General features: G+C 43.9%; 109 protein-coding genes and 2 pseudogenes (2 of these 111 running past the window's edge). 45 read left to right on the forward strand and 66 right to left on the reverse strand.

What is annotated here, in order from left to right:
- From ispC to rpsB, 7 genes are all read right to left on the reverse strand, one after another.
- Positions 1 to 127 carry the start of a 1-deoxy-D-xylulose-5-phosphate reductoisomerase gene (gene ispC / locus AB6D06_RS03340; RefSeq protein ID WP_017060737.1) on the reverse strand. Its footprint begins 1,082 nt before the window's first position, so only the first 127 of its 1,209 coding nucleotides appear in the window; its start codon is at positions 125 to 127; its stop codon lies off the left edge, out of view.
- A 51-nt stretch (positions 128 to 178) separates the two neighbouring features.
- Positions 179 to 1,021 (reverse strand): phosphatidate cytidylyltransferase, encoded by an 843-nt coding sequence (locus tag AB6D06_RS03345; RefSeq protein WP_017060738.1) that lies wholly within the window; start codon positions 1,019 to 1,021, stop codon positions 179 to 181.
- Positions 1,022 to 1,036: 15 nt separating this feature from the next.
- Complete coding sequence (locus AB6D06_RS03350; protein WP_017060739.1) at positions 1,037 to 1,789, reverse strand: isoprenyl transferase; 753 nt, start codon at positions 1,787 to 1,789, stop codon at positions 1,037 to 1,039.
- Between the two features lie 98 nt (positions 1,790 to 1,887).
- Positions 1,888 to 2,445: a ribosome recycling factor gene (gene frr, locus AB6D06_RS03355; protein ID WP_017060741.1), complete on the reverse strand. Its 558-nt coding sequence runs from the start codon at positions 2,443 to 2,445 to the stop codon at positions 1,888 to 1,890.
- A 98-nt stretch (positions 2,446 to 2,543) separates the two neighbouring features.
- Positions 2,544 to 3,275, reverse strand: coding sequence for a UMP kinase (gene pyrH, locus AB6D06_RS03360; RefSeq protein WP_017060742.1), 732 nt, complete (start codon positions 3,273 to 3,275; stop codon positions 2,544 to 2,546).
- Between the two features lie 155 nt (positions 3,276 to 3,430).
- Positions 3,431 to 4,276 carry a translation elongation factor Ts gene (gene tsf, locus AB6D06_RS03365; RefSeq protein WP_010436487.1) on the reverse strand — a complete coding sequence of 282 codons (846 nt, stop codon included), beginning with the start codon at positions 4,274 to 4,276 and terminating at the stop codon, positions 3,431 to 3,433.
- 138 nt (positions 4,277 to 4,414) lie between these two features.
- Positions 4,415 to 5,146, reverse strand: coding sequence for a 30S ribosomal protein S2 (gene rpsB, locus AB6D06_RS03370; RefSeq protein WP_009847420.1), 732 nt, complete (start codon positions 5,144 to 5,146; stop codon positions 4,415 to 4,417).
- Positions 5,147 to 5,603: 457 nt separating this feature from the next.
- On the opposite strand from rpsB, the gene map reads away from it, so the two are divergent.
- The 3 genes from map to AB6D06_RS03385 all read left to right on the forward strand — a co-directional run bounded on the left by map (position 5,604) and on the right by AB6D06_RS03385 (position 9,807).
- On the forward strand, positions 5,604 to 6,482 hold the full coding sequence (map, locus tag AB6D06_RS03375; RefSeq protein ID WP_372109931.1) for a type I methionyl aminopeptidase: 879 nt from the start codon (positions 5,604 to 5,606) through the stop codon (positions 6,480 to 6,482).
- A 138-nt stretch (positions 6,483 to 6,620) separates the two neighbouring features.
- Positions 6,621 to 9,242 carry a bifunctional uridylyltransferase/uridylyl-removing protein GlnD gene (gene glnD, locus AB6D06_RS03380; protein ID WP_372109932.1) on the forward strand — a complete coding sequence of 874 codons (2,622 nt, stop codon included), beginning with the start codon at positions 6,621 to 6,623 and terminating at the stop codon, positions 9,240 to 9,242.
- A gap of 181 nt (positions 9,243 to 9,423) precedes the next feature.
- On the forward strand, positions 9,424 to 9,807 hold the full coding sequence (locus AB6D06_RS03385) for a DUF3461 family protein (protein WP_004734354.1): 384 nt from the start codon (positions 9,424 to 9,426) through the stop codon (positions 9,805 to 9,807).
- A gap of 153 nt (positions 9,808 to 9,960) precedes the next feature.
- Here AB6D06_RS03385 and truC read toward each other — a convergent pair whose 3' ends face one another.
- A complete protein-coding gene (truC, locus tag AB6D06_RS03390) occupies positions 9,961 to 10,710 on the reverse strand; it encodes a tRNA pseudouridine(65) synthase TruC (RefSeq protein ID WP_017060745.1) in 750 nt (249 codons plus the stop codon).
- Positions 10,710 to 11,024: a YqcC family protein gene (locus AB6D06_RS03395; RefSeq protein WP_372099674.1), complete on the reverse strand. Its 315-nt coding sequence runs from the start codon at positions 11,022 to 11,024 to the stop codon at positions 10,710 to 10,712. Before AB6D06_RS03395 ends, truC begins: the two co-directional genes overlap by 1 nt.
- Positions 11,025 to 11,111: 87 nt before the next feature.
- Between AB6D06_RS03395 and AB6D06_RS03400 the strand changes: the two genes are divergently transcribed.
- Together AB6D06_RS03400 and AB6D06_RS03405 are read left to right on the forward strand one after the other, a co-directional pair.
- Positions 11,112 to 12,152: a DUF3549 family protein gene (locus AB6D06_RS03400; protein WP_372099672.1), complete on the forward strand. Its 1,041-nt coding sequence runs from the start codon at positions 11,112 to 11,114 to the stop codon at positions 12,150 to 12,152.
- Between the two features lie 84 nt (positions 12,153 to 12,236).
- Entirely contained in the window at positions 12,237 to 12,545 is a 309-nt protein-coding gene (locus AB6D06_RS03405; protein ID WP_017060748.1) for a DUF3301 domain-containing protein, read from the forward strand.
- Here the strand turns inward: AB6D06_RS03405 and AB6D06_RS03410 are convergent.
- The gene (locus AB6D06_RS03410) at positions 12,511 to 13,029 is read right to left on the reverse strand and encodes a GNAT family N-acetyltransferase (protein WP_017060749.1); all 519 of its coding nucleotides are present in this window, start codon (positions 13,027 to 13,029) and stop codon (positions 12,511 to 12,513) included. The two genes, AB6D06_RS03405 and AB6D06_RS03410, sit on opposite strands and share 35 nt — an antisense overlap.
- 768 nt (positions 13,030 to 13,797) lie before the next feature.
- On the opposite strand from AB6D06_RS03410, the gene AB6D06_RS03415 reads away from it, so the two are divergent.
- A complete protein-coding gene (locus tag AB6D06_RS03415) occupies positions 13,798 to 14,085 on the forward strand; it encodes a hypothetical protein (protein WP_017069390.1) in 288 nt (95 codons plus the stop codon).
- A 54-nt stretch (positions 14,086 to 14,139) separates the two neighbouring features.
- Complete coding sequence (locus AB6D06_RS03420) at positions 14,140 to 14,583, forward strand: YaiI/YqxD family protein (protein WP_017063355.1); 444 nt, start codon at positions 14,140 to 14,142, stop codon at positions 14,581 to 14,583.
- 112 nt (positions 14,584 to 14,695) lie between these two features.
- Here AB6D06_RS03420 and AB6D06_RS03425 read toward each other — a convergent pair whose 3' ends face one another.
- The 3 genes from AB6D06_RS03425 to AB6D06_RS03435 form a co-directional block, all read right to left on the reverse strand.
- Positions 14,696 to 16,282 (reverse strand): AbgT family transporter, encoded by a 1,587-nt coding sequence (locus AB6D06_RS03425; RefSeq protein ID WP_010436458.1) that lies wholly within the window; start codon positions 16,280 to 16,282, stop codon positions 14,696 to 14,698.
- A gap of 388 nt (positions 16,283 to 16,670) precedes the next feature.
- Positions 16,671 to 16,796, reverse strand: a complete 126-nt coding sequence (ykgO, locus tag AB6D06_RS03430) for a type B 50S ribosomal protein L36 (protein WP_010436457.1) — start codon at positions 16,794 to 16,796, stop codon at positions 16,671 to 16,673.
- Positions 16,783 to 17,055 (reverse strand): type B 50S ribosomal protein L31, encoded by a 273-nt coding sequence (locus AB6D06_RS03435; RefSeq protein WP_372099670.1) that lies wholly within the window; start codon positions 17,053 to 17,055, stop codon positions 16,783 to 16,785. Before AB6D06_RS03435 ends, ykgO begins: the two co-directional genes overlap by 14 nt.
- Positions 17,056 to 17,178: 123 nt before the next feature.
- Here AB6D06_RS03435 and tsaA point away from each other — a divergent pair, with 123 nt between their 5' ends.
- The 6 genes from tsaA (at position 17,179) to AB6D06_RS03465 (ending at position 21,691) form a co-directional block, all read left to right on the forward strand.
- Entirely contained in the window at positions 17,179 to 17,874 is a 696-nt protein-coding gene (gene tsaA, locus AB6D06_RS03440; protein ID WP_372099668.1) for a tRNA (N6-threonylcarbamoyladenosine(37)-N6)-methyltransferase TrmO, read from the forward strand.
- A 101-nt stretch (positions 17,875 to 17,975) separates the two neighbouring features.
- Positions 17,976 to 19,691, forward strand: coding sequence for a proline--tRNA ligase (locus AB6D06_RS03445; protein ID WP_372099667.1), 1,716 nt, complete (start codon positions 17,976 to 17,978; stop codon positions 19,689 to 19,691).
- A 190-nt stretch (positions 19,692 to 19,881) separates the two neighbouring features.
- A complete protein-coding gene (locus AB6D06_RS03450; RefSeq protein ID WP_017060754.1) occupies positions 19,882 to 20,571 on the forward strand; it encodes a tellurite resistance TerB family protein in 690 nt (229 codons plus the stop codon).
- 164 nt (positions 20,572 to 20,735) lie between these two features.
- Positions 20,736 to 20,939, forward strand: coding sequence for a YaeP family protein (locus AB6D06_RS03455; protein WP_372099665.1), 204 nt, complete (start codon positions 20,736 to 20,738; stop codon positions 20,937 to 20,939).
- Position 20,940: 1 nt separating this feature from the next.
- Positions 20,941 to 21,132: a DUF4250 domain-containing protein gene (locus AB6D06_RS03460; protein WP_004738555.1), complete on the forward strand. Its 192-nt coding sequence runs from the start codon at positions 20,941 to 20,943 to the stop codon at positions 21,130 to 21,132.
- Positions 21,133 to 21,364: 232 nt separating this feature from the next.
- On the forward strand, positions 21,365 to 21,691 hold the full coding sequence (locus AB6D06_RS03465; protein WP_017072003.1) for a hypothetical protein: 327 nt from the start codon (positions 21,365 to 21,367) through the stop codon (positions 21,689 to 21,691).
- 499 nt (positions 21,692 to 22,190) lie between these two features.
- On the opposite strand, the gene glyA is transcribed toward AB6D06_RS03465, so the two are convergent.
- Entirely contained in the window at positions 22,191 to 23,441 is a 1,251-nt protein-coding gene (gene glyA, locus AB6D06_RS03470; RefSeq protein ID WP_017066387.1) for a serine hydroxymethyltransferase, read from the reverse strand.
- A gap of 347 nt (positions 23,442 to 23,788) precedes the next feature.
- Here glyA and AB6D06_RS03475 point away from each other — a divergent pair, with 347 nt between their 5' ends.
- Positions 23,789 to 24,391 carry a YitT family protein gene (locus AB6D06_RS03475; RefSeq protein ID WP_017060757.1) on the forward strand — a complete coding sequence of 201 codons (603 nt, stop codon included), beginning with the start codon at positions 23,789 to 23,791 and terminating at the stop codon, positions 24,389 to 24,391.
- Positions 24,392 to 24,572: 181 nt separating this feature from the next.
- Here the strand turns inward: AB6D06_RS03475 and treC are convergent, their stop codons facing one another.
- The 5 genes from treC to gmhB form a co-directional block, all read right to left on the reverse strand.
- Positions 24,573 to 26,258 carry an alpha,alpha-phosphotrehalase gene (gene treC, locus AB6D06_RS03480; RefSeq protein ID WP_029235475.1) on the reverse strand — a complete coding sequence of 562 codons (1,686 nt, stop codon included), beginning with the start codon at positions 26,256 to 26,258 and terminating at the stop codon, positions 24,573 to 24,575.
- A 141-nt stretch (positions 26,259 to 26,399) separates the two neighbouring features.
- Positions 26,400 to 27,824, reverse strand: a complete 1,425-nt coding sequence (gene treB / locus AB6D06_RS03485; protein WP_017063347.1) for a PTS trehalose transporter subunit IIBC — start codon at positions 27,822 to 27,824, stop codon at positions 26,400 to 26,402.
- A 205-nt stretch (positions 27,825 to 28,029) separates the two neighbouring features.
- Positions 28,030 to 28,974: a trehalose operon repressor TreR gene (gene treR / locus AB6D06_RS03490; protein ID WP_108186432.1), complete on the reverse strand. Its 945-nt coding sequence runs from the start codon at positions 28,972 to 28,974 to the stop codon at positions 28,030 to 28,032.
- Positions 28,975 to 29,065: 91 nt separating this feature from the next.
- Positions 29,066 to 29,407, reverse strand: coding sequence for an MliC family protein (locus tag AB6D06_RS03495; protein ID WP_017060761.1), 342 nt, complete (start codon positions 29,405 to 29,407; stop codon positions 29,066 to 29,068).
- Between the two features lie 112 nt (positions 29,408 to 29,519).
- The gene (gene gmhB / locus AB6D06_RS03500; protein ID WP_017060762.1) at positions 29,520 to 30,104 is read right to left on the reverse strand and encodes a D-glycero-beta-D-manno-heptose 1,7-bisphosphate 7-phosphatase; all 585 of its coding nucleotides are present in this window, start codon (positions 30,102 to 30,104) and stop codon (positions 29,520 to 29,522) included.
- 207 nt (positions 30,105 to 30,311) lie between these two features.
- Between gmhB and metN the strand changes: the two genes are divergently transcribed.
- The 3 genes from metN (at position 30,312) to AB6D06_RS03515 (ending at position 32,895) form a co-directional block, all read left to right on the forward strand.
- A complete protein-coding gene (gene metN, locus AB6D06_RS03505; RefSeq protein ID WP_017060763.1) occupies positions 30,312 to 31,346 on the forward strand; it encodes a methionine ABC transporter ATP-binding protein MetN in 1,035 nt (344 codons plus the stop codon).
- Complete coding sequence (locus tag AB6D06_RS03510; RefSeq protein ID WP_017060764.1) at positions 31,336 to 32,019, forward strand: methionine ABC transporter permease; 684 nt, start codon at positions 31,336 to 31,338, stop codon at positions 32,017 to 32,019. Before metN ends, AB6D06_RS03510 begins: the two co-directional genes overlap by 11 nt.
- Positions 32,020 to 32,085: 66 nt before the next feature.
- The gene (locus AB6D06_RS03515; protein WP_017060765.1) at positions 32,086 to 32,895 is read left to right on the forward strand and encodes a MetQ/NlpA family lipoprotein; all 810 of its coding nucleotides are present in this window, start codon (positions 32,086 to 32,088) and stop codon (positions 32,893 to 32,895) included.
- 120 nt (positions 32,896 to 33,015) lie between these two features.
- Here the strand turns inward: AB6D06_RS03515 and AB6D06_RS03520 are convergent, their stop codons facing one another.
- Positions 33,016 to 33,792, reverse strand: a complete 777-nt coding sequence (locus AB6D06_RS03520) for a Zn-ribbon-containing protein (RefSeq protein ID WP_017060766.1) — start codon at positions 33,790 to 33,792, stop codon at positions 33,016 to 33,018.
- A gap of 4 nt (positions 33,793 to 33,796) precedes the next feature.
- Entirely contained in the window at positions 33,797 to 34,342 is a 546-nt protein-coding gene (syd, locus tag AB6D06_RS03525; RefSeq protein ID WP_017063346.1) for a SecY-interacting protein, read from the reverse strand.
- Between the two features lie 131 nt (positions 34,343 to 34,473).
- Here syd and queF point away from each other — a divergent pair, with 131 nt between their 5' ends.
- From queF to xni, 5 genes are all read left to right on the forward strand, one after another.
- Positions 34,474 to 35,319 carry an NADPH-dependent 7-cyano-7-deazaguanine reductase QueF gene (gene queF, locus AB6D06_RS03530; protein WP_017060768.1) on the forward strand — a complete coding sequence of 282 codons (846 nt, stop codon included), beginning with the start codon at positions 34,474 to 34,476 and terminating at the stop codon, positions 35,317 to 35,319.
- Positions 35,320 to 35,377: 58 nt separating this feature from the next.
- Positions 35,378 to 37,636, forward strand: coding sequence for a lipopolysaccharide assembly protein LapB (locus AB6D06_RS03535; protein ID WP_017063345.1), 2,259 nt, complete (start codon positions 35,378 to 35,380; stop codon positions 37,634 to 37,636).
- A gap of 118 nt (positions 37,637 to 37,754) precedes the next feature.
- On the forward strand, positions 37,755 to 39,320 hold the full coding sequence (locus AB6D06_RS03540) for a diguanylate cyclase domain-containing protein (RefSeq protein ID WP_372099661.1): 1,566 nt from the start codon (positions 37,755 to 37,757) through the stop codon (positions 39,318 to 39,320).
- A gap of 376 nt (positions 39,321 to 39,696) precedes the next feature.
- On the forward strand, positions 39,697 to 41,061 hold the full coding sequence (gene ppnN, locus AB6D06_RS03545; RefSeq protein WP_372099659.1) for a nucleotide 5'-monophosphate nucleosidase PpnN: 1,365 nt from the start codon (positions 39,697 to 39,699) through the stop codon (positions 41,059 to 41,061).
- A gap of 93 nt (positions 41,062 to 41,154) precedes the next feature.
- Complete coding sequence (xni, locus tag AB6D06_RS03550) at positions 41,155 to 41,928, forward strand: flap endonuclease Xni (protein WP_017063342.1); 774 nt, start codon at positions 41,155 to 41,157, stop codon at positions 41,926 to 41,928.
- A 77-nt stretch (positions 41,929 to 42,005) separates the two neighbouring features.
- Here the strand turns inward: xni and rlmM are convergent, their stop codons facing one another.
- The 7 genes from rlmM to pomA all read right to left on the reverse strand — a co-directional run bounded on the left by rlmM (position 42,006) and on the right by pomA (position 49,169).
- Entirely contained in the window at positions 42,006 to 43,097 is a 1,092-nt protein-coding gene (rlmM, locus tag AB6D06_RS03555; protein ID WP_017070491.1) for a 23S rRNA (cytidine(2498)-2'-O)-methyltransferase RlmM, read from the reverse strand.
- On the reverse strand, positions 43,094 to 43,492 hold the full coding sequence (locus AB6D06_RS03560; RefSeq protein WP_372099657.1) for a DUF423 domain-containing protein: 399 nt from the start codon (positions 43,490 to 43,492) through the stop codon (positions 43,094 to 43,096). The genes rlmM and AB6D06_RS03560 overlap by 4 nt, the downstream gene beginning before the upstream one ends.
- A complete protein-coding gene (locus AB6D06_RS03565) occupies positions 43,482 to 44,105 on the reverse strand; it encodes an alpha/beta fold hydrolase (RefSeq protein ID WP_102319949.1) in 624 nt (207 codons plus the stop codon). The genes AB6D06_RS03560 and AB6D06_RS03565 overlap by 11 nt, the downstream gene beginning before the upstream one ends.
- Positions 44,098 to 45,006, reverse strand: a complete 909-nt coding sequence (locus AB6D06_RS03570) for a transcriptional regulator GcvA (RefSeq protein WP_012604639.1) — start codon at positions 45,004 to 45,006, stop codon at positions 44,098 to 44,100. Before AB6D06_RS03570 ends, AB6D06_RS03565 begins: the two co-directional genes overlap by 8 nt.
- Before the next feature lie 671 nt (positions 45,007 to 45,677).
- Positions 45,678 to 47,126 carry a tRNA uracil 4-sulfurtransferase ThiI gene (gene thiI / locus AB6D06_RS03575; protein WP_102393212.1) on the reverse strand — a complete coding sequence of 483 codons (1,449 nt, stop codon included), beginning with the start codon at positions 47,124 to 47,126 and terminating at the stop codon, positions 45,678 to 45,680.
- A gap of 318 nt (positions 47,127 to 47,444) precedes the next feature.
- Entirely contained in the window at positions 47,445 to 48,392 is a 948-nt protein-coding gene (locus AB6D06_RS03580; protein WP_017060777.1) for a flagellar motor protein MotB, read from the reverse strand.
- A 12-nt stretch (positions 48,393 to 48,404) separates the two neighbouring features.
- On the reverse strand, positions 48,405 to 49,169 hold the full coding sequence (pomA, locus tag AB6D06_RS03585) for a flagellar motor protein PomA (RefSeq protein ID WP_017060778.1): 765 nt from the start codon (positions 49,167 to 49,169) through the stop codon (positions 48,405 to 48,407).
- Between the two features lie 298 nt (positions 49,170 to 49,467).
- Between pomA and xseB the strand changes: the two genes are divergently transcribed.
- Genes xseB through dxs form a run of 3 tightly spaced genes read left to right on the forward strand, consistent with a single transcriptional unit; the run spans position 49,468 to position 52,520 of the window.
- Positions 49,468 to 49,710 carry an exodeoxyribonuclease VII small subunit gene (xseB, locus tag AB6D06_RS03590; RefSeq protein ID WP_004734405.1) on the forward strand — a complete coding sequence of 81 codons (243 nt, stop codon included), beginning with the start codon at positions 49,468 to 49,470 and terminating at the stop codon, positions 49,708 to 49,710.
- A gap of 20 nt (positions 49,711 to 49,730) precedes the next feature.
- On the forward strand, positions 49,731 to 50,615 hold the full coding sequence (gene ispA, locus AB6D06_RS03595) for a (2E,6E)-farnesyl diphosphate synthase (RefSeq protein ID WP_017063336.1): 885 nt from the start codon (positions 49,731 to 49,733) through the stop codon (positions 50,613 to 50,615).
- A 21-nt stretch (positions 50,616 to 50,636) separates the two neighbouring features.
- A complete protein-coding gene (gene dxs, locus AB6D06_RS03600; protein WP_372099656.1) occupies positions 50,637 to 52,520 on the forward strand; it encodes a 1-deoxy-D-xylulose-5-phosphate synthase in 1,884 nt (627 codons plus the stop codon).
- A gap of 119 nt (positions 52,521 to 52,639) precedes the next feature.
- Here the strand turns inward: dxs and pgpA are convergent, their stop codons facing one another.
- The 14 genes from pgpA to AB6D06_RS03670 form a co-directional block, all read right to left on the reverse strand.
- Complete coding sequence (gene pgpA, locus AB6D06_RS03605; protein ID WP_017060782.1) at positions 52,640 to 53,146, reverse strand: phosphatidylglycerophosphatase A; 507 nt, start codon at positions 53,144 to 53,146, stop codon at positions 52,640 to 52,642.
- On the reverse strand, positions 53,146 to 54,120 hold the full coding sequence (thiL, locus tag AB6D06_RS03610; RefSeq protein ID WP_372109933.1) for a thiamine-phosphate kinase: 975 nt from the start codon (positions 54,118 to 54,120) through the stop codon (positions 53,146 to 53,148). Before thiL ends, pgpA begins: the two co-directional genes overlap by 1 nt.
- A gap of 115 nt (positions 54,121 to 54,235) precedes the next feature.
- The gene (gene nusB, locus AB6D06_RS03615) at positions 54,236 to 54,703 is read right to left on the reverse strand and encodes a transcription antitermination factor NusB (RefSeq protein ID WP_004734399.1); all 468 of its coding nucleotides are present in this window, start codon (positions 54,701 to 54,703) and stop codon (positions 54,236 to 54,238) included.
- Entirely contained in the window at positions 54,703 to 55,173 is a 471-nt protein-coding gene (gene ribE / locus AB6D06_RS03620) for a 6,7-dimethyl-8-ribityllumazine synthase (RefSeq protein WP_004734398.1), read from the reverse strand. Before ribE ends, nusB begins: the two co-directional genes overlap by 1 nt.
- A 295-nt stretch (positions 55,174 to 55,468) precedes the next feature.
- The gene (gene ribBA, locus AB6D06_RS03625; protein ID WP_017060784.1) at positions 55,469 to 56,578 is read right to left on the reverse strand and encodes a bifunctional 3,4-dihydroxy-2-butanone-4-phosphate synthase/GTP cyclohydrolase II; all 1,110 of its coding nucleotides are present in this window, start codon (positions 56,576 to 56,578) and stop codon (positions 55,469 to 55,471) included.
- Positions 56,579 to 56,686: 108 nt separating this feature from the next.
- On the reverse strand, positions 56,687 to 57,343 hold the full coding sequence (locus AB6D06_RS03630; protein ID WP_010436361.1) for a riboflavin synthase: 657 nt from the start codon (positions 57,341 to 57,343) through the stop codon (positions 56,687 to 56,689).
- A gap of 69 nt (positions 57,344 to 57,412) precedes the next feature.
- Complete coding sequence (gene ribD / locus AB6D06_RS03635) at positions 57,413 to 58,492, reverse strand: bifunctional diaminohydroxyphosphoribosylaminopyrimidine deaminase/5-amino-6-(5-phosphoribosylamino)uracil reductase RibD (RefSeq protein WP_017060785.1); 1,080 nt, start codon at positions 58,490 to 58,492, stop codon at positions 57,413 to 57,415.
- 40 nt (positions 58,493 to 58,532) lie between these two features.
- The gene (nrdR, locus tag AB6D06_RS03640; RefSeq protein WP_004734394.1) at positions 58,533 to 58,982 is read right to left on the reverse strand and encodes a transcriptional regulator NrdR; all 450 of its coding nucleotides are present in this window, start codon (positions 58,980 to 58,982) and stop codon (positions 58,533 to 58,535) included.
- Positions 58,983 to 59,138: 156 nt separating this feature from the next.
- Positions 59,139 to 60,389, reverse strand: a complete 1,251-nt coding sequence (locus AB6D06_RS03645) for a glutamate-5-semialdehyde dehydrogenase (RefSeq protein WP_017060786.1) — start codon at positions 60,387 to 60,389, stop codon at positions 59,139 to 59,141.
- A gap of 66 nt (positions 60,390 to 60,455) precedes the next feature.
- A complete protein-coding gene (proB, locus tag AB6D06_RS03650) occupies positions 60,456 to 61,640 on the reverse strand; it encodes a glutamate 5-kinase (protein WP_012604650.1) in 1,185 nt (394 codons plus the stop codon).
- A 76-nt stretch (positions 61,641 to 61,716) separates the two neighbouring features.
- Positions 61,717 to 62,106 (reverse strand): sigma factor-binding protein Crl, encoded by a 390-nt coding sequence (gene crl / locus AB6D06_RS03655; protein ID WP_017060787.1) that lies wholly within the window; start codon positions 62,104 to 62,106, stop codon positions 61,717 to 61,719.
- Positions 62,107 to 62,250: 144 nt separating this feature from the next.
- On the reverse strand, positions 62,251 to 63,504 hold the full coding sequence (frsA, locus tag AB6D06_RS03660) for an esterase FrsA (protein WP_372109934.1): 1,254 nt from the start codon (positions 63,502 to 63,504) through the stop codon (positions 62,251 to 62,253).
- A gap of 89 nt (positions 63,505 to 63,593) precedes the next feature.
- Positions 63,594 to 64,058, reverse strand: coding sequence for an oxytetracycline resistance phosphoribosyltransferase domain-containing protein Tet(34) (gene tet(34), locus AB6D06_RS03665; RefSeq protein ID WP_009847475.1), 465 nt, complete (start codon positions 64,056 to 64,058; stop codon positions 63,594 to 63,596).
- An 84-nt stretch (positions 64,059 to 64,142) separates the two neighbouring features.
- A complete protein-coding gene (locus AB6D06_RS03670; RefSeq protein WP_017066820.1) occupies positions 64,143 to 65,432 on the reverse strand; it encodes an NCS2 family permease in 1,290 nt (429 codons plus the stop codon).
- A 1,064-nt stretch (positions 65,433 to 66,496) separates the two neighbouring features.
- Here AB6D06_RS03670 and AB6D06_RS03675 point away from each other — a divergent pair.
- Positions 66,497 to 67,969: an aminoacyl-histidine dipeptidase gene (locus AB6D06_RS03675; protein WP_017060790.1), complete on the forward strand. Its 1,473-nt coding sequence runs from the start codon at positions 66,497 to 66,499 to the stop codon at positions 67,967 to 67,969.
- Positions 67,970 to 68,107: 138 nt separating this feature from the next.
- On the opposite strand, the gene AB6D06_RS03680 is transcribed toward AB6D06_RS03675, so the two are convergent.
- Positions 68,108 to 68,647, reverse strand: coding sequence for a DUF3332 family protein (locus tag AB6D06_RS03680; RefSeq protein ID WP_017066819.1), 540 nt, complete (start codon positions 68,645 to 68,647; stop codon positions 68,108 to 68,110).
- A gap of 271 nt (positions 68,648 to 68,918) precedes the next feature.
- Here AB6D06_RS03680 and AB6D06_RS03685 point away from each other — a divergent pair, with 271 nt between their 5' ends.
- Positions 68,919 to 69,965: a succinylglutamate desuccinylase/aspartoacylase family protein gene (locus tag AB6D06_RS03685; protein WP_017060792.1), complete on the forward strand. Its 1,047-nt coding sequence runs from the start codon at positions 68,919 to 68,921 to the stop codon at positions 69,963 to 69,965.
- Between the two features lie 202 nt (positions 69,966 to 70,167).
- Here AB6D06_RS03685 and AB6D06_RS03690 read toward each other — a convergent pair whose 3' ends face one another.
- Complete coding sequence (locus AB6D06_RS03690) at positions 70,168 to 70,485, reverse strand: DUF3622 domain-containing protein (protein WP_017069509.1); 318 nt, start codon at positions 70,483 to 70,485, stop codon at positions 70,168 to 70,170.
- 354 nt (positions 70,486 to 70,839) lie between these two features.
- Here AB6D06_RS03690 and AB6D06_RS03695 point away from each other — a divergent pair, with 354 nt between their 5' ends.
- Positions 70,840 to 71,847, forward strand: a complete 1,008-nt coding sequence (locus AB6D06_RS03695; RefSeq protein WP_017069510.1) for an adenosine deaminase — start codon at positions 70,840 to 70,842, stop codon at positions 71,845 to 71,847.
- A 67-nt stretch (positions 71,848 to 71,914) separates the two neighbouring features.
- Here AB6D06_RS03695 and AB6D06_RS03700 read toward each other — a convergent pair whose 3' ends face one another.
- A complete protein-coding gene (locus AB6D06_RS03700; protein WP_372099651.1) occupies positions 71,915 to 73,099 on the reverse strand; it encodes an NnrS family protein in 1,185 nt (394 codons plus the stop codon).
- 308 nt (positions 73,100 to 73,407) lie between these two features.
- Between AB6D06_RS03700 and AB6D06_RS03705 the strand changes: the two genes are divergently transcribed.
- Positions 73,408 to 73,962, forward strand: coding sequence for a gamma-glutamylcyclotransferase family protein (locus tag AB6D06_RS03705; RefSeq protein ID WP_004734419.1), 555 nt, complete (start codon positions 73,408 to 73,410; stop codon positions 73,960 to 73,962).
- A 46-nt stretch (positions 73,963 to 74,008) separates the two neighbouring features.
- Here the strand turns inward: AB6D06_RS03705 and AB6D06_RS03710 are convergent, their stop codons facing one another.
- Entirely contained in the window at positions 74,009 to 74,341 is a 333-nt protein-coding gene (locus tag AB6D06_RS03710) for a tRNA-binding protein (RefSeq protein WP_017060796.1), read from the reverse strand.
- A gap of 197 nt (positions 74,342 to 74,538) precedes the next feature.
- Here AB6D06_RS03710 and AB6D06_RS03715 point away from each other — a divergent pair, with 197 nt between their 5' ends.
- On the forward strand, positions 74,539 to 75,537 hold the full coding sequence (locus AB6D06_RS03715) for a substrate-binding domain-containing protein (protein ID WP_048605550.1): 999 nt from the start codon (positions 74,539 to 74,541) through the stop codon (positions 75,535 to 75,537).
- A gap of 219 nt (positions 75,538 to 75,756) precedes the next feature.
- On the opposite strand, the gene galM is transcribed toward AB6D06_RS03715, so the two are convergent.
- The 4 genes from galM to galE all read right to left on the reverse strand — a co-directional run bounded on the left by galM (position 75,757) and on the right by galE (position 80,594).
- Positions 75,757 to 76,836, reverse strand: a complete 1,080-nt coding sequence (galM, locus tag AB6D06_RS03720; protein ID WP_017063325.1) for a galactose-1-epimerase — start codon at positions 76,834 to 76,836, stop codon at positions 75,757 to 75,759.
- Positions 76,837 to 76,947: 111 nt separating this feature from the next.
- Positions 76,948 to 78,108 carry a galactokinase gene (gene galK / locus AB6D06_RS03725; protein WP_017060799.1) on the reverse strand — a complete coding sequence of 387 codons (1,161 nt, stop codon included), beginning with the start codon at positions 78,106 to 78,108 and terminating at the stop codon, positions 76,948 to 76,950.
- 194 nt (positions 78,109 to 78,302) lie between these two features.
- Positions 78,303 to 79,355, reverse strand: coding sequence for a UDP-glucose--hexose-1-phosphate uridylyltransferase (locus AB6D06_RS03730; RefSeq protein ID WP_052878877.1), 1,053 nt, complete (start codon positions 79,353 to 79,355; stop codon positions 78,303 to 78,305).
- A gap of 228 nt (positions 79,356 to 79,583) precedes the next feature.
- Positions 79,584 to 80,594, reverse strand: a complete 1,011-nt coding sequence (galE, locus tag AB6D06_RS03735; protein ID WP_017070355.1) for a UDP-glucose 4-epimerase GalE — start codon at positions 80,592 to 80,594, stop codon at positions 79,584 to 79,586.
- Positions 80,595 to 80,987: 393 nt separating this feature from the next.
- Here galE and ebgR point away from each other — a divergent pair, with 393 nt between their 5' ends.
- From ebgR to AB6D06_RS03775, 8 genes are all read left to right on the forward strand, one after another.
- Positions 80,988 to 81,971: a transcriptional regulator EbgR gene (gene ebgR, locus AB6D06_RS03740; RefSeq protein WP_017069515.1), complete on the forward strand. Its 984-nt coding sequence runs from the start codon at positions 80,988 to 80,990 to the stop codon at positions 81,969 to 81,971.
- Between the two features lie 324 nt (positions 81,972 to 82,295).
- Positions 82,296 to 85,427, forward strand: coding sequence for a beta-galactosidase subunit alpha (ebgA, locus tag AB6D06_RS03745; protein WP_372109935.1), 3,132 nt, complete (start codon positions 82,296 to 82,298; stop codon positions 85,425 to 85,427).
- A gap of 3 nt (positions 85,428 to 85,430) precedes the next feature.
- Complete coding sequence (locus AB6D06_RS03750) at positions 85,431 to 85,883, forward strand: beta-galactosidase subunit beta (protein WP_017066026.1); 453 nt, start codon at positions 85,431 to 85,433, stop codon at positions 85,881 to 85,883.
- A gap of 141 nt (positions 85,884 to 86,024) precedes the next feature.
- Entirely contained in the window at positions 86,025 to 87,449 is a 1,425-nt protein-coding gene (locus tag AB6D06_RS03755; protein WP_017063320.1) for an amino acid permease, read from the forward strand.
- A gap of 574 nt (positions 87,450 to 88,023) precedes the next feature.
- Positions 88,024 to 89,457 (forward strand): amino acid permease, encoded by a 1,434-nt coding sequence (locus AB6D06_RS03760; RefSeq protein WP_017069519.1) that lies wholly within the window; start codon positions 88,024 to 88,026, stop codon positions 89,455 to 89,457.
- A gap of 448 nt (positions 89,458 to 89,905) precedes the next feature.
- Positions 89,906 to 90,970, forward strand: coding sequence for a protein YgjJ (gene ygjJ, locus AB6D06_RS03765; RefSeq protein WP_004734431.1), 1,065 nt, complete (start codon positions 89,906 to 89,908; stop codon positions 90,968 to 90,970).
- A 15-nt stretch (positions 90,971 to 90,985) separates the two neighbouring features.
- The gene (gene ygjK, locus AB6D06_RS03770; protein WP_372109936.1) at positions 90,986 to 93,379 is read left to right on the forward strand and encodes an alpha-glucosidase; all 2,394 of its coding nucleotides are present in this window, start codon (positions 90,986 to 90,988) and stop codon (positions 93,377 to 93,379) included.
- A gap of 392 nt (positions 93,380 to 93,771) precedes the next feature.
- Positions 93,772 to 95,112, forward strand: coding sequence for an MATE family efflux transporter (locus tag AB6D06_RS03775; protein WP_017060807.1), 1,341 nt, complete (start codon positions 93,772 to 93,774; stop codon positions 95,110 to 95,112).
- Between the two features lie 270 nt (positions 95,113 to 95,382).
- On the opposite strand, the gene AB6D06_RS03780 is transcribed toward AB6D06_RS03775, so the two are convergent.
- The gene (locus AB6D06_RS03780; protein ID WP_372099636.1) at positions 95,383 to 96,309 is read right to left on the reverse strand and encodes a LysR family transcriptional regulator; all 927 of its coding nucleotides are present in this window, start codon (positions 96,307 to 96,309) and stop codon (positions 95,383 to 95,385) included.
- Positions 96,310 to 96,410: 101 nt separating this feature from the next.
- Here AB6D06_RS03780 and chrA point away from each other — a divergent pair, with 101 nt between their 5' ends.
- Complete coding sequence (chrA, locus tag AB6D06_RS03785) at positions 96,411 to 97,556, forward strand: chromate efflux transporter (protein ID WP_372109937.1); 1,146 nt, start codon at positions 96,411 to 96,413, stop codon at positions 97,554 to 97,556.
- Between the two features lie 68 nt (positions 97,557 to 97,624).
- On the opposite strand, the gene AB6D06_RS03790 is transcribed toward chrA, so the two are convergent.
- From AB6D06_RS03790 to AB6D06_RS03855, 14 genes are all read right to left on the reverse strand, one after another.
- Positions 97,625 to 98,308 (reverse strand): OmpA family protein, encoded by a 684-nt coding sequence (locus tag AB6D06_RS03790; protein WP_241910067.1) that lies wholly within the window; start codon positions 98,306 to 98,308, stop codon positions 97,625 to 97,627.
- Positions 98,309 to 98,314: 6 nt separating this feature from the next.
- Entirely contained in the window at positions 98,315 to 99,835 is a 1,521-nt protein-coding gene (locus AB6D06_RS03795; protein WP_372099633.1) for a TadE/TadG family protein, read from the reverse strand.
- 2 nt (positions 99,836 to 99,837) lie between these two features.
- Positions 99,838 to 100,407, reverse strand: coding sequence for a tight adherence pilus pseudopilin TadF (tadF, locus tag AB6D06_RS03800; protein WP_017060812.1), 570 nt, complete (start codon positions 100,405 to 100,407; stop codon positions 99,838 to 99,840).
- Complete coding sequence (locus tag AB6D06_RS03805; RefSeq protein ID WP_372099631.1) at positions 100,404 to 100,895, reverse strand: TadE/TadG family type IV pilus assembly protein; 492 nt, start codon at positions 100,893 to 100,895, stop codon at positions 100,404 to 100,406. The genes tadF and AB6D06_RS03805 overlap by 4 nt, the downstream gene beginning before the upstream one ends.
- On the reverse strand, positions 100,892 to 101,617 hold the full coding sequence (locus AB6D06_RS03810) for a tetratricopeptide repeat protein (protein WP_372099630.1): 726 nt from the start codon (positions 101,615 to 101,617) through the stop codon (positions 100,892 to 100,894). The genes AB6D06_RS03805 and AB6D06_RS03810 overlap by 4 nt, the downstream gene beginning before the upstream one ends.
- A gap of 9 nt (positions 101,618 to 101,626) precedes the next feature.
- Positions 101,627 to 102,466, reverse strand: coding sequence for a type II secretion system F family protein (locus AB6D06_RS03815; protein ID WP_017060815.1), 840 nt, complete (start codon positions 102,464 to 102,466; stop codon positions 101,627 to 101,629).
- Positions 102,463 to 103,371, reverse strand: a complete 909-nt coding sequence (locus AB6D06_RS03820) for a type II secretion system F family protein (protein ID WP_198599063.1) — start codon at positions 103,369 to 103,371, stop codon at positions 102,463 to 102,465. The genes AB6D06_RS03815 and AB6D06_RS03820 overlap by 4 nt, the downstream gene beginning before the upstream one ends.
- Entirely contained in the window at positions 103,371 to 104,648 is a 1,278-nt protein-coding gene (locus tag AB6D06_RS03825) for a CpaF family protein (protein WP_102428928.1), read from the reverse strand. The genes AB6D06_RS03820 and AB6D06_RS03825 overlap by 1 nt, the downstream gene beginning before the upstream one ends.
- On the reverse strand, positions 104,645 to 105,886 hold the full coding sequence (locus AB6D06_RS03830; RefSeq protein WP_017060818.1) for a hypothetical protein: 1,242 nt from the start codon (positions 105,884 to 105,886) through the stop codon (positions 104,645 to 104,647). The genes AB6D06_RS03825 and AB6D06_RS03830 overlap by 4 nt, the downstream gene beginning before the upstream one ends.
- The gene (locus AB6D06_RS03835; protein ID WP_017060819.1) at positions 105,886 to 106,362 is read right to left on the reverse strand and encodes a hypothetical protein; all 477 of its coding nucleotides are present in this window, start codon (positions 106,360 to 106,362) and stop codon (positions 105,886 to 105,888) included. The genes AB6D06_RS03830 and AB6D06_RS03835 overlap by 1 nt, the downstream gene beginning before the upstream one ends.
- Positions 106,359 to 107,675, reverse strand: coding sequence for a type II and III secretion system protein family protein (locus AB6D06_RS03840; RefSeq protein ID WP_372057959.1), 1,317 nt, complete (start codon positions 107,673 to 107,675; stop codon positions 106,359 to 106,361). Before AB6D06_RS03840 ends, AB6D06_RS03835 begins: the two co-directional genes overlap by 4 nt.
- Before the next feature lie 38 nt (positions 107,676 to 107,713).
- Complete coding sequence (locus tag AB6D06_RS03845; protein WP_017060821.1) at positions 107,714 to 108,544, reverse strand: hypothetical protein; 831 nt, start codon at positions 108,542 to 108,544, stop codon at positions 107,714 to 107,716.
- On the reverse strand, positions 108,541 to 109,023 hold the full coding sequence (locus AB6D06_RS03850; protein ID WP_372099627.1) for a prepilin peptidase: 483 nt from the start codon (positions 109,021 to 109,023) through the stop codon (positions 108,541 to 108,543). The genes AB6D06_RS03845 and AB6D06_RS03850 overlap by 4 nt, the downstream gene beginning before the upstream one ends.
- Positions 109,024 to 109,126: 103 nt before the next feature.
- The gene (locus tag AB6D06_RS03855; RefSeq protein WP_017060823.1) at positions 109,127 to 109,336 is read right to left on the reverse strand and encodes a Flp family type IVb pilin; all 210 of its coding nucleotides are present in this window, start codon (positions 109,334 to 109,336) and stop codon (positions 109,127 to 109,129) included.
- A 321-nt stretch (positions 109,337 to 109,657) separates the two neighbouring features.
- Here AB6D06_RS03855 and AB6D06_RS03860 point away from each other — a divergent pair, with 321 nt between their 5' ends.
- From AB6D06_RS03860 to AB6D06_RS03880, 5 genes and pseudogenes are all read left to right on the forward strand, one after another.
- Positions 109,658 to 110,524 carry a LysR family transcriptional regulator gene (locus tag AB6D06_RS03860; RefSeq protein ID WP_017060824.1) on the forward strand — a complete coding sequence of 289 codons (867 nt, stop codon included), beginning with the start codon at positions 109,658 to 109,660 and terminating at the stop codon, positions 110,522 to 110,524.
- Positions 110,525 to 110,625: 101 nt separating this feature from the next.
- On the forward strand, positions 110,626 to 111,312 hold the full coding sequence (locus AB6D06_RS03865; protein ID WP_157939983.1) for a transglycosylase SLT domain-containing protein: 687 nt from the start codon (positions 110,626 to 110,628) through the stop codon (positions 111,310 to 111,312).
- A gap of 136 nt (positions 111,313 to 111,448) precedes the next feature.
- Positions 111,449 to 111,592 (forward strand): annotated as a pseudogene (locus AB6D06_RS03870) (helix-turn-helix domain-containing protein); the annotation flags it as partial.
- A gap of 93 nt (positions 111,593 to 111,685) precedes the next feature.
- On the forward strand, positions 111,686 to 113,374 hold the full coding sequence (locus tag AB6D06_RS03875) for an AMP-binding protein (RefSeq protein WP_017060826.1): 1,689 nt from the start codon (positions 111,686 to 111,688) through the stop codon (positions 113,372 to 113,374).
- Between the two features lie 338 nt (positions 113,375 to 113,712).
- A pseudogene (locus AB6D06_RS03880) lies at positions 113,713 to 114,618 on the forward strand (LysR substrate-binding domain-containing protein).
- A gap of 100 nt (positions 114,619 to 114,718) precedes the next feature.
- Here AB6D06_RS03880 and AB6D06_RS03885 read toward each other — a convergent pair.
- Positions 114,719 to 114,925, reverse strand: a complete 207-nt coding sequence (locus tag AB6D06_RS03885; protein ID WP_102331947.1) for a DUF1127 domain-containing protein — start codon at positions 114,923 to 114,925, stop codon at positions 114,719 to 114,721.
- A gap of 103 nt (positions 114,926 to 115,028) precedes the next feature.
- On the opposite strand from AB6D06_RS03885, the gene AB6D06_RS03890 reads away from it, so the two are divergent.
- On the forward strand, positions 115,029 to 115,343 hold the 5' portion of the coding sequence (locus AB6D06_RS03890) for a LysR substrate-binding domain-containing protein (protein WP_372109938.1). It continues 636 nt past the right edge of the window; the window shows 315 of its 951 coding nt (coding positions 1-315); it begins with the start codon at positions 115,029 to 115,031; the stop codon falls past the right edge of the window.

The following is a 115,343-nucleotide window of genomic DNA, read 5'->3' on the forward strand; positions in this document are numbered from 1 at the left end:
GCATCTTTTCAACATTCGAGCCTGCAGCCAGTGCAACCACTGAATAGAGATCTGGGTTTTGCTCAACGACTTTTAGTGTACTTGCACCAATTGAGCCGGTAGCGCCAAGGATAGTTAGATTTCGCATCACATATGACCGTAGAAATGTAATAAAGGGCAGAATCACTGCCCTTTTTTATTAGAATGCTAAATAAAGCAGAGCAAAGACAGGGAATGCAGCCGTTAAGCTATCTATTCTATCTAGTATACCACCATGACCAGGAATCAGATTACTGCTGTCTTTCACCCCAGAAACACGCTTAAACATGCTTTCAACAAGGTCACCTAGAACAGAAATAACAACGGTCACAAGGGTAATAACAATCATGTGAAGTGGGCTTGTGAATTGGATGTCAAACAAGTCAGCAAAGATCCAAGCCACGATCACCGCAGTAATAATGCCACCGATAAGACCTTCAATCGTCTTATTAGGGCTTACCGCTGGTGCCATTTTACGCTTACCAAAACTCTTTCCTGAAAAGTATGCGCCGCTATCTGCAGCCCAAACAAGCAAGCAAACAAACATCACCAGTTTAGCACCGTGGTAAGGATCAGCATCGATACCGTTAGCACGCAGGATAACCACACTCCAGAAGAATGGCAGCAGAGTCAGCACACCAAAGGCGTGACGAAGAAGAGAAGAGTCTTTCCATGCAGGCATAGACTTAGGATAAGTCACCGCCATGCCACTCGCGATTACCCACCAAATCGAGCCAATCGTTAGAATGGCGTAGTGAGCAGTAGACAAGTTATTAAGGCTAAATGCATCAAAAGGGATAAAAGAAAAACTTGCAGCACTAACCACAACCGTTGGAATCAACGCTAAATAACGCGATTTGCTTTCCACAAACTGAGTCCACTCCCAAAAACCCAATAGCGAGATTACCGCTAGTGAAAGAATAAATGTAGGAAGTGATAACTCGAAAATACCTAGAATAACTAGGGGAGCTAAAATCAACGCCGTAATAATTCGTTGTTTCAAACCAAAAAATCCTTATTAACTGTCCATCAAAGCTTTAATTTGCTCACCGGTGCATCCAAAACGACGCTCACGGTTAACAAACCAAGTCACAGCTTCTACTAAGCTGTCTTCATTAAAGTCTGGCCAGAATTGTTCAGTGAAATACATTTCGGCGTAAGCCAACTGCCAAAGCATAAAATTACTAATGCGGCATTCGCCACTGGTACGGATAAGTAGATCAACCTCAGGAATATCTGCCATCGTCAGGTGCTGTGTAATCATAGCTTCATCAATGTCATCTACATTAATATCGCCAGACTTTACCTGTTGAGCAATAGAGGTCATTGCTTGCTGAATATCCCACTTACCGCCGTAGTTAGCTGCAATATTAATAACCATACCAGTATTAGTGCTAGTCAAAGCTTCCGCTTCTTCTATCTTCTTTTGTAGTCGATCATTGAAACGACTTTTATCACCAATAACACGAAGTTGTAGATTATTTTTATGAAGCTTTTTAACTTCACTCGACAGCACTGAAATAAACAGTTCCATCAAGATACCGACTTCTTCTTCAGGACGACGCCAGTTCTCGCTACTAAACGCAAAAAGAGTAACGGCTTTAATGCCAAGTCTGGCTGCAGAAGAGATAGTTTTACGAACGGCTTGAACACCGTTTTTATGGCCAAAGACGCGAGGCTTGCCCTTAGCTTTTGCCCAGCGACCATTACCATCCATAATGATAGCAATGTGTTTAGGAAGAGAGTCTGTGAACGCTTGAGAATTATGCATAAAAGAGTGAATCAAATTCTAATAGTCGAACAGAGTAGCATAAAAAAACGCTGCACCGTGAGTACAGCGTTTTTCCGGAAAGAAAAGAATATGGAAAATTAAACTTCCATCAACTCTTTTTCTTTAACAGCTAGAACTTCGTCTACGTTCTTAACCGCAGCGTCAGTTAGCTTTTGAATTTCGTCTTGTGCTTTACGATCTTCATCTTCAGAGATTTCTTTATCTTTAAGAAGTGCTTTTAGATCGCCATTCGCGTCACGACGGATGTTACGGATAGCAACACGGCCACCTTCAGCTTCGCCACGAACGATTTTAACTAGGTCTTTACGACGCTCTTCCGTTAGCGGTGGAAGTGGAACACGGATAACTGTACCCGCAGACATAGGGTTTAGGCCTAGGTCAGATGTCAGGATTGCTTTTTCAACTAGAGGAGTCAGTGTTTTATCAAACACTGTAATAGCTAGTGTACGTGCATCTTCAGCGATAACGTTAGCTACTTGAGTCAAAGGCGTTGGAGCACCGTAGTACTCAACAGTAAGACCAGAAAGTAGGCTCGGGTGCGCACGGCCTGTACGAATCTTTTGCAGGCTGTTTTTTAGTGCATCAACACTTTTTACCATGCGCTCTTGAGCGTCTTTTTTGATTTCGTTAATCACAATTTCACCTTGATTATGTTCTTTCTTCAAGAAAGCTTTTTATTTGGAGTGATAAGGATAAGCTTACCAAGGTACAACACCTCAGTAAGCCCGAAAAATTAGTCAGCGTCGCTGATTAATGTACCTTCAGTTTCACCCATAACCACGCGACGTAGTGCGCCTGGTTTATTCATGTTAAATACACGGATTGGCATTTTGTGATCACGTGCTAGCGTAAATGCAGCCAAGTCCATTACTTTAAGTTCTTTATCAAGAACCGTGTTGTAAGACAACGTATCATACAACTCTGCGTCTGGGTTTGCTACAGGGTCAGAAGTAAATACACCATCTACTTTTGTCGCTTTTAGAACTACGTCAGCTTCGATTTCGATACCACGTAGACATGCAGCAGAATCCGTAGTGAAGAATGGGTTACCCGTACCAGCAGAGAAGATCACAACGCGACCTTGACGTAGTTGGCTGATTGCATCTGCCCAGTTGTAGTCGTCACACACACCTTTAAGAGGGATTGCAGACATTACACGTGCGTTTACGTAAGCACGGTGAAGAGCGTCACGCATTGCAAGGCCGTTCATTACCGTTGCAAGCATACCCATGTGGTCACCAACAACGCGGTTCATGCCAGCTTCAGCAAGACCAGCACCACGGAACAAGTTACCGCCACCGATAACAACACCAACTTGAACGCCTAGTTCAACCAATTCTTTTACTTCTTGAGCCATACGATCAAGGATCGTTGGGTCAATACCAAAACCTTCTTCGCCTTGTAGCGCTTCACCGCTAAGTTTTAACAGAATACGTTGATACACTGGTTTAGGGTTCGTAGTCATGGAGTTTACCTTCCAAAGAGTTGATGATTAACAGTCATGGATAAAAACTGAAGAGCTCAATTTGCATTCATAACAGCTAAAAGTCGGAAATAATTCATTATTCATAAAAAGACCGCAGCATTTGCCACGGTCTTTTTCAAACAATACGCTAAGGATTAACCTTTTTGTACCGCAGCAACTTCGTCAGCGAAGCTCATTTCAGCCGCTTTCTCGATGCCTTCACCAACTTCTAGACGTACGAAGTCAGATACTGAAGCGCCTTTCTCTTTCAGGATAGCGCCAACAGTTTGCTTAGGCTCCATGATGAAAGCTTGACCAGTTAGAGAGATTTCGCCCGTGAATTTCTTCATACGGCCAACAACCATTTTCTCTGCGATTTCAGCTGGTTTGCCTTCGTTCATAGCGATTTCAACTTGAACTGCTTTTTCTTTCTCAACTACGTCTGCAGGTACGTCTTCTGGGTTTAGGAACTCAGGACGTGATGCAGCAACGTGCATTGCAACGTGCTTAAGCGTTTCAGCTTCGCCTTCACCAGCAACAACAACACCGATTTTCTCGCCGTGACGGTAAGAAGCTAGTGCAACACCTTCAACGAATTGTACGCGACGGATGTTGATGTTTTCACCGATCTTAGTTACTAGTGCAATACGCGCTTCTTCAAATTTAGCTTGAAGAGCAGCGATTTCTAGACGTTCTGCTAGAGCAACTTCAGCAACTTCGTTAGCGAATGCAAGGAAACCTGCATCTTTAGCTACGAAATCAGTTTGGCAGTTAACTTCAAGAAGAGCAGCTGCGCCGTTTGCTTCTTTGATGATGATTGCGCCTTCAGCAGCAACGTTACCAGCTTTTTTAGCTGCTTTCGCTGCGCCAGATTTACGCATGTTTTCAATTGCTAGCTCGATGTCGCCTTCAGCAGCAACAAGTGCTTTTTTACATTCCATCATGCCCGCAGCTGTGCGTTCACGAAGTTCTTTAACTAGAGCTGCAGTTACAGTTGCCATTCTCTATTCCTCAGTAAATTCTAAAAAAGATAAAAAACAGGGGCCTAATTAATTGGCCCCTGATATTGACTGTATTCAGTCCGTTAAGCCACCGATTATGACCGCTTAATATGAACTAAATATGGCTCAGAGCCGCTATTATTCAGCTTCTACAAAACCGTCTTTTTCAGCAGCTACAGCAGCAACATCTTTGTTACGACCTTCTTTAACCGCGTCTGCAGCAGCGTTTAGGTAAAGCTGTACTGCACGGATTGCATCATCGTTACCTGGGATAACGAAGTCAACGCCGTCTGGGTTAGAGTTAGTATCAACTACAGCGTAAACTGGGATACCTAGGTTGTTTGCTTCTTTAACTGCGATGTGTTCGTGATCAGCATCGATTACGAATAGAGCGTCTGGAAGGCCGCCCATGTTCTTAATACCACCAAGAGATTTCTCTAGCTTCTCCATTTCACGAGTACGCATTAGAGCTTCTTTCTTAGTAAGCTTGTCGAAAGTACCGTCTTGAGCTTGCGCTTCAAGTTCTTTCAGACGCTTGATAGACTGACGAACAGTTTTGTAGTTCGTTAGCATACCGCCTAACCAGCGGTTGTTAACGTAGAACTGGTTGCTGTTGATAGCAGCTTCTTTAACAGCTTCAGATGCAGCGCGCTTAGTACCAACAAAAAGAACTTTACCTTTCTTCTCGCCAACTTTAGCAATTTCAGCTAGAGCGTCGTTGAACATTGGTACAGTTTTTTCTAGGTTGATGATATGTACTTTGTTACGAGCACCAAAGATGAATGGCTTCATTTTTGGGTTCCAGTAACGAGTTTGGTGACCGAAGTGAACACCAGCTTTAAGCATATCGCGCATTGATACAGTTGCCATTTTAAAATCCTCTATGGGGTTAGGCCTCCACATCCCCCATGAATCCGACCCCTAACAACTAACCACTTTTCAGCCGTTATCTATGTTGTTGAGGCACCCCGGAACATGTGTCGGAATGTGTGTGATTTAAAGAAATAAGTTAGTGGACACAAAGCTTGTTTCGCCAATTGGAGAAAACAGTCCTGATGTCCGGCGCGCTTTATACCATATTTTGTCTATCTATGGCTAGAAAAAATTCTAAAAATGGCGACTGCTATACTGATCCCTATCGGCGAATTTCACCTATAAATAGTGTCGCTATTCATTCACTTCTGTCTCAATAAATTGATCACGATTCACTCACGTTGAGCAGTATCCACCAGCAATGTATGGGCATGGGAATGTTGCGCTAAATTGCTGCACTGATAGAATAGCCCCAATATGCACACTTAGGTGCTACCAAATTAAGAGATATGCAATGGCTGTAAAAATTAAAACTGCTGAAGAAATTGAAAAAATGCGCGTCGCCGGCAAGCTGGCCGCTGACATTATTGAGATGATCGAACCTCACATCCAAGTGGGTACCACGACGGAAGAGCTCAATACGCTTTGTCATGAGTACGCTCTAGAAAAAGGTGCATACTCTGCGCCACTCGATTACCACGGTTTCCCTAAGTCTATCTGTACGTCTATCAATCATATTGTGTGTCACGGCATTCCCGCGTCACAAGACGAAACGGGTAGCACAGGTCAATTCAAACCTGCGGTACTCAAAGATGGCGACATTCTGAACGTTGATATCACAGTTATCATCCCTGATGACGCAAATGCCGATCTTAGTACTCGCCCTCAAGGCTACCACGGTGACACCTCTAAGATGTTCCTAGTGGGTGAGGTTTCACCTGCAAACAAGCGTCTGTGCATGGTTGCTCAAGAAGCACTTTACGAAGGCATGCGCCAAGTTAAGCCAGGTGTTCAACTTGGTCAAATCGGTACTGCTATCGAGAAGTACATCAAAACAAACAACAAGAACAACCCACGCGCTAAGTTCTCTATTGTTAAAGATTACTGTGGTCACGGCATTGGTTCTGAATTCCACGAAGATCCACAAGTAGTTCACTACAAGAACAGCGATCGCACCGTGCTAAAAGCAGGCATGTGCTTCACTATCGAGCCAATGATCAACGCGGGTAAGTTTGGCTGTCGTCTTGATGACGAAGATAGCTGGACAGTATACACAGCAGACAGCAAGAACTCGGCTCAATGGGAGCACACTCTGGTTGTAACTGATACTGGTTGTGAAGTACTAACACTGCGCAGCGATGATACAATCCCACGTATCATGAAGAACGCTTAGTTCACCGAACTGAGCGCATCAGCCTTTTAAAAATATCCTCGCATTGTCGAGGATATTTTTTATCCACTCAATTTCGATTTTCCATCAGCTTCTGTTAAATTGTTTACTATTCTCATTTGCTTGCACGGATAGCAGACTATGCCTTATCAATGCCCTCTTACGTTCAATGACGAACAAATTGAAATCTGCGAATTAAAAAATCAGCTCGAGATCTTCACGCAGTATCAAAAAAATGAATTTCTGAACCACCATCCCGTCACCGATTTGGTTCTACTGCGCTCCGAATACATGGATTTACTTCTCAATCGTTTGTGGGAAAATTTCGGATTCAACAAACTGCCTCATATTTCACTTGTCGCAGTGGGTGGTTATGGTCGTGGCGAACTGCATCCTTTGTCTGACATTGATATTCTCATTGTCTCGCAAAAAACACTACCACCAGCTCTTGGTGAAAAGGTCAGTCAATTCATTACTCTACTTTGGGATTTAAAGCTCGAAGTTGGCCATGCTGTGCGAACTATTACTGAGTGTCTCGATATCGGCACCGATGATTTAACCGTCGCGACCAACCTACAAGAGTCGCGATTGTTATGTGGTAGTGAAGACACTTTCCAAGAACTAAAACTGAAGATTCATTCCGATTCATTTTGGCCAAGTGAGACGTTTTACAAAGCCAAGATTCAAGAACAGAGAGAGCGTCATGCTCGCTACCACGACACCACCTATAATTTAGAACCGGACATCAAATCGACTCCGGGAGGGCTCAGAGACATCCATACCCTGAGCTGGGTTGCGCGTCGCCACTTCGGCGCGACCTCTTTGTTAGAGATGAGCAAATACGGCTTTCTGACCGATGCTGAATATCGTGAGCTCGTTGAGTGCCAAGATTTTTTATGGCGTGTTCGCTTTGCATTGCATATTGAACTGCGCCGTTACGACAACCGTTTAACGTTCGCGCATCAAGCTCAAGTCGCTGAACATCTGGGTTATACGGGTGAAGGAAACCGTGGTGTTGAGATGATGATGAAAGAGTTCTACCGAACCCTTCGTCGTGTTGCTGAACTGAATAAGATGCTGCTTAAGCTGTTCGATCAAGCGATCATCAATGGCGGTCAAACCCAAGACGCTGAAATTCTCGATAGTGATTTCCAACGTCGAGGTTCGTTGATCGAAGCGCGCAAGCCTGCCCTATTCCAAGCAAGACCAGAAACCATTCTCGATATGTTCATCCATATCGCCAATGACTCGACTATCGAAGGGGTAAGTCCACCAACATTGCGACAACTGCGTACGGCACGCCGTCGATTGAACCGATTCCTGCATACCATTCCTGAAGCTCGTGACAAGTTCATGGATCTAGTTCGCCACCCTAATGCCCTGCACAAAGCCTTTAGCTTAATGCACAAATTGGGCGTGCTCTCTGCGTACTTACCGCAGTGGAGCCAGATCGTTGGTCAGATGCAGTTTGACCTATTCCATGTTTACACCGTGGATGAGCACAGTATCCGCCTGCTCAAGCACATCAACCGCTTTGGTCAAATCGAAAACCACGATAAGCACCCTATCTGCTGTGAAGTCTATCCTCGAGTACAGAAGAAAGAGTTGCTGATCCTTGCCGCTATCTTCCATGACATCGGCAAAGGCCGCGGCGGAGACCACTCTGAGATAGGTGCGGTTGAGGCTTACTCTTTCTGTATTGAACACAGGCTATCGAAGCCTGAAGCCAAACAAGTCGCGTGGTTGGTACAAAATCACCTATTGATGTCAGTAACGGCTCAACGTCGTGATATCTACGACCCAGATGTGATCACCGAATTCGCCAAAAAAGTGCGTGATGAAGAATCACTCGAGCTACTGGTTTGTTTAACCGTTGCCGATATCTGTGCGACTAACCCTGAGCTATGGAACAGTTGGAAACGAACCCTGTTAGCTGAGCTGTTCCACTCAACGCAGCGAGCACTGCGCCGCGGCTTGGAAAACCCTGTCGATGTCAGAGACCGTATTCGTCACAACCAACAAATGGCATCAGCACTGCTGCGTAAAGAAGGCTTCACCGCTCGTGAGATTGAAGTGTTGTGGCAACGCTTTAAGGCCGATTATTTCTTGCGTCACACACATAAACAAATCGCTTGGCACTGTGAACACTTACTTCGCCTAGAAGACCCAAGCCAACCGTTAGTGCTGATCAGTAAGAAAGCGACGCGCGGTGGCACAGAAGTGTTCGTTTATTGTAAAGACCAAGCAGCACTGTTTGCGACCGTGGTTGCCGAACTCGACAGACGTAACTTTAACGTTCATGACGCGCAGGTCATGGTTAGCAAAGATGGTCATGTTTTGGATACCTTTATCGTACTAGACCAGCACGGCGAAGCGATTGATGAAGCAAGACACAAAGCCGTTGCTAAACATCTGACTCATGTATTGACTGATGGCCGCCCGACTAAGATTAAGACGCGTCGCACGCCACGTAACTTGCAACACTTTAAGGTCAAAACCTTAGTTGAGTTCCTACCAACCAAGAGCAAGAAACGTACCTTGATGGAGTTAAGAGCTCTTGATACGCCGGGGTTATTGGCTCAAGTCGGTGCAACCTTTGCGGAGCTAGACATCAACTTGCACGGTGCCAAAATCACCACCATAGGTGAGCGAGCAGAGGATCTGTTTATTCTGACCAGTGAAGCGGGAGGAAGGCTGTCTGAAGAACAAGAACAGGCACTAAGAGAACGATTAACCGAGCACGTTTCTGAACTCGCACCTTAGAAAGCGAATTCAGTCTAAAAACAGGTTTAATAACCAAATAAGTGTGGGCAAAGATAGAGAGCGATCTTGCCCACAACTTACAATCAATTCACAGATATCAACTATCTAGCTCGTCGTTAGGCTGCTACATTGATCAAGTCAATTACATAAAAGTATTACATTCATAACCTAGAGGTCGCTTATGTATCCAAACCTCACTGGCTTAGGTATCCACGAACCTAAACAGATTGAACGTTACTCCCTTCGCCAAGAAGCGCACAAAGATATCCTGAAGATTTACTTTCGTAAGCAGAAAGGGGAACTGTTCGCGAAAAGCGTTAAATTTAAGTACCCACGACAAGTAAAAAGTGTGCTTGTTAGCGGTGGCAATAATCAATACAAAGAAGTGACAGAGATTAACCGCAACCTCACTCTTGTGATTGATGAACTCAACAAAATCACCAAACCGACGCCAACGGCTGAGGTGGATGTGAAGCAGAAGATCCTTACCGACTTACGCCATCTAGAGAAAGTGGTATCAAGCAAGATCGCTGAGATCGAAGCTGATCTAGAAAAGCTAAAATGATCCCGCGACGAACTATTACTGTTAACTAACCAACATTAGTTATGCCGTTAAGGTTATACAGATACAAAAAGGGCTGATATCACTATCAGCCCTTTGTTTTTTATTCTATTTTCTCTATTCACTTAGACTGGAGATTGCCTAAACACGCGAGACTTACTTAGACAAGCAAGTTTGAGCATCGATTAAGTTAGTATCCCACTCAAAGGTTTCAAACAACCTTAGCCAAGTTTCATCAAGGTTGGCCTTCATCACCAACTCTTCTTTTGTGAAAGGATGGATAAAGCGAAGCTCAGAAGCGTGCAACAACAAACGATGCGAATCTAAATCATCACGGAACAGTCGATTGTGCTTACCATCACCATGTGAAGTATCACCGACAATCGGATGTCTTAGATGAGCCATGTGACGACGCAGCTGATGTTTGCGACCTGTCTTTGGCATCATCTCAACCAAGCAGTAGCGGCTCGTAGGAAAGCGTCCTGTTGAATATGGCACTTCTACTTTTGCTAGCGGTTCATAGACTGTCACTGCCTCTTGCGCTTCTTTGTCTTCTTTCGCGAACTTATCTGCGATCTTATCCAGCTCAACCTTAAGTGCATAATCGAGCGTATCGCCCTCTTCTATCCAACCACGGACAATCGCATGATAGGTTTTTTGCATCTCATGATTAGCGAACATTGGCATCACCTGTGAAGCAACCTCACTCGACAACGCAAACACCAACACACCCGATGTCGGTCTGTCTAAGCGGTGTAATGGAAATACATGCTGACCAATTTGATCGCGCAATGTCTGCATAACAAATTGCGTTTCGTGTTTATCCAACCATGAACGATGCACTAGCATACCTGCAGGCTTATTCACCGCGACAAAATACTCATCTTGATAAATGATCTCTAACATTACGCGCATACCTCATCAATGCTCAGAATCGTCACTAGCAGTTCAGCTTTGTCTGCCTTATTTTTCCACACTTCACTAAAATAAGGATGAATCGCAAAGCCTTTCGGTAGACTTATTTGGGCATCCATCATTGCGTTGATCTTAACGATAAAGATCCACTGCAACCACTCTTCCGGTTGTAGCGAATCAACCCCGAAAGGTTCAATGCTCGCAAGCGCCTCATCCGAGGGTGGAAACGTGCTCCACAGAGAACATTGGCGCATTTGTTGTTCTAATTGTTGAAGTAAAAGAGGTAACTTTGTGGCAGCTGTCATTTTTCACCAAGTTATTTATCTAGTGACCTTGAAATTGGGGCATAGAGTACCATCTATTTAGGAAAGAAAGTTAGGAGCTTTATTACTATGGAAACCATTCACACGCTCACTCAGTTGCTAAAGAATAGCGGTTGCCAATATGATATCTACGATCTAGGTCGTCGTATCCAAAAGATCGACAACAACCTATTCTCTGATGTTGAGCAGGGGAAACAGCCGTACCCATTTCCACTGCAGAAACAAGCTCACTTAGCGATTAGCTACTGGAACGAACACAAGCAACCTTGGATTTGGTTCCTAAAATTTAAACTGGATGAAAGAGGCCTATTGCATCAAGGAGATGTGGGTAACTTCCTAAAGTTTGTTATTGAAGCAATGGGCACTCGTTTGAACGGCGAAATCACCGAAGAGCAACAACAAAAGCTGTCTAACAACCCATATACCTTCAAGCCTTCTGAAGACAAGATGGCCGTGTTCCATAGCCAAGTAAGATCAGGTTTAGATCTTGCGACGAGCCAATACTACGAACACGCTCAACATTACTTCACAGGTGAACTCGGTTGGGACAACTGGAAAACCGTTGGCCTACAAGGCATCACTGATATGTGTGCTCGTTTAGGCAGCCAACAAAATGGTGTCGCGATTCGCAAAGCATTGAATAAGCTGCCTTCAGAACCTCTATACGCGACTCTCGGGGCGCTTGAGCATACGCAAATCAATGACAAGCTCGCTCAACGCTTACAAGAAATGGCAGAGAATGAGATTAACAGTCAAGAGCCAGATCTGTTCTTACTGTCAGCACTGGTACGTGCCCTTTCTGGCGCAGAGCAAAGCACAACCAACGCCGTAATTAACCAAGTTCTGGCTAGCCCGCGCTTAAGCCACCAAGAAGTATTGATTGGTTTGGCTGGTCGCAGCTGGCACGTACTGCAAGATCCTGCGATTGCTGAGCAGTTCTTGCTGCGTCTCGCACAAACGGGCAACCAAAACTTGTTCAATCAGTTATTTGCAGATTTAGTGATGATTCCGACACTGAGAATGGTATTTTTACCATTATTGAACTCGAACCCATCACCAGAACTCGCCAATGCACTTGTAGAATTACAACAAGCGGCTAAGTCGCAATAGATACCAGACAGAACAGCTCAGTAGCTCATAACAAAAAGCTCAAATCACGAACGGAATAGAGAGATAAAAGGAAGTATGGATTAAATGATAGATAACTTATTGGCTATTTTGATGCTGTGCTTCTTTTGCTTTCTGTTTTGGCAACAGCGCAGGCAATCCGAGCTTGCGAAAGCTGCCATTGCGAGAAAATGTAAAGAGCTCGACTTACAGCTATTAAGTGTTGCCTTTAGTGGTCATAAACTTAAGATGCGCCATGAGCTCACCACCATTTGGCGCTGGCACACCGTGTATCAATTTGAGTTTTCAGCGTTAGGTGATGACCTGTACCAAGGGAAACTGACCATGGTGGGCTTCCGTTCTATGCGGTTTGAGCTACAGCCTCATAGAATGTAACGTCGCAATACGCGGTATAACTATATTCATGATAAGGGCCAAACTGATCTTGTTTGGTCTCTTTAAATGCAAAGCCTAACTTTTCAAGTAACTTAATTGATGGGTTATGACCAACATTAACGGTCGCGACAACATTCGTTAGGTGTTCTTCAAAACAAACCAAACTAAAGAAAGGTTTTAGCACTTCACTAGCAAGGCCTTGATTCCAAAACTCCTTGTCCAGAATAAATCCCAGTTCATGCTTCCCTTCTTCAGACGAAACAAACAAATGCCCGAGGTATTCGCGGGTTTGGTTGTGGATAATGGCTCGGCAAAAACCAACGTTGTCGTTCAGTATTTCTTGAAATAGGTGTTTTGCAGAGGCAATAGAATGCGGCCCGTTCATTTCAGCACGATTGATGGGGCAGCAATTCAACTTGATAAAGTCATGTTCTAACTGCTCGGTATAAGGTACCAACAGCGTTCTTGAGGTTGCTATCGTCATAAAACACTCCTTGTGTTGACCATTAGCAGAAAAGCAGATGTCGCGTGCTTAGATAAAAGCTCCTGAATTAAAGAGAGCCCCTAGATAGAGAAAAAGCCTTAGGAAAAGAAAAGCCCCGACACCGAAGTGTCAGGGCTAGGGTCTTACTCGCAGCAGTCCGGCTACTAATTAATGCTCCATGCATCATCCATAATAGTGGCTGTAATCCTTCAGCTCTTTCCTTTACTTCGCCGTCCTAGCGGTGTCCAATCATCCTGAAAGCTAACAATCCTAGTTAGCGCACATCACTTGTTCCGTGAGCGGTGTCCTTTACATCGTCCTGATGCTAATCCAACCCTTTAATCCTAAAGGTGTCCATTGTCATTCCGTTGCAGCTAACTTCCTGTTAACTGACTGTATCCCTACAATGTCCTTACGCTCCATGCTTGATCACTCAATCCTAAGTAACCAAATCTTCATCCTGAAGATAACCAAATCCTTGGTGCTTTCCTGTTCCGTGTCAGAATCCTTCCGACAAGGTTTAATTTACGCGATTTAGGATTTCGGACAATAGATTTGCATCACATTTTGAATTCAAGAAAGTTGTTAATTATATAAAACAATTAAAATTCAACACCTTAACCATGTGCACATCAATCTCTCTAGCGATGTATTCGTGTTATCTCACAACCTTTGTAAGAGATCTCTCACAAGCCATGGGCGGTTTTATGATTCGCTATCATTCACCAGAGCGAGTAAAATGACTAAAGACTAAAAATGGAGATCAACATGCTGACAAAAGATGTTTCTGAAGAGTTGAAATCAGTGCTTGAAGGACTGCAAGCGCAAGGGAAAGAGCCGACAGTTGCTTTAGTTAAGGCTCGTATGAGCACATCCGTTCCGATGCCCGCTTTAATCACGACCATCAAGAGCTGGAAAAGCGCAAATCGTGTTCCTAAAGTTGAAGTCGCGACACAAGAAGAGCCAGCACTTGATCGTGTTAGCCAACTGGAAAAGCAAATCCTTGAACTCACTGCTCGCGTTGCCATGCTTGAAGCTAAACTAACTGATCAATAAGGCAACTGAGCAATAAGTTGACCGATAAATAAGCTAACAGAGAAATAGAACACTATGAAGATATGGGTTGATGCGGACGCTTGTCCAAAGGTTATCCGAGAAACAATCGTACGCGCAGCTGAGCGCACAGGGGTTGAATGTACCTTTGTGGCAAACCATCTGGTTCCCGTTCCTAAACGCAATAACATTCACTCAATTCAAGTGCCAAGCGGGTTTGATATTGCTGATGATGAAATCGTAAAGCGCACTGAACCCGGCGATCTTGTGATTACATCCGATATCCCTCTGGCTGACGAAGTGATCACTAAAGGTGGGCAAGCACTCAGCTCTCGTGGTGAGCTTTACACCAAAGAGACCATTAAAGCGCGTCTGAACATTCGTGACTTTATGGATACCATGCGCTCAAGTGGCATCCAAACGGGTGGACCAAGTGCCCTTTCTCAAACCGACCGTCGTGAGTTCGCAAACCACTTAGATAGAATTCTAGCCAAACGCTAGCTGGCTCATCCGAGCTTAACCTAGTTCTATCTCTCCATAAAAAATCAAAAAACCTGCAAACAATGCAGGTTTTTTTAATATCAATTAGAAGAAGGTTTCCCCTACTCTACAACTAAGGCGTGTAGTACGTTGCAGCGCCTGGACCTACTGGTAGACCGAATACGAATACCCATAGGTAGAACAAGATGCTCCAACCAAACATGAATACCATTGAGTAAGGCAACATTGTCGCGATCAGTGTACCGATACCTAGGTTCTTCATGTAGCGAGTTGCTACGGCAAGGATAAGACCGAAGTAGCTCATCATTGGTGTAATGATGTTGGTTGTTGAATCACCGATACGGTAAGCCGCTTGAATCGTTTCAGGTGCGTAGCCTACTAGCATTAGCATTGGAACGAAGATTGGCGCTGTTACTGCCCACTGTGCAGAAGCTGAACCGATCATCAGGTTAATGAAACCACACATTAGGATGAATGCGAAGAACAACATTGGACCCGTTAGGCCGATATCCTGAAGGAATGTTGCGCCGCCTACAGCAACCACTTGACCAAAGTTCGTCCACTTAAAGAAAGCAACAAACTGTGCAGCAAAGAATACAAGAACGATGTACATGCCCATTGAAGACATCGACGTTGCCATTGCATTAATCACATCACGGTCATTCTTCATTGAACCGGTAATTTTGCCGTAAACAAAACCAGGAATAGCAAAGAATACAAAGATAAACGCGACGATACTTTTCAGGAATGGAGAGCCTGAAATCGTGCCCGCCTCTGAACGTAGAACACCGTCAGCAGGAACAACAGTCCAAGCTAAAAGCGCACTCACGATTAATACAGCGACACCCGCCAATCTAAGGCCTTTCTTCTCAATAGCAGTAAGCTTACCCATTGAGTCATTTGAAAGATCTTCAGACGCGTCTTCGACATTGTATTTACCCAGTTTAGGTTCAACAATCTTCTCTGTTACCAATGCACCGGCAATTGAGATAAAGAAGGTCGAAATAAACATGAAGTACCAGTTTGATTCAGGGCCAACAGAGTAAGATGGATCAAGCATTTGTGCTGCTGTTTCTGTGATACCAGAAAGCAGTGGATCAACCGTACCGATAAGTAGATTTGCAGAATAACCACCAGATACACCAGCAAATGCTGCCGCTAGACCTGCTAATGGGTGACGACCCAATGAGTGGAAAAGCATTGCTGCAAGAGGGATAAGTACTACGTAACCCAGCTCTGAAGCCGTGTTAGAGATAATACCGGCAAATACCACGGTTACAGTAACCATGCGCTGAGATGCGCCCATTACCATGCCGCGCATTGCCGCAGATAATAGACCTGAGTGTTCAGCAATCGCAACACCTAGCATTGCAACAAGTACAGTACCAAGTGGCGCAAAGCCAACAAAGTTCGAAACTAGATTCGTTACGATGAGTTGTAAGCCTTCAGCATTAAGTAAGCTTACAACGTGGATCATACCATCAGCAGCACGACCACTAGCACCTTCAGGGCGAGGGTCCATGACAGACACTTCAAAGTAACCAGCAATACCTGAAGAAACTAGGATTGCGACACAGAAGATAGCAAAAAGAGTGATTGGGTGGGGTAAAAGGTTCCCCAAATATTCAACGCTGTCTAAAAAGCGTGTGAAAATAGGTTTTTTTGGTGCGTTGTTTTTTATTGAAGCAGATGAACTCATCTGTTCCCTCCTTGTGTAGTGATTCCTGTGCAATTGTGACAAAGATGTTCAAATTGCCAGCGAAGGGTACGCGACAAAAATATCAATTAGAAATTCAAAATGTTACAAAGTGTGTAACAAACGACGACTTTTAACTCTATTTGAACAATTAATTAGCAAATAAATCTATATTAAACACAAAAACTAGATTTATAATTTACAACAACGCATTCACTAGAAATATAAATCACAATATAACCCATTGATTCACTTGAAAATAAAATACATCGTACGTTAAATACACACTCGATATCCGGTTAAGTTCCTCTCGAAGGAAAAGAAAAACAGACAAATGAATGAAGTTTGACTTTCCCCTCGTTTTTACACACATGTCACATCATATTGACGGTTATTTTTGAACCGCTTTAAATCTTGGATTGGATTTACAGATCACATAGTGACGCCCTCTACGCTTAACTATCTGGCAATCAGGGTGACGGCTTTTCGCACTTTTAAGTGATTTAACAACTTTCATTATTTAGTCCCTTACCTAATTGACCAAAGCGACGAGTAAAATTAGCAACACGTCCCTCTTTATGTAGCACTCTCTGTTTACCCGTATAGAAAGGATGTGATTTTGAAGACACTTCAATAGTGAAATAAGGGTAAGTATTACCATCTTCCCATTCGATAGTACGCTCTGTTTTCAAGGTGGAGCCAATCAAGAAGTACTCATCAACATTGGTGTCGTGGAACACCACTGTGCGGTAGCCCGGGTGGATATTCGGTTTCATTGTATTTCCCTAAATAATTAAATTGATATGTTATAACATAACAAATGATAATTATTATCAAAAGAAAAACAAGCGATTTTATGATATTTTCCCGCCATAGATCGTAATCAGAGACGTCCACTCATGTACTCCATTGAACCTATTGGCTTTATAGAGTCTCCCTATAAAGAGAAGTTCGCAGTGCCAAGGCAACCTAGATTGGTACCAACATCCACCTCAAGAGTCAGGCTGGTTGACGCAGCAAACTGTCTTGAGTCTGTTCGGGATATTGAGCAATTTAGCCATGTGTGGTTGTTGTTTCTGTTCGATAAGAACCTTGAAGCGGGCTGGAAACCAACTGTGAGGCCGCCTCGACTTGGCGGGAATGAACGTATTGGTGTATTCGCGTCTCGTGCCACATTCAGACCGAATGGAATTGGCATGTCTGCGGTTGAACTAAAAGGTGTGTCTCAAGAGAAAGGGCAAACTTGGTTGGATCTCGGCAGCGTCGACTTAGTAGATGGCACACCGATCATCGACATCAAGCCTTACATCCCCTACTCAGATTCGATTCCGGACGCATTGGGAGGGTTTGCTGCTGACGAACCAGAAGTGCTCGAAGTTAACTTTTCGCAACAAGCGCAAAGTAAGCTAGCCAGTCATCCACAAGCGCGCCATATCGTTCAGGTGATCAAAGAAGTATTAGGCCAAGATCCTCGTCCTGCCTATAAGAAAGGTAAACCTGACAACAAGGAATATGCGGTAAATTTGTTCGATCTTAACGTGAAATTCGTAGTTGAAACACTTTTCATCAATGTAACTGACATTGAACGCTTTTGAGATCCCAAATAGGCTGATATTATATGCGGCTATATCAGATTTGCTGTGGTTACGAACGACAGCAAGTTTTCTTTTATCAATGATGAAACGGATACCATAGAATGCGTACCAGTAACTACCTTCTTTCTACTCTGAAAGAGACTCCAAACGACGCAGAAGTTATCAGCCACCAGCTGATGCTACGTGCAGGTATGATCCGTAAGCTAGCTTCAGGTTTATATACTTGGCTACCTACTGGTCTACGTGTACTGCGTAAAGTCGAAAATATCGTTCGCCAAGAGATCGATAATGCAGGTGCCGTTGAAATCTTGATGCCCGTAGTTCAACCGTTTGAGCTTTGGGAAGAGACTGGCCGTTCTGAAAAGATGGGGCCTGAGCTACTTCGTTTCACAGACCGTCACTCTCGTCCATTTGTTCTTAGCCCAACAGCTGAAGAAGTGGTAACGAGTCTAGTACGTAACGAGATCAGCTCTTACAAACAGCTACCTCTAAATCTGTACCAAATCCAGACTAAATTCCGTGATGAGCGCCGCCCTCGTTTTGGCGTAATGCGTGCACGTGAATTCTCTATGATGGATGCGTACAGCTTTGATATCGACAAAGAAGGCTTAGAAAAGTCTTACCAAGCGATGCACGATGCTTACTGTAAAGCATTCGACCGTATGGGCCTTGAATACCGTCCAGTATTGGCAGACTCTGGCGCAATCGGCGGCAGCGGCTCTCAAGAGTTCCACGTTCTTGCTGAAAGCGGCGAAGACCTAATCGCATTCTCAACTGAGTCAGATTACGCAGCAAACATCGAAAAAGCAGAAGCACTTGCTCCTACTGAAGATACAGCAGCACCAACTCAAGAGATGGAACTGGTTGATACACCAAATGCGAAAACTATCGCAGAATTGGTAGAGCAACACGGTCTAGCAATCGAGAAGACAGTTAAGACTCTATTCGTTAAAGCTTCTGATGAAGTAGACGCTGATATCATCGCGCTAATCATCCGTGGTGACCACGAACTGAACGAAGTGAAAGCAGAGAACCTTCCACAGGTTGCTTCTCCGCTAGAGATGGCTTCTGAAGAAGAAATCCGCGCACTTGTTGGTGCAGGTCCTGGTTCACTTGGACCTGTTGGCCTAGAGCTACCATTCATCGTTGACCGCTCTGTTGCTGTAATGAGCGACTTTGGCGCTGGTGCAAACGTAGATGGTAAGCACTACTTCGGCATCAACTGGGGTCGTGACGTTGAGCTTGCTCAAGTTGAAGATCTACGTAACGTTGTTGAAGGCGACCTTAGCCCATGTGGTAAAGGTACTATCCAGCTTAAGCGTGGTATCGAAGTGGGTCACATCTTCCAACTGGGTAATACTTACTCTAAAGCAATGAACTGTAACGTGCTTGGTCCTGATGGTAAGAGCGTAATCCTAGAGATGGGTTGTTACGGTATCGGTGTTTCACGTGTTGTTGCATCTGCTATCGAGCAAAACCACGATAAATTCGGTATCACTTGGCCAGACGCACTAGCGCCGTTCCAAGTTGCTATCGTACCAATGAACATGCACAAATCTGAGCGCGTTAAAGAAGCAGCTGAGAAGCTATACGCTGAATTAACAGCTATGGGTATCGAAGTTTTATTCGATGACCGTAAAGAGCGCCCTGGTGTTATGTTTAAAGATATCGAGCTTGTGGGTATCCCTCACACTATCGTTATCGGCGATCGCAGCATGGACGAAGGTAACTTCGAATACAAAAACCGTCGTACTGGTGATAAAGAAGCTATCGCAATGGACACGGTTATCGAGCACCTTAAGGCTCAACTAGCTTAGTAATCCGATTACTGACTAGATAAACATTGAAAGGCTGCCGTTAGGTGGCCTTTTTTGTGCCTGTCATTTCGCTTCAAACTCCCTTCTATTTATCAGTAGAGTAAATAACGTAAGTTAATCCCCTGTTCATCTTTAAATCCGTATATTGGTGTCATCAACTTTTTGGACATGCTCACCATTGGAGGTATCGATGGATATCAAAAGCTTACTGAACCAAGCACTTAAATCAGATCTCGTAAAACAAGGTACTCAGAAACTTTCACAAGGGTCTTCAAGTTTAAGTGGCCTTTCTCAAGGCAGCAATAGCAAGAGTAGCAGTAAAAGTACACTCGGAGCCTTCGGTGCAGGCGCAGTTGGCGGAGGACTGTTAGGTGCGTTAATGGGCTCTAAGAAGACTAAGAAAATGGGTAAGAAAGCGGCTGGGATTGGCGGCGCAGCAGCACTGGGCGCTTTGGCTTATAAAGTCTACAACGACTACCAATCCAAACAAGGCCAGACACCTAACGCCGAACAGGCTCAGTTTGATGAAAATGATGCAAACCACAGCGTGCTGATTCTACGATCGATGATTGCCGCGTCTAAAGCTGATGGCCATGTTGATGAAGAAGAGATGGCTAAGATAGAGCAAGCCGTCGAGAATATGGGCGCTGATTATCAACTGACTAAATTGGTCTCTGAAGAACTGCATAAGCCACTCGACCCAAGCGAAATCGCTCAACTGGCAACGTCACCTCAACAGGCGAGTGAGATCTACTTAGCCTCTTTGATTGTGGCCGACGAACAGAATTTCATGGAAAAGGCGTACCTGAAAGAGCTCGCGAAACAGCTCAATCTTGCTGATGAAGTCACCTATCAACTTGAACAACAAGTCTCTGGCTAATCGGCAAGTACCAAACGAAGCCGTAAAGAACGGCCTAAGCAGCGAGCTAACCAAGTGAGATATTGAGCAAGGACAAACTAACTCTGAACTTGATCAGATCCACTTTGTTTTTGCTTATCTCTATGTGTATATTGAGATCAGTTATCATTTGGTTAGGTATAAAAATGAAAGTATACGATTATTGTGATTTGGTTCGTGAACTGTATTCTCAAATTGGCAGTGGCGACCAAGGCTATATCCCTAAAGCTATCACCTGCGCAGTAAAAACATTGAATGACCTTGCTGCCGATGAGTCTCTTCCTAAAGAAGCTCGTGAACGTGCAGCCTTTGCCGCTGCTAACTTACTGATTTCAGATTTCGAGGACTAATATGAACCTCGCTAACTTTGAAAAAATGGATCCAGTGATGTTGATGAGCATCGTCAACATGAAGCTTCGTGACGACTTCGGCGGTGATTTAGATCGAGTGGTCAACTTCTACGAAATCGACAAAGCAGCCTTAATCGCTAAGCTCGCGTCTGCTGGTTTTGAGTATCTTCCAGAAGCTAAACAGTTTCGATAGTCGTTTAAAAAATCTTCCTATTTAAAGACCAACCTCTGTGTTGGTCTTTTTTTGTTGGTGATACGTAATAAGGAAACACGCAGCAAACCCATTATAAATTATCTGTATGCACCTATACTTTTATATCTTAGAGTCAACGAACGCGCCTTGAACCAAAGCGTATTGTTGTATAGGCTACCTAAACTAGCATATAAAACTCATCACTCAACTTGATGATAGTGAAGGATTAACAATGAAAAGACTCGGACTTTTAGCCGTTATCGCAGCCGCACTCACCGCAGGTTGCGCTTCAAATACTCAGCAAGACAACTTTCGCGAAGCCTCTTTTGAGCTGTGTAATACTGAAGTCGATATTTACTCTGTAAGCCATGATGAACGAGTTCGTATTGTCTGTTCTGATGGCTCTAAATTCGCTTTGAACAGCGAAGACACATTAGAAGTGATGCGTGACATCAACATCGACTACTGTGATGGCGAAGGCCTAGGTAAGTTCAGTGAAAGCCGCCACTACTACTCTTTCAAGTGTAAGTCAGGCACCCTACTTAGCATCAAAAAGTAGAATCGACACTACCAAATACCAAAGGGTTGATGTGAAAGCATTAACCCTTTTTAATACCCGCTTTTCTTTACTCTTAATCCCAAATCCACCAGCCACCAGATACAAAAAATAGCTCCTTTAAAGAAGCCTCTAGTATCATTGCTTTTCAAAGTAGTTGTTTGAAATTCTAAGAGAGCACGCAGAGATTACGGGTGTAAGTGAGCATGCTCGACAACAATTTTAAAACTTCCAAGTACAAAAAAGGCCCCTATTAAGGAGCCTCTAGTATCAATATTTTTCAAAGTAGTTGTTTGAAATTCTAGGAGAGCACGCGGAGCTTACGAATGTAAGTGAGCATGCTCGACAACGTAATACCCAAAAAAACAAAAAAAGCTCCCAACAGGAGCCTTTCAAATCGTATTTTTCAATCAAATAGCTTTAGTTCAAGGAAAAGGCGCGGAGTTTACGAATGTAAATGAGCACCTTTGACACAGAAATTAAGCTATTTGAGCCAGAAAAATTAAGCGTAAACAGGTAGACGCTTACAGATCTCTAATACTTTTGCTTTCGTTGCTTCGATAACAGACTCATCGCCCATGTTATCTAGGATGTCACAGATCCAACCTGCTAGCTCTTTCGCGTCTGCTTCTGAGAAACCGCGACGAGTGATAGAAGGAGAACCGATACGGATACCTGAAGTAACGAATGGGCTACGTGGGTCGTTTGGTACTGAGTTCTTGTTTACAGTGATGTTTGCTGCACCTAGTGCTGCATCTGCTTCTTTACCTGTGATGTCTTTGTTGATTAGGTCAACTAGGAACAGGTGGTTCTCTGTAGAACCTGAAACGATGTTGTAACCACGAGCTAGGAATTCAGCAACCATTGCTTTTGCGTTAGCAACAACGCGTGCTTGGTATTCTTTGAACTCTGGCTCTAGAGCTTCTTTGAACGCTACTGCTTTACCAGCGATAACGTGCATTAGAGGACCACCTTGGCCACCTGGGAATACTGCTGAGTTCAGCTTCTTGTAAAGATCTTCGCCTTCGTTAGAAAGGATTAGACCACCACGAGGACCCGCAAGCGTTTTGTGCGTCGTTGTAGTTACTACGTGAGCGTGTGGCACTGGGTTCGGGTAAACGCCTGCAGCGATTAGACCTGCTACGTGAGCCATATCTACGAACAGGTAAGCACCTACTTTGTCAGCGATTTCACGCATGCGCTTCCAATCACAGATTTGAGAGTAAGCAGAGAAACCACCGATGATCATCTTAGGCTTGTTCTCGATAGCCAGCTTTTCCATCTCTTCGTAATCGATTTGACCCGCTTCATCGATACCGTAAGGGATGATGTTGTAAAGCTTACCAGAGAAGTTTACTGGAGAACCGTGAGTTAGGTGACCACCGTGTGCTAGGCTCATACCTAGAACCGTATCGCCTGCATTTAGTAGTGCCATGTATACAGCGTTATTTGCTTGAGAACCTGAGTGAGGCTGTACGTTTGCGTACTCTGCACCAAATAGTTCACATGCACGTTCAATTGCTAGAGTTTCAACTTTGTCTACGTACTCACAACCACCGTAGTAACGCTTGCCTGGGTAGCCTTCAGCGTATTTGTTTGTTAGCTGAGAACCTTGAGCTTCCATTACACGTGGGCTTGTGTAGTTTTCTGAAGCGATAAGTTCGATATGCTCTTCCTGACGAAGAGTTTCTTCTTGGATAGCTGCGAATAGATCCGCATCGTAATCAGCAATGTTCATGTCACGCTTAAGCATCTGTATCTCCTGACTCAGATTGTACTGAAAGTTTCAAAAAAACCACACAACGACCGAAAGCAAACGTTTCCGTCACCGTTTTGATGTGACGCATTCTACATAATTTGATCTAGGTCATAAAGAGCTAATTGCAATTTTATCATGCAGTTTTTTCATAATCACAAATAAGATTCATCATGGTTATTTGGCTTATCCAACCAAAGATGGCGCTTACTGTCAATTTTACGCTTTACACCCTGTAAAACGCAGATTACATAGGTTTACCTTAATTTTGCCCCTCAAGCTACCGAAAGCTAAGGTTTTTCTCTACTATGCACGCCTTTATTGGTTAGGTAATTATAAAAACGATGGAAAAACACTCACGTAAAGAAGATTGGGTAGCGATTCTCACTGGCACGTTTTTAGTGGCGTTAGGCGTCTTCTTTTTACAGTCAGCGAACCTGCTTACCGGGGGCACTACTGGCTTGGCTCTGCTTTTGAGTCAATTCTTGCCTGTAACCTTTGGTATTTTGTACTTTGTTGCCAATTGTCCATTCTATTTATTAGCATGGAAACGATTCGGCCGTAGCTTTGCTATTAGCAGTGCGATTTCTGGTGCTTTAGTATCTGTGTTTGCCGATCATTTATACTTAGTTATCTCGCTAGAAGTTCATAACGAGATCTATTGTGCTGTTGCCGGCGGCTTATTAATGGGCTTAGGTATGCTAATCCTATTCCGTCACCGCTCAAGTCTGGGTGGCTTCAACGTACTGTGCTTGTTTATCCAAGACCGCTACGGTATCTCGGTAGGTAAAACACAAATGGGTATTGATGCATGTATTCTGTTTGCATCGTTCTTCTTCGTGTCACCTTGGGTGATTGCCGTTTCTGTATTAGGCACCGCAGTATTGAACATCGTATTGGCAATGAACCACAAACCAACTCGCTACTCGGTGAATTACGCGTCTTAGAGTTCATTACCTGCTCTGTCGTTGCTGGCACTCGATGCTCAAACTTCTCGCAAGTAGACTCGAGGCACGATATTCCAGCCATCACTAAAACAAAAAAGGCTTTGGGGAGCACTCCAAAGCCTTTGTAGAAGCCCAATCCTTTGAGGGGAATAAGAATCAAGCTTCTTAAAATGAAACAAGGTTAACCTTCAATCAAGAGAATACGAGTCTCGTAAGGACGTAAGACTTGATGATGTAATGCAACTGAAGTGTTCGCTTGTTGATAGTTAGACAACAGACTCTTCGCCTTAGTCATATCAAAACGTTCCGGTAAAACGCACTCCGCCTCTTCACCATAATAGTTGTTAATACACAGCAAGGTTTGCCCTTCGTTCTCACGTGCATATGCAAAAATGGATGAGTGATCAGGTAATAGATCTTGATAGCTGCCATCTGTAATCACTGGCACTTGTTTACGTAACTCAATCAAACTCTTATAGAAATAGAAAACAGAGTCTTTGTCTTCCAGTGCTTGCTCAGCGTTAATCCCAGGGTAATTATTCGCTACATCAAGCCATGGCTGAGCTTGTGAGAACCCTGCGTAAGGCTCACTGTTCCATTGCATTGGTGTACGAGAGTTATCACGAGACTTCTGCGCCAAAATCGCCATCATATCTTCATGAGCCACACCATCACGGTTCACCATGATGTCGTACATATTGGTACTCTCAACATCACGATACTGGCTAATTTCAGTATAGCTAGGGTTAGTCATGCCAATCTCTTCACCTTGATAGATATAAGGTGTGCCCTGCATCATGTGGACAGAAGCGGCGAGCATCTTGGCTGATTCAACGCGATATTGCTGATCGTTACCTAAGCGACTCACCACTCTTGGTTGGTCGTGGTTACACCAGAATAGTGCGCCCCACCCTTTGCCATTCAATCCCGTTTGCCAGTGGTTAAAGATCGATTTGAGCTGTAAGAAATCAAACGGCGCATTGGTCCACTTCTCACCATTGGTGTAATCGACCTTAAGGTGGTGGAAGTTAAACACCATCGATAGCTCACTGTTATCAACGTTTGAGTATTGCTGGCAGTGTTCCAACGTGGTTGAAGACATCTCGCCTACGGTCACGCTGCCGTACTTCTGAAATACGGCTTCGCTGATCTCTTTCAGGTATTCGTGTACACGTGGACCATCGGTATAGAAACGACGGCCATCACCGATATCATCATTAGGAAAGTCTTGCTGCTTCGAAATCAGGTTGATCACATCCAAGCGGAAACCATCAACGCCCTTTTCTGCCCAAAAGCTGATAACATCTTTCACTTCTTCACGTACAACCGGGTTCTCCCAGTTGAGGTCAGCCTGTTCTTTGGCGAATAAGTGTAGGAAGTATTGCCCAGTCGCCTCATCTAGTTCCCACGCATTACCACCGAACTTAGACTGCCAGTTAGTTGGTGCTTGACCATCTACGGGATCTTTCCAGATATAGTAATCGCGGTAAGAGCTGTTTTTGTCGCCCAAAGCAGATTGAAACCATGCATGCTCTGTCGAGGTGTGGTTTACCACGATATCCATCACGATACGGATACCACGTTGGTGCGCTTCAGACAGCAATAAGTCGAAGTCTTCCATGGTGCCGAATTGAGGATTAATCGCGTAGTAGTCTGAGATATCGTAACCATTATCGATCATAGGAGATGCGTAAACCGGGGTTAGCCAAATCGCATCGACACTCAAATGTTTGAGGTAATCCAGTTTCGAAATGATCCCTTTGATGTCGCCAGTACCTTTACTGCCACTGTCGCAGAAGCTCTTTGGGTAGATTTGATAGATGGTTGCGGTTTTCCACCAGCTTTCATCATGTTCAGTCATCGCCATCTCTAACACTCACTTACCAGAAAATATAAAATAAAAATCACCATGTGAATCATGGTCGAATAGCCGTTATAACTAAAAGAAAAAGCGATAACTAAGAGAAAAAGCGATAACTCATTTTGGAGTCATCGCTTATTCAATGCATTACGCGTTCGCGGTTTCTAACTCACCCTTGGATTGGGCTCGCTTGTAGAAAAACAGGGTTAGCGTGATAGGCAGTACTATCGCCACCAGCATCGCGACTAGGTAAATCGACCAATATTGAGGTTGAATCGATAGGATGCCCGGCAAGCCGCCGACACCGATACCATTCGCCATCACACCCGCGCTACCACAGATTGCGGCTGCAACAGCACTACCAATCATTGCGCTCAGCATTGGGAATTTGTATTTAAGGTTAATACCGTACATCGCAGGCTCTGTTACACCTAAGTAGGCTGAGATTGCCGCAGGAACCGAGATATCTCGTTCACCTTCACGCTTACTCAAGATAATGATGCCGACTACTGCCGATGCTTGTGCAATGTTTGATAGTGCAATCAAAGGCCAAATTGGTGTCCCGCCTAAGTCTTGCATCAGTTGCAGATCCACCGCGTTGGTGGTGTGGTGAATACCCGTGATAACCAAAGGTGCGTATAGGAAACCAAAAACCACTGAACCAAGAATCGCAAAATCACCTGTCATTGCCGCTTTAGCTGCGAATGCCACACCATCGCCTAACATACGACCGAATGGGCCAATGAAAGCGTGCGCTAGAATCACAGACAAAATAATCGATACAAATGGCACCACAACTAGGTACAAGTAAGCAGGGACGATGCGCTTAAGATTGGTTTCAATGAACGCCAAAGCCACACCCGCTAACATTGCTGGGATCACCTGAGCCTGATAACCGACCTTCTCAATCACAAACAGTCCAAAATCCCATACCTCAGGTACCGATTTACCTATCATGTATGCGTTCATGAGTTGTGGTGAAACTAAGGTCACACCGAGCGTGATACCCAAAATTGGGGTTCCGCCAAGCTTCTTAACCGTAGCCCAACACACACCAACCGGTAGGAAGAAGAAAATAGCTTCGCCGATCAACCATAAGAAAGAGTGAACGGTTGCCCAGAATTGACTGATTTCAACTAAGGTTTTGCCGTCGAACATGCGAATGTCGCCAATCACATTACGGAAACCAAGAATCAAACCACCTGTAATGATGGCAGGCAGCAGTGGTACGAAAATTTCGGCTAAATGGGAGATACCACGCTCAAGGAAGTTCATATTTTGACGAGCAGCCAGCTTCGCCTCATCTTTTGATGATGCCTCTTTACCTGTCTGTTCAATCAGAAGTGCGTACACTTCATCAACTTCAGTGCCAATCACAACTTGGAATTGGCCTGCGTTAGTAAAACAGCCTTTTACTAGCTTCAGTTTTTCGAGTTCAGCTTTGTTGGCCTGCTCTGTATCGTTCAATACAAAACGCAGTCGAGTCAGACAGTGGCTGACACTCGCAATGTTTTCTTTACCACCGACTAACTCGATAAGACGCGCAACGTCTTGCTTCGCTATCTTACTCATACTACCCCACCCTGGTTTCATTCAATTACTCTTCTAAACCATGCAAGCTATAATCACTCAGACTTAGACCTATGGGAACATTCCCAACTACGGGTATTATAATGCCCACATGAATGACAAATTAAAATGGGAACAGTCCCATTAATTGAAAGAGATCACACTCTAATTTTAATCTAAGCGGTTCAATTTCGCTTGATTGAGTGGATTATAGAATAGGAGATTGAGTATGATGAGAGATCTCTGCATTGCCTAAAAGCTGAGAGATCAATAGATTAGCGGCCAATTTCCCCGCAGATTGATATCCAGGATCAATGCTAAATACTCGAGGGAACAAGAATGAGAGAAGATCATTGCCACCAACGCCAGTCACCACCACATCTTCACGTTGTAACTCTTGCAGACGTTTGATTACGCCAAGAGCCAGTGTATCACTCGCACAGACAATCGCTTGAGTCGCAGGAGCAAGCACCTCATCCACCAACTGATAAGCGCTTTCATGATGAAGTTGACCAGTACGATAGTTCGCAATTGAACCTGTATTTTCACACCACTCGAGATAAGCCTTAAGACGCAGTTCACCGGTTGATTTATCACTAGGATCAACGCCAATGAAGCCAACCTCAGAGATCCCCTGATCTGCTAAATGCGTTAACGCACTATTGATCACCTGTTGGTTATCATAGTTAATCGACGTCACGTTCTCGGTATCCAGAGCAATCACCACCGCTTTGTGTTCCCAAGCTTCGATTGCCGGAATATCGCAGTCAGTAAAACCAAATACAATAATGCCATCAACGTTACGACGCTTTAGAACTTGCAGGTGCTCATTGGCTTTATCTCTATCAAGTTGGCTTTCCATGATCACGACATCGTAATCCGCTCGATACAACTCGGCCAGCATCGTACTTACCGCTTTGTTTTCAGAAGGAGAGTCCAGACGAGAAATGATTACGCCGATGACTTTTTGGCTGCCACCGCGCATCGATTGCGCAGATTTTGAAGGCGTGTACCCAGATTCTTGAATTACTCTTTCCACCCTTTCACGGGTTTCAGGTTTCACTTTTGGATCATTGGTCAGAACGCGTGATACGGTTGACTTACCAACACCGGACAGCTTTGCAATATCAAGAATAGTGAGTTTTTTGCTCATAAAAAGTCTAACGTTAAAGGGAAGAGAAGAAAAAGTGAGGGTAGATTCCCTCACTTAACTGTTTGTAAATACTAGCAGTTCTTACTATGACTTACTTTTGGCAATTTCGATAGACTACGCGACCAAGTTCTAGACGCGCATTGTCACCTTTCGTGCGCAAAGTGATGCTGTTAATCATCTCTGAAGTGCCATCATCTAAGATGTATTTGGTTCCTGAGCCCGCTGGAACTTGAGTCAGGCGGTATTCATTATCAGGCAAGCGTAGTACCGCTTTTTCATTATCAAGGTAAGACACATCAAACGAGACGTCAGACTCACATTGATAAGTCGCGAATTGATCATTCGATGTTGCGCTATCAGTCTCAGGGGCTGCTGATTTAGAGCACCCAACCAATGCTACTGTACATAGAGATGCTACCAACATAGCTTTCATACTTCGTTCCTCATCTTTATATAGTCAACGACACTTAGCCTATTCACAGGTTCGAACAAACCTAATGTAAGTGCCTAATGATAGGTCCATACCTTAGTGATAAATAAAACGTTTAGCCTTTTAAGAAAGCGGGTACATCTTTAATGCTATCAAGTACCACGCTAGCCAACGCTTCACCTTTTTCAGTGATGGGTTTACCCGTTCTTACCAAGACTTTAGTACCAACACCTGCTGCTTCTGCAGCCATCATGTCTTCCGCTTTATCGCCGATCATGACCGAGTTAGCCATATCAATCTTCAGAAAGTCACGAGCAGAAATGAACATGCCTGGCTTTGGCTTACGACATTCACAATCTTGCTTGTAGTCACCAATACCGTGCTCAGCGTGGTGAGGACAGTAATAAATGCCATCGAGCTCGACACCATTATCAACAAAGTTCCAATCCATCCACTGCGTTAAAGAAAGAAAACGGTCTTCACTAAACATGCCGCGAGCAATACCAGATTGGTTGGTCACTAGCACCAATAAATAACCCATATCTTTAAACGCTTTCGCCGCTTCAAACACACCATCGATGTATTCAAAGTCATGCTCATCATGTACGTAGCCGTGATCAACGTTAATCACTCCATCACGATCTAAAAAAACAGCAGGTTTAGACAAAATTTTGTTCTCTATCAACTCTCTATTAATCATTAATTATTACACGCTTTATTTGCTTCATCACTATCTATTTAGTTTTGCGTTCGTTAACGATTTGTTTCTAGCTTAGCCATACAATCGACGTTTAGCCGTCTAGACGTAAAAATATCTATTGACTTAGATCATAGAACACCATAGCATCGTCTGTAAATCGAGCGAGCTATCGACATATTATTCTGTTCTACCTGCACGGGTTTCTCTATGATTAAAGTGAATCAAGTCAATAAGGTTTTTTATCAAGGCACTAAAGAAATCAATGCCTTAATTGATATCAACCTCCACATTCCTCAAGGTCAAATCTTTGGAGTCATCGGCTCTTCAGGTGCAGGCAAAAGTACCCTAATCCGCTGTGTAAATATGTTGGAAGCCCCGACTTCGGGTGAAGTGATTGTTGATGGTATCGACCTAACAAAACTCAGCAAATCAGAGCTTAGCGAAGCGCGCCGTAACATCGGCATGATATTCCAGCACTTCAACCTGCTGTCTTCTCGTACTGTATTTAACAATGTAGCACTGCCTCTAGAACTTGCTGGTAAAGATAAAGCGATTATTGAAGCGAAAGTCAGCGAGTTACTTGAACTGGTTGGCCTTGCTGATAAGCGTGACACCTACCCGGCAAACCTAAGTGGTGGTCAAAAGCAGCGTGTGGCGATTGCTCGCGCACTGGCCTCTGACCCGAAAGTACTGCTATGTGATGAAGCCACCAGCGCATTGGATCCAGCAACAACTCAATCTATCCTTGAGCTGCTGCGTGAAATCAACCGCAAGCTGAACATCACTATCCTGCTTATTACACACGAGATGGATGTGGTTAAAAGCATTTGTCACGAGGTTGCGATCATTGGCGGCGGTGAATTGGTAGAGAAAGGTACAGTCGGTGACATCTTTGCTCATCCGAAGACAGAGCTAGCGCATCAGTTTATTCGCTCAACGTTGGATCTGACGATCCCTGAAGATTACCAAGCACGTTTGCAAGAGACTCGCGTAAACAGCAGCTACCCGCTGGTGCGTCTTGAGTTTACTGGTGCAACGGTTGATGCTCCGCTAATGACGCAAATCGCACGTAAATTCAATATCGATGTCAGCATCTTAAGTTCTGACCTTGATTACGCCGGTGGCGTGAAGTTCGGCATGATGGTCGCTGAACTGTTCGGTAATGAAGCAGATGATAATGCTGCTATCCAATTCCTACGCGACAACAATGTAAAAGTAGAGGTGCTTGGTTATGTCCTTTAGTTTCAACGAGATTGCTGACTGGATCAGCCTTAACGGTAACCTTCTATTAGGCGCAACAGGCGAAACGCTTTACATGGTTGCTGTTGCAGGCATTGTTGGCTTCGCGGTCGGTATTCCACTAGGCGTGATTCTGCATACGACTAAAAAAGGTGGCCTGTTAGAGAACACCAAAGTAAACAAGATTCTAGGTGCGATTGTGAACGTGGGTCGTTCAGTACCTTTCTTAGTTTTGATGGTTGCGATTATTCCACTGACTAAGATGCTGATTGGTACCTTCATCGGTACAACAGCAGCGATTGTTCCACTGACGATTGGCGCTATCCCATTCGTGGCTCGACTTATCGAAAGTGCACTACTTGAAGTACCAACAGGTCTAGTGGAAGCGGCCCAATCAATGGGCGCAACACCAACACAAATCATCAATAAGGTTCTGCTTCCAGAAGCACTACCGACTATCATCAACTCAGTAACGATTACGCTAGTGACTCTGGTGAGCTACTCAGCAATGGCCGGTACTGTAGGCGGAGGTGGCCTAGGTGATGTCGCGATTCGTTACGGATTCCACCGCTACGATGTGACCATCATGGCTGTGACAGTAGTGATGTTGATTGTGCTGGTACAAATTATTCAATCAATCGGTGATTCATTAGTTCGCCGTGTTGACCACAGATAAAGACTCACACATAAAGAGTAGAGTCGTCTGAACCTAATTAAATAGATTTATTAAAAGGAGATTATTATGAAATTTAACCTTAAAGGTTTACTAACTATCGCAGCAGCAGCTTCAGCGCTAGTTCTAGCAGGTTGTGGCGATAAAGAAGTGGATACTTCTAAAGTAAAAGTTGGCGTAATGGCAGGGGCAGAAGCGCAAGTTGCTGAAGTGGCAGCTAAAGTAGCGAAAGAGAAATACGGCCTAGACGTTGAACTGGTTACTTTCACGGATTACGTAACACCAAACGCAGCTCTAGATGATGGTTCTATCGACATCAACGCATTCCAACACGCACCGTACCTAGATCAGCAAGTGGCTGACCGTGGCTACAAGCTAACTATCGCTGGTAACACGTTTGTTTACCCAATTGCGGGTTACTCTAAAGAAGTGAAATCGGTAGACGAAATCCAAGACGGTGCTCGTATTGCTGTACCAAACGACCCTACAAACCTAGGTCGCTCTCTACTTCTTCTTGAGCAACAAGGTCTTCTTGAACTTCGTGAAGGCGCAGGTCTTCTAGCTACAGTTCGCGACATCGTGGGTAACCCTAAGAACCTAACGATTGTTGAACTAGACGCAGCTCAACTGCCACGTTCTCTTGATGATGTTGCTCTATCTATCATCAACACAACTTACGCGAGCTCTATCAACCTGACTCCACAAAAAGATGGCGTATTCGTTGAAGACAAAGATTCTCCTTACGTAAACCTAATCGTTTCTCGTGAAGACAACCTAAACGCTGAAAACGTACAAAACTTCGTTAAAGCTTACCAAACTGAAGAAGTGTACAACGCAGCTTCTGACATCTTCCAAGGTGGCGTCGTTAAAGGTTGGTAATCAACTAAACGACAGCACTGTATAGATACCCGAAGGGGCTGACATAACGTCAGCCCCTTTTTTAATGATAAAGATTTGCTAGAAAGTAAAGCATCTCAGATTTAAGCGAAACAAAGTCGATTACTTCAGGTGATCCCAAGAGATGTTTGACACCAATCGGCAGTCATCACACTTGAAATAGAAAATATCGTGGATAGGCGCATCTAGCAGCCATTCACCACCACATTGCGGGCATTTGCGCTCTTTTTCATCTTTCAGGCTGATCCCACCGACACGGTATAAGTAGTAGTAGGTTGGAACCTTAGTCAGATACTCAATGCGCCCTCTTAGACCCCAACCGCGTTTAAACAGCACACTCTTCGTGTCACTGATCTCGGTTAGCGTTGCATGTTCCGCGCGACAACCACCACCCATTTGTACTTCATCACAGGCTTGCCATTCGGTCTGCCATTTCAACACGGCTTTATGGTCGCCATTGAAGGTAGGTGGATTGCGATACAAAGGGATTGGTAGCAAGCTATCGCCACTACGCAGCGGTGAACAGGTGTGCACGAATGTCGTGTATAACACCTGCCAGCTTGGTGTTTCATCTTCTGCCACTTCTTCTGAGTTCAGATCTCGACCTAGCAAACGCATTTTAGGCGCTAGTAGGCTCGCGTTAGACAAGCGATCAAAACACACTTTCACAAAGTCTGAGTGATTACGCGGGTGCAAGCTATCTTGCTCCGGGCACACAACGCGAACATAGAATTCACCATCGCCCATCACGATTGGGAACTCACGACCTAACACTTGTCCGTTATAACGAAGTGCATCCATTAAGCCATTAACCGCCTTGTCGACAGCGCTTACCGTTGTGTTATCAAAACACTCAAATTGAAGTTCTAGTACGTACATCTATTTATACCGCTGGTTGTAGCTTTTCTAAAAATTCTGCCAATGTCTCGGCGAGCACATCACGATTTTTGGTACCTAAGCGCTCCAAAATCACGTTACCCGTTAGGTTACAGATAGAGATAACATCCAGCTCAGCATCGGTCGCGGCAATGAAAACCGTTGGTTTTAGCTTCAAGCGACGCTGAGTTACTAGGTGACCCAAAATGTTTTCTTGTAGGCATTCGAAGTCTTCATCACTCCAAATCTGTAACAGAGTCAATTCGTTACCATCGAAAGTTGCGTTCATATCTGCGCTGAATTGTGCGCCGTAGAAAGTTTTGATGTCTTCATGCAGAGTCAACTCAATACCGGTTTCAACGTTGGTGAAATCCGCGAATTGCTCACGTGGATAGTGCTTCCACAACACGGCATCGCCACTCTTTTCTTCTACGCATGGCGATACGATGTCCACCAACTCCTCATTACGAGGTAAGCTTTGGTGTTTCTGCTTCCACGCGTCAACGTATCGCTGACTAAAAGAAAGTAGTGCGTCTTGAGCACGTTGAGTCATGAAAATCTCCTAAACACAAAATAATAAATAGAATCCGAGCCCTTTCCGCGCCGATTAAGCGATGACTTAATGACAGGGTAAGGGGGATTCAGTAAAATCGACCCCATTCTAATCGAATTTGAAACGAAAGTATGAGCAAATATTCTGACGCAAAAGAGCTAGCGGGTTTAACCCTTGGCCAAAAAACTGAGTACTCTAACCAATACGATGCAAGTTTATTGCAACCAGTGCCTCGTAGCCTTAATCGCGATGATCTTGCGCTAAACGGCGAGCTGCCTTTTGTTGGTCATGATATTTGGACGATGTACGAGCTTTCGTGGCTAAACACCAATGGTCTACCACAAGTGGCTGTCGGTGAAGTTTTCATCCCAGCAACCAGCCCAAATTTAATTGAATCAAAATCTTTCAAGCTGTACCTGAACAGCTACAACCAGACTCAATTTGAAAACTGGGATCAAGTAACCGAGCGCCTGACCCAAGATTTGTCGGCATGTGCAGGCGAAACGGTGATTGTGAATGTAAACTCAGTAACCGACTACACTAACCAACCTATCGTGACGATGGAAGGTGACTGTATCGACAACCAAGACATCCAAATCACTAGCTACGACTTTGAAGCGTCGCTGCTTGAAGGCGCTGCTGGCGAACAAGACGTTGAAGAAACACTGCACAGCCACCTATTGAAGTCGAACTGTTTGATCACCAATCAACCGGATTGGGGCAGCGTTGAGATCGCATATTCTGGTAAGCAAATTGACCGTGAAGCTCTGCTACGCTATTTAGTTTCTTTCCGTGAGCACAATGAATTCCACGAACAATGTGTTGAGCGTATCTTCACTGACATCATGAAATACTGTGCACCTTCGAAGCTAACTGTGTTCGCACGTTACACACGTCGTGGTGGTCTGGATATCAACCCATACCGTTCAACAGAGCAAGATAGACCAAGCCACAATAAGCGTATGGCTCGCCAATAATCAGGCGAGAACCACCCACACTTATTTGAACCTACCAAATCTTTAAAGGGACATTGAAATGCGTTGGTTATACGTTGTTAGTCTATTTATTTTAAGCTTAAGCACATCGGTCAATGCGTCGGTTTATTCGTCGGCGCTACTCAATGAAGCCAATAATTTGGTTGAGATCGAGCCGAGCCAAGCAAAACAAATGGCCAACAGCTACCTAACGCTACGTATCCTTTCAGACCAAAGCGAGAAAAGCCCATCGGCTATTTCTCGCGAAGAGACAGACTCTTCGATCAGAACCCCAAACAGCAGTATTGATGCCTACAAGATATTAGCGAAAGCAGAATACAACCTTGGTAATATTCATATTGCGATTCAACATATCGACAAAGCATTTGAGCTTGCGAAAACCTATAAGCTTGAGTACCTAAAACTGGATCTTGAGATCCTAAAAGTACGCTTACTTTGGCTGAGTGACAGGAAATCAGCCAAAGCAAAAACAGAGCTGGCGAGTATCGAAGCAAACCTAGAATCGGTGAATAAAACCTTGCGTTTAACAGAAGGTATTACCTATCGTTTGATCATGCTGAAAGCTGATATTGCCTCTTATGACAATAAGGTCGATGAAGCCGAGAAGTTCTACCAAGAAGCGAAAACCTACCTCGATCAGCGTTACTCAGAAAAAGTGACTATCGACTACCACATCGCGGTCGGTGAATTTTATCTAACCCATAAAGAGTACAACCACGCACTATCTGAGTTGTTGTATGGCTACTGGAAATCCGTAGAAGGTAATCTGAGCTCACGCTTAGCAAAAGTAAACCGCCTGCTTGCTCAGCTTTTCTTTGAACGCCAAGTGTTAGATAAAGCTCTCGAGCACTTATCTCAAGCTGCTGATTTCTATGATAGCTTTGAAAACTCACCTGTTTTGGCACAAGTGCTTAAAAAAATGGGTGATGTATACTTCTTTCAAGGAAAATATAACCTTGCGTTAGTGCATTTCTTCAACGTTTTGGACCATGAAAGCACCGACCGAGATATCCAACAAGTCATTGATATTCGTCTGAGTTTATCAGCTACCTACTTACGCCTTTATAACTACCCTCTTGCAGAACAATACCTAACACGCGCTCTTGAGCTGTTGGAGTACACAGATATTCCAAAACTGGAAGGCCGCGCTGCGCTGCTGTCGGCAGGGTTAGCTTATCATCTACAAGAGAGCGATGACGTAATCAAGCATGCGACACGTGCACTTGAAATTTCACGTCAGATAGAAAATATGCACCTGTCACAGCGTTCGTATTACTTACTGTCCTTAGGCTATGAACAAGCAGGTCGTCCTCAACAAGCATTAGCGAATCTCAAGCAGTACAATAGTTTAGTTTCTTTAGAGCAGCAAAAACTAAATCGTGTAGGTGAGGATGCATTCCGTCAGCAGAAAGAGTTTGCTGAACAAACTTTGCACTACGCTGGTCAAGCGCAAGAATTAGAAAGGTATAAGTTAGAGCATCGTAAATTCCAAAAGATATCCTTCGCCCTATTTCTGTTCAGCATCGTCCTATTCTTCTTTGTACTACGCAGAGGCTACCTCATCCAAACCTTAGCTAAAGAAGTGGATTCGCTGCGTACTGATCTTTTTACGCACTCACGTTCAAAGCTTCCGAACCTAAGAATGCTCAATGCTAAGCTCTCAAATTCGTTAGAGCAAACCAGCCAAACCTTCGAGCAATGGCAGCTTGGGGAGTTGATTTATGAACCATTAAACGACCGCTTACGCTTCGTTATGATTGACTTACCTTTCCTGCGCAACATGTATACGCAAAATGGTTATAAAGCGGGCTTAGAGCTCGAAGATGCTTTCGGTGATTTCTTAAAATCAAAACTGGAAGGCCCAGCTCGCGTCTATCATTTCTCAGATGCGAACTTGCTTTATATAGAGCCAAATTCAGATCGTGATTCATCACCAGAAGCGATGTTCCTAAAGATTCAATCGTGGGTAAATGACTTCGAGCCAGAACGTAATATCAACCGAACGATTCGAATGGGCATCGCTGACTACCCGTTTTTACCACGAGCTTACACCGCTATTAATGACCAAGAGCTATTAGATGTATTGTTGATGTCGACCAACCTAGCGCGTGAAATCAGCTTGAAAGAACGCACTAGCCAATGGGTATACCTCAAAGCTATCGATAACGCACCAGCGGCAAGCCTTGCAACTGGTAACATACGAGAAGCGTGTAAACATGCGATTAATCAAGGGTTAATAAAGATACAATCGTCATACCAGAATGAGGACAACATCAAAAAAATGCTAAAAGATGACTGATTTGCGAGCGGTTAAGAGCGGCAAGCCGTGACCTTATTTTTAGTTTTGTTATTATCGATGCAACGGAATTTCATCAAAATGATCGAGCTCGGTCTACGCGGCGCTAATTAATACATCTATGGGCATTCTTGAAAAAGACATTCAGGCGCAACTCCACCAGCTGAAACTTCAGTTGGAGCAGGTCCGTTTGACGCAAAGAGACACCTCGTTCAAATTTATTAGAGAACAAAAAGTTCTAAAGCGTATCGTCACATCTTTAAGTGACGCATGTGTTGGCAGTAACAGCCATTTAGATGAAAACCTCATTGCCCTTAGGGAAGAGCTAGAAAAGCAAAAAGACATTAGCTCAATGATCCCAAAACTGGCAGTATTAGAAAGGATGCTTAAGCAGAAAACGTTGGCTATGGATAAACAGAACGGGTATCTGGACGATAGCATTAAGCACAGTGGGGAAACGCTGCAGCGCATAACTGGCCTTCCAGCACAGCTCAAACGCGACCTACGAAACTTACTTAGCTTCTCCGAATGCAATGGCAGTCAGAAAGTCGACCACGCCATGAAACTCCTCGGTATTTACGAGCGTGCCATAAAGATCATGGCGAACAACTCTCGTACTCATTTTGCCGACGCTGCGCAATCGCCTGAACAAGAACTCCTTGCCGACTTATCAAACGAATTACAACATCTGATCACCGAACTCGATTTTGAGGGTGAATCGGGTGAGCTACTTACCGATATTCGAGCCAAACTGCTGCTTGGTGTTTCTACACAAAACCTCCTTGAGCTGACGCTTCAAATTCTCAAACTAGTCATAGAGGGCACCAATCTAGAGCGTAAAAAGTCTGAACAATTTATCGATCAGCTAAACTCTTCGCTGGCCTCCAGTATCAAAACGGCAGACCAAAATGCCGATCAGAGCCAAAGTTACTTTGAGCACCGCCAAGGCCTTAACTCTGAGTTAAGTGAACTTGTCATTAAGAGCCAGAACTCTGTAGAGAAAGCGAAGGAAATTGATAGTTTAAAGCGAACGATTAATCCACTACTCACTGAAATCGCCTCTCTTTCAGAAAGACTGAATCACGCAGAACAGAAAGAACAAGCTCTGATAGAGAGAATGAGTTATGGAAAGACTCAGTTAGATTCACTCTATGAAGTCACCCAAGATTACCGCAAGCGCTTAGAAGATCAGGCTCAGCGTATGCTGCTTGATCCGCTCACTAAGGTTTACAATCGCACCGCCTTTACTGATCGCTTAGAGCTTGAGTATCGCCGTTGGATTCGTGCACAACACTCACTGCGCGTAGTGCTGCTCGACATAGACAACTTCAAAGCCATCAACGACAGCTTTGGTTATACCGCTGGTGATAAGGCACTTAAAATCATCGCGAGAACTATTACTAAAGAAGCAGGCACAACCGATACCGTGGCTCGCTTTTCTGGAGAAGAGTTTGTTTTGCTGTTGCCAGAACAAACCGATGAATATTGCCACCAGGTGATTCAAAACATCCAAGCTCAAGTAAGCCGCCTACCCTTTAAGTTCCGTGACCAACAAATCACGATTACCTTGTGTGCGGCAAGTACTCAGTTTAAAGAGTCTGATACGCCTGAAGAAGTATTAGAGAGACTCAATAAGACGCTAAACAAAGCAAAGCAACGCGGTACCAACCAACTTGTTTGGAACTAAGCCAGCCTTAGATTTAATTTATTTCATTTTTTCAAATACTTATCACATACCATTTCCCTCAATGTTTGCTAAGCTAATGATTAACATTCGCTTAACAAGCATTCTTGGCAAGCAATGCTGTATATACGCTCTTAATTTATTTTATATTAGCTCTTAATCATCTATACATCTGCTATTAAGCACCCATGTATATACCGTTAAGCACCTGCATATAGACTGTTAAGCAAGATTATATAATCCATTAAGCAACGCTGTCGTAACCGTTTCGTCTGGTTAACTCTCTCACCTTTAACCAAACACTTTCAACGTTTGCTTCTCACTCTCGAGCCAGAGGGTCACTTCAACGTCCCCCTGCTCTTTTCAACAAGGAGGCACTATGATCACTCATATCAGCCCTGCCGGTAGCATGGATTTACTCTCTCAACTTGAAGTTGAGCGTCTTAAGAAAACCGCATCTAGTGATCTGTACCAACTGTATCGTAACTGTACGTTAGCGGTACTTAACTCGGGAAGCCACACCGACAACTCCAAAGAGTTGCTCGACAAGTATCAATCGTTTGATGTTGAAGTCGTGCGACGTGAGCGTGGTATCAAGCTCGAACTGAGCAACCCACCAGAGCATGCCTTTGTCGATGGTGAAATCATCAAGGGTATCCAAGAGCACCTATTCTCAGTGCTGCGTGACATTGTCTACGTCAACATGCATCTTGCAGACAACCAAAGACTCAACCTGACTAATGCCACTCATATTACCAACCTCGTATTTGGTATTTTGAGAAATGCAGGCGCACTTACGCCGGGCATCGAACCTAACCTGATCGTGTGTTGGGGTGGCCACTCAATTAACGCCACTGAATACCAATATACTCGTGAAGTAGGTAATGAACTTGGCCTACGTGAACTCAACATCTGTACGGGTTGTGGACCAGGTGCAATGGAAGGGCCAATGAAAGGCGCTGCGATTGGTCACGCTAAGCAGCGCTATACAGACCACCGTTACTTAGGGTTAACTGAACCATCAATCATTGCGGCTGAGCCGCCAAATCCGATAGTGAACGAATTGGTGATCATGCCAGATATCGAGAAGCGTCTTGAGGCATTCGTTCGTATGGCGCATGGCATCATTATTTTCCCTGGTGGCCCCGGTACGGCTGAAGAGTTGCTGTATATCTTAGGGATCATGATGCACCCAAATAACGTCGACCAACCCATGCCGATTGTATTAACGGGTTCAAAAGAGAGTGAAGCTTACTTCCGCTCTATCGATAAGTTCATCGGGGAAACCCTCGGGGAAGAGGCTCAGAAACACTACGAAATCGTGATTGATGATCCAGCACGCGCAGCGAAAATCATGAAACAAGCGATGCCAGATGTACGCTCTCACCGTAAAGAGACCGGCGATGCTTATAGCTATAACTGGTCACTGCATATTGAGCCTGAGTTCCAACTGCCCTTCGATCCGACACATGAGTCTATGGCGGCACTTGATCTTCATATGGACCAGAAAACAGAAAGCCTTGCGGCTAATTTACGCAAAGCGTTTTCTGGCATTGTGGCCGGTAACGTCAAAGCCGAAGGTATTCTAGAGATAGAGAAACACGGCCCATTCCTAATTGATGGCGACAAAGAGCTAATGACCAAGATGGACCAACTGCTGAATGACTTTGTTGAGCAACATCGAATGAAGTTACCGGGAGGGACCGACTACGTGCCTTGCTATAAAATCGCCTCACGTGATTAAGGCGTTTACGTTACCAACGTTTCAACTCACCAAGTGATACGTTACTATAAGGGGCTAGCAGCCCCTTTTTTATTGCCTATTTAGTGGAAACTTATGTCTATCCATCTTGTTATTATCGATGCCTTAAACCTCATCCGACGCGTGCACTCTGTTCAGCCGGATCCAACCGATATAGCAAGAACCATTACCACCACAATTCGCACTCTCAATAAGATTCTGAATGAATCAAAGCCCACCCACATCATCGCGGTATTTGATCACCATTTACAAGACCGTGGCTGGCGCGCAGATGTGCTTCCTGCTTATAAGCAGAATCGTAAACCCATGCCAGAACCATTGATGAAAGGCCTTGATGCTATTCAACAAGCTTGGTGGGAGTTAGGCATTGATTCACTGCTGTCTGATGGCGATGAAGCGGATGATCTCGTCGCAACACTGGCAAAGAAAGTGGCTGACCACGGAGAAACCGTCACCATCGTCTCGACGGATAAGGGCTACTGCCAACTGTTGTCACCAACGCTTCAGATCCGAGATTACTTCCAGCACCGCTGGTTAGATAAACCCTTTATCGAAGCTGAGTTTGGCGTTAAACCTGAACAACTGGCGGATTACTGGGGATTAACGGGCGTAAGCTCAAGCCAAGTACCGGGCATCCCAGGTATCGGGCCAAAAGCAGCCAAAGAGATATTGACCACTTACCCAGATATCGAAGCGGCCTATCAAGCAGAAGATCTGCCGAAAAAATATCGTAAGAAGTTCGACGAACACATCGAATCCGCTCGTGTATGTAAGCAAGTATCGGCACTCAAAACCGATATTGATTTAGGGTTCAACCTGCAAGATATTCGTTACGAAGCAAGCTCTTAAGTCGCTGTGACTCGATAATATTGATATAAAAAAACGCTCCTAACAAGGAGCGTTTTTTTATGTTCATTAACCGCGTATTAGTGCGGTGAGATGTTTGAAAGCGCCTGAATGTGAACCGTGATCTCTTCGCGATCATGATAAAGGTGCTTAGCCTGCATCTTGAACTTCACTTTGTTCTCAATCAGGAACACTTTTAGGTTCTCGATATCTTGCAGTACTTCATCGTAACGGCCTTTCATAGGCAGTTTAAGGTTGAACAGTGCTTCTTTCGCCCAGCCTTTGATGATCCACTCACCCATAAGGTGAGCAACACGAGCTGGCTTCTCAACCATGTCACAGATAATCCAAGTTACGTTCTTACGGTCTGGTTCAAACTTAAAGCCATCCACCATGTGGTGCTTAATTTGACCTGTTTCCATTAGGCTGTCTGCCATCATGCCGTTATCAACACAGTGAACGAACATCGAGCGCTTAACCAATTGGTAAGTCCAACCACCTGGACATGCACCTAAATCAACACCCCACATACCTGGAGCCAAACGCTCGTCCCACTCATCACGAGGGATGAATACGTGGAATGCTTCTTCTAGCTTCAATGTAGAACGGCTTGGCGCATCTGATGGGAACTTCAGACGAGGGATACCCATAAAGAACTGGGAGTTGTTCGTTGGGTAAGAGTAACCAACAAAACAGTGGCCCGGAGCGATGAAGCATAAATGAAGCACAGGCTTCTTAGCGTTATCTTTCGCTGTCATCAGGCCTTTACCACGCATCGCTTGACGCATCGGCACGGTAAATTTACGGCAGAACTTCAAAAGCTCTTTTGCTTCGTTAGTATCTGGCGTTTCAATACGGATATCACCACAACGAGGGAAACCTTCTTTCTCAGAAAGCGCCTCAAGAATTGGAGAAATACGGTCATCGGTTGGCAGGTCTTTAATTTCAACAGCCACTGCCAACATTTGACGAGCAAAGATCAGTGATTGGAAATCGATCTCTTTGATCAACTTGTCCGCTTCACCTGCTTGGTAACATTCAAACAATACAAAACCTGTATTGTTCTTTAGGCGAGGAAAACCAAACACTTCCAGTTGTGTTGCCTTGTCTTGAATTTCGCCAGCACATTCTTTTTCAAAACCAGAGCGACAATAAAGTAGTACGTGTTTCACTGAGTTACCTCTTTTATATTCAAAGCAGCGAAGGAGAAGACTCCCCAACCAATGATAAATAGTAGACCACCAAACGGAGTGATAGGGCCAAACCATTTTATTCCTGTCAGTGCCAAGCCATAAAGGCTGCCACTAAAACAAAGGATGCCGATGATAAAGCAAATTGCCGCAATGAAAAAATATTTTTGTGATTTAGCGCCAAGTTTCATCTGCAGCAGAGCGCCACACGCCAATATCGCTAGAGTATGGATAAATTGGTACTGAACACCCGTCTCAAACACGCCTAGCAGATATTCAGACAAGATAGCTTTCAAACCGTGAGCTGCAAAGGCGCCAAGTATCACAGCAACCGCACCAGAGATGCCAGCAAACGTGAGTAAATACTTACTTCTCATTGAGTACCTCTTTGATAAACGCTGATAACTTCTCAACGGTTAACGCAATATTCTGCTGCTCGGTGTAACCAGAACTCTTACGAGGTTTAAAGCTGTGGTCGCCATCGGGAATAAATTCAACACGAATAGAATCAGACAGATCAAAATCAGCAAACTCTTCACGCTTACCAAAGGTATCGCGCTCACCTTGTAAAATGAGGCATGGCTTTGCTAACTCAGCCAGATGCTCACCTTTGTATTTCTCGGGTTTACCTGGTGGGTGGAAAGGAAAGCCTAAACACGCCATTGCGGCCACCTTATCAAGTTCAGACAAATGGCTCGCCATACGCCCTCCCATCGACTTACCACCAATCACAAGCTTATCGGCATCAACCTGCTCAATAATCTCTTGATAGGCTTCAAGTAGCTTAGGCGCTCTGTCAGGTGGACGACGCTTACCATCTTCAGCACGTTTAATCATGTAAGGGAAGTTGAAACGAATCACTCGTATCCCTTTAAAGGCTAACCCTTTGGCTACCGACTGCATGAACTCATGCTCCATGCCTGCGCCAGCACCATGGGCAAAGATAAAGGTGATGGGATTGTCTTCACCATCAATGATGACGTTATTCATCGAGTAAGTCCTCTTGTTCACTTTGCGCTTTCGCTAGCATCCAGTCGCGGAAGGTAGCAATACGACCCATGTCGGCTTGTTTCTCATGACAAACCACATAGAAGGCGTTCTTACTCACCAACACTTCATCAAAAGGCGCAATCAAACGACCCGCTTCGATTTCAGGCTGCGCCAACACGTTGTTACCCAGAGCAATGCCCTGGCCGTGAGCCGCTGCCTGCAGCACCATGGTTGAGTGACTGAAGATAGGGCCGTGATTAACGTTTACCCCATCGATGCCATTTTGCTTAGCGAACTGTTTCCAATCCTTTCGAGAAGTATCATGCAATAGCGTATGACATGCTAAATCACTGAGAGATTCTAATGGTTTTACTCCTAGCAGCACGGAAGGTGAGCAAAGAGGGATCAAGTATTCTTGGTAAAGCTTATCGGCTCTAAGCCCCGACCAATTACCTCGGCCATAATAGATAGCGACGTCTACATCATCGGTTAGCGAGCCTTCATCCATATCAACGGCTTTGATTCTTACATCAATATCAGGCTCTTGCTGATTAAAGTCAGCGAGCCTTGGTACCAACCATTGAATAGCAAAACTCGGCGGTAAACTGATGGTCAATGCGCCCTTCTCACTTCGCTCCAGCACTTTGTCTGTCGCTTCTGCTAGTGATGTGAAAATATCTTTGATATCTAAGAAGTAGCTTTGACCTTCTTCAGTTAGCAGCAAAGAGCGGTTTCTTCGGCGAAACAGCTTCAAAGATAAGAATTCTTCAAGCGCTTTGATCTGATGACTGACTGCCGCTTGAGTAACAAACAACTCTTCTGCAGCACGCGTAAAACTCAAGTGTCGAGCTGCAGCTTCAAACACTCTTAGCGAGTTTAATGGGGGTAATCGACGAGACATAGTTACTCTCTAAATAAGCATTAGTTTTTTTTATCTGAAACATTATAATTTGTCCATTGCCTAGCAGCCAGAGAAATTCTATATTTCATCCCGCAGCAGCTAGCCTGAACGGCTTGATTCTCTCTAGAATCAATTGGCTTAGCTCCTGCGATGTTGTGTTTGCAAACTCGTTCTTTTCGAGTTGGGTAGAGTTCTACCAAATGTTTTGTTGCAGTTTATACTGAAACGAGGCATGTACTTCCTGTATTTATTTTGACCTGTCTGTCAAATTTGTTTACACCGCCTTATGGGCGGTGTTTTTTTATGTGCAAAGAAATGTAACAACAAGTTTATCAATAGCTGTGCTAATTAATCTTTATTATTTTTCATCGCCAATCACAGAATCAGACACCCACTCAAATAATCAACTGAACACATACAAATAGCATCATTGAGTTGCACTAAAAAGTAACAGAATACTTCAAGATACTCACACTTCTTCGGTACTTATAAACCCGTTTAGAACACACTCTTTCTATCAATCAAAAATTTCAAAGCTGAGCATGACGATAGCACGCCCAAACTCACGCCTCTGTCTGACTACTGTAAATCATTCACAATAGAAAATAAAAAAGCCGCTTACTTTTCAGTAAACGGCTTTGCAAAATGATTAACGCTTGGTCAACACACCACTATGGGCGGTAAACCTTAACGTTATGGAAGCCCTGCTCTTGTAGGTAAAGTGCCTGTAGACGGCTCATTACACCACGGTCACAGTACAGCAAGTACTCTTTCGCTTGGTCTAGGTCGCCAAACTGAGTCGAAAGCTTGAAGAATGGGATGTGTTTAATTTCAACACCCTCGATCTCTAATGGGCTTTCGTCTTCTTCTTCTGGGCTACGGATATCAAGAACGATAGCGTGCTCAGCAACAGCTTGAACTTGTTCAACTTCAGGCGCTTGCTCTTGGCTCTCTTTCTCGATGTCACGGATATCCATAACACGAGCGTTCTCGATCACTTGATCCAGCACTTCAAAGTTAAACTTAGCTTCTTCTGCTTCCAGTTTGCCTTTCTTCGCTTTCACTGTTGGCTTCTTAGAGATAACACCACAGTACTCAGGCATTACTTTAGCGAAGTCTTCAGTACCGATGATACGAGAAAGGTCAATGATGTCTTCTTTATCCCAGTTGATAAGCGGACGAAGAATCAAAGTATCTGTCACGTTGTCGATGTGGCGAAGGTTAGTTAGCGTTTGGCTAGAAACCTGACCAAGTGCTTCACCCGTTACTAGAGCTTCAATACCGAAGCGCTCTGCAACCATACCACCAGCACGCATGAACATACGCTTAAGAACAACGCCCATTTGGCCATCTTCTACGTTCTCAAGAATTTCAGCAACCACTGGTTCAAAGTCTACAGAAATGAACTTCACCTTTGCAGATGAGCCGTATTTATTCCATAGGTAGTGAGCCACTTGCTTAACGCCAATCTCGTGCGCTGGGCCACCAAGGTTAAAGAAACAGTAGTGAACCTTAGAGCCACGTTTGATGTGCAGGTAGCTTGAAACACCAGAATCAAAGCCGCCAGAGATCAAGCTTAGTAGATCTTCTTGGGTACCAAGAGGGAAACCACCTAGGCCTTTGTGACGAGCTAGAACTTGGTTTAACTTATCGTTAGCCACTTCAACTTTAACGGTTACCTCAGGGTTCTTAAGTCGAACTTTAGCTGACTCAACTGCTTGGTTTAGGCCGCCGCCTACGTAGCGTTCAAGTTCAATAGAGGTAAAGTCATGCTTACCACGACGCTTAGCTCGAACAGAGAAAGTCTTGCCTTCAATGTCAGCACGGCTGCGTTCTAGTACTTGCTCGTAAATATCGTGCAAGTCTTTAAACTCAGACTGTTGAACTTCAAGAGAGTGGTGAATACCTGGAGTGTGAGTCAGAGCCTCTAACACTTCTGCGTAGTACTGGTCACTCTCAGACGTCACTTCGATATGATCGCGACGGTTGAATACCGCAACACTTTCACAGCGACGTTGAATAACGTTACGAATGTTGCACTCTAGAATCCTTGTGAAGCGCTTACGCACCGATTCACTTTTTACAAAAATTTCCGGATGGGGCTTAACAATAAATTTCATAGTACTTTCACAACATTAATGTTCAAAATTTTGAAAACGCTCATCGCCAAGTAAATTAGAGAATTTACACAGCACTTGAAGCAAGAATAGATCATATCTAAATCTAAGGGCGCGAATTATACATGAGAAAGTGAAGCAAGGAAAAGAGTGCTTGCTGTAACACCATCATTAAACCGCTTGTTATTAACAGTAGCAGGTTTCGAAACGACATAAATGCCGCAGAGAGAACCATTGAAGACCAGCAAACAAAAAGCCCAACCTCATTATACGGTTGGGCTTTCGATGCTATCTGCATGCTACCGTGTGTACACGTATCGGCTATTCATTAATAACAGGCACTTCGTCACTGTAAAGCGGCTCGCCCTGCATGATGCTGATTTCAACGCGGCGGTTGAGGCTACGTTGCCATTCAGTATCGTTCGGCTCGACTGGCTCGGTATCCGCCATGCCGCGTACTCTCAAGCGTTGATGAGAGAAACCACGCACCTTTTCCATCTCTTGAGCAACAGACACTGCTCGCTGTGATGACAAGTCCCAATTAGAGCGATAAAGCTCGGAATCAAGACGTTGATTATCGGTGTGCCCTGAGATTCGAACGATACCCGGAACATCTTTCACCAACTCAGCAACCTGTCTCACCAAAGGTCGGAACTTAGGCTGTAGGAAAGCAGAACCCGATGGGAATGCACCCTTCTCACGAATTCGAATCACAATCTGCTGGCCAAGGTTTTCAACTTCAATCGCGCCTTGGTCTATCTCTCGCTCCAACGCCTTCTTGATGCTTTCCATCAAGGTTTCCATCTCTTGCGATTGAGCTTCAGCTTGTTGTTGCTGTTGGTCTGACTCAGAGTTTTGATTGTCGTGAGTCGAAACCTCTGGCGACTTGCCTCCGGTCATCTTGCCTTGATCACGCATGGTACCGCCAGCACGCTCAGATTCACCTTCATGAAACTCAAGCGTTTGCTGCGTAATATCAATCGTCTGCTGCATGATCACATCAATCGGTGTCGGCTCTGGACGACCAGGTCGAAACTCTTGTGCAATGATGCTGGTGCCTTTAGGAATGTCTTTCACTTCCAAGCGGTTTTGTACACCAAACGCAAATTTCATCGAGCCAGCGATCTGTTTGAACTTCAGTACGTCCATCTCAGAGAATGAGAGCAGCAGTACGAAGAAACACATCAGCAGTGACATCAAGTCAGCAAATGTCCCCATCCATTGAGGCAATCCCGGAGGAGGACATTTACATGGATTTTCTTCATCCATCTTCAACTCCTCTTACGCAGGTTCACCATCAATCGTACGCTTACCTTCGTTTAGGTAGCTCTTCAGGTAACCATCGATTACTCGTGGGTTCTGACCATCTTGAATCGCGAGTACGCCATCCATAACCAAACGACGGTTGAGTGTCTCTTGGTCACGACGCAGCGCAAGCTTGTCGGCAATTGGGAAGAACACCATGTTCGAAAGAATCGCACCATATAGGGTGGTTAAAAGTGCCACCGCCATCGCAGGGCCGATCGCTTTTGGATCATCCATGTTAGAAAGCATGGCAACCAAGCCAACCAAGGTACCAATCATACCCATCGCGGGTGCTACATCACCAAATGCAGAGAACACCTTCGCGCCCTGCTCATGACGCTCTGTGGTTAATGCGATGTCTTTTTGCAGTGCAGCACGAACTACATCTCCATCATGGCCATCCACCAAAAGATCGATGCCCTTTTGCATGAAACTGTTGTTAATTTCCATCTCTTCCAGTGCTAAAAAACCACCTTTACGAGCCGCATCAGCCATCTCTACAACTTTCGCAATAAGATCTTCAGGCTCATCCGCTTTAAACATAAAAGCTTTGCCTGCGATTTTAGTCGCACCAAAGAACTGTCCCATGGTGAACTTCATTAGAACAACAAAGGTTGAGCCCCCAACTACGATCAAAATGGATGTCGTGTCATAGAACATCCCGAGGCTTCCACCTAGGATCATTGCCATAATTACAAAGGCAAATCCACCAATCAAACCTATTAGGGTTGCTAAATCCACTGAGCACTCCTCATGCTTTTTTGTAGCTCTATGTCGACGATAATCTTTGTATCGGCAAGACTATAAGATCTTTTAGTAAATTCTTGGCCTAAGTATCACACTTTTCGTTTTTGAATCCCAACTATTGGCTTACTTTGCTCTTATACGTAGCGCATAAACTCGATAAAGCTAAGGTTATTCAAGCAAAGTGCGTTCAAGCCCCTTAAAAACGAACTTTCTAGCAAAATTTCTTGGTTACATTTGACCATCTCAGCGGCCTAGGGTAACGTTCGTTCATCTTTCCAAACGCAGATTTATTATGGCTACTAAGAAACCTGAAAATATGAGCTTTGAAGCAGCAATCGAAGAGCTTGATGGCTTGGTTGATCAACTAGAAAATGGTGATCTAGCTTTAGATGATGCGCTGAAAAAGTTCGAACGAGGCATCTCCCTCGCTCGTGCCGGTCAAAGCAAACTAAACGATGCTGAACAGCGTGTTAGCATCCTACTGCAAAATGATGAAAACGCAGAACTTAGTGACTTTAACCCACAACCAGAATAACGAATTGTATGAGATCCCCTATGATTGAGACTTTATTGTCTTATCAAGCACGTAATAACGAGCAACTGAACCTTTGGCTTGATCGCCTACCACACCAAGATCAGAACCTGATCAACGCGATGCGTTATGGGTTACTTTTAGGCGGTAAACGCGCACGTCCATTTCTTGTCTACATTACAGGGGAAATGCTCGGCTGCACCGCTGAAGAACTCGACACTCCAGCATCTGCAATCGAATGTATTCATGCCTATTCTCTGATTCACGACGACCTTCCAGCAATGGACGACGATGAACTGCGTCGTGGCCATCAGACTTGTCACATCAAATACGATGAAGCAACGGCAATTTTAACTGGCGATGCACTACAAACTCTCGCGTTTACTATACTTGCGGAAGGTACATTAAGTGCTGACGGTGAAAGCAATCGCGTTCGAATGATTCAACGCCTAGCCGAAGCCTCTGGTGCACAAGGTATGTGCATTGGACAAGCACTTGATATTGAAGCTGAAAACCGCTCTGTCACGCTAGAAGAGTTAGAAGAAGTTCACCGCAATAAAACGGGCGCGCTAATGAAATGTGCGATTCGTTTAGGTGCTCTCGCTGCTGGTGAAAAAGCGTTTGAAGTGATGCCTCAATTAGACAAGTACGCCGACGCCATTGGATTAGCATTCCAGGTTCAAGATGATATTTTAGATATCACTGGCGATACTGAAACTTTGGGTAAGCCACAGGGTTCTGACCAAGAATTGAACAAAAGCACCTACCCTTCTTTGCTAGGTTTAGAGGGCGCTCAAGAAAAAGCGCAGACTCTGCTACAGGAAGCACTTCAAGCTTTAGCTGCAATCCCATACAATACCCAGTTACTCGAAGAGTTCGCCCGATACGTCATCGAGCGCAAGAACTAAGACAATAAGCGCGCATTACCTATGACTCTTGATATATCAAAGTACCCAACTCTTGCTTTGGCTGATAAGCCAGAGGATTTGCGTCTACTTCCAAAAGAGACGCTGACACAGCTTTGTGATGAATTACGTACCTATCTTCTTAACTCAGTGAGCCAGTCAAGTGGTCACTTAGCGTCAGGCTTAGGTACAGTAGAGCTAACCGTTGCTCTGCACTATGTGTACAACACGCCTTTTGACCAGTTGGTTTGGGATGTTGGCCACCAAGCATACCCGCACAAAATTCTTACAGGTCGTCGCGACCGCTTGTCGACTATCCGTCAAAAAGATGGACTGCACCCATTCCCATGGCGTCAAGAGAGCGAATACGACACCCTTTCTGTTGGTCACTCTTCAACATCGATCAGTGCTGCACTTGGTATGGCTATCAGTTCGAAGAAAGAAGGCAAGAACCGTAAAGTCGTGAGTGTGATTGGTGATGGCGCGATTACTGCGGGTATGGCATTTGAAGCCATGAACCACGCGGGCGATATTCACAATGACATGCTGGTTATCCTGAACGATAACGAGATGTCGATCTCTGAAAACGTAGGTGCGCTAAACAACCACCTAGCTCAAGTTCTTTCTGGCAGTCTTTACACGTCAATTCGTGAGGGCGGCAAGAAAGTGCTATCAGGCGTTCCGCCGATTAAAGAGCTGGTTCGTCGTACAGAAGAACATCTAAAAGGCATGGTTGTCCCTGGCACCATGTTCGAAGAGTTAGGCTTTAACTACATTGGCCCAATTGATGGTCACGATGTCAATGAGCTGATTAAAACGCTTAAGAACATGAGAGACCTTAAAGGCCCTCAGTTCCTACATATCATGACTAAGAAAGGCAAAGGCTACGAGCCAGCTGAGAAAGATCCAATCGGTTACCACGGCGTACCGAAATTCGATCCAGCACACTCAAGTCTGCCTAAGAGCACCAGCTCTAAACCAACTTTCTCTAAGATTTTTGGTGACTTCCTGTGTGATATGGCGGCGCAAGATCCTAAGCTAATGGCGATCACGCCTGCAATGCGTGAAGGTTCTGGCATGGTGCGTTTCTCGAAAGAGTACCCAGAACAATACTTCGACGTAGCAATTGCTGAGCAGCATGCTGTGACCCTAGCAACCGGTATGGCGATTGCGGGTGATAAGCCGATTGTCGCTATCTACTCGACGTTCCTACAACGTGGCTACGATCAACTGATCCACGATGTGGCTATCATGGACTTACCGGTCATGTTCGCTATTGACCGTGCAGGTCTTGTCGGTGCTGATGGTCAAACACACCAAGGTGCGTTCGACTTAAGCTTTATGCGTTGTATTCCAAACATGGTGATCATGGCGCCAAGCGACGAAAACGAATGTCGCCAAATGCTTTACACTGGCCACCAGCATACAGGTCCAAGTGCCGTTCGTTACCCTCGCGGTAATGGTATGGGTACTGAGATACAAAATAAATTTACCGCGCTTGAGATTGGTAAAGGTCGTATCGTTCGCGAAAGCGAAAAAACAAAAGATGGCTCGAAAGTCGCTATCCTGAGCTTTGGTACTTTCCTTGAGAGTGCACTTCAAGCCGCTGACGTCATCGATGCGACAGTTGCAGATATGCGCTTTGTGAAACCACTCGATGAAGCTCTGATCAAACAACTTGCTGCTGACCACGATGTACTGGTAACTATCGAAGAGAATGCGATTGCAGGTGGTGCGGGCGCAGGTGTGATTGAATTCTTGATGCAAGAGAAACTGCTGATGCCAGTATTGAACCTTGGCCTGCCAGACAAGTTCATTGCTCAAGGTACGCAAGGTGAACTGCACGAAGAGCTTGGTTTGGACGCGCAAGGCATTGAGAAGTCTATCTCTGACTATCTTGCTAAGTAGCCTTAATACGTAAGCTCGTAAGCTCCGCAAACAAAAAAGGTTGGCCCTAGGGTCAACCTTTTTAGTATCTGCTAATTAGTTTGGTGTATCGCCAACTAAACCTTAGCCCTTCAGTTAACTCACACTAACCAACCTGCGAAATGTGCCACGGCATACAACGAAATAGCCGCCATAATACCCGCTACAATATCGTCAATCATGATACCCAAGCCGCCGTGAATTCGCGCATCTAGCCAACCAATCGGCCAAGGTTTTACCATGTCAAAGAAGCGGAAAAGCACAAAACCAGTCAGAAGCCATTTCCAGTCATCGGCAGGGATATTCAGCATAGGCACTAAGCTCATGGTGATCCAAAAGCCCGCAAACTCATCCCAAACGATAGAACCGTGGTCATGCACGCCCATATCATCAGACGTTACTTGGCAGATCTTAATACCAATAATGCAGCTTACCACCACCACGGCAACGTAAGCAGGAAACGGTAGCTGAACCAACAATAGGTATAACGGAATTGACGCAAGCGTGCCCATTGTGCCGGGAATAATAGGCGATAAGCCACTGCCAAAACCCGTTGCTAAGAAATGCCAAGGATTTTTAAGAGAAATAAGAGAAAGTGGGTTTGTCATCAATTAACCTTAAAGTGATCGTAACCAGTTAAGTTCCAGCTTAGTGGTTCACCATTATTGTGTAATTCAAAATATTCTACAGGTCTTATCTGGCCAATGCAGGTGACTTTTGTACCAGTGTGTGACAAAGCACTTTCCAGCGACCCTTTATTCTCTTCTGGTACAGTAAAGCACAGTTCGTACTCTTCACCACTCGTTAGCGCATACTGCTGAGCTGAAGTGGTATCAGGAGCGAACTGACGTAACTCTGGAGAGATAGGCAGCGTGCTTACATCAATACTCGCGCCAACTTGAGAACGCTTAAGGATATGTTTTAAATCAGCAATAACGCCATCAGAGATATCAATCGCAGATGAAGCAAGGTTCACTAGAGCCTGACCCGCTAACACTCGTGGGGCGCTCACATAATGTCTCTCTTCAAGCTCAGCAGCATAGGGCTTCGCTCTGTTCTGCTCAGGGTTAAGTAACACTTCTAAGCCAGCTTTGCTGTCACCTAGATTACCTGTTACGTAAATCCAGTCGCCCACTTTCGCGCCATCTCTGCGCAGCGCTCGTCCTTCAGGAACAAAGCCCTGTACCGTCAGTGTCAGGCTTAGTGGACCTTTGGTTGTGTCGCCACCAATTAACTGAATACCAAAGTAGTCTGCGAGTTTAAAAAAGGAGTCACAGAAGGGAGCAAGCCATTCTTCATCGATTTCAGGCATGGTTAAAGCAAAAGACACCCAAGCAGGTGTCGCGCCCATAGCCGCAAGATCACTGATGTTCGAAGCCAAGGCTTTGTGTGCCACCCAAGCTGGGTTTGCTTCCGCTAGGAAGTGAGTGCCCGCCACTAAGGTGTCCGTACTAATCGCTATCTCAACATTGCCCGGCGCTTTGACCAAAGCACAGTCATCGCCAGCAGCCAGATGTACGTCTTTACGTTGTGGTTGTCGATTTACAAAATATTTTTCAATCAGGTTAAATTCGCCAGACATCACATGCCCTATCTTTAGTCTTCATACAAATCACCGTAATTAATGATATTACAGAAATTTAGTTACAAAAAAGGCCAGCATAAAAGCTGACCTTTAGATTCAATATACGAACGTCTTATTTCTTACGAACGTGTGGTGCAGCTTTATCAAGCACACCGTTAACAAACTTATGGCTGTCTTCTGCTGCAAATACTTTTGCAAGCTCGATAGCTTCGTTGATAACCACTTTGTATGGTACATCTTCGCGACGAGTCATCTCGTACATAGCTAAACGTAGAAGCGCTAGTTCCATCAAATCCAGATCTTGCATAGGGCGAGATACGAATGGACGAAGCTTGCTATCAAGTTCCATGTGGCTAAGAGCAACACCAGTTAGTAAGTCGCGGAAGTATGCAACGTCTGTTTCTGGCATAGCTAGAGCAGGTTCTGCGGCATGATGCTCTTCTTCATCATACTTACCACCAGATAAGAACTGTTCTTCAACGGTAGCAATATTTTCTTTAGTAATTTGCCAAGAATAAATTGCTTGTAGAGCAAATTGACGTGCGTTACGACGTGCGGCTGGTTTCACACTGGCCCCCATTAGGAATCGATTTCAGAAAGAACGTTGATCATCTCAAGTGCGCTAAGTGCGGCTTCTGCACCCTTATTACCAGCCTTGGTTCCTGCGCGTTCAATAGCTTGATCGATCGTATCAACAGTAAGAACACCAAACGCTACTGGAAGAGAAAATTCCAGAGACACTTGTGCCAAACCTTTATTACATTCACTACAAACATAGTCAAAGTGAGGTGTACCGCCACGGATTACTGTACCAAGAGATACAATCGCATCGAACTTACCTGTTTTTGCAACGCGTTGCGCTACAAGTGGAAGTTCTACTGCACCAGGGCAACGAACAACAGTGATGTTGTCTTCGCTTACTTGTCCATGACGCTTTAAAGTATCGATTGCACCAGAAAGTAAACTTTCGTTAATAAAACTGTTGAAACGAGCAATAACGATAGCAATTTTTGCATTTGGCGCTGGGAAGCCACCCTCGATCACTTTCATAAGCCTTCCTTTAACTATTTTCATCAAGTGAGAATCGCCGGATTCTAGCACAAAACTGTGAGCAATATCTAATGGTAATTTAGAAGAACAGACACCGGCAATGTAAAGATGATAATGCAGCGCTGATCCCAAGCATATAGGAACAGCGAGTAACCAAGTTTGTGTGTTGAACACGTTTTGAGTCGGACTTGGCTACTTTGCTCTTTTGGCAAGATTTATCACCAAAAGAGCCACTGAAATCATCGGTAAATTATGTTGCTACAAACGGAGAAACGTCTGCTTGCTAACGCATGGTTTATTCGCAAACGTACTCAACAACGTTAAGGCCAAAACCACCCAATGCGTGGTAACGCTTAGTGCTTGAAGAAAGCAGACGCATATCGTGCACGCCTAGGTCTTGAAGAATCTGAGAACCGACACCAACACGACGCGAGGTACCCTGCTTCTTCGCCATAGTTGGCTGCTCGTTCTTGTCTTGCGCTTCGAATGTCTTCACTTTGTGAATCAAAGAATCAGACGACTCTTCGTTGCCAAGAATAACCAACACACCGCCTTCGTCGCCAATACGCTTCATCGCTTTATCTAGCGACCAGCTGCGTTCAGTACCACGGTCTGAATGAAGCAGATCGGTGAACGTGTCATGCAGGTGAACACGTACCAAAGGAGCACCTTCAGATAGGTCGCCTTTTTGCATCGCGTAGTGGATCTGGTTATCAATTGTATCGCGGTAAGTCACCAGCTCGAAATCACCAAACTCTGTTGGTAAATGGCATTGTGCTACACGCTCAATCGTTGTTTCTGTGTTGTTGCGGTATTCAATCAAGTCAGCAATCGTACCTAGCTTGATGTCGTGTTTTTCAGCAAACACTTCAAGGTCAGGGCGACGAGCCATAGTACCGTCGTCGTTAAGGATCTCAACGATAACCGATGCTGGCTCGCAGCCTGCAAGACGTGCTAAATCACAACCTGCTTCTGTGTGTCCTGCGCGAGTCAGAACACCGCCATCTTGCGCTGTCAGTGGGAAAATATGACCAGGTTGAACAAGATCAGCCGCTTTCGCATCTTTCGCCACTGCCGCTTGAACCGTCACTGCACGGTCTGATGCAGAGATACCCGTTGTTACGCCCTCTGCCGCTTCAATCGAAACAGTAAAGTTAGTGGTGTACTGTGCGTTGTTATCTTGAACCATAGGCGCTAGACCCATGCGGTTTGAACGCTCTTTGGTTAGCGTCAGACAAATTAAACCACGGCCGTACATCGCCATGAAGTTAATCGCTTCTGGCGTCACATGTTCTGCTGCCATGATCAGATCGCCTTCATTTTCGCGATCTTCATCATCCATCAGGATAACCATTTTTCCTAGGCGAATGTCTTCAATAATTTCTTGAGGAGTACTAATTGGCATTGTTCTATATCCTTTGAAATGGTTCTGCTTCCTAGAACCGACACTATTTAAACCTGATGATATTGCTTCGCTTTACAAAGTCTCGCTTAACGCACTTTGTATCAACGGTTAGGCAAAACCATTCTGCTGTAAGAATTCCATCGTTAATCGAGATTCAGGCTCAGATTCTTGTTGCTGACCTTGCAGTAAACGCTCCATGTAACGTGCTAATACATCAACTTCTAGATTCACTTTACGACCGACATTGAATTGGTCGATGGTGGTTTCTGAAGAAGTATGAGGAACGATAGTCAGCTTGAATGCGTTCTTACGTAAATCGTTCACAGTCAGGCTAATGCCATCAACTGTTACTGAGCCTTTTTGAGCCACGTATTTTGAGATTTCTGCTGGCATTTCTACCCAGAATTCAATCGCACGGCCAACTTGGTTACGTTCAACAATCTCACCCACGCCATCAACGTGACCAGACACTATATGTCCACCGAAACGCGTGGTTGGTAACATTGCTTTCTCAAGGTTAACTTTATCGCCCGCTTGGTAATCGACAAAACCCGTTTTTTTCAGGGTCTCAAGCGAAAGATCTGCACTGTAGCTGTGGTCGTTATATTCAACAACTGTCAAACACACACCATTGGTAGCGATACTGTCGCCTAACTTAACGTCAGCCATATCAAGCTTACCAACATTAACCGTTACGGTGATGTCTTCTCCGCGGGGAGTGATTGCACTCAATGTACCTACGGCTTCTACAATTCCTGTAAACATTTTAAAACTCTTTTTGTTGTCAACGACACGTATGTAGTTGGAGTAACTATTTCCACTGTGGTTTCGTTACTATCTGTTTCGAAATACGGGTTTCGCAACGATGCGAATATCCACACCAACCTGTCGAACATCTTTAATTTCTAGGTCAATAACGTCAGACATTGAAGTGAGCCCTAATGCACCCATCAAACCTCGTCCGTCACTGCCCATAAGTTTAGGTGCTAAATAAAGGATTAGCTCATCCACCAGCTGCTCTTCAATCAAGCTTTTTGCCAATGTTGCGCCCGCTTCGACCCAAATATGGTCGATATGATTGGCAGGTAATTGACGCATCAGATCGTGCAAATCGAGCTGACCTGCATCTGTGGTTGCGACTTCAATATCAGCAGATGCTTCGGCAACTCTCAACACCGATGTTGGAGTCTGGAATAACTTGAGTTCAGGACGCAGTTGGTTTTGACGATCAAGAATCACGCGAATCGGCTGACGCAGCTCGTCTTCAGCGTAATGACCTTTGATACTGCTTGGCAACTCTGCCCAACGAACATTCAACGACGCGTTGTCTTCAATCACCGTCTGGCTAGTTGACAACACAGCGCCTGATTTTGCTCGGTAGTTCTGAACATCACGACGTGCTTCTGGCGATGTGATCCACTGGCTTTGGCCATTTTCCAATGCCGTTTGCCCATCAAGGCTAGCGGCCATCTTTAACTGAACGAATGGCATGCCAGTTTGCATACGCTTGATAAATGCAGGGTTCAAGTCGAGAGCGTCTTGCTCTAGCAAACCGATTTCAACCTCAATACCCGCATCGCGTAGCATTTTGATACCACGACCTGCGACTTTTGGGTTTGGGTCCTGCATGGCACAAATCACTTTGGCTACTTGAGCCTTAATCAAACCTTCAGCACAAGGCGGCGTTCGACCGTAATGAGAACAAGGCTCTAGCGTGACATAAGCCGTCGCACCTTTTGCTTTGTCGCCTGCCATTCGCATGGCATGTACTTCAGCATGAGGTTCGCCAGCTTTGGCATGAAAACCTTCACCAACGATCTGACCGTCGGTTTGTACAATGACACAACCCACATTAGGGTTTGGCGCAGTAGTGTAAATGCCGCGTTTTGCTAACTGAATAGCACGCGACATCATTTGAAAATCTAGGGGAGTAAAGTTTGACATGATTGAGGAGTTAATCCTCTAATTTAGCGATTTCTTCGCCAAACTCTCGGATGTCTTCAAAGCTGCGGTAAACAGAGGCAAAACGAATGTACGCCACTTTATCCAATTCTTTCAATTGGCCCATCACAAGATTACCAATCATCTCGCTTGGTACTTCACGCTCACCAGTTGCACGGAGTTGTGACTTAATCGTACTGATCGCAAGTTCAATCGCGTCAGCACTCACTGGGCGTTTTTCTAGGGCGCGCTGTACACCACCCACCATTTTATCTTCATTAAATGGTTCGCGGTTTCCATTCGACTTTATGACTTTAGGCATCACAAGTTCTGCCGATTCGAACGTAGTAAAACGTTCACTACATGCAAGGCATTGACGGCGACGACGAACCTGATGGCCATCGGCTACCAGTCTTGAATCGATTACTTTAGTGTCGTTCTCTGAACAAAAAGGACAATGCATATCACCTCCAAATAATTGAATATCAGTGTAACGGAATTGCCAAACGTTAGGAAAGAAAAAGGGCCAATTAAGGCCCTTTTGTGTGGTGATTCATTGATTATTGCTACTCGACCGCCATTTCAAAAATGAGCTGAGGAGTAAAATTAACGACCAGCGTTAACCGCGGACTAAATAGTTCGCTTTACCTACCCATTTGTAGCTTGTCAGCTCTTCTAAGCCCATTGGGCCGCGAGCATGCAATTTCTGAGTAGACACGGCAACTTCAGCACCTAAACCAAACTGTGCTCCATCAGTGAAACGTGTTGATGCATTCACATAAACCGCTGCAGAACCAACAGAGTTAATGAAACGCTCTGAGCTCTCTAAGCTATTGGTCATGATCGCATCTGAATGACTCGCGTTGTGTACACGCATGTGGTCAATCGCTTCTGCCACATCCGCTACCACTTTCACGCCTAGCGTGTAGCTTAGCCATTCAGTGTCAAAGTCGCCTTCAACCGCATCACGTTGGTCTTCAAAACCCGCTAGCAGCGATTTTGCACTGGTATCAGCAACTAAGGTTACCTTGCCGGCTAAACGCTGTTTCAGCTTAGTTAGGAAAGCTTCAGCAACCGCTTCATGCACTAGCAGTGTATCTAACGAGTTACACGCCGATGGACGTTGAACTTTTGAGTTTTCGACCACATCGACAGATTTCTCAAGATCAGCGCTTTCATCAACGAAGATATGACTGATACCAAAGCCGCCGATGATTACTGGGATGGTGCTGTTCTCTTTACACATCTTGTGCAGACCAGCGCCGCCACGAGGAATGATCATATCCACGTAGTCGTCCAGTTTAAGCAGTTGAGAAACGAGTTCACGATCAGGCTTCTCGATGTACTGAACAGAAGCGGCTGGTAGCTCCGCTTTCTCTAATGCAGACTGGATAACCTTAACCAGTTCCATGTTCGAGAAAAACGTCTCTTTACCACCACGTAGAATGCTTGCGTTACCTGTCTTCAGACACAGAGCTGCAATATCGATGGTTACGTTCGGACGCGCTTCATAGATAACACCCACCACACCAAGTGGCACGCGGCGGCGAGACAGTGACATACCGTTTTCTAGTACTTTGCTGTCAATTTCGCTGCCAACTGGGTCATTCAGGCTAATCACGTTACGAACATCGTTAGCGATACCGGTTAAGCGCTCTTCGTTAAGAAGTAGACGATCGAGCAGTGCGTCAGTTAAACCCGCTTCACGACCCAGTTCGATGTCTTTCGCGTTCGCTTCTAAAATCGTTGTTGCGTTTGCTTCTAGCTCATCAGCGATAATCGCCAATGCTTTATTCTTTTGCGCCGTAGATGCGGTCGCTAGGTGGAAAGCAGCGTCTTTTGCTGCGATACCCATGTTAGTTAAATCCACGTTTAACTCTCCCTAAATTCTGTCTGTCTTTGGATGCAAAAAGGTGATTCACCTTATCATCACGAGCTACTCTTGGATTACAACTAGGTCGTCACGGTGAATGACTTCTGACCCATAATCGTATCCAAGGATGTCGCCAATATCTTTACTGTGCTTGCCTGCAATTTTTGCTAGGTCTTGGCTTGAATAACTGGCGATACCACGCGCAATTACTTTGCCTTTGCTGTCTGTGACTTGGGTAACTTCACCACGAGAGAATTCGCCTTTAACTCGAACAACCCCTTTCGCCAACAAGCTGCTGCCTTTGGTGTTGACTGCGTTTACTGCGCCGTCGTCAACCACGATGTCACCTGCTGAAGCAGGGCCCGCTAAAATCCAGCGTTTACGGTTTTCAAGCGCTTCCGCTAAAGGCAAGAAACGTGTGCCTTGTGGGTTATCACTCAGTGAATCAAACACCACATTTTCAGCACTGCCCGCAGCAATAATCACTTCGATGCCTGCGCGACGAGCAATGTCAGCCGCCTGCAGTTTTGTCGCCATGCCGCCAGTACCCAACGTAGTACCGCTGCCACCTGCGATCTTACGCAGCGTGTCATCAATGGTTTTCACTTCTTTGATGAGCTCAGCATTTGGATCTTTACGAGGGTCAGCCGTAAACAGGCCTTTTTGGTCTGTTAGTAGCAAAAGCTTATCAGCACCGCACAAAATACCCACTAAGGCCGACAAGTTATCATTGTCGCCCACTTTAATTTCGTTGGTTGCTACTGCGTCGTTTTCGTTTACTACCGGAATAATATCGTGCTCAACCAGTGCGTTGATCGTGTCACGTGCATTAAGAAAACGCTCGCGATCATCGAGATCAGCACGAGTCAGTAGCATCTGGCCAATCTTAAGGCCATAGATAGCAAACAAAGACTCCCAAACTTGAATCAACTGACTTTGCCCAACTGCCGCAAGCAACTGTTTGCTCGCCATTGAGTTGGGAAGTGCGGGGTAACCAAGGTGCTCACGTCCTGCTGCAATTGCACCAGACGAAACCATAACCACAGAGTGGCCTTGTTTTTTTAATTCAGCACATTGACGAACCAGCTCAACCATATGAGCGCGGTCTAATGCCAATGTTCCACCAGTTAAGACACTGGTACCCAGTTTAACAACGACAGTTTTACGCTGTGTTGTTGTCCCGCTTTGATGATTTGTTGTCATGAAGTCTTTTATGGATAAAACAAATAAGAGGTGATGTTTTAGCAATCAAAAGGGGAATTCACAAGCAGAAAAGGTGCGAAATCGCACCTTTTTGCTTTATATAGAAGAGTAACCTTTAAAATTAGACGAATTCGACAGACTCTTCGTCTAATTGGATACTGATTTCAAACTTACTTTGAAGTTCATCAACCAGTTTCTTGTGGAAGGCTTCTTGAGTTCGAGAGACCTCAGCGACCGCCTTTTTAGGTAACGGCAAAGAATCCCAGTTACCATCGATGTTGTACTTGCCGATATTGTACTTCGCCGAATATCCCTCTTCCGACTTATCCAATTCCAGCCACCAGCCCCAGAACTCGCGTTCTTCTGGTGATTTTTTATCGTTCACACATACAGACAAGCAATCAAAGATATAGTGGCCTTCTTCTGATTGCGGTTCCCTTAAGTAAGGCCCGATCGCCTTTAAAACATTCAACAAGCGGTAATGCGTAGGTTGTTGTGTCACTTCTGACATATTGAATCTCCATTTTCAATGTTAAGAATGACGTTACTCAGACTGTTATACGTAGAAACTACGCATTTGGATTTTATAAATGACCTCTGAGTATCAGGTACTTAGTTTGTACATTTTTCATGCTTAACTAATTTAGGAGAAATGTCATCTAAATAATTCATCCTCAAGCCACTTTATCGCCAATTCGAGGGATTGCTCATAACCTTGTGTAATTGACTTAGCTTTGATTTTCTTCGCTTTTCCGTAATCACTGTAAATAGCAACCAGTTGATTATCCATTGGCGGTGAAATCGGGTCGCCTTCCAGAGCCAATGCCAAGATAGGAACACTGGTTTTACTGTTTGACAGCAAACCTTGTACCTTGAGTGACCACGCCATCAACTGCCCAGAAAGGCTATTGATATCGACCGCCCCTTTACCAAGGCGCGAAGCCAACACATCTAGATGCATTTTAGGCATCTGCTTAAGTTTGTCTGCATGAACAAAGATATCGTGAATTGGCGCGCCTAAAGAAATACACGCTTTAATCTTATGTTGCTCGAGGAAAGATAATCTCACCATCGCATTGCCACCGAAGCGGAAACCAAACAAGCCGACTTTGTGGTGATCGACCCATGGGATGTTAGGCAATTCATTCAGCACTGCTTGGTGAAGACAAGATGAGTCTTCTGTTAACGGCCAATGTGCACTGTGCCCTATTGATGGCATGTCTACCGTTAACATAGCAATGTTCTTAGGTGCTAAATAATCCCTAAACAGGCGCCACATATCGGTTTGCAAGCTATCTAGACCCGCGCTGACAATCACAACCGGTTGTGGTTTATCTGTCTTGGTTAGATGCAAGTTCGCTTTGATCTTCTTGTTTTGGTATGGAATATCAATCTGCTTGACGATCAACTTAGTGTGCTTGATCGCTTCAGAATACGCTGCGTTGGCCAACACTTGAGCCTGAGCTGCCAAGTTGTCGTTCTTGAGGTGTGGGTAACCCGCAATACTGAAGCACAACGATGCGGAAAATAGCTCTTCAGCCATCTCTTCACCATTCTTCTCATTAGAACGATTTTGATGCTGCATACCCAGCTTGGTCCATTCGTATGCCCAGTTACCACTTCGGTAACCCATGACCGTATCAAGCCACTCATCGGTTGTACGAGAGTTATCTGATGACGCGATGCGAGCCAATACCGCTTCCTGCTCTATTGGATTAACGCCTTGCCATACCCACTGAAGACGTCTTAGGTTTCGATACCATGATGAGTTTTGCTGTTCACGTTTCTCATCCAATAGCGCTTCAGAGCTTGGCATGTATTGTGTCAACATTGAGGTCTCTTTCGCTTGCTTGTGCTTTACAAACAAAGTTTCCGAAAGGTTCGAGCTCGTTTCTTCTGGTTCAGACATTGGGATACTTAATAAGAAATGGTTGTCACTAATAATATAAAAAAAAATGACCCTATAAAGGGTCATTTCTCAAAAAACTAAGTTTACGCTTATTTTGACTTGCGATTTACTGGCTCTACGTAGCTTAGGCTAGTATCCCAAGGTTGCTCAATCCATGTGTCTTGAGCGATATCAACAATGTACTCGTCTAGCAAATCAGCGCCAGATGGTTTTGCACATACAGCGATCAGTTTCGCTTTAGGGTACATTTCGCGAAGCTTACGTGCAGTGTCACCACTATCAACCAAGTCTTCAACGATTAGGAAGCCTTCGCCGTCACCTTCAGGTGCTTTAACTACTGTCATATCACGTTGGTGATCGTGGTCGTAGCTAGAAATACAAATCGTATCTACGTGACGAATACCTAGCTCACGAGCCAAGATTGCACCAGGAACCAAACCACCACGGCTTACTGCCCAGATGCCTTTCCACTGCTCTGCTGGCATTTGCTTTTCAGCAAGTTGACGGCAGTAGGTCTGCATGTTGTCCCAAGTGATAACGAATTTGTTGCTCATAGTATAAAACCTAATAATTTTGTCATGTTATTAGAGGCTATTTCAAACATAGCCTCTTCAGCGATTAAGCAGAAATCTAGACGATTAAGCGAAAATGTATTTAAGAATAAAGATAGCCGACATTACCCACACAGCAGGTGAAACGTCGCGACCTTTACCACTTAGCAGCTTAATTGCAGCGTAAGCGATGAAACCTAGTGAGATACCCTCAGCGATAGAGTACGTCAGCGGCATAAGCAGACATGTTACCACGACTGGTGCTGCTTCCGTAAGATCACGCCAATCAATGCCAACTAGGCCAGACATCATCAGAATTGCTACATAGAAAAGTGCACCTGATGTTGCGTAAGCCGGAATCATACCTGCAAGTGGCGAGAAGAAAAGAGCCAGTAGGAATAAGATACCAACAACAACAGCCGTTAGACCGGTACGGCCGCCTTCAGCAACACCCGCAACACTCTCAACATAAGAAGTAGTATTTGATGTACCTAGCAGTGCACCAATAGATGTTGCTGTAGAGTCAGCAAGCAGTGCTTTGTTCAAGCGAGGTAGTTTGCCGTCTTCTTTGATTAGGTTTGCTTTCGTTGCAACACCAACCAGAGTACCCGCTGTATCGAACAAATCGACGAACAAGAACGCGAATACCACTGAAATCATACCGATTTCAAATACAGCAGAGAAATCAAGCTGCATGAATGTAGGAGCAAGGCTTGGTGGTGTAGACATGATGCCGCCGTATTGAACGTCACCAATAACAATGCCAAGAGCTGTGATAGCTAGAATCGCAATCATTACTGCCCCTTTCACGCCACGGTGAACAAGAGCAATCGTTAGGAAGAAACCAATTGAGCCTAGGATAGGAGCAATCGCGGTAATGTCGCCCAGTGAAACTTTAGTTGCTGGGTTAGAAACAACGATGCCTGCATTGCTAAGCGCAATAAACGCTAGGAAAAGACCGATACCTGCAGAGATACCAACACGCAGAGACATAGGGATCGAGTTGATAATCCATTCACGGATCTTAAAGATGCTTAAGAAGATGAAGATTACGCCTGATACGAAAACCGCTGCCAGAGCAACTTGCCACGTATAACCCATACCCATTACAACAGCGTAGGTAAAGAATGCGTTCAAACCCATGCCTGGAGCTTGAGCAATTGGGTAGTTAGCAACAAAGCCCATGATGAAACAGCCAATAGCAGCCGCTAAACAGGTTGCTACAAATACAGCGCCATGGTCCATACCAGCATCAGCTAGAATCATTGGGTTTACAAAAATGATGTAAGCCATTGTTAGGAAGGTTGTTAGACCTGCGATGATTTCAGTGCGCACATTGGTGCCATTTTCACTGAGTTTGAATAGCTTTTCGAACATTATCGAATCCTATAAGGGTAAAAAGTAAACGGTTGCGTAATCGATTGGCTGTGGATTATAAAGTTATCAAATAACAAATTCCAGATAGAATTAAGGCTCTAATCGATATTTATCAGAATGCCGTATGAAACAAAGCGATTAAAAATGAAGATATCATCGATAAATAACCATTAAAAACAAACAATTAACAACAATAGACTCACTAAAACTAGTTGGTTGTTTTTTCTACCATCGGTTATTTTCATTGATAATCTAGCCAGTAAATTCTGAATTCAAACTCACAATAGTTATGTATTTTTCAACAGGATCAGTAATAAGGCGCAAATTGATATTTCGGCGTTTAAAAAACAACCACGCAGAACAGCAAGGAAAGTGACAAGCGAAAGCGGTTTGGAAAAGTAGCAGGCAAAAAAAACGCCACTCAAAACTGAGTGGCGGTAGAATCTGTCAACCAAAAGGGCTGTAAAAGAATTCCAATATATAGGGGTGAACAAAACTGTTCGAGTTACATGCTTACGGTATTAGTAACCAAAGCTTGTAGGGTATGCAAAGTTGCTAGTGTAAACAGAGCTGTTAATCCAGAACATTGCAGATGGTAAACCTTTCATAACTATCACCTTAATAAATCAATAAAAAACGAATTTGATTTCTCGGTTCCTTGGAGGCGATAAAACGGACTCATCCTTTGAGCATTTACTCTTCATCTCAGAAGTTGGTTATTAATATACCCTAAAGAAAAAAGATTACAAGTATTTTTTGCTATACGTCACATTTTTGGCCATTTACGGTTATTTTGCAAACTTATTTTTGTAATAAAATTACAGAATAGAATTAAACAAACGTTTGCGTGCTCCATTTATAAGCATCAAGGCGCTTAGCTGTGATCAGATGGACAAGATCGCTTTCAAAATTTGAGCTATTTGAGGTTTAGAACCGCTACTCGTCAAAACGCTCAAGTGGTATGCTGTTGCCATCAAAACAGACCCATATTTTAGATTTTTGTTCTAGGCTTTTCCCCATACAAAACCTAAATATATGGTTATTAAATAAAAAAGGAGTCATCCGTGTCTGAATTCCATTCTGAGATCAGTAAATTATCCCCTGCCCCTATCTGGCAGTTCTTCGATAAGATTTGCTCAATCCCACACCCTTCTAAGCATGAAGAAGAGCTTGCTCAATACATTATTGCTTGGGCAACAGAGCAAGGCCTAGATGTACGTCGTGACCCAACGGGTAACGTATTCATCAAAAAGCCAGCAACGGCGGGTATGGAAAACAAAAAAGGTGTAGTGCTACAAGCTCACATCGATATGGTTCCACAAAAGAACGAAGACACAGTTCATGACTTTGCTAAAGATCCAATTCAACCATACATTGATGGTGAGTGGGTTACAGCTAAAGGCACAACGCTTGGCGCTGATAACGGCATGGGCATGGCTTCTTGCCTAGCGGTTCTTGCTTCAAACGAAATTCAGCACGGCCCTATCGAAGTTCTACTAACAGTAGATGAAGAAGCAGGCATGACTGGTGCTTTCGGTCTTGAAGCGGGTTGGTTAGAAGGCGATATCCTTCTTAACACCGATTCAGAGCAAGAAGGCGAAGTGTACATGGGTTGTGCTGGCGGTATCGACGGCGCAATGACATTTGAAATTGCTCGTAATGCGATTCCAGCTGACTTCGTAACACGTAAGCTAACGCTAAAAGGCCTAAAAGGCGGTCACTCTGGTTGTGACATCCACACAGGTCGTGCAAACGCAAACAAACTGCTTGCTCGCTTCCTAGCGGGTCACGCAAAAGAGCTAGACCTTCGCATCGTCGAATTCAAAGGTGGTAGCCTTCGTAACGCGATCCCTCGTGAAGGTTTCGTAACGGTTGCTGTTCCTGCGGCAAACCAAGAAAAACTGGCTTCACTATACAACTACTACACTGAGCTGCTTTCAACAGAGCTAGGTAAAGTAGAAGACAGCATCGTGACTTTCAATGAAGAAGCTTCTGTAGAAATGGGCGCACTTGCGTCAGCAGACCAAGCTCGCTTTATCGCGGCACTTAACGCATGTCCAAACGGCGTGATTCGTATGAGTGACGAGATTGAAGGTGTTGTGGAAACGTCTCTAAACGTAGGTGTTATCACAACAGAAGAGAACTCAATCACAGTACTTTGCCTGATCCGCTCTCTTATCGATTCAGGTCGTAGCCAAGTAGAAAGCATGCTTCACTCTGTTGCTGAACTAGCAGGCGCTAACATCGCGTTCTCTGGTGCTTACCCAGGTTGGAAACCAGACGCAGATTCAGAAATCATGCATATCTTCCGTGACATGTACGAAGGTATCTACGGTCACAAGCCAAACATCATGGTTATCCATGCTGGTCTTGAGTGTGGTCTATTCAAAGAACCTTACCCGAACATGGATATGGTTTCTTTCGGCCCAACCATCAAGTTTCCGCACTCTCCTGATGAGAAAGTGAAGATCGACACCGTTGAGCTATTCTGGAACCAAATGGTTGCATTGCTTGAAGCGATCCCAGAAAAAGCTTAATTCGATAAGCTATGTTTGTTCAGTAAATGGTGTTTTACAGTAAACACCGTTTATCTGAGACAAAATAAAACAGGTACTCAATGAGTACCTGTTTTTGTATCTAATCTTTGTAGCTACTACTTGTGACTAAATAAACAATTAAGCGCGTGAAGCCGCGTAGCTTTCTAGCTCATCAATTGAAGTTTGTGCCACAACTTCGCCATCGATGAAGTACGTCACCATCTCGCCATCACGAACACCGATTAACGTCGCACGCTCACCAGACTGGTAAGTAATGTCCATTTGGATCGTGTTTTCATCAATCTGCTGCATTTGACCTTTTTCGATCACATCTGCACTCGTGATAGGACCCACTGGCGCTTCCGTTAGAGACGGATCAAGTTGGTGGTTGATGTCTAGGTAAGTATCAGTCTTTGTATCAAAGATGTGCGGAGAACCAGTTAGTGGGTTGCTACCCGTCCAGAACTCTAGTGAGTTGAATACCAGGTAATCGGCAGCAACTGTTAGGCCGTAAGCAGGCGCTAGTAGCATGTTCAAGCCACCACGTGCGTAACGGTTATCAACAGCCTTAACGTTAAACTTCATTAGGTAACCGGTTACTGCGTTACTACCAACACAGCCAGATAAAGCGACAGAAACCACCGCCAGTGCAACGACTTTTGAAATTGTTTTTTTCATTTTTATCTCGATATATGAATTTGGCCGCCAAAAAATGGCGATGAATAATACCAACCAACCGAACAATAAATATCAGCGTTAAATCAATGTATTGTCAGGAAATTCACAATTCTAAACCCCTTCTAACTAGCCAAATCAAAAACAGAAACCAATTAAGAAACGCCTCCATAAAAAAGTTTTGTCGTCACCGTAAAGCGATTGATTCGTACTAAAAATCAACGATTGATACATTCCGTGTTAACGAATTATCACCATGTTGAGAACAACCTAAATGGCAAGACTAAAACCTAATCAACCCTTCGAATTACTTGGTTATACTGTTCAGCCAGGACAGAGAATGGAGATTGAACTGCAAGCGGCTCAGCTTTACACGCATTCTCCACTTTCAATCCCGATTGAAATTATTCATGGTCGCCAAGCGGGCCCAACACTGATGGTAAACGCGGCGATCCACGGAGATGAATTAAACGGTGTTGAGATTGCACGACAACTGACCAATGCGATTGATCCAAAGAAACTGAAAGGGACATTAATTGTTGTGCCTATCGTTAACGTATTTGGCTTTATCCATAAATCTCGTTACCTACCAGACCGTCGTGACCTAAACCGTTGCTTCCCTGGCAGTGAGAAAGGATCGTTAACATCACGTATCGCTTACACCTTCTTTGAGAACGTGGCAAAGCACTGTGATTACATTCTGGATCTACACACGGGCGCGATTCACCGTACCAATCTGCCACAGATTCGTGCAAACCTCTCGAACCCTGAGACACTGCGCATCGCAAAAGCGTTCGCAACACCCGTGATTATTGATTCTCCACTGCGCGACGGTTCACTGCGTAGCGAAGCGGAAAAACTGGGTATTCCTGTATTAACTTACGAAGGTGGTGAAGCGCTGCGTTTTGATCACCTCGCGATTCGTGCGGGTTACCTTGGCGTGCATCAAGTGATGAAAGAAATCGGCATGCTGCGCCCTAACCGTAAGAAGTTACCAGAGCCAGTATTGAGTAAATCCACCAGCTGGATCCGCGCTGAATCAGACGGTATTTTGCGTAACATGGTAAGACTTGGCGAACAGGTTGAAGCAGGACAAACCCTTGCTTACATCAGCTCTCCATTGGGTCACCAAGAAGGCCAAGTGATCACAACCAAAGGCGGTATCGTGATTGGTCAGCAAACTCTGCCTTTGGTCAACGAAGGTGATGCTGTGTTCCACATCGCTTACTTCAAGCAAGACGATGAAGAAGTAGGACAATCAGTAGAAAGCTACATTGAAGAAGTGGCAGAAGACGATTGGCTAACTGCACTGAATAACTGATCAGACAATGCTTAACAGTTTAAGAGCTCGACGTTAAAAGCGAGAAGCCAAACCGAGCTCTTAAACACAATAAAACAGAACTCCACAAACTAAAAAGCCCCAAAACACTTTTAACTCGAAAGAAAAAAGTTGTATCGGGGCTTTTTTTTCACAAATCCCTTATCTTAAAATTAAGGGATCTATAAATTAGTCATGCACTGAATTATTCAGCGTCTTGTTGCTCTTCTGCACGAGCTTTAGCGCGCGCTTCACGTGCTTGCTCAGCTTTAAGCTCTTTAGTGTGACGTAGTTCGTCACGCTCTTTACGTTGCTCTGATTTACGCTCGTTACGTTCAGCTTGGTTAGCGATGAAAGATGCTAGCTCTTTCTCTGCCCACTCTTGTGCTAGAGCTTCAGTTTCGAAACCAGACTCACGCTTAGATACTGTAGTGCTGCGAGACGTTACTTGACGAGTAATCTCTGCACACCAACCGTTGCGTTTTTCTGTAAGGCGGATATCAAATTTTTTGTTCTTAGACATGTTCTATTTTTTCCTAAGGGAGATCATTAAGGGATCGGTCAACTTTGATAACTCCATCTAAGTGAGCATCTTTTAACACCATCCCTTGGTAAGCGCGGTATTAGAGCACAAATCAATGAATATTGCTGCAAATATTTGCAGCGGATCACACTCCAATGCTGCAAATCGTTTGCGCCTAATTTCAATCGGTTCATAACTCTCGGTTCACCATCAACTTCTATCCTATTTTATCGATAACAATGAAATGAACTATGCTCAAACAGAGATAAATGAAAGAGATACCTGCTTGCTCAGGTTTATAGACTCTACTGTCTCACCTACTCCGCTCATAATTAAAATAGCTAAGGAGTTGCTATGGATAGCTTCATCAAAAATTTACCCAAAGTTGAGCTGCACTTACATATAGAAGGCACATTAGAGCCAGAGCTGATGTTCCAACTCGCCAAGCGTAATAACCTGTCGATTCCCTTTGAGACCCCAGACCAAGTTCGAGACGCGTACCAGTTCCACAATCTTCAATCCTTTCTCGATATCTATTACCAAGGTGCAAACGTACTGATTCATGAACAAGATTTCTACGACCTGACGTGGGCTTATCTGTTGAAGTGTCAGCAAGATAATGTGGTTCATACTGAGATCTTCTTCGACCCTCAGACTCACACTGAACGCGGCATTGACTTTGAAGTCATCGTTGGCGGGATTACTCGAGCTTTGAATCAAGTGGAGCAAGAGCTTGGTATCAGCAGCCAACTGATCATGTGCTTTCTGCGTCATCTCGATGAAGACAGCGCTTTTGAAACACTCAAACAAGCCCTTCCTTATAAAGATAAGATCATTGCCGTTGGGTTAGATTCATCAGAACAGGGCAATCCACCAGAGAAGTTTAAACATGTATTCCAAGAAGCGATCAACCAAGGCTTTCTGACTGTCGCGCACGCCGGAGAAGAAGGCCCAGCACAAAATATTAGCGACGCACTGAGCTTGCTAGGCATTACCCGAATTGATCATGGCGTTCGCTGTGTAGAAGATGAAGAGTTGATGGAACAGCTAATAGCAAAACGTACACCACTGACCGTCTGCCCGCTGTCGAATACCAAGCTCAAGGTGTTTGAGACCATGCAAGAGCACAACATCGTCGAGTTGCTGAGAAAAGGGCTGTGCGTCACCATCAATTCCGATGATCCGGCTTACTTCGGCGGCTATATGAATGATAACTTCCTCGCCGTCGCCAATGCTCACCCAGTGACCAAAAACGAATTGGCGCAGTTCAGTATTAATGCCATCGAAGCCAGTTTTATCTCGCCTCACGCCAAGGAAGATCTCATCACACAGGTACGCCAATACCTTGCTGCGAGTACTTAATGAGTTATCAAGATCAAAAAGGGAAGCTCTGAGCTTCCCTATCTATATCAATAGATAACTAATTGGCTTAGCCCGGGTGACCATCCACTCTTGGCGTTAACAGCATCATCCCAAATTTCCAGATAAATAGACCGAACGCTAACGTCCATAAACCCGCGCTGATGTTCACCATCTCAAATAAATACGCAGGGAAGAAAGTCACACCTACGCTGCGAACCAAAGCCGCGATAAAAATAGCCGAGAACGCTAACGCCATACTTGGCCCTTTATAGATTGCACGACCCGTGTGCCCCATTGTCACGCGCGTAATCATCGCAAGAATTAATCCACTCAAACCGCCAATCGCAAACAAGTGCAGCATGTTGTGGCTTGCGAACGGGTTGTCTAATAAACCTCGTAGCAGCAAGCTTAAAGGGATGCATAGGTAAGCCGCATGCAGCGACCACACCAAGGGCTCAGATAACGTAGTCCAAGGCTTCCAGCGGATAAAGCGCACCAACTGAGTCACACCTGCAAATACAATCAACTCATTGCCGACTTGAGCAAAGGTCAATGGGAAGAAGCTCAATACAAATAAGCCAACCAAAGGTAGATTCGCTAACCATTCTAACCAAACTAGTGGTTGTGCTTTTTCAAAATCAAAGCGACGCGCAGTGAAGAATGGAATAACTCGCCCACCCATCACTGATAGCAGCAAGGTAAACCACCATAACATTGCGTGCCATACCGCAGACGACGGGAATGGAGGCATCCCCTTAATGGTTGCGTAACTAGCAAAGTTCGCCACGATAGCCAATATAAACAGCGGCACAAAGAATAGATTCTTCCAGCCTTTCGATTTAACAACTCGGAAACCAATTTCGTAAGCGGCGAAGATTAAGAACAACGCCTCAACAGATGAGATCAGCCATAACGGTGCGGGGGTCCAAAACAGAATACGAGGTGCCAACCACAAACCAACCAGTCCAGCTAATCGATAGTGTTTGGTTCCATTGACGCCCGTCCACGTTTGCACCGCAGTTAACACAAAACCGACCACAATCGCCATGGCAAAGCCAAACAGCATTTCATGTACGTGCCACCAAAGCGCCGGTACTTTTAGCATTTCTGGCTGGCCGTTTTGGAACATGATGACCCAAGCTACAATCGCGATCACAGCATGGAGACTGCCTAAAAAGAAGAAAGGTCTAAAACCTAATCGAAGATATGCAGGAATCGCATCTTCTACACTTTTATCTGTGATATTTAACAAACTCGTTCCTCATTTCAGATAACAAGCCAAGAGTGGCTTCTGGGAATTGCTATTTCATAGTCAAATTCATGATGCAGTAATCATCACTGCAATATTTCCTAACGTAATGCATGAAACGCGCCAAAGATATAAAGCCAATAAAAACAAGCAACAAGGAGTCTTTAGGCTTCAAAAAAGTGTCAATAAAACACACCCCACAAAAGTCATTTAGACTCATGAGTGTGTAAAATAAAAAACTACTGACATTTGATGAAGCCAAACATATAGTAAGACTAGTCTCAAATACAAAAGAACAGACAGGGAACGCGATGTATATTTTTGGTTATGGTAGCTTGATCAACTCCTCTTCTCGTCAACTCACAGGTCAAACAGGACAAGCGATTCCTGCGATAGTGCATGGCCTAGTTCGTCACTGGAGTAAGATCGATGACAGCTATGTGTTGTCACCTTTGATCGTAAATCTCGGTGAGGGACAAGTGAATGGAGTTTTACTTGAAGTGGATGATATTGCGCTGACTGAGTTTGATCGCCGTGAGCGTGGTTATCACCGAATCGAATTAAAGGCCTCTCAGATAGAAAGCCAAAATGAGTTTAAACAGGATCAATCGATCTGGGTTTACATCAAAGACGAGATTCAAGCACCTTGCGAAAACAGCCCTATCGTTCAAACCTATGTCGATACGGTATTAGCAGGATGTTTAGAAGTGTCTGAAAGCTTTGCGGCGCACTTTGTTCAACACACACAAGGTTGGCATCACCCATTAGAAAATGATCGCCACCAGCCTAAATACGGCAACCTTGCTGGGGTTTCCGATCACCATCACAGTGTGATTGATGGCTTGATACTAACTGTACGCAGCTAGTTGATTTAGGTTGGTGAACACATTGACTCACCAACCTAAAGTGAGCTTAAACGACACGAATACCTGCTGGCATCGCACGTTCAGGTGTTAGCAATACACTTTCAGATTCATCTTCCGTTTCTGCACAAAGCAACATGCACTCAGAAGTGTGGCCTCTCATCTTCGCCTTCGCTAGATTGCACAAAACAACAACCTGCTTACCCATCAACTCTTCTTCTGTGTAGTAAGGGACTAGGCTGGTCACCGTTTGCAGTGTCTTGTCACCAACATCCACTTGCACTATGTAAAGCTTGTCGGCGTTTTCATGACGCACAACCTCAATGATCTTACCCACACGCATTTCTAACTTAGCAAAGTCACCATAAGAGACAGTATCCATTTCTCACTTCCTATATTGGTTTATTTTCACTCATTAAATCATTTACTAAAATTAAGTAAAATGTAAATGTTTACACTAGCATTAAGCCTAATAATTACAAGCGGTAAAGATCTCATTACTGGAAGTAAAATGAGAGTTTCGTTGCCTTACTATCATTGTCGGTGTTAAATAGATGAAGCAATGTATAGAGGTTAAAAATGGCAACAATTAAAGATGTAGCAAAGGAAGCTGGTGTTTCTGTTGCAACCGTATCTCGAGTGATCAACAAGTCTCCCAAGGCGAGTGCAAGCTCGGTAGAGTCTGTAACTAAAGCGATGTCTAAACTTGGCTATCGACCGAATGCCAATGCTCGAGCGCTGGTAAGCCAAAGCACGAACACTGTTGGTGTATTGGTCGGTGACATCTCCGATCCCTTTTTTGGCACGCTGGTTAAGGCTGTCGACAATGTCGCTCGTGAGAACGGAAAACATATCCTTGTCGGTAATGGCTCGCACGATCGTGAAGAAGAGAGACAAGCGATTGAATTGCTGATTAACAGCCGTTGTGACGCCCTGGTGATCCACTCTAAAGGCCTCACCGACGAAGAACTGATTGCCTATGCAAAAGAGGTCAAAGGCTTAGTACTGATCAACCGTTATATTGCTGAGATTGCCAACCGCTGTATTTTCTTAGACAACAAAAAAGGTGCGTATCTTGCGACGGAATATCTGATCCGCCATGGCCATAAGAACATTGCCTGTATCGCCTCATCGCATAGCATTGAAGATGCCGATGAGCGTATCCAAGGTTACTTAGCGGCACTCTCAGATTACAAAATAGCGCTCTCTGACAGCTATATTGAATACTCAGCGCCGACCAGTGACGGTGGCGAATACGCCATGACTAACCTTCTGACTAAATCACTGCCAATCACTGGCATTGTGGCGTACAACGATTACATGGCAGCAGGTGCTTTGTCTGTCCTTGATGAAAACGGTATTCAAGCGCCGGACAAAATGTCGATCATCGGTTTCGATGATGGTTTGATTGCCCGCTATGTTCATCCAAAGCTCACCACTATTCGCTACCCGATTCAGATGATGGCAGAGAAAGCGACACGACTCGCGTTGCACTTAGCCAAAGGTGAAAACACCTCAACTGAACCAATGATGTTCTCTCCAACTCTGGTACGCCGTAATTCGGTAGAGAAAGTCTAGGTTCTGGTCGACTCATCAAGCAATAAACAAAAAAAAGCCCTAACAGAATCGCTTCTGTTAGGGCTTTCCTACCTTACTCAGATACTCAACAATCGCGCTTAATAAACCGCACTCTTGTTGAGCGCCACTTTTGCTCATCCCCCAAGAACAACGCGATAATTCACATCGTCCTATTCACAAACAAAAGATATTGACGTAACCGCTTTGAGCTAGAGCGTACTAGTTTGAAGAATCCCCCGAAAATTCAAACTGGTAACAGGTACTGTAGTTATATTCTTGTTCAGGCTTGAGAATACAACTGTCCTGCTTCCACTCTGGGTGGTTAGGAGAGTCAGGTAAGAACTGGGTTTCTAGCGCCAAACCAGCGTAGTCTTCATAGCTGCCACCACTTCGGTTTGGTGTGCCACCAAGCCAGTTTCCGGTGTATAGCTGCATCGCAGGTTTGGTTGAAAATACTTTTAGTGTGACGAGCGCATCCGGTGAGGTTACGGTCGCGGCGCATTGAGTGCGTTTGCAGCCATCAGCCAATAAGAAAGAGTGGTCGTAACCCTTTGCTGCTTTCTGCTGTTCATCGCCCAACAAACGCTCTGAGATCATCATAGGCTGATTGAAGTCAAAGCTGGTCGATTTCACTGATTTAAGGTTACCTAACGGAATACCCACCGAATTGGTCGGTAAGAACTGATTAGCATTGATACTGACAATGTGTGACAAACAATCGTGTCCAGCTTCAGCGCCAAGTAGATTGAAGTACGCATGATTCGTTAGGTTGACTACAGTCGGCTTGTCTGTGGTTGCAGAGTAATTAATGGACACTCGATTGTCTTCGGTGATGTCATAACGTACCGACACATTCAAATTCCCCGGGAATCCTTGGTCGCCATCAGCAGACTCTAGACTGAACACCACTGACGTTTCGGTTTGCTCGGCAATATTCCAACGGCGTTTATCAAATCCGTTCGGGCCACCATGTAAGGTATTGCCCGCTTGGTTGGTTTCCAGCTTGTAATTCTGACCATCAATTTTGAAACGACCATTAGCAATGCGGTTAGCATAACGGCCAACGGTTGTGCCCATATAGCTGGCTTGTTTATCGAAGTTCTCCATTGAGTTAACACCCAACAACACTTCTCTTTTGTTTCCCTTTACTGGCAGGATACAGCTCAACCATGTTGCACCAATATCCATGAATGTCACTTGAATGCCATGCGTATTTGATAGCGTCACTAACTGAGCGGGTTGGCCATCATAGGCTGGAGTCTGCGCCATGGATTGATGCAGGTTTTGCTCTTGTGTCATTCTAAATTCCTTCTAGTGCCAGTAAAAAGCCTCTACCTGAAGTAAAGGCTTTAGCATTTGGCCTACCATGATCTTTTTACTTGGTAAGCTCTATATTAAGTCTCGAAGCCGTTAGATTACTTCAACTAAGCCTGCTCCGTCTTTCGCTTGGCACACATAAATAGATTCTTTTAGCCCCGTCGCCGCTTGATATTTCTGTTCAACGGTTGTTTTGATTTCATCAACCAATGCAGGTGGAACCAATGCCACAATACAACCACCGAAACCACCGCCAGTCATACGCACGCCACCTTGTTCACCGATCACTTCTTTGACCATATCAACCAGCGCATCAATCTCTTTCACCGTGATTTCAAAATCATCACGCATTGATGCATGCGATTCAGCCATCAACTCGCCCATACGCTTCATATCATGAGTGCGTAGAGCTTGAGCCGCTTCAACAGTACGGTCATTTTCAGTAATCACGTGACGAGCACGTTTCGCGACCATTTCATCCAATTCAGACTCTTTCGCTTTGAATTGCTCAATGGTCACATCACGAAGTGCCGGAACACCAAAGATGCGCGCCGCTTCTTCACACTGTTCACGACGTGTGTTGTATTCGCTGTCGACTAAGCCGCGTTTCTTGTTTGAGTTAATGATAACCACAGCCATATCTTCTGGCATTGAAACCGCTTGAGTCTCTAGGCTACGACAATCCAAAAGCATCGCGTGGTTTGCGCGACCTTCTGCAGAGATCATTTGGTCCATGATGCCGCAGTTACAGCCCACAAATTCGTTTTCGGCCTGCTGACCATTTAGCGCCACTTCAGCTTGGCTGATCTCTAGGTTATAAAGCACCTTGAATGTTTGACCAATCACCACTTCCAGCGCCGCAGAAGAACTTAAACCTGCACCTTGAGGCACGTTGCCCGTTACAGAGATGTCTGCACCTGTAAATTCAAAGCCGCGACCTTTTAAGCACTTCACCACACCACGAATGTAGTTAGCCCACATCTTGTCTTGTTGGAATGTGATCTCTTGAGTTAAATCGAACTCATCGACTGCATTACCGTAGTCCACTGATACTACGCGAACAATGTTGTCGTCACGCTTAGCCGCGGCGACTACCGTTTGGTAGTTAATGGCACACGGTAGAACAAAACCATCGTTGTAGTCAGTGTGCTCGCCGATCAGGTTCACACGACCTGGTGCTTGGATAATATGAGTCGCTTGGTAACCAAGGACTTGCTCAAAAGATGCTTTCACGTTTTGGATTAGGTCAGACATAAGTAAACTCTCTGGTTAAACTCTTTGTTCAATTGGTTATGGCCCCTTCACGGCACCACTTTAATTCTTTTAGATTCCCTATCTCATTCGTCTCTCACGGTAGGGAATGACAACATCAGCCTTTCACCTGCCGTCATTCCAGAATCGAGGGACGAGATATCAGGAATCTTGCTTGTTATCTACGAAGTAACGTATTACTGCTCTTTGTAATGCACGTCACTCAAGTCGCGCAGACGCTGTGCCGCTTGTTCTGCAGTTAAATCACGCTGAGACTCAGCCAGCATTTCGTAGCCGACCATGAACTTACGAACCGAAGCACTGCGTAACAGTGGCGGGTAGAACAACGCATGCAGTTGCCAGTGATCGATGTCGGTGCCTTCTTCGAAGAACGGTGCATAGTGCCAGCCCATTGAGTAAGGGAATGAACACTGGAACAAGTTGTCGTAACGACTGGTCAGCTTCTTAATCGCAAGCGCTAAATCATCACGCTGCTCGTCAGTCAGTTCGCTCATACGGCGAATGTGTGTTTTTGGTAGCAACATGGTTTCAAATGGCCACGCCGCCCAATAAGGAACCACAGCAATCCAATGTTCAGTTTCAACCACAGTGCGAGAGCCGTCTTTCATTTCAGCTTCAACGTAATCCACTAAAAGATTCGAACCTTGTTGTTCGAAGTACTCTTTTAAGAGTTTCTCTTTGCGTTCAATCTCGTTGGGCAGAAAGCTGTTCGCCCAAATTTGACCGTGTGGGTGAGGCTGAGAACAGCCCATGGTCTCACCTTTGTTTTCAAACGCTTGAACCCACAGGTAGTCTTTACCTAGTTCTTCAATCTGTTCATTCCAGGTATCGATAACACCACGGATCTTGTTTACCGGAAGCTCCGGCAGCGTTTTGCTGTGGTCCGGAGAAAAACAGATCACGCGGCTCAACCCGCGAACACCTTGAGTCTTGAATAGAGGGTTATCAGACTCTGGAGCGTCAGGTGAATCAGGCATCAACGCCGCGAAGTCATTACTGAATACATAAGTGCCGTCGTAATCTGGGTTTTCGTCGCCCGAGATACGCGTATTGGTTGGGCACAAGAAACACTCTTTCTCATACGCAGGAAGCTGCGCAGTCGATGGTTTTTCATCTTGGCCACTCCAAGGACGTTTTGCTCGGTGCGGTGATACTAAGATCCACTGACCCGTTAATGGGTTATAACGACGATGCGGGTGGTCTACTGGGTTAAATTCAACTTTTGACATGTTTAGATTGCTCTCAAATTTTGTGTCTTGGTCAATTCACCAAGATGAATAATTCTTCTACAAGGAGATTCCCTATCACGCTCGTGCCTCGCTGTAGGGAATGACGTGTAATCTCGTTGTGCTATTTGTGCAAAGGCCACCACTTCATAGCCTTATGCTCATCCGTCATTCCAGAATAAAGGCACGAGATATCTGGAATCTCTATTTTTTCAATAGCTTAAAAGTTCTTTAGTAACCTTGTGGGTTATTCGACTGCCAATTCCATGTATCCGCCGTCATCTCCATCACGCTACGCGTCGCCTTCCAGCCAAGCTCGCGCTCTGCTTTTTCAGTACTTGCCCAACATTCGGCAATGTCACCTGCGCGGCGTGGGCAAAGTTCATAAGGAACCGGTTTGCCCGATGCTTGTGCGAAGGCTTCAACCATCTCGAGTACACTTGAGCCTTTGCCCGTACCTAGGTTGTAAATGTGTAAGCCCGCTTTCTCGCCAACCACTTTTAGTGCTGCGACGTGACCGTCCGCTAAATCCATTACATGAATATAGTCACGAACGCCTGTGCCATCGACTGTTGGGTAATCGTTTCCAAAAACAGCCAGTTTTTCACGGCGACCGACGGCTACTTGAGCAATAAACGGCATTAAATTATTTGGGATACCTTGTGGGTCTTCACCCATAGTGCCCGATGGATGTGCGCCAACTGGATTGAAGTAACGCAGTAAAGTGACGCTCCAGTCGTTCTCCGCGTTGAACAGATCGCTCAAGCACTCTTCCACCATATATTTGCTGCGACCATAAGGGTTAGTTGTCGCGCCAGTTGGTGAAGTTTCAGTAATCGGCACTACTTCTGGATCACCGTAAACGGTAGCCGAAGAACTAAATACGATGCTTTTCACGCCCGCTTTCTTCATGCTTCGAGCTAACACTAGTGAACCATTAACGTTGTTATCGTAGTACTCCAAAGGCTTAGCCACCGACTCCCCTACCGCTTTCAGGCCAGCAAAGTGAATCACCGCTTGGATATCGTTTTCTGAAAACACGCTATCTAGAAAAGATTGGTCACGAATGTCGCCAAGATAAAACGTTGGGCGCTTGCCAGTTAACGACTCGATTCGTTCCAGCACTAGCTCTTTGCTGTTGCAAAGGTTATCAACAATGATCGGCTCCATACCTGCCTGTATCATTTGAATGCATGTATGACTTCCGATGTAACCCATGCCGCCCGTAACCAGTACTTTCACAATCAACCTCTCTTTGTCGTCATTCGTGGGCTAACTCGAACTGACATTCAGCTCAGTAGCACCGTATGTCAGAAATAGTAGCAGCCATTTTGACTATAATTCTGTGATCAAAACCACGAAGTGTAAACGTTTACACTAACTTTCATCATTGGTACTGCTCATGACATAGAGGAAATGTATAGCTGTTAACCTCTAATTTATTGAATTTTAATAAGATAATTATAGATAGTTAGATTTGAGACATCACAGATGAGTTGAGCATTTATTTTACTAAAAGTTAATGCAATGACGTCCAGTTTGATTACAATAGGTCTGTAGAATAAAGAGGTGCATTGCTTTTTTACTAAATACCAATTTCAAAGCAGCGCAATGTTCCAATAACAGGAAGTGAGTATGGCAACGTTAAAAGATATCGCGACTGAAGCGAATGTATCATTGGCTACAGTTTCAAGGGTTCTCAATGAAGATCCAACATTAAGCGTCAAGGAAGAGACCAAAAGGCGTATCTTTGAAATTGCAGAGAAGTTGGAATACAAAACCAGCAGCTCACGAAAAACCGTTAGCAGTAAAAAACAAAACCATCACTTCCTAGCACTGTATAACTACAAGCAAGAAGCGGAAGTTAACGACCCTTACTATCTATCGATTCGCCACGGGATTGAAACCCAATGTGAAAAGATGGAAGTTAAGCTAACCAACTGTTATGAAAGTAAAATACAGATCAATTCAGCACCAATCACAGGTGTTTTGTTGGTGGGTAGAATGACACCAGAGGTTATCGAGCAAGCTAAAAAGCTGAGCGATAATATCTGTTATGTCGATTTTACCGATCACTCAGAACCTTATGACTCTGTCGATATCGACCTGGCTTTGATCAGCAAAGAGATCACCAACTTCTTTATCAACCAAGGCTATGAGCGCATCGGCTTTATTGGTGGCCAAGACGACGTCAATACCCCTGATATTCGTGAAGTCGCTTTTGCTGAATATGGTGGCCTCAAGAACGTTGTCAGTGAGCAAGACATCTACCGTGGTGACTTCTCTAGCTCATCAGGTTACAAGCTTGCAAAACAGATGCTCGCGACGGGCGACTACCCTAAAGCCATGTTTATTGCGTCAGATTCCATCGCAATTGGCGTTTTACGAGCAGTTCATGAGCACGGATTAAACATCCCTGAAGATATTGCGCTGATCAGTGTAAACGACATCCCAACAGCTAAATTTACCTTCCCATCTTTATCAACGGTTCGTATTCACTCTGAACTGATGGGAATTCAAGGCGTTAACCTGCTGATTGAAAAAGTACGCGACGGCCGAACCATCCCACTACGTGTCTATGTACCAAGCAAACTCAAGCTGCGCGATACAACAAAATAATTAAATATATCAAGTAGATAAATAAAGGCTACCTTTGTTGAAGGTGGCCTTTTTTGTGCCCGTCACATACATCAATCGACACATGTCCCCCTCTTTAATCTGCTACATAAATCAGCCAATAGCATTCTTTTAAGTGGATCACACAGCACCGTAAAAAGACCATAAAAAACGTGATGAAGTTAAAGTAAAACGTTTTCACCAATTTCATTTAGTAAAACTTTTACTAATAATTACCTCAGTCCAAAAATACTCGTATTCACTACGACCCAATTACGCATAAGAACGTCGGTCAGCAAACTGCATTCAGACCGAGAGAGAGGCAACGTGAACAACTGGGAAAACTTCCTGAACTTACATGAGAACCGTATGGCACCGCGTGCATACTTCTTCTCGTACGCATCAGAAAAAAATGCAAAAACGTTTCAGCGTGAACTGAGCAGCCACTTCCAACTATTGAGTGGCCAATGGAATTTCAGCTATTTCACCAATCCGCTATTGGTTCCTGAAGAGTTCTATTCTCAGGAAATGAGCGACTGGGGAAACATCACGGTTCCAAACATGTGGCAAATGGAAGGCCACGGCGATCTTCAATACACAGATGAAGGTTTCCCATTCCCAATTGATGTGCCTTTCGTACCATCAGACAACCCAACCGGCGCATACCAACGCTCTTTCTTCCTTGGCGAAAGCTGGGACGAGAAACAAACCATCATCAAATTTGATGGCGTTGAAACTTACTTCGAAGTTTACGTAAACGGCGAGTACGTGGGCTTCAGCAAAGGCAGCCGCCTAACCGCTGAGTTCGATATCTCTAGCCAGGTAAAAGCAGGCAACAACCTACTTTCTATTCGAGTGATGCAGTGGGCCGACTCCACCTACATTGAAGACCAAGACATGTGGTGGACAGGCGGCATCTTCCGTGATGTTTACCTTGTTGGTAAAGAACAACTTCACGTTCAAGACCTAATGGTTCGTACTGATTTTGACGACGCTTACCAAAGCGCGACCCTTTCGTGCAACGTTGCTCTAGAAAACCTAGCAGCAGCGACTAACGCAACTCTTGAGTACGCATTGCTTGATGGCAGCCAAGTTATCTCCCAAGGCTCAGTAGATAACTTAACTGTTCCTAACCAACAGACTGGCGGCAATGCGAACACTCAATTCTCTATCGATGTCGTGAACCCTGTTCAATGGAATGCTGAAAACCCATACCTTTACCAACTGTTGCTGACGCTAAAAGACACAGACGGCGAAGTGCTAGAAGTGATTCCACAGCGCGTTGGTTTCCGAGACATTAAAGTTCGCGATGGTCTGTTCTACATCAACAACAAATACGTGATGCTGCATGGTGTAAACCGTCACGACAACGACCACCTGAAAGGTCGTGCTGTGGGCATGGATCGCGTTGAGAAAGACTTGGTGTTGATGAAGCAACACAACATCAACTCAGTACGTACTGCGCACTACCCGAATGACCCACGTTTCTACGAACTGTGTGACATCTACGGCCTGTTCGTGATGGGTGAAACCGATGTCGAAACTCACGGCTTTGCTAACGTTGGCGACCTAAGCCGCATCACTAACGATGCAGCATGGGAAGCGGTGTTTGTTGAACGTATCGAACGTCATATCCACGCTCAAAAGAACCACCCTTCTATCATCATGTGGTCTTTAGGTAACGAATCAGGCTACGGCTGCAATATCCGCTCTATGTACGATGCGGCAAAAGCGATTGATGACACCCGCTTGGTTCACTATGAAGAAGACCGCGATGCTGAAGTGGTCGACATCATTTCAACCATGTACTCACGTGCTCAACTGATGAATGCCTTCGGTGAATTCCCACACGAAAAACCACGCATTATCTGTGAATACGCACACGCAATGGGTAATGGCCCAGGTGGCTTAACCGAATACCAAAACGTGTTCTACAAGCACGATGCAATTCAAGGTCACTACGTTTGGGAATGGTGTGACCACGGCATTCTAGCGCGTGATGAAGCGGGTACTGAGTTCTATAAGTACGGCGGTGACTACGGTGACTACCCGAACAACTACAACTTCTGCATGGACGGTTTGATCTACCCAGACCAAACACCGGGGCCAGGCTTAAAAGAGTACAAGCAGGTTATCGCACCAGTGAAGCTTCGCGATTTCGATGCACAAACGGGCACCTTCACGGTAGACAACAAACTTTGGTTCTCAAACATCGATGACTACACCATCACTGCGGAAATCCGTGCTGAAGGTGAAACCATTGCTGTGCAACACATCAAGATTGAAGAACTGGCAGAAAACTCGAGCCGTGAACTGACACTTAACTTGCCACAACTTGATGAGCGCGAAGTGTTTGTGAACTTTACCGTGCGCAAGGATTCTCGTACGCCTTACAGCGAAGCGAACCACGACATCGCGGTGTATCAATTCCAAGTGAAAGAGAACACAGCACAGCTAGAAGCCTTCACTAACAACAATGCGACAGCACTGAATGTGGAAGAGTCTCGTTTAGCTTACCTAATCAAAGGCCACAACTTCGCACTGAACTTCTCGAAAGTGAACGGCAAGCTGACGTCATGGTTGGTCAATGGCGAAGAGATGATTAAGTCAGAACCACGAATCAACTTCTTCAAGCCAATGATCGATAACCATAAACAAGAGCACGATGGTTACTGGGAGCCTGCACACTTGCAAATTATGCAGGAGCACTTCCGTAGCATTGACCTTGAATGCGTTAACGTTGAACAGGTAAATGGCAAGGTAGAGATCACCACCACCAGCATCATTGCTCCACCAGTATTCGATTTCGGCATGCGTTGTGAATATCGCTACCAAGTTAATGCTGAAGGCCAATTGAACGTTGAGCTAAGCGGCGAACGTTACGGTGAGTACCCTCATGTAATTCCTGTGATTGGTTTTGATATGGGCATCAACGGCGACTTCGACCAAGTCCAATATTACGGACGCGGCCCTGAAGAGAACTACCAAGACAGCAAGCAAGCCAACATGATTGATGTGTACCAATCAACCGTTGCAGACATGTTCGAGAACTACCCGTTCCCACAGAACAACGGCAACCGCCAACACGTTCGTTGGGCTGCGCTTTCAAGCCGCGCGGGTAATGGTATTGCAGTAAAACCACAGCAAGAAATCAACTTCAGCGCATGGTTCTACACCAACCAAAACCTGCACCAAGCACAACACACCATTGAGCTAGAGAAAAGCGGTTACATCACGTTAAACCTAGATCACCAAGTGATGGGCTTAGGCTCTAACTCTTGGGGCAGCGAAGTGCTCGATTCTTACCGCGTTTACATGGACGAGTTCCGCTACGGTTTAACTCTGATTCCATTCCAAGCAGGCGATTGCGATGCGCAGCACCTAATCAATCACAACTTTGGCGATGAGTTTTTTACGGTGAATGCACCAAAAGCTCAACCACAACTGAACGAGGCATAAGCGATGATCGTTTTAGAGAACTTAGAACAATTTAAAGTCGTCTACCGCGATGGTCGTAAATGGCAACGCTGTGTAGAAGCGATTGAAAACATCGGAAACATCAAAGATGGCGTGATGTATTCAATTGGTGATTCACTGGCTTACATGATTGAAGACGGTGTGGCTCGTAACACAGAAAACTTCACCGGTAATCGTCGTTACTTCGACGTGCACTACTACCTAGAAGGCCGTGAAACGGTTGAATTCGCAGCGAAATCAGAGCTAGAGCAGATCCAAGCTTATAGCGATGAAACCGACCGCGAACACCTAATGGGGAACGGTGAAACTCGTGAGCTAGCTGAAGGCCAAGTGGCGATCTTTGACAACAATCAGGCTTACCGTTTCCACGGTGATAACCGAGTTCGCAAGGTGGTGCTGAAAGTGACCATTGAAGACGGTTACTTCCTTAATAAGTAAGCAATAACCCTATTAACTCACAGCGCGTTTGAGCCTTGCCGTTCAAGGCTCAAATAGACTGAACAAAGCCTCAACGCTTCCTCCCTACAAGGAAGCATTGAGAAATAACGACTATAATTACGTGATTCCTCGGAGGACACTATGTCTGAATCTGTACGCGGTAAGTTAGGCAAATTTGCCCTACTCTCCATGACATTTGCAGCGGTATTTAACGTTCGCAACATTGTAAACAACAACATCGAATTGGGATTGAGTTCAGCCCCTATCTTTTTGCTCGCGACCCTTATTTACTTCATTCCGTTCGTGTTCATCATTGCTGAATTCGTATCAGCAAATAAAAATTCTGAGTCAGGCATGTATGACTGGCTAAAAAAACCACTAGGCTCAAAAGCAGCCTACCTAGGTTCCTTCCTATACTGGTTCGTAAACCTTTTCTGGTTTGTATCCCTGCTACCAAACGTAATCGCCTATGCGTCTTACGCGATGTTGGGCTATGAATACGCCTTCTCGCCAGTCGTCACATCGGCTATCTCGATTGCTCTGTTTGCTGCAGCAACTCACATCTCAACCAAAGGCGCGAGCTGGCTAGGTAAGATTGCCGAGATCGTGGCCTACGGTGTATTCGCTCTGTTTGCAATCTACGTTATCGGTGCACTAATGGCACTGGGCGGCAACCATGAGCCAGTAGAACCAATCACGCTTGAAGCAATGACACCGACCATCAACTGGGCAACGCTAGGTATCATGTGTTGGATCTTCCAAGCAGCCGGTGGTGCTGAAACCGCAGCCGCTTACCTAAACGATGTTAAGGGCGGTCACAAGTCTTTCATCAAGGTTATCATTGGTGCAGGTATCGCAATCGGCGCAATGTACGCAGTGGGCTCTCTTCTAGTAAACGTATTCGTTGCTCGTGATGAACTGACCTACGCTGGCGGCATGGTTGAAATCTTCACAGGTATGGCGAACTACTTCGACATTTCACAATCTCTAACGGGTCGCTTCGTCGGTATTATCCTATTCGTTGCTATGTTCGGTTCGATGATGATGTGGACAGCAGCTCCAGTAAAAATTCACTTCTCTGAAATCCCTAAAGGTGTTTACGGCGAGAAGACAACAGAGCTTAACGAACACGGCGTGCCAGTACGTGCAGCTTGGTGGCAGTTCGCGTTTGTATTCGTGATGCTTGTGGTGAACGGCTTCGGCTCTGAATCTGTACAAGACATGATGAATACAGCAATCAATCTAACAGCAGGTACCGCAATGCTACCGCCAATCTTCATCATGGTGGCCTACTTTGTATTCCGCTTGAAACACGACGACACACCGCGTGATTTCCGCATGGGTACTCGAGTTCAAGGTATGGCAGTAGTATCGGTACTGATTGGTATCTTCATTGTGAGCATGACAGCATCGGCATTCCCGACAGGTGTTGACCTTGTTCAAGCCTTCTTCATCAACGTCTTCATGACAGCGGTATTCTCTGGTATCGCATGGTGGTGGATCTCTCGCTTTGAAAAGAAGCAAGCAGGTAAAGAAGCAAAGCTAGAAACGGCTAAGCAGTCGTAATCCAGAATCTATACATCTAGTTAAAAGCGCCTTAATTGGCGCTTTTTTTTGTTTTAAATCAGATAATTAAAATAAAAACCCCAAAAATAAAATGGCGTTCCGTCAAGGTTTCAGTTCACGAAAAACACCAATTAATAGGTAATAAAACTCAAATAAAAACCAAGGTAAAACATTAACTAAATTTATTTACTCAAGGTCACATATTTGATCAATTTCGATTAACTTCCCGCCGCTTAATCTTTAATCTTCTTGCTGAAGAGACAAACTGATTCATATAAAGAAAGCGACAAAAAAGCCCCTACACGCCTTATAAATCGTCGCTCATGAAACAAGCAATCTCTTCAATGAACTTCTTAATCTTTAACTCTTTGTTTTGGTAATAAGTTTACTGAAATACCAAAGAAAAAAATCCCAAAGAAGTCCGATCGTAAATCTATAAAAACAACAATGAGCCAACCCTGACAAAACAAAGCGGGTGTTTGCCAAACCAACATAACAATAAAAGTGCGGCCTAGAGCTTCCCTCTCTAGGACCAAGTTATAACGATCATCAACGTGATTCACCGGAGAACATCATGTCCGAAAATAAACGCAGTACGATAGGCAAATTTGCCCTACTGTCTATGACCTTCGCGGCGGTATACAGCTTCAATAACATCATTAATAACAACATCGAGATCGGCCTTTCCTCGGCTCCGATGTTCTTTCTAGCAACCATCTTTTACTTTGTGCCATTTTGTTTGATCGTTGCAGAGTTTGTGTCACTGAATAAAGACTCTGAAGCGGGTGTTTACTCTTGGGTTAAAAGCTCTCTAGGCGGCCGCTGGGCGTTTATTTCAGCTTACACCTACTGGTTTGTTAACCTGTTCTTCTTCACCTCTCTGCTCCCTAGAATCATCGCTTACGCGTCGTATGCGTTCTTAGGTTTTGAGTACATATTCACGCCAATGACCACCGCAATTCTAAGTACTATTTTGTTTGCGGTCGCGACTCATATCTCGAATAACGGTGCGAAATTACTGGGCCCTATCACCTCACTAACATCATCACTGATGCTGCTGCTAACGATGTCTTACATCTTGCTATCTGGCGGTGCTTTGGTAGGCGGTATCGAGCCAGCTGACCCAATCACCATTGAAGCCATGACACCAAGCTTCAACTGGGCATTCCTTGGCGTAATCACTTGGATCTTCATGGCGGCAGGCGGTGCAGAATCGGTCGCGGTTTACGTTAACGACATCAAAGGCGGTCACAAGTCTTTCGTTAAAGTCATCATCATTGCCGGTATCTTCATCGGTGCGCTTTACTCGGTAGGATCTGTGTTAGCAAACGTGTTTGTTTCGCGTGAAGAGCTTAAATTCACAGGCGGCTCAGTTCAGGTATTTGAAGGGCTAGCAAGACACTTTGGCCTGTCTGAAATCTTGATGAACCGTTTCGTTGGTGTGGTTTCATTCACGGCGATGCTGGGCTCTCTGCTGATGTGGACGGCAACACCGGTTAAGATTTTCTTCTCTGAAATCCCTAAAGGTATCTTCGGTGAGAAAACGGTCGCTCTAAACAAACAAGGCGTTCCAGAGCGTGCGGCTTGGATTCAGTTCTTGATTGTGATTCCACTGATGTTCATTCCGACACTGGCGTCCGATACGGTTCAAGATCTGATGAGTACCATTATCAACATGACAGCTGCAGCATCGATGTTGCCACCGCTATTCATCATGATCGCGTACCTTAATTTACGTTTGAAGTTGGATCACTTACCTCGTGATTTCAGAATGGGCTCACGTATGACAGGCATTACCGTGGTCTCGATTCTGATCGGCATTTTCACTGTTGGCTTCTTTGCGTCAACCTTCCCAACAGGTGCTGACATCATGACCATCATCTTCTACAACGTGGGCGGGATTGTTATCTTCCTTGGCTACGCGTGGTGGAAGTACGGAAAATATGAAAAAAGCTTATCTCCAGAAGAGAAAAAACTAGAAGCAAAACCTGAACCGGCGAACGCTTAGTTTACCCTGCACTCTGATTTAAACTTCGGGCACTCTGACTTAAACTTCAGGCACTCGCATTTAAACTTCAGGCACTCACATTTGGTGAGTGCCTTTTTATTTGTCGGTACATTTCCACTAACCATCTCGATTAAATCAAAGCCATTCAAGAATCAAAGCATTCGAACCAACAATCTAACCACCCATCAAACAATTCACCTCCCGAATACTTGTAACCCTAGCCATACCTCTGCAAATTCAACTGAAAGTCAAAATAAAAACAAAGTAAATATTTACTAAAAATAGATCACACTTTTAAACCTAATTAATTTTAAACATCAAAATTATCATTAATATTGGTTTTGCGATCGTAAGTAACCTGACCAATACGCCTTGAAGAGCACCCAATATTAGAAGTCAGAACTGCTTGCGAACCTTCATTTATAACCCCGACACAGAAGTGATTAAAATGAAAAGTAGTTTTACTAAAAACACTCTTATTACAAGCTGTATTCTTGCTGCCTTAAGTACCACTGCCCACGCGGAAGAGTCCGCAGCAAACCACAGTGATACTCAGCCTCCTCAGACAGAAACTGAAACCCTATTTAATTTTTATGGTGAGCTTGGCCTTGGTGGTCACGTGGCACTCGAAGGTGATGATAAAGGCCGCTACGCAGACGGTACTTACATTGAAGCTGGCTTGGCTATCGAGCACGGTAATTGGTTTGGTCTTGCTTATATGGAAGGCTGGACAGTACAAGCCGACGACGAAGGCAATGCTTGGGCAACGGGCCACGGCTGGGGCGGCTTTGAAGGTGGTTTCAACCGCTTTTACGCTGGCTACCGCACAGATAACAAAACAGAATTCATGATTGGTCGTATGGACTCTTCATTAGATGACGTTCAATGGTGGGGTGACCCTACGGTTGAATACGGCTACGCGATCTCAAACACGCGAGACGTGCACCTTGGTGTGAAGATTCAAAACCTAGAAGGCAAGCTTCGCTACAGCGTTTCTTTCGCGCCAGAGTCTGACTTCTCGGAAGACGATGCTCTTGTTCACTTCGGTAAATACGACAGCTTCGCAGACCAATGGAAAGATAAGAACGCCATGGTCAATGGTTACCTTCAATACGATCTGACCGACGACTTAACCTTAATGGGTGGTGGTGAAGTTCGTAACAACGATGGTGGTGAACTATTGCTATTGGGTGCTGAGTACAAAAACTTCGCCACTCGTGTTTGGCACGATACAGATAAAGGCAACCAAGAGTCTTTCGGTAGCGAGTCTGGTATTCAAACCAGTGCATGGTACGAAGCGGCACAAGGCGTTTACCTATCTGCAGCCTACAACTACGCAAACTTTGACGGTGACAATGGCGACAAAGAAATCACCTCTTACATCAATGCTGGCGTTTGGTATGAATACGGCAACGGCGCGTTTGCGACTGCTTTCGATAGCCGCTTTGGCGTAGGCAGCGACACTGAAATCGGCGACGCTCAGGTGTTCGCAATGCAATACTTCTACTGGTAATAACAGGAATTGATCATGAAACTGAATAAATCATTCGCAGCTCTCGCTATCGGTGCAGCCCTTGTCGTTACTGGTTGTGCATCAAATTCCATCTCTGGCTCAAGTTCTGATGCTGAGCAACTGCAAGCCAACGAGTTTAAGAACGTTATCGACCGTACTGGCTCACCTGAATACATGCGTGACTACGACTTCGATGACCACCAACGCTTTAACCCATTCTTCGACCTAGGTGCATGGCACGGTCATCTGCTGCCAGACAGTGCAGAAGGCATGGGCGGATTCCCAGGTACAGCACTGCTTACCGAAGAATATATCAACTTCATGGCTGATAACTTCGACCGCCTAAGCGTGTTCAAAGACGGCAAAAAAGTGGCTTTCACTATGGAAGCTTATAGCCTACCGGGCGCATTGGTTCAGACGCTAAAATCTGACGATGTGACCGTAGAAATGACGATGCGTTTTGCTTCAAACCGTACCTCTCTGCTAGAAACAAAAATCACTACCGACTCACCGGTTGAATTAGTGTGGGATGGTGAACTGCTAGAAAAGACGCACGCCAAAGAAGGCGTGGCACAAACCGACAAAACAATCGCTGAAACTTACCCTGAGTATGACCGTCAAATCGTCGCAACCGACGATGGCCTAAAGGTGACCTTCGGTAAGGTTCGTTCGACATGGGATCTACTGACTTCTGGTGAGTCTGAATACCAAGTTCACAAGTCGATTCCAACGAAAACCACGGTTGATGGTTTAGCGTTTACTTCAACGGCAAACATTGAAGCATCGACGACTATCTACACCACATACTCGCATGTTCTAACGGCAGAAGAAGCGCAAGCGGAACAGCCTGAAATCAAAAAGATCATGGCAAACCCTACCGACTTCTTAGCCGCATCAGCAGAACGTTGGGAAGGCTATCTTGAGATGGGTTTAACCAACCCGAACGCGACACCAGAACAAGAGCGTGTTGCGGTTAAAGCGATGGAAACCCTAAACGGTAACTGGCGTGGCGCTGCAGGTGCGATGGAGTTTGACTCTGTGACACCATCCGTGACGGCGCGTTGGTTCTCGGGCAACCAAACTTGGCCTTGGGACACATGGAAGCAAGCCTACGCAATGGCTCACTTCAACCCAGATGTAGCGAAAGATAACATCCGCGCGATGTTCGCTTACCAAATTCAGGCTGACGATGCCGTTCGTCCTTGGGATGAAGGTTACGTGCCCGATCTACTCGCTTACAACCTAAGTCCAGAACGTGGCGGCGATGGCGGTAACTGGAATGAACGTAATACCAAACCAAGCCTAGCAGCATGGGCAGTAATGGAAGTCTACAAAACCACCAGCGACGAAGCTTGGCTACAAGAGATGTATCCAAAACTAGTGGCATACCATGATTGGTGGCTACGCAACCGTGACAACAACGGCAATGGCGTTCCAGAGTATGGCGCTGCTCGTGACAAAGCACACAACACACCTGAAGGTGAAATGTACTTCACCGTGGTTCGTGGCGATAAGCACGAAACAGTCGTAGGACAAGCAGCACTGGATAAAGTGGTAGCAGAAGGCAACTACGATTACATCGAGAGCCCCGCACAAACGGCTGCATCTTGGGAATCAGGCCGTGACGATGCAGCCGCATTTGGCTTCATTGATAAAGACCAGCTAGACGCATACGTTGCAAACGGTGGTAAGCGCAGCGATTGGGATGTTGAGTTCGCTCAAAACCGCGCTGAAGACGGCACTTTGCTTGGCTATTCATTGCTGCAAGAGTCCGTTGACCAAGCAAGCTACATGTACAGCGATAACAAGTACCTAGCAGAAATGGCTGACATTCTAGGTAAAGACACAGAAGCGAAAGAGTTCCGTGAAAAAGCAGAGCACCTATCGAACTACATCAACACCTGTATGTTCGACGAAGGCACTAACTTCTTCTATGACATTCGTATTGAAGACAAGCCTTTAGCCAATGGCTGCGCAGGCAAACCGATTGTCGAGCGTGGTAAAGGCCCTGAGGGTTGGTCACCACTGTTCAACGGTGCAGCAACACAAGCTCACGCTGATGCCGTGGTCTCTGTGATGAAAGATACCTCAGAGTTCAACACCTACGTTCCACTGGGCACAGCGGCGCTTTCTAGCCCTGCATTTGGCCCAGATATTTACTGGCGTGGACGTGTATGGGTAGATCAATTCTACTTCGGCCTAAAAGGCATGGATAGCTACGGCTACCGTGACGATGCGATTGAAATGGCAGGTGCGTTCTTTGACCACGCCGATGGCTTGGTACAAGACGGTCCTATCCGTGAGAACTACAACCCGCTAAACGGTGAACAACAAGGTGCTCCAAACTTCTCTTGGAGTGCTGCCCACCTATACATGTTATACAACGATTTCTTTACTGACGCAGAGTAAGTAAAAACCTATACCTGTCTTCTGAAATTCAATGAAAATCTAACCTCATAAATTTCAGACTTTGGCACTCAGTTTCTCGCTGAGTGCCTTTTTTATATCTGAAGTAACGTAAGCGAAAAACAAGCACTTAGACCATTTGGCCTACCATGATCCTTTTACTCTGTTCGTTGTACTCAGCTAACACAGGCAAGCTTTTACTCACAAAAAGCAAAGAGTGCTCTTGCTATGAAATCCCATTCAAAAATTTCATCACCCTCACTGAAATATTGAATTCTGAAGACTTATTCGAATTTTATTTATCCTTATTAGCCTTCCGGACATTAATTTGATAGTCGTTTACTAAATAATAGCTAAACTATAGCGTCGCCTACCCCTTTTTTGAGAAAACCTAAATGCCTAATGCTGATTCCACCCTAAACAAACGTATGGGAATCGTTGCGCTCACCTGGCCAATTTTTATCGAAGTTCTTTTAAGAACCGCACTCAACACCAGTGATGTATTCATGTTATCGGGATACTCGGACAAAGCCGTGTCTGCCGTTGGTGTTATTTCTCAGATATCCTTTTTCCTGATCATTGTCTCGACCATGGTCAGCAGTGGTACGGGTATTCTAATCGCGCAATACAATGGTGCTTCCCGCACTCAAGAGAGCGCTCACGTGGGTGTAGCAAGTATCATTCTGGCCATTATTGCCGGTGTGCTACTGAGTGTGATTGCCGTTCTTGTTGCTGAATATTTTATCCCGCTTTATCAACTCGAACCTCAAGTCGAACAGTACGCGCAAGAATACCTGTTCATCAGTGGTGCTCTCACCTTCAATGTAACCATAGGTGTGGTTCTCACCACTATTTTGCGCAGTCATGGCTATTCAAAGTCACCGATGGTGATCAATATGATTGCAGGTGTCATCAACGTATTCGGTAACTACTGTGCCTTATATCAACCTTTTGGTTTGCCTGTATACGGCGTGCAAGGGGTTGCGACCGCGACCGTCATTAGCCAAGTAATCGGAATGTTGATCTTGATTGGTGTGGTCAGAAGCAAAGGGATTTATCTACCAGTGAAGCAGTTTAAATCTGTGCCGAAAGCCATCTATCAAAAAATCATGAAGATCGGCTCGATGAACGCTGGAGAAGTGCTCTCTTATAACATGGCTCAGATCAGCATTACCTTCTTTGTAGTGCAGATGGGTACGTCTTCACTGGCTGCGTTTACTTACGCACAAAACATCGCTCGCCTCTCTTTTGCGTTTGCACTGGCAATTGGTCAAGGCAGCCAAATCCAAACAGGCTATTACATTGGTAAGGGTTGGATCGACGAGATTACCAAGCGCGTGCAACGTTACTTTGTGGTTGGCTTTATCGCGTCAACCGCGATCACCTGCATGGTGTATGTGTTCCGTTTCGAAATTCTCGATCTGTTCACGCAAGATCCAGAGATCATTGCGCTAACGGCGGCACTGATTGCAGGTTCCATCATTCTTGAAGCTGGACGAGTATTTAACCTTATCTTTATCTCTTGTCTAAAGGCTGCTGGCGACATTAAATTCCCGATCAAAATGGGCATTCTCAGCATGTGGGGCATTGGGGTTGCCATGAGCTATTTGCTTGGCGTGCATTGGGGTTATGGCGTATTGGGTGCTTGGATGGCAATCGCGATGGACGAGTGGTTCCGTGGAATCATCATGGCCTATCGCTGGCGAGCTAAGAAATGGACTCGATTCTCTTTTTAGGTTGTTGTTGATACGTCGAAATTTATCTCGACCAAAAGAAAAAAGCGCTAGGGGGAGCTAGCGCTTTTAAGACCAACTAAGTCCGTTTAGCCTGGTAGATTTTTAAGCTATATCATGAGGATATAACCAATTTTTTTACTTAGGTAAATCAAAAAGCCTATTCTTTACGACTGCCTTGAGTCGTAAATTAAGTATAGTCGGGTTCTTATAATAAACCGGATTTTTCTAAAATTAATTCATATGAATTTGACGATTAACCGACACAATAAACTATTCGGAAATCACAGATGAGATCGCATTAGTAATCAGCTTTCTAAGTAGTTTATTTTTATCATCTAAATGCTTTGCCTTTCTATAAACAAGCTGGATATCAAAATCTGGAACATCAATTGGTGGCTTCACAGCTAGTAAGGTTTCTTCACTATCCATATCCTTGCGCGCGACTAGCTTGGGGACAATACACAATAGTTCTCTGCCACGAATGAGTCGTTTAACAGTTAAAAAGTTACTGGAAGATATCGCGACTTTCCGGCTTAAACCGAGTTCACCTAAACGAATGTCCACTCCCGTCTTTAAAGCCCCTGCAGGGGAAACAAGCGCGTGCTCGACAGCAACAAATTGTTCTAGCGACATCGGCTCCTCAATGGATAGAACCGATTGATCAAGTAAACAAACATGTCGCTCCGTATACAAATGCTTTGTTCGATATTGCTTTGGTACCTCACCAAAGCTGCCTATCGTCATATCAAGCTTGGCATCGTCAAAGACTTGCTGGTAGTTACTCCGGTTTACATTGAACAACGCTACTTGGGAATAAGGAGAGGATTGCTTAATCAGGTCAAACAATATTGGAGCGAACATCTGCTCGGCATAATCAGTGAGACCAATCTTCCAAGTCCCTTTATAAGTCTCTGCATCAAACGATTTAGATAACAGAACTTCAGACTGGATGGTATTCAGTAGCGCGTCCACGGTACTTGATAGTTCAATGGCTCGGTCGGTTGCTTCCATCTTGCTACCTACCCGCTCAAACAGAGGATCATCAAACAACTTTCGAAGTCGTTGAAGGCTATGACTCATTGCAGACTGACTGACATAACAGCGCTCAGCCGCTTTACTTACACTGTTCGTTTTGTATAACGCTTGCAGAGCTATCAATAAGTTAAGATCGATACCTTTCCAGTTAAAATCAGCCATCCAGAAGAACCTATTTCATTAATAGTTATAATTAAAACAATTAATTTGAATCATAGTGCAAGTCACCATAAATTACGCTAAACATTTATCTGGAATCGATCATGCTTTCAATTTTTAAAACCTTTTTCTGGCTTGGCTGGATTAGCTTCGGTGGACCAGCGGCACACATTGGCTACTTCCGTAAAACCTTTGTTGAGAAACTGAATTGGCTATCCGACGAAGAGTACGGGCAAATTGTCGCCCTCAGTCAATTTCTGCCGGGCCCAGGTTCAAGTCAGGTTGGCTTTGCGGTTGGCTACAAGAAAGGTGGACTAACAGGTGCTATTGCTGCATTTGTCGGCTTCACTTCCCCATCTGTGATTCTGATGCTGATATTGGCGTTAGTCAGCAATCAACTATTGGAAGCACCTCTGTTTAATTCAATCATTCACGGTTTGAAGCTACTCGCAGTGGTGGTGGTTGCTGATGCCACATTTGGCATGTACAAAAACTTTTGCCAATCGAAAGTCGCGACCGCTTTATGTGTCATGACTGCCGTGGTTCTCCTGTTGCTTCCTGGGATCTGGCCACAAATCTTGGTACTTCTATTTGCCGCAATCATTGGCAGCAAGTTTTTGACCTCACAAGACATCAAAACGGTTCCATCAACACACAAGATCTCCATAACACCGCTCGTTATTTTTGTTGCGCTGTTGGTTGGCCTTCCTCTGTTCAGTGCATATTCTCAAGGTATTGAAGTATTTGGTCTGTTCTATCAAGCTGGCAGCTTAGTATTCGGTGGCGGTCATGTGGTACTTCCATTGTTGCAGAATGGTATTGGTGACCAACTATCCCAAGATGCGTTCCTAACGGGCTATGCTGCAGCACAGGCTGTACCTGGTCCTATGTTTACCTTAGCGACATACCTAGGCTATGTATTAATGCCATCGGCACCAATTACTGGCGCTTTGTTGGCGACAATCGCCGTGTTCTTACCGGGCTTCTTATTACTACTGGGGGTATTGAAAAACTGGCAGGCAATCGCAAGTAAACCTTTAGTGGCTGGCGCTCTTACTGGTGTGAATGCGGCGGTTGTCGGTTTATTGTTGGCAGCGCTATATCAACCGATTTTCACAAGCGCAGTGAGCAGTGGTTTAGACTTCGCTTTGATCATTGTTGGCGTGTGGCTACTAAAAACAATGAAGATGCCAATCGTATGGATGGTAGCTCTGTTTATTGCAATAGGGTTTGGACTCGGAGTCATTTAATATAATGCCCACTAATTCTAATTAGTGGGCATTATAATTTTCGGATTATGCGACCGTTGAGATAGTGGTTATTCTTCTATCTGTGTAGAGGCTGGACTGGCATCGTCTTGGTTAAAAGACTCTGGGGGAATATACACATCAGCACGTCTGTTTTGAGCTCTACCTTTTGAGGTTTTGTTACTTGCGATTGGCTCAGACTCACCCAATGATTTCAGGGTCATTTTCTCTTTTTCAACACCGTAAGTGAAAAGCTGTTTAGACGTACTTTGAGCTCTCTCTAGCCCCAACCCTTGGTTGTAAGCTTCACTGCCCACCCAATCGGTATGGCCTTCAACGGTCACTAGGTAGTCATTGTCTGCGAGATGTTTTGCCACATCAGCAAGCACTTCACGAGCAAGAGGGGTCAGATAATAACGATCAAAGGCGAAGTTAACACGAGCAACGAGCTGCCCTTTGTCACTATCGAAGCTAGCAATACCAAGGTTTGATATATAAGTGAGACAATCACTTGGATCAGTGATCAACTGTGAGCGCTTAAGAAGCTCCCACTTGAGAGCTGGATCATGACTTCCCTCATGAATTTGCCAATAGCCATCACGATGACTAGCCACCCCTTGAACTTCACCAATTTCGATGGTGTGAGAATACTCTGAAAAAGTATTCCCACAATATTCTACTACCTGATCACTAATCTCCTGCCCATAACTAGAGAAAGAAACAAGCATACCTAGTGCTAGCATTGTATTTTTCATCTTTACTCACCCGTATAGTCTCGATACACCAGTACCTCGAGATCCTTTCTCAATTAAATTTTGAATACGTTCAATCAATTCTTCGCGACTACGTACATCGATAATATCTTCATCAGGATTTAAGACACACTTCTGAAATCCATTTTGTTTAGTCGCATCAAAATCAACACCTATAACACCTATATACAGGCTGCCATTCTCAGATTGAAAGTGCTCTCTTGCAGCATTGCACATATTGGCATCAACTAAGTCGGGTAAAATACTCGTATATGGATATTCTTGGCCATCACTCAAAATAATCATAATTTTGACTCTTTGACTGTATTCATTAATCTCCTGCTGACTAGCCGAATTACTTGGCATGCCATCATTAAGTACTTGAAGCCCTCTTAAAATACCCTGATATGAAGCCGTATTGCCTCCTGAATTCATATCCTGCATTTCTTCAATCAAATCAGAATCACTGGTAAGAGGAATCACATAGTGACCTATGCCATTTGTCATCGTCATTGAGCTATTGTAAATAACATTAGTATCCGCTCTAAAGTCAAATTTTAAATCTGTATTATCTCTTTTATAGTTAAACATATCATCAACAGATTTCTGATAATCTATATACTCTGGTATTTCAAGACGTCTAGATTTAATATTTAAAACATCCAACACTCTCTTAGCTTGTTTGTGCTGATTATTACTCCCAATATTAGGGCAATCAAATATATCATCGGCACAATCTTCGACTTCACTTAATGTTCTTTTTGACCAAAAACGCCAATTGACTTTTTCATAGGTTTTAGAGGAAACAGAAGAATGGTAATCACTTCTATACCTCAACTGACTTCCTGAGAATAAATTGTTATTAATTCTATCCTGAACTCTGAGGTTAAAAGGAACAATCGCTAGACGGTTAAGCACTGTAGAATCACCTTCACGCACAACCAAAATATTATCAGCAAGATCTGAAACAGCTAGTTTGAGAGTTTGAATCTTTGTATTTACATCACCACTTGCCCCACTCCAATCCCGATTCATTGATCCTGAAAAGTCAGTGACTAGCACAATGTCTACTAATTTATCACCTAGATAGTACGGATATTTCGCGGCGAGCGCTGAGCCTGCAAGCTTTTGATTTTCATCGAATGAAGGAATTAAATCACTCGCAAACCACGAATTATGGGTAGTCACTGCTGCAACTTCATATTGAATTTTCTCGGTATCATCATTCGCCGCAGTTGGTTCCTCATAAGTCCTTACTGTCGTGATATCTATATGCTCGATACTACGCACATAATCATCAACATATCGAGTCGCTAAAGCGTCTGCTTCATTCGATTTATCATCAATTGTTATTGCAAGGGCAGCAGCTTGTGCAGCATCTCTCAAACGACTTGTTTCTTGAATATATCGAGTTCCCTCGAGTGCAAAAACTGACACGCCTAACAAAGGTATTAACGTCAGTCCAAGCCAAATTGCGGCAATACCTCTCTGACGATGAGGACCGCGATTAAATGTATTTGGGTTTATCATATCTACCTCCCAACCATCACCGAACTCGATGAAATGGTTATTTCTGATAAATTAGCAATCCCCAACAAACGTGCAAACCAAGATGAATTACTTTCACATAATGACACTTGGTAAAGAGGAAAAGAGACTCCGTTCTCTACAGGAACCAAAGCCTCTTTCGATGAAATTAATGGTACATTACAACCTAAGTTGTTGAACTGGTCACTTTCGAATGAATCAATATTTGCAGCAGAGCCATCGTGCATAGCTTCAACTCTCAGCGCTACGCTTTCTGGAGCTGTGTTTAGCAGACGAGCGGCAATAATGACCATTTCGTCTCTATCATCACCAGTTAAGATGACATTTTCATCATAATATCGAGTGCGCTCTTTCATTACGTTAACCAGAGCAAAACTCACTCGGTCGAGTTTTGCTCTAACCAATAACTTATGACTCACGTCACTCATAAAATAAAATATGGCTATAACGACAAATAAAATGAGTGCTAACTCAATGGTAAAGGCGCCACGCTGCAGTGTTGAGTTGCGTTTTTTTCGAAAGCCTCCATTATTTGTTAATTCCGATATGTTCATCTAACACTCTCCCAACCCTCGTGCTCGAGAGTAAGTAACACTGAAGATGAAATGATTTCAGAATTTCCACCAAGCAAAGGTAAAATAGGTTCATATTGATAACTCAATGATATTTCGGCAAAGGAATATCCCGAATCATCAATCAGCATATCGGCATCATTAAGATAATTATCAGATAAAAGATCCTCATAGCTCACATAATATTTTCCTGCCATTGAAAAGTTATCAACAGGCGTCAGTGAAGACCATAATTTACTTTCATCATTCATCACGTTGAAAAAGCTGGTATTATAACTGGTGAATGAATCATCTCCCTGAAAAACAGTCGTTGACCTAACCGATTCTCTGAGCGCAAACTCAACCAAATTTGAGACGTAAATCCGATACGCCATTTCGAATATCATTACCGTCGCCGTGATGAGAATGATGATGCCTAAAGCCACCTCGACGGTTAGAGACCCCTTAGCATACTTGACTATTCTTCTCATATTGAACTCCCAGCGCCTGAAGATAGGCGTCTAGACATGGTTGTAACTTCATTGATTGAATAACTACTACCTAAAACATCACTGGCTTGTTTAACGTGACCTAACTTAATCAAAGCAATAGCTAAATTTGCCTGAACTTTTTTATTTTTAGGATCAGACAAGTACAATGGAAGTAATAAATCAATCACTTCTTGATATCTTCCATCAGCAAACTTAATCAATGCCAAATTATTCTTTATCGCAGTATCATTGTAACCTTTGATTCTGGCATTATTAAAATATTTCTCGGCTAACTCATAATCTCCATTCATGCAGTGAGATATCCCCAATAGAACATCTACTTCTGCCGTATTATTTCCCAACTCAATAGAACGTAGATAAGACTCTACCGCCAAAGCATCGTTATGATCTGCATTATAAACTTGACCTCGTAATTGAGATAACTCCCAATTAACCACTTTCAAGCCTAAAAGATAATCACTATAAAACCTTGCTGATTCGATATCACCCTTATCAAAATAAACTTTAGCTAGCTCCTGCATAGAAACTGTATCGTTGGGTGATTCTTCAAGCTTACCTTTATAATAGTTAACTAAACCATCATAATTACCCACTCGCTCCATGCTATCGACTTCATTGTCTAGACTTAGTTCAGATTGACTTGAAGAGCAGCCAATTAACGACACCAATAAAAGAGTGAAAATAAAATATCTAGCTATCATAATTCACTCCTAAACAAGTCCCATCTGGACGACTCCAGGTGCTAAAATTAAGATGACAATAGGCATCATAATAAGTAAAATCAAAGGTATACTCATTTTAGCGGAGAGTTTCCCCATCTTTTCCTCAACGGTAAGTAACTGCATTTTACGCATATCCTCAGCCAAATCAGATAAGATCATGGAAATAGAAGATCCGTATTGAATATTTTGAATAATAGTCAAAACAAAGCTCGACATTTCAGGGGAAGGAACGCGTTCAGACAAGTTGTATAAAGCTTTATCGATACCCTGAATCTTGCCAAAGTCTGACGTTTTTTTTATCTGATAGCATAAATCACGATCAAAGGTTTCTAGTTCCTTTGACAAATAGGCAAAAGATGCCTCTATTGTCATACCGGTCTGCACACAAACAGACATCATATCTAGTAAATAGGGAAGATTTATCGAAATCTTTCTGACAACCGCCTTTTGCTTTAAACTTAAGATAAGGTCAGGGAGGAGTACAGCTGTGATCACACTAACAACCACTAATATAAACTTAGTTTCTATAGCAATGTCCGCTATCCAAACAAAGAATAAGAGAACCGCGAAAAATAAAACTTTAATTGGAAAATAATAAATAGCCAGTTGAGGGCTGTGAATACCAGCATCCCTAACTTTCTGCTCTAACTCCCCTCGGTATTCTTTACCAAACTTGACAATAAATGAGTTAATTCTAGATGATCTATGCTTTTTTTGTGTTGCGCTTAGCAGAAATTCTATTCTTTTTTCTCTCTTCAAATCAACTAACATATTAATTGCCATATACAAACCAAAAGCAAAAACAAATAGTATAATAATAGTATTCATAATTTCACCCTTTTAACAAGAAGCCACACTATAAATAAACCTAACAATTCACTACCTAACACATAATAAAGTATCCATTGACCTTCTGGATCATGGAGAATAAATTTAATATTGTCTGGGTTCAAAAAATTTAGCATTATTGCAAAACACAATGGTATGGCTGCCACTATTTTTGCTGATATCCTCGCTTCAGATGTCATCGCCATTTTTTTTCTTTCCATTGCACGAGCATCGACTAACACTCTAATCAACCTAGCTAATACTCCCTTAAGTTGGCCTCCACGATTCAGATTGGCTCTTATTGCAATCGTAAAAAAAATGTATTCAGGGTAGGGAAAGACCTCACAAGATCGCTTTAAAACATCCTCAGAATTTTCACCTAGACGAAGTCGGTCACCCATTAACTTAAATTCTCGCCCAACTTCACCATCCATATTCCCCCCAACGAATATAAATGCCTGCATCAGGCTTTCACCAGCAGTCACCGCACTCATTAATATATTCAGAGCATCAGGAAATGTCCGCTGAAATGTTTTTCTTCTAACCGTTTTAAGCCTAAAGTAACCGAAGAATAATAAACACAAGATTGAAACAATCATAATAAACATTGAACGAATATAGAAAAAATGATAAATCAAATAATAGGATATAAAAACACTGAAAATAACATAAAATAAAACAATTAGTTTTGCTCTTGAACCTAATATTCCTATAGTTGGATGTAGGTCTCTTCTAATACTTCTCCAACTTGCTCTAGGCAGCAGTCCACTGATATCAATCACCGAAATATCATCTTCTTTTTGCGTCTTTTTCAATTTTGGAAAAAAATTAACCACTTTTGATTTTTCATCATCAAAAAGTAAAAATATGGCAATCCCAAATAAAATAAAAGATATCCAAATGATCATGTCCCTACCCCTTTAAAGGATTCCATCAGTTCATTATATAAACCGAAAAAATGGGCTTTTCGTACCAAGTGGGATCTCTGCATGATACCTTCTGTAACAAACTTGCCTTTTACATTCTCACCATAATTGACTTCATCATATTGGAAGGAAAATATCTCTTCCATGACAACACTATCCCCTTCAATTCCGACAATTTCTGAGATGCTTGTTACTTTTCGAGAGCCATCTCGTAAACGGTTCACTTGCACAACCAGTTCAATTGAGCTGACGATAGCCTTACGAATAGCATCCAATGGCTGGTTTAAGTTTGCCATCATAATCATAGATTCGACTCGGCTGATAGCATCTCTTGGTGTATTAGCATGTAGGGTAGACATAGACCCTTCGTGACCGGTGTTCATCGCCTGCAGCATCTCAAACGCTTCTGAACCACGACACTCACCAAGAATAATGCGATCAGGTCGCATACGAAGCGCATTAATCACCAAATCTCTCTGTGTCACTAGGCCAGTACTTTCAATACTCTTAGTTCGCGTTTCAAGTCGAACTAAATTAGGCTGTTGAAGCCGAAGTTCAGCAGCGTCTTCTATTGTTATCACCCTCTCATCATCACTAATATAATGTGATAAAGCATTGAGTAACGTTGTTTTACCTGAACCTGTACCACCAGAAATCAAAATATTTAACCGACAACGAGAAGCAATCGATAACGCCCTTGCCATATCTAAAGACATAGAATTAAATTCGACCAAAGATTCCATCGTGATATTTTGCTCACGGAACTTACGAATAGAAATCGTCGTACCATCTAAAGCAATCGGAGGAATAACGATATTTACTCGGCTACCATCTTCGAGTCGGGCATCCACTGTAGGGGATAGCTCATCAACTCGGCGACCAACTCGAGAAGCGATCTGTTTAGCAATATTAAGAAGTTGGTCTTCATTGACAAAAGTAATATCTGAACGTTCCAATTTACCGTACTTTTCATAAAATACTTCATTTGGGCCATTAACAAGTATGTCAGTTATCGAAAAGTCTTCAACAAGCGGTTGAATAGGTCCTAATCCAAATAACTCATCTAGCATACTTTTAACAATACTTGACCGCATCATTGCCGTTACTGGACGCTCATTATTGCTAGAAAGTACATCAACAGCACTTCTAACTTGTCCCTCTAAATCATTGCGATTCATGGTTTGAATCGCTTCGACATCAAGCGCTTCAAAAATCTGAGTGCGAAAAGATATATATAGCTCTTTAGTTGTGCTCATCGTGCCACCAGTCTATTTAACCAACCCTGATGTTTTTGCACTGATTGACCATTTATTAAGTTTGATAGGTCCTCAATTGTTTTACGAATGCTTTTCTCATGTTTATGAGCTCGCTTACCTTCTACGATTAAATGAGACAGCCTTTTACAATAAGGCATATCAATATCAACTTTTGATTCAAGGTATTTTGTTATATCACCTTGTCCAATAACGAATGTACTCTCTGGTCTATGATGGTTGGCCAGAGTAATTATTCGAGTTCGACGACTTTGTGACACTTGATTTTGTTCGAGTGCTGATAGCAATGTACGTGCATTTCTTACTGATGAAACGGAAGGTTCTAGGACAACGATGATTACATCATAAATTTCTATTAATGCATGCGGGGTAATTTTAAAATCGATACTTCCAGAAAAATCCTCGATAATAAAATTAGCACTTCTATTTAATAGTTCACATAATGTTTGATTATAATCATAAATGAATTTTTGGTCTTGCTCTCCTTGCAATGACAGCAGTCTAAAATTTTTCCTCACTTGCGTTAAATAACTTAACGCTCCGTCATTATCTAATTCGTGAATTGGGACAGAATATTCATCAATCAATCTAGATTGAAAATTTTCCAAACCAATTAACACATCGATATTTGAGTCACTGTATTGGTGATCGACTAATATTGTATCAATACTTTGCGTAGATAACATTGAACTCAACTCAGTGGAAATCAGAGAAGTACCTACCCCACCTTTACTACCCACAACAGCAACGCGCTTTGCCTTACGCTTTTCACTCACACCAGAAAAAGATTCTAAATTTGCTTGAACATTTAGTATAAAGTCAGAAAATTCAAACTTATTAATAGGCCAATATAGATAGTAAAATCCCATTTCTTTTAATTCACGAAGCTTAACTATAGAGTCCTGCTGTCCTATAATGATCAGCCCTTTTCGGGTAGGAAGATGACTAGCGAAATTTTGAGCATCGTCCGCCATTGTTTCTGAGTTACATAACTCCAGTAAAACAATGTTTGATTTTTGTTCTTCATAGAACTTTTTATTTACATCCGTGTTTTTAATAAATTGTGGTTCATCCCAACCTTCAAATTGAAACATTTCTTTTACGAGATCAACGCACTCCTGCGATTGATACACTAATACGCAATCAGATGGACCATTATTAATGCCTGACAAATCTTCCGAAGCTGCGGACTCTTTCATTGTTTTAACTAAATCAAACATTATAATCCCTCCACGAGCCTTTCCTTGTGAATAACCTGCCCCACTCTTGCCGCTTCCACAAAACAGTTTTGGCTTACATCAACACCTTCTACAGAAGCAAACTTACATTTTTCCTGTAATAGAGAGTGGTAGATCACTGTAATTTTAAGATCTTTGTCTAATTCGATATTTTTATGCACACTGAACGCCTCAGCAGACAGTGGTAACTTTTCAAATTCATTCACAACATTGTCAATCAAATTTTTTGAATTTCTATTCCTATACTCAAACTTATAAGAGGCTCCGGGATCTATATCGTTAACTTTAGCGATAAGATTACTTAACTGCTCTTTGGTTTCAGGAATAGATTTGACACTAAATTTATAGATATGAGTCTCTGGGTAGACTAAGTATTCACTACCTTTGCCATTAAGATAACGCTCCGCGCAACCCGAGATAAGAAACATCATGACCACTATTACAATTAATTTCTTCATTGTATAAATCCTCCTTGAGATAACAGTTCAATTGTAGGATCACTACCACTGTTTGCTTCAGCTGGAGAATCGATATTGAGCCAACGATGAAATGTAGAAGTCTTATGCATTTGAGGCAGCTGTACCTTCTTACTTTTTATTGGTTGAACCAAATTCACTGTCGCGACAATTAACAATTCGGTTCTTCTTCTATCTGTCGAAGATTTTCTAAATGCCGCGCCTAAAATTGGAATATCACCTAGTAGGGGGGTTTTCTGTAACTCTTCCAAGTCAGAGCTACTCATTAGCCCGCCCAGTACGAAACTGTCACCATCACCCAACTCGATCGTCGTCATGGCTCTACGCGTTGCCAATTGTGGAACCTCAATGCCTGCCGCTCGAATATACCGCTCGACTTCGCTCACTTCGGGAAGCAACTGCATACGAATACGCTCTTCGCTCATCACATTGGCCGTCAAACTCAAACGAACACCGAACTCTTTAAACGTAATATTTATATTATTGTTCGTGGTTACGATTACGGGAATTTCCCCACCGACTAAGAAGCTCGCGGACTCACCGGAAATAACGGTCAGATTTGGTTCTGCTAAAATTTGCGCGACATTTTCATTGCCCAATGCTGTAATAACAGTTGTAAGGTCAGCAGCGTCGAACTGTTGGAATAGAAACTCTCCGACACCCGCCCCCACGCTTGACCAATCAACACCGACTGTCTGCGCAAAATTTTCAGTTACTTGAGCGACCGAGATTTTGACGTTAACCTGCTGCGCTGTTGCGACCTCAAGTAGCTCTAAAATCCCATCCCAAGTCATATTTCTAGCAAAAACCATATCTTGTGGTTCTGGAATATCGATAAGATCGGTTTCTATTTCAAGCAATCGAGTCGCTTCATACTTTGCGACTTTCTCACGCCCCAGTAGGGTTGCGACCATCCGATATATATCATCACGCTGCTGGTTAGAATCAACCACACCGCTTACCGCAACTTGCATTCCGACGGACTCTAGCTTAATGTCTAGCTTTGGATAATGGAGTTTAATCTGGCGACGAACTTGGCTCAGATCCACATCGACGATGATTTTCTCGGACAATAGTAATTTATTGTTTTTGCCATAGATTTCGAGTCGCGCTTGCCCCACTTCTTTCGCAAAAACGACAATTGTTTTTTCATCGATAACATTATAATCGGCTATATCTGGTGCGCTAATAAACACTGTTGTGATCGTTTCATTGAGAGAGATATGCTGTCCTTCAAATTGAGTAATATATCGCTGTGAAGCGAATACCATTGAGTTTATCAACAGCAGATTCATCACTAATACCCATCTCGTTATCTTTGCTGTTATACCCATTACAGTTCGCCCCCTTGAACGGTCTGACGTCTTGAACCTCTTAACTCCGACACTCCACTATAATTTTCAATAACATTTCTAACGTCAGCATCAATCGGAACTTCATAGCTATTACTGCGATACACCTCCAAGTGCATCGTTTTTTCAGCAAGCGACACTCTTGCAATATCTACCGGATCAATCTCAATAATGACAACAGCTTGCCCGGTTTCCTCACCTGCGGATGCCGCCGGCTGAAACGTAGAATCGAGATTACCATCATCACCTTTGCTGCCACTCGACGTACCGAGCACCTTAGCTCGCTTAAGAAGCAAATTAGCATTAACACCATTAAAGCCAATACGTCTATCAAGGTCACCGGACAGATTTTCCACCGGCGAGCTTATTGATAACACATCAACATAAATTCCAGGTCTTATATAATCTAATATTAGGTTAGTACTGCTGACTAATAGTGGGTAAGGCTCTTTACCTTCTGATATAAGCAAATCAATATATCCAGGAGAACCTTTTTTATTTTGGTATTCGGGTAAAACCAAATCACCTTGGGATAAATTTCTATTAAGTAATGTGGCTGGAGAAAAATCTAAATTTACATCAGCCTTAATCCCTTCCCCAATGGCCAAACTCTTAAGAATTTGCTCTCTCTTAACCAAAGAAGCATCGATCGGTTTCCCCTTAACGAGTTGGATGTTTGCTCGCCAGACCTGAACGTATTCTTCAGTTTTTTCAACCGTAGGTTCACTCGTCTTATTTAGGTTCTGATATATTCCATAACCGCCGATTGCAACAGCTGCTACAGCAACAAACAGACTGAGACTTTTTTTCATACAAAACCTCCTGTTACAACATTTTTGAAAATGACCAGAGCAAAACCACTACAGATCGCAACGCCATATGGAATACCTTCATTCGTCGGTTTTAAAGTGCTTAATCCATCCCAAATATTGGAACCATATTTCCCACAAAAATGAAGTAGTAGATAAGTAACAGAAATAACTCCACCAATCAAAATCACCAATATAGTGGCTACAAAAATATCGTTCGCTGGTATCGCTAAAGAGAAAGCCAAAATAAGCTTAACATCGCCCCCACCAATAAAATTTGCTAACCAAAAACTAATAAGAACGACACCTAAAACAAAAACAATCAATATCTTACTAAAATCTGAGGTCGTAAACCCTAAAGTAAAAGAAGCTATCGCAATAATTACGACATATAAATTAGGTATTTCTCTCTCCGTTATATCTTTAAAACATATTATCAAACTAAAGAAAATAAGAGTAATAAATGCGGATATATATAACATAATTTACTCTCATAAAAATTTACAAGTAACACTTTATCAAATGAAGTTATTAGCTACCTAATGTCAAATTTCGGTAATATTAGGTAGCTAATCAAACCTAAAATTAGTCGCCAAGGCTAAGATTTGTTTTAATAGTTGCAAACGACGTTTCCAAAGTGTCTACAAAACTAGTCGCATCTGTATAAAAAACTGCGATTAACATGGTTGCCATTGCAACAGCGATTAACCCATATTCAATCGCGGTAACGCCTTTTTCATCATTTTTAAGTTTATTCAAATAATTGAGCATATTTACGTAAAGTTTAGTAATCATGATGCCATCCTTTTTTCATGCTTCTAGTGCAAAGCAATTAGATCTTAGTAATCAGATCACTTTCTCACATTCGGTTACTATCGGTTTCCCCGATATCAAAACCAAAAATACACGCGATTTAAAAGTGGTTATTTTTTCATATTACCTATCTAATTAATTTTAAGGGATTTAGCTTCTAAATTAATATTTATTCTTGAAAATTAAGTTCATTGCACCCAAAGTTAAAATGTGATCTACATCACACTTTAAATTCAAATAGTGCCAATTCAGATTATTAGTATTAGCCTAATACTTACGGTGCAAAGCCTGTAGGAGGGAGATATGAGGCTCACTTTAGACAATTTAATCTCATTTCATACTGTTGCCTCTGAAGGTTCGTTCAGTTGTGCTGCGAGGAAACTAGGTAAATCGCAATCAACGATAAGTGGAGCGATAAAAAATCTAGAACAAGATTTAGGATATTTTCTTTTTGATAGAGGTGGTCACACCGTATCATTAACCGATAAAGGAAAAAAAATATATGCGCTAACCACACCAATAATAAGCAAACACAAAGAGTTAAGTAACATTGCTAAAAATCTATCAAATTCAAATTTAACAAAAATAAAAGTAGGTATTGACCTACTAATGCTAAATTCAAATGTAAGAAATGCTCTTATTGAATTTTCTGAGGAGTTTCCAGAAGTTGAGATAAACGTTGTAACAAAACCAAGCTATATTTTAGGTGATTATATCAATCGTAAGAAAATTGATATCGCGATAGGAAACCCCTATCACAAAACCATCTATAACTTTAATATAGAAGAATTATTTTTAGTTAATTGCATTTGGGTGGCGAGTAAAGAAGTCGTTCAAAACTCAAAATTCAATTCAAAAAACAATCGATTGTTATTGCTTGATGGATATAAAGATATTATTGATTATTCCATCATTTCAAGCCATAACATTTGGGTATTGGATGATATTAGTACTATCCTTGAACTCTGTAGCGCAGGGAAAGGGATAGCCCTTCTTCCACAGCATATCATTGAAACCAAAACAGTAATGAACAAATTAATAAAAATACCCAGTGATACTCAATTGTTTGGTAAGCAAATATATGCGTCCATGATCTGGCCATTGCACAGTGAGTTTGGAAAATATCATCAGTGGATTCATAACAGACTAAGAAGTACCTATCACCTATGAAACATGAACAACAGCTCTATTAAAATATGAAGTATCTCTGTCTTTCAGCTTCATTGATATTAATTAGTTTTAATAGTGAGGTCTCAGCGAAAGTGACTTATATGAGAGACTCGATAAACTCTTATGAAGAACTGCAAGAAAATCAAAGATTGCAGCGAATTGTGGTTCCGAAAAGCAAAAGAATACACGAAATACGAGCTTCCAAGACCGATCCACCCGTACTTCTATCCCATAAAATCACTGACAGCGTCAGCAATAAATATACAATATATCAAACTCACATTGAGCGTTCTGCAACAAAGTGGGAAATTCCATCATCATTAATCGTTGCTATGATACACGCCGAAAGTTTCTTCGACCCAAATGCTGTTTCCCACGCCTCTGCTATTGGATTAATGCAAATTCTTGTTAATGGTGGGGCTGCTGAAGTTTCACGCGAACTTTATGACAATAGACCTATCAGAGCACAAGATCTCTTTATCCCTGAATTCAATATTGATGTAGGGACCGCTTATTTGCATCTCTTGGAGACGAAGTATCTCAACAACATTCGCTCCTCTAGCGCGAGAAGACTACTAGCAATTGCTTCCTATAACTGTGGCTTATCTAATCTAATGAAATACTCCTTCGGTGATAAAGACATCAGTTCATTCTCCAAAAATATCAATAAGTTATCAGTTGATGAGTTATATACAATGCTAACAACACAATTACGTATTGCAGAAACAAGAACTTACGTAGCAAAAGTGTACAAACTAAACAAGCAATACCAAGCCTTGCTCAACTGATGCATATATTCTTATATGGCGATGGCGATCATTAAATTTCTAACCTAAAATTTGAATTGATAACAGCTCTGGTAATTGAATACAGTGGCAGGGTTGTTTCGATAATATCTTATAATAAACCGTGGACTTACACGTAGCGGATACCGAATCAAAAATAGCTGTAATTTCTTATCAATGTGGCTACAAGGATGTGTCGTATTTTTCAAGAATTTTTAAGAAAAGGACGGGCGTAACCCCTGCAAGCTACAGACGTGCCTGCACAGATAACAGAAAACGCTAATTTTACTCCCTAAAAGAAAAAATCATGGTACATTTAACATGATTTTAACAAAAATAACCAAAAATAACTTAGCGAAAAACATGGAGTTAGACAATGATTCAGCCTAACGAGTTTAGCCAAGAACAAGCAACAGCTCTCCCTACACCCAATGACATGATTTTAAAATGGGCAGAAGAACGCCCAGATGAAGTCTATTTGAAACAGATTATTAACCGCCAATTTGTCGAGTTTACTTATAAAGAAGTAGCCGACAAAGCTCTGAAACTGGCGTCAGCATTAGAAGGACTCGGAGCCCAACCTGGCGATCGAGTCGCTCTCGTATCGAAAAACTGTGCAGAGTGGTTCATCTGCGATCTTGCCATGATGTTAGGAGATTTTGTCAGCGTCCCAATCTTTCCAACAGCGGGGGCAGATACCATTCAGTACTGTATCGAGCATAGTGAAAGTAAAATTGTGATTGCGGGTAAGCTTGACGATCCTAAAGCCACTCAAAAAGTACTTGATGACAATCCGAGCTTGGTGAGTATTTCACTGCCATACGACAGCGCAGCGAAGTGCCAACACACTTTCGAGCAGCTCATTGAGACACATGAACCATCAACCAAACGTCCTCAGCATCACGACGATAAGCTGATGTCACTTGTTTATACATCGGGTACATCAGGGTTACCAAAAGGCGCAATGCTCACCTACGGCGCGTTTACTTGGTCTGTTCAAAGGTTGATTGACCATATTGGGATCCAACCTGGCGACCGCCTGTTTTCTTATCTACCGCTTGCTCATATTACAGAACGCGTTTACATCTTTGGTTCTTCAGTAATGGGAGGCGTGGTTACGGCTTTCCCTGAATCTTTAGACACCTTTATTGATGATGTGAAAATGCATCGCCCTACACTGTTTATTTCGGTTCCTCGCTTATGGACTCTGTTCCAGCAGCGAATCCAAGACAAATTGCCACAGAAGAAACTGAACTTCTTACTGAAGATTCCGTTTATCAACAACATCATTAAGAAAAAGCTTGCTGATGGTTTAGGGTTAGACCAAGCTCGCGTTCTCGGATGTGGTTCTGCACCGGTATCACCTGCTCTACTCGCATGGTATGAGAGTGTTGGCCTGCACATTACCGAGGCATGGGGCATGACAGAGTCTTTCGCCTACAGCACGCTCAACTACCCATTCAGAGCTGACAAGATTGGTACGGTTGGTAATGCAGGCCCGGGTATCGAACTCAAAATAGCTGAAGATGAAGAGATTCTAGTTCGAGGCAAAGGCTTATTCTCTGGTTACTACAAGAATGATATTGCAACCCAAGAGTCTTTTAACTCGGATGGTTGGCTACATACTGGTGATATCGGTGATATCGATAGCGAAGGCTACCTAACGATTCGTGGGCGTAAGAAAGATACCTTTAAAACCGCTAAAGGTAAGTTTGTTGCCCCTGTACCAATCGAAAACAAACTGTTTGAGTACAGCCGCGTAGAAATGATGTGTTTGATAGGTCTAGGCCTACCAGGACCAATCCTACTTGTGGTACCGCATGACTTCCCTAATTTCGATAGAGCTCGCTATGAGAAAACGACAAAGCGCGTTATCGAGAAAATGAACGAGCAGCTCGGTTCACACGAGAAGATCAAAGGTGTATTGATGATTAAGGAACCATGGAGCATTGAGAATGGCGTGTTAACACCAACTCTCAAAATCAAGCGACATATCCTTGAGCAGAAATACCATGAAGTTGGTCATAACTGGCCGAAAGATAAATTGGTGGTTTGGGAAGAATAATTAAAATCGAGAGGGAGCCATTATGGCTCCTTTTTTGTAAGCTCACATTATAAGTACTTAGTATAATCCGCAGCATCACTACTCTCGTAATCTAAGCCGACATCCTTTCTCATTCGATGACTTAACGATTCCAAGCAAACAACTTGTCTAGATTTAGTCGGCTTCCTCACCTTAGTATTATCATTGATTTTAAGTACCTGAGTAACAAATATACCGACCCAGCAGGTTATTGCTTTCATGTTCTCTCTCTTGTATTCCCTGTTTATTTATCGCTATTATGAAAACAACCTGTTCGATAAGCGAACAACCATTTCTAACAAGAACTATAAGAAGACGTTATGGATAATAGACTACGCCACCTTTCCTGACTTCGTTACTTCGAAGTCGCAGCTCGCTTGAGTAGCTACAGCAAGGCAGCAGAAGAGCTCTTTGTTAGCCAAGCTGCTGTCAGCCAAAAGATCCGTCAGTTAGAGGAACAACTAGAGTGCAAGCTGTTCATTAGGAAAGGGCGTGAAATGGCATTGACTAAAGAGGGTCGGACTCTCTTCCAACATGTGTCAGATGGATTTAAAGAGCTTGTTGTCGGGTTGAACAAGATCCAGTCTGAACCCTTACAAGGCGTTATCGTGGTTCGAAGTCTGCCATCTTTTGCATCGCGTTGGCTATTACCTCGGTTGTGGAAGTTTTCAGTCAAACACCCCGAAATACCAATCAAACTCCTCACCGAGAATGATACTCCTAAACTAAAATATGATGAGATTGACGTCGCGATTCTTCAAGGTGAGGATCTCCCTGTTGAGCAAGGTCTATCGCTTGAAGTCCTAATCAATGAACCTTTATATCCCTTTTGCTCACCTGCTCTTGCTAACTCTTTGAAGTTTTCGTCACCAGAACAGCTTCTAAAGTGTTGGCTGATCCAATTTAAAGGGGGGCACTATCTTTGGGAGGAGTGGTTCAAACGAGTAAATGTTCCAATCAAAAGTAGTACTGTCCAATGGGTAGAAGTAGGCACATTTGATATGGGTCTAACCACAGTCATGGCGGGTCACGGGGTTTGCCTAGCTACAGACAGCTTGGCTGGTGACTTCATCGAACGCGGCTTACTAGTGAAACCCTTTGATATAGGCATGACACCTGGGGTTCAAGTTAACTTATGTTTTGACCCTAGCTCGCCGAGGAAAGAACGTATTGAGGCATTTACTGAGTGGTTGCATGAAGAAGTGTCTGAAGTATCTAAGAGCTAACTTTAGCTTTGGCTTTGCAAAGATAACTCAGCATTACTTATCACACTCCGCGTTCACGTAACTCCTTTTATATAGATAGAGTTACGTGCGTGAAGTTTATTTACTCCCAAAAAGATTTTTTCATCTCTTCATTAGCCTGCTCTCGGGTAATACCAACATCTTCAAGTAAATGATCCGATAGCTCTGCTAGGTGTTTTCTCGTCCTACGATTCTGAAGATAAATCCTAAATTTAGAATAGAATTTCTTACCTGATAATGATGATAAGAATGAATGATGAGTATTTGATGTCGTTGTTATCGTGTTCATAATCGCTCTCCTATTGACGCTTTGCTTTCTTATGGTCAATAATCGACCTGTAACGCATTAGCGACAAACGATAGATACTGGTACTCAGTTAAGGAAAACTAATGTGAGAGAGCGAACGCCACCATTCCAAGGGATCTACTATTTTTATACTGCGGCTGAAACTGGCAGTTTCAAGCTCGCAGCAGAAAAGCTATTTGTCACGGCTGCAGCAGTCAGCCAACAAATTCGCCAACTTGAAGAATGGTTAGGCGCAGACCTGTTTATTCGTCAGCACCGAAAAATAGTACTCACTCATGAAGGTGAAGTGCTTTACCTGCAAGCTAAGAAAGGCTTTGCTCATATTCAAGATGGAGTAAGACGAATAAACCAAGACCCCAACCCCACTCAATTGTCGATTTCGACCGTGCCCTCTTTTGCA

The organism is Vibrio sp. 10N.239.311.G01, from assembly GCF_041465805.1.
Taxonomy (GTDB): domain Bacteria; phylum Pseudomonadota; class Gammaproteobacteria; order Enterobacterales; family Vibrionaceae; genus Vibrio; species Vibrio crassostreae_C.

What these genes read in the sequence shown, in the direction of transcription:
- AB6D06_RS03350 (WP_017060739.1), bottom strand. Translation starts at nt 1,789, where the DNA reads ATGCATAATTCTCAAGCGTTCACAGACTCTCTTCCTAAACACATTGCT.
- pyrH (WP_017060742.1), bottom strand. Translation starts at nt 3,275, where the DNA reads ATGACTACGAACCCTAAACCAGTGTATCAACGTATTCTGTTAAAACTT.
- tsf (WP_010436487.1), bottom strand. Translation starts at nt 4,276, where the DNA reads ATGGCAACTGTAACTGCAGCTCTAGTTAAAGAACTTCGTGAACGCACA.
- rpsB (WP_009847420.1), bottom strand. Translation starts at nt 5,146, where the DNA reads ATGGCAACTGTATCAATGCGCGATATGCTTAAAGCTGGTGTTCACTTC.
- map (WP_372109931.1), top strand. Translation starts at nt 5,604, where the DNA reads ATGGCTGTAAAAATTAAAACTGCTGAAGAAATTGAAAAAATGCGCGTC.
- glnD (WP_372109932.1), top strand. Translation starts at nt 6,621, where the DNA reads ATGCCTTATCAATGCCCTCTTACGTTCAATGACGAACAAATTGAAATC.
- AB6D06_RS03385 (WP_004734354.1), top strand. Translation starts at nt 9,424, where the DNA reads ATGTATCCAAACCTCACTGGCTTAGGTATCCACGAACCTAAACAGATT.
- truC (WP_017060745.1), bottom strand. Translation starts at nt 10,710, where the DNA reads ATGTTAGAGATCATTTATCAAGATGAGTATTTTGTCGCGGTGAATAAG.
- AB6D06_RS03395 (WP_372099674.1), bottom strand. Translation starts at nt 11,024, where the DNA reads ATGACAGCTGCCACAAAGTTACCTCTTTTACTTCAACAATTAGAACAA.
- AB6D06_RS03400 (WP_372099672.1), top strand. Translation starts at nt 11,112, where the DNA reads ATGGAAACCATTCACACGCTCACTCAGTTGCTAAAGAATAGCGGTTGC.
- AB6D06_RS03405 (WP_017060748.1), top strand. Translation starts at nt 12,237, where the DNA reads ATGATAGATAACTTATTGGCTATTTTGATGCTGTGCTTCTTTTGCTTT.
- AB6D06_RS03410 (WP_017060749.1), bottom strand. Translation starts at nt 13,029, where the DNA reads ATGACGATAGCAACCTCAAGAACGCTGTTGGTACCTTATACCGAGCAG.
- AB6D06_RS03415 (WP_017069390.1), top strand. Translation starts at nt 13,798, where the DNA reads ATGCTGACAAAAGATGTTTCTGAAGAGTTGAAATCAGTGCTTGAAGGA.
- AB6D06_RS03420 (WP_017063355.1), top strand. Translation starts at nt 14,140, where the DNA reads ATGAAGATATGGGTTGATGCGGACGCTTGTCCAAAGGTTATCCGAGAA.
- AB6D06_RS03425 (WP_010436458.1), bottom strand. Translation starts at nt 16,282, where the DNA reads ATGAGTTCATCTGCTTCAATAAAAAACAACGCACCAAAAAAACCTATT.
- ykgO (WP_010436457.1), bottom strand. Translation starts at nt 16,796, where the DNA reads ATGAAAGTTGTTAAATCACTTAAAAGTGCGAAAAGCCGTCACCCTGAT.
- AB6D06_RS03435 (WP_372099670.1), bottom strand. Translation starts at nt 17,055, where the DNA reads ATGAAACCGAATATCCACCCGGGCTACCGCACAGTGGTGTTCCACGAC.
- tsaA (WP_372099668.1), top strand. Translation starts at nt 17,179, where the DNA reads ATGTACTCCATTGAACCTATTGGCTTTATAGAGTCTCCCTATAAAGAG.
- AB6D06_RS03445 (WP_372099667.1), top strand. Translation starts at nt 17,976, where the DNA reads ATGCGTACCAGTAACTACCTTCTTTCTACTCTGAAAGAGACTCCAAAC.
- AB6D06_RS03450 (WP_017060754.1), top strand. Translation starts at nt 19,882, where the DNA reads ATGGATATCAAAAGCTTACTGAACCAAGCACTTAAATCAGATCTCGTA.
- AB6D06_RS03455 (WP_372099665.1), top strand. Translation starts at nt 20,736, where the DNA reads ATGAAAGTATACGATTATTGTGATTTGGTTCGTGAACTGTATTCTCAA.
- AB6D06_RS03460 (WP_004738555.1), top strand. Translation starts at nt 20,941, where the DNA reads ATGAACCTCGCTAACTTTGAAAAAATGGATCCAGTGATGTTGATGAGC.
- AB6D06_RS03465 (WP_017072003.1), top strand. Translation starts at nt 21,365, where the DNA reads ATGAAAAGACTCGGACTTTTAGCCGTTATCGCAGCCGCACTCACCGCA.
- glyA (WP_017066387.1), bottom strand. Translation starts at nt 23,441, where the DNA reads ATGCTTAAGCGTGACATGAACATTGCTGATTACGATGCGGATCTATTC.
- AB6D06_RS03475 (WP_017060757.1), top strand. Translation starts at nt 23,789, where the DNA reads ATGGAAAAACACTCACGTAAAGAAGATTGGGTAGCGATTCTCACTGGC.
- treC (WP_029235475.1), bottom strand. Translation starts at nt 26,258, where the DNA reads ATGGCGATGACTGAACATGATGAAAGCTGGTGGAAAACCGCAACCATC.
- treB (WP_017063347.1), bottom strand. Translation starts at nt 27,824, where the DNA reads ATGAGTAAGATAGCGAAGCAAGACGTTGCGCGTCTTATCGAGTTAGTC.
- treR (WP_108186432.1), bottom strand. Translation starts at nt 28,974, where the DNA reads ATGAGCAAAAAACTCACTATTCTTGATATTGCAAAGCTGTCCGGTGTT.
- AB6D06_RS03495 (WP_017060761.1), bottom strand. Translation starts at nt 29,407, where the DNA reads ATGAAAGCTATGTTGGTAGCATCTCTATGTACAGTAGCATTGGTTGGG.
- gmhB (WP_017060762.1), bottom strand. Translation starts at nt 30,104, where the DNA reads ATGATTAATAGAGAGTTGATAGAGAACAAAATTTTGTCTAAACCTGCT.
- metN (WP_017060763.1), top strand. Translation starts at nt 30,312, where the DNA reads ATGATTAAAGTGAATCAAGTCAATAAGGTTTTTTATCAAGGCACTAAA.
- AB6D06_RS03510 (WP_017060764.1), top strand. Translation starts at nt 31,336, where the DNA reads ATGTCCTTTAGTTTCAACGAGATTGCTGACTGGATCAGCCTTAACGGT.
- AB6D06_RS03515 (WP_017060765.1), top strand. Translation starts at nt 32,086, where the DNA reads ATGAAATTTAACCTTAAAGGTTTACTAACTATCGCAGCAGCAGCTTCA.
- AB6D06_RS03520 (WP_017060766.1), bottom strand. Translation starts at nt 33,792, where the DNA reads ATGTACGTACTAGAACTTCAATTTGAGTGTTTTGATAACACAACGGTA.
- syd (WP_017063346.1), bottom strand. Translation starts at nt 34,342, where the DNA reads ATGACTCAACGTGCTCAAGACGCACTACTTTCTTTTAGTCAGCGATAC.
- queF (WP_017060768.1), top strand. Translation starts at nt 34,474, where the DNA reads ATGAGCAAATATTCTGACGCAAAAGAGCTAGCGGGTTTAACCCTTGGC.
- AB6D06_RS03535 (WP_017063345.1), top strand. Translation starts at nt 35,378, where the DNA reads ATGCGTTGGTTATACGTTGTTAGTCTATTTATTTTAAGCTTAAGCACA.
- AB6D06_RS03540 (WP_372099661.1), top strand. Translation starts at nt 37,755, where the DNA reads ATGGGCATTCTTGAAAAAGACATTCAGGCGCAACTCCACCAGCTGAAA.
- ppnN (WP_372099659.1), top strand. Translation starts at nt 39,697, where the DNA reads ATGATCACTCATATCAGCCCTGCCGGTAGCATGGATTTACTCTCTCAA.
- xni (WP_017063342.1), top strand. Translation starts at nt 41,155, where the DNA reads ATGTCTATCCATCTTGTTATTATCGATGCCTTAAACCTCATCCGACGC.
- AB6D06_RS03560 (WP_372099657.1), bottom strand. Translation starts at nt 43,492, where the DNA reads ATGAGAAGTAAGTATTTACTCACGTTTGCTGGCATCTCTGGTGCGGTT.
- AB6D06_RS03565 (WP_102319949.1), bottom strand. Translation starts at nt 44,105, where the DNA reads ATGAATAACGTCATCATTGATGGTGAAGACAATCCCATCACCTTTATC.
- AB6D06_RS03570 (WP_012604639.1), bottom strand. Translation starts at nt 45,006, where the DNA reads ATGTCTCGTCGATTACCCCCATTAAACTCGCTAAGAGTGTTTGAAGCT.
- thiI (WP_102393212.1), bottom strand. Translation starts at nt 47,126, where the DNA reads ATGAAATTTATTGTTAAGCCCCATCCGGAAATTTTTGTAAAAAGTGAA.
- AB6D06_RS03580 (WP_017060777.1), bottom strand. Translation starts at nt 48,392, where the DNA reads ATGGATGAAGAAAATCCATGTAAATGTCCTCCTCCGGGATTGCCTCAA.
- xseB (WP_004734405.1), top strand. Translation starts at nt 49,468, where the DNA reads ATGGCTACTAAGAAACCTGAAAATATGAGCTTTGAAGCAGCAATCGAA.
- ispA (WP_017063336.1), top strand. Translation starts at nt 49,731, where the DNA reads ATGATTGAGACTTTATTGTCTTATCAAGCACGTAATAACGAGCAACTG.
- dxs (WP_372099656.1), top strand. Translation starts at nt 50,637, where the DNA reads ATGACTCTTGATATATCAAAGTACCCAACTCTTGCTTTGGCTGATAAG.
- pgpA (WP_017060782.1), bottom strand. Translation starts at nt 53,146, where the DNA reads ATGACAAACCCACTTTCTCTTATTTCTCTTAAAAATCCTTGGCATTTC.
- thiL (WP_372109933.1), bottom strand. Translation starts at nt 54,120, where the DNA reads ATGTCTGGCGAATTTAACCTGATTGAAAAATATTTTGTAAATCGACAA.
- nusB (WP_004734399.1), bottom strand. Translation starts at nt 54,703, where the DNA reads ATGGGGGCCAGTGTGAAACCAGCCGCACGTCGTAACGCACGTCAATTT.
- ribE (WP_004734398.1), bottom strand. Translation starts at nt 55,173, where the DNA reads ATGAAAGTGATCGAGGGTGGCTTCCCAGCGCCAAATGCAAAAATTGCT.
- ribBA (WP_017060784.1), bottom strand. Translation starts at nt 56,578, where the DNA reads ATGCCAATTAGTACTCCTCAAGAAATTATTGAAGACATTCGCCTAGGA.
- AB6D06_RS03630 (WP_010436361.1), bottom strand. Translation starts at nt 57,343, where the DNA reads ATGTTTACAGGAATTGTAGAAGCCGTAGGTACATTGAGTGCAATCACT.
- ribD (WP_017060785.1), bottom strand. Translation starts at nt 58,492, where the DNA reads ATGATGTCGCGTGCTATTCAGTTAGCAAAACGCGGCATTTACACTACT.
- nrdR (WP_004734394.1), bottom strand. Translation starts at nt 58,982, where the DNA reads ATGCATTGTCCTTTTTGTTCAGAGAACGACACTAAAGTAATCGATTCA.
- crl (WP_017060787.1), bottom strand. Translation starts at nt 62,106, where the DNA reads ATGTCAGAAGTGACACAACAACCTACGCATTACCGCTTGTTGAATGTT.
- frsA (WP_372109934.1), bottom strand. Translation starts at nt 63,504, where the DNA reads ATGTCTGAACCAGAAGAAACGAGCTCGAACCTTTCGGAAACTTTGTTT.
- AB6D06_RS03670 (WP_017066820.1), bottom strand. Translation starts at nt 65,432, where the DNA reads ATGTTCGAAAAGCTATTCAAACTCAGTGAAAATGGCACCAATGTGCGC.
- AB6D06_RS03680 (WP_017066819.1), bottom strand. Translation starts at nt 68,647, where the DNA reads ATGAAAAAAACAATTTCAAAAGTCGTTGCACTGGCGGTGGTTTCTGTC.
- AB6D06_RS03685 (WP_017060792.1), top strand. Translation starts at nt 68,919, where the DNA reads ATGGCAAGACTAAAACCTAATCAACCCTTCGAATTACTTGGTTATACT.
- AB6D06_RS03690 (WP_017069509.1), bottom strand. Translation starts at nt 70,485, where the DNA reads ATGTCTAAGAACAAAAAATTTGATATCCGCCTTACAGAAAAACGCAAC.
- AB6D06_RS03695 (WP_017069510.1), top strand. Translation starts at nt 70,840, where the DNA reads ATGGATAGCTTCATCAAAAATTTACCCAAAGTTGAGCTGCACTTACAT.
- AB6D06_RS03705 (WP_004734419.1), top strand. Translation starts at nt 73,408, where the DNA reads ATGTATATTTTTGGTTATGGTAGCTTGATCAACTCCTCTTCTCGTCAA.
- AB6D06_RS03710 (WP_017060796.1), bottom strand. Translation starts at nt 74,341, where the DNA reads ATGGATACTGTCTCTTATGGTGACTTTGCTAAGTTAGAAATGCGTGTG.
- AB6D06_RS03715 (WP_048605550.1), top strand. Translation starts at nt 74,539, where the DNA reads ATGGCAACAATTAAAGATGTAGCAAAGGAAGCTGGTGTTTCTGTTGCA.
- galM (WP_017063325.1), bottom strand. Translation starts at nt 76,836, where the DNA reads ATGACACAAGAGCAAAACCTGCATCAATCCATGGCGCAGACTCCAGCC.
- galK (WP_017060799.1), bottom strand. Translation starts at nt 78,108, where the DNA reads ATGTCTGACCTAATCCAAAACGTGAAAGCATCTTTTGAGCAAGTCCTT.
- AB6D06_RS03730 (WP_052878877.1), bottom strand. Translation starts at nt 79,355, where the DNA reads ATGTCAAAAGTTGAATTTAACCCAGTAGACCACCCGCATCGTCGTTAT.
- ebgR (WP_017069515.1), top strand. Translation starts at nt 80,988, where the DNA reads ATGGCAACGTTAAAAGATATCGCGACTGAAGCGAATGTATCATTGGCT.
- AB6D06_RS03750 (WP_017066026.1), top strand. Translation starts at nt 85,431, where the DNA reads ATGATCGTTTTAGAGAACTTAGAACAATTTAAAGTCGTCTACCGCGAT.
- AB6D06_RS03755 (WP_017063320.1), top strand. Translation starts at nt 86,025, where the DNA reads ATGTCTGAATCTGTACGCGGTAAGTTAGGCAAATTTGCCCTACTCTCC.
- AB6D06_RS03760 (WP_017069519.1), top strand. Translation starts at nt 88,024, where the DNA reads ATGTCCGAAAATAAACGCAGTACGATAGGCAAATTTGCCCTACTGTCT.
- ygjJ (WP_004734431.1), top strand. Translation starts at nt 89,906, where the DNA reads ATGAAAAGTAGTTTTACTAAAAACACTCTTATTACAAGCTGTATTCTT.
- ygjK (WP_372109936.1), top strand. Translation starts at nt 90,986, where the DNA reads ATGAAACTGAATAAATCATTCGCAGCTCTCGCTATCGGTGCAGCCCTT.
- AB6D06_RS03775 (WP_017060807.1), top strand. Translation starts at nt 93,772, where the DNA reads ATGCCTAATGCTGATTCCACCCTAAACAAACGTATGGGAATCGTTGCG.
- AB6D06_RS03780 (WP_372099636.1), bottom strand. Translation starts at nt 96,309, where the DNA reads ATGGCTGATTTTAACTGGAAAGGTATCGATCTTAACTTATTGATAGCT.
- chrA (WP_372109937.1), top strand. Translation starts at nt 96,411, where the DNA reads ATGCTTTCAATTTTTAAAACCTTTTTCTGGCTTGGCTGGATTAGCTTC.
- AB6D06_RS03790 (WP_241910067.1), bottom strand. Translation starts at nt 98,308, where the DNA reads ATGAAAAATACAATGCTAGCACTAGGTATGCTTGTTTCTTTCTCTAGT.
- AB6D06_RS03795 (WP_372099633.1), bottom strand. Translation starts at nt 99,835, where the DNA reads ATGATAAACCCAAATACATTTAATCGCGGTCCTCATCGTCAGAGAGGT.
- tadF (WP_017060812.1), bottom strand. Translation starts at nt 100,407, where the DNA reads ATGAACATATCGGAATTAACAAATAATGGAGGCTTTCGAAAAAAACGC.
- AB6D06_RS03805 (WP_372099631.1), bottom strand. Translation starts at nt 100,895, where the DNA reads ATGAGAAGAATAGTCAAGTATGCTAAGGGGTCTCTAACCGTCGAGGTG.
- AB6D06_RS03810 (WP_372099630.1), bottom strand. Translation starts at nt 101,617, where the DNA reads ATGATAGCTAGATATTTTATTTTCACTCTTTTATTGGTGTCGTTAATT.
- AB6D06_RS03815 (WP_017060815.1), bottom strand. Translation starts at nt 102,466, where the DNA reads ATGAATACTATTATTATACTATTTGTTTTTGCTTTTGGTTTGTATATG.
- AB6D06_RS03825 (WP_102428928.1), bottom strand. Translation starts at nt 104,648, where the DNA reads ATGAGCACAACTAAAGAGCTATATATATCTTTTCGCACTCAGATTTTT.
- AB6D06_RS03830 (WP_017060818.1), bottom strand. Translation starts at nt 105,886, where the DNA reads ATGTTTGATTTAGTTAAAACAATGAAAGAGTCCGCAGCTTCGGAAGAT.
- AB6D06_RS03835 (WP_017060819.1), bottom strand. Translation starts at nt 106,362, where the DNA reads ATGAAGAAATTAATTGTAATAGTGGTCATGATGTTTCTTATCTCGGGT.
- AB6D06_RS03840 (WP_372057959.1), bottom strand. Translation starts at nt 107,675, where the DNA reads ATGAATCTGCTGTTGATAAACTCAATGGTATTCGCTTCACAGCGATAT.
- AB6D06_RS03845 (WP_017060821.1), bottom strand. Translation starts at nt 108,544, where the DNA reads ATGAAAAAAAGTCTCAGTCTGTTTGTTGCTGTAGCAGCTGTTGCAATC.
- AB6D06_RS03850 (WP_372099627.1), bottom strand. Translation starts at nt 109,023, where the DNA reads ATGTTATATATATCCGCATTTATTACTCTTATTTTCTTTAGTTTGATA.
- AB6D06_RS03855 (WP_017060823.1), bottom strand. Translation starts at nt 109,336, where the DNA reads ATGATTACTAAACTTTACGTAAATATGCTCAATTATTTGAATAAACTT.
- AB6D06_RS03860 (WP_017060824.1), top strand. Translation starts at nt 109,658, where the DNA reads ATGAGGCTCACTTTAGACAATTTAATCTCATTTCATACTGTTGCCTCT.
- AB6D06_RS03865 (WP_157939983.1), top strand. Translation starts at nt 110,626, where the DNA reads ATGAGAGACTCGATAAACTCTTATGAAGAACTGCAAGAAAATCAAAGA.
- AB6D06_RS03875 (WP_017060826.1), top strand. Translation starts at nt 111,686, where the DNA reads ATGATTCAGCCTAACGAGTTTAGCCAAGAACAAGCAACAGCTCTCCCT.
- AB6D06_RS03885 (WP_102331947.1), bottom strand. Translation starts at nt 114,925, where the DNA reads ATGAACACGATAACAACGACATCAAATACTCATCATTCATTCTTATCA.